The 112594-nt window shown below is 65.0% G+C and carries 112 protein-coding genes and 4 tRNA genes (2 of these 116 only partly in view); 82 read left to right on the top strand and 34 right to left on the bottom strand.

Annotated features, from left to right (window positions below; genetic code table 11):
* Positions 1 to 894, top strand: the 3' portion of a protein-coding gene (locus RM190_RS14375; RefSeq protein WP_311760141.1) for a GcvT family protein. Its footprint begins 1596 nt before the window's first position; the window shows 894 of its 2490 coding nt (coding positions 1597-2490); the start codon falls outside the window, past its left edge; the stop codon is at positions 892 to 894.
* A gap of 52 nt (positions 895 to 946) precedes the next feature.
* Here RM190_RS14375 and RM190_RS14370 read toward each other — a convergent pair whose 3' ends face one another.
* From RM190_RS14370 to lipB, 4 genes are all read right to left on the bottom strand, one after another.
* The gene (locus RM190_RS14370) at positions 947 to 1444 is read right to left on the bottom strand and encodes a DUF2244 domain-containing protein (RefSeq protein ID WP_311760140.1); all 498 of its coding nucleotides are present in this window, start codon (positions 1442 to 1444) and stop codon (positions 947 to 949) included.
* A 10-nt stretch (positions 1445 to 1454) separates the two neighbouring features.
* Positions 1455 to 3131, bottom strand: coding sequence for a cytochrome c oxidase subunit I (locus tag RM190_RS14365; protein WP_311760139.1), 1677 nt, complete (start codon positions 3129 to 3131; stop codon positions 1455 to 1457).
* A 173-nt stretch (positions 3132 to 3304) separates the two neighbouring features.
* Positions 3305 to 3778 carry a c-type cytochrome gene (locus RM190_RS14360; protein ID WP_311760138.1) on the bottom strand — a complete coding sequence of 158 codons (474 nt, stop codon included), beginning with the start codon at positions 3776 to 3778 and terminating at the stop codon, positions 3305 to 3307.
* Positions 3779 to 3932: 154 nt separating this feature from the next.
* A complete protein-coding gene (gene lipB, locus RM190_RS14355; protein WP_311760137.1) occupies positions 3933 to 4598 on the bottom strand; it encodes a lipoyl(octanoyl) transferase LipB in 666 nt (221 codons plus the stop codon).
* A 135-nt stretch (positions 4599 to 4733) separates the two neighbouring features.
* On the opposite strand from lipB, the gene metH reads away from it, so the two are divergent.
* The 7 genes from metH (at position 4734) to RM190_RS14320 (ending at position 14844) form a co-directional block, all read left to right on the top strand.
* Entirely contained in the window at positions 4734 to 8486 is a 3753-nt protein-coding gene (gene metH / locus RM190_RS14350) for a methionine synthase (RefSeq protein WP_311760136.1), read from the top strand.
* A 76-nt stretch (positions 8487 to 8562) separates the two neighbouring features.
* Positions 8563 to 8649, top strand: a tRNA-Leu gene (locus tag RM190_RS14345).
* A gap of 453 nt (positions 8650 to 9102) precedes the next feature.
* A complete protein-coding gene (locus tag RM190_RS14340) occupies positions 9103 to 10206 on the top strand; it encodes an ABC transporter ATP-binding protein (protein ID WP_311760135.1) in 1104 nt (367 codons plus the stop codon).
* Between the two features lie 36 nt (positions 10207 to 10242).
* Positions 10243 to 11322 (top strand): ABC transporter substrate-binding protein, encoded by a 1080-nt coding sequence (locus RM190_RS14335; RefSeq protein WP_311760134.1) that lies wholly within the window; start codon positions 10243 to 10245, stop codon positions 11320 to 11322.
* A 107-nt stretch (positions 11323 to 11429) separates the two neighbouring features.
* Positions 11430 to 12506, top strand: a complete 1077-nt coding sequence (locus RM190_RS14330) for an ABC transporter substrate-binding protein (RefSeq protein WP_311760133.1) — start codon at positions 11430 to 11432, stop codon at positions 12504 to 12506.
* A gap of 77 nt (positions 12507 to 12583) precedes the next feature.
* On the top strand, positions 12584 to 13885 hold the full coding sequence (locus RM190_RS14325) for an ABC transporter permease (RefSeq protein WP_311760132.1): 1302 nt from the start codon (positions 12584 to 12586) through the stop codon (positions 13883 to 13885).
* Between the two features lie 5 nt (positions 13886 to 13890).
* Positions 13891 to 14844: an ABC transporter permease gene (locus tag RM190_RS14320; RefSeq protein ID WP_311760131.1), complete on the top strand. Its 954-nt coding sequence runs from the start codon at positions 13891 to 13893 to the stop codon at positions 14842 to 14844.
* A 136-nt stretch (positions 14845 to 14980) separates the two neighbouring features.
* Here RM190_RS14320 and RM190_RS14315 read toward each other — a convergent pair whose 3' ends face one another.
* The 13 genes from RM190_RS14315 to RM190_RS14255 form a co-directional block, all read right to left on the bottom strand.
* Positions 14981 to 15925 (bottom strand): AEC family transporter, encoded by a 945-nt coding sequence (locus RM190_RS14315; protein WP_311760130.1) that lies wholly within the window; start codon positions 15923 to 15925, stop codon positions 14981 to 14983.
* The gene (locus RM190_RS14310) at positions 15922 to 16722 is read right to left on the bottom strand and encodes an MBL fold metallo-hydrolase (protein WP_311760129.1); all 801 of its coding nucleotides are present in this window, start codon (positions 16720 to 16722) and stop codon (positions 15922 to 15924) included. Before RM190_RS14310 ends, RM190_RS14315 begins: the two co-directional genes overlap by 4 nt.
* Positions 16719 to 17519, bottom strand: coding sequence for a TatD family hydrolase (locus tag RM190_RS14305; protein WP_311760128.1), 801 nt, complete (start codon positions 17517 to 17519; stop codon positions 16719 to 16721). Before RM190_RS14305 ends, RM190_RS14310 begins: the two co-directional genes overlap by 4 nt.
* A 27-nt stretch (positions 17520 to 17546) precedes the next feature.
* Positions 17547 to 18632: a DNA polymerase III subunit delta' gene (locus RM190_RS14300; RefSeq protein ID WP_311760127.1), complete on the bottom strand. Its 1086-nt coding sequence runs from the start codon at positions 18630 to 18632 to the stop codon at positions 17547 to 17549.
* A complete protein-coding gene (tmk, locus tag RM190_RS14295; protein WP_311760126.1) occupies positions 18629 to 19228 on the bottom strand; it encodes a dTMP kinase in 600 nt (199 codons plus the stop codon). Before tmk ends, RM190_RS14300 begins: the two co-directional genes overlap by 4 nt.
* Positions 19229 to 19239: 11 nt before the next feature.
* Positions 19240 to 20397: a D-alanyl-D-alanine carboxypeptidase family protein gene (locus RM190_RS14290; RefSeq protein ID WP_311760125.1), complete on the bottom strand. Its 1158-nt coding sequence runs from the start codon at positions 20395 to 20397 to the stop codon at positions 19240 to 19242.
* A gap of 120 nt (positions 20398 to 20517) precedes the next feature.
* A complete protein-coding gene (lexA, locus tag RM190_RS14285) occupies positions 20518 to 21216 on the bottom strand; it encodes a transcriptional repressor LexA (RefSeq protein ID WP_311760170.1) in 699 nt (232 codons plus the stop codon).
* A gap of 111 nt (positions 21217 to 21327) precedes the next feature.
* Entirely contained in the window at positions 21328 to 22500 is a 1173-nt protein-coding gene (locus RM190_RS14280) for a molybdopterin molybdotransferase MoeA (RefSeq protein WP_311760124.1), read from the bottom strand.
* A 34-nt stretch (positions 22501 to 22534) separates the two neighbouring features.
* Positions 22535 to 23008, bottom strand: a complete 474-nt coding sequence (gene moaC, locus RM190_RS14275) for a cyclic pyranopterin monophosphate synthase MoaC (protein ID WP_311760123.1) — start codon at positions 23006 to 23008, stop codon at positions 22535 to 22537.
* Positions 23005 to 23796, bottom strand: a complete 792-nt coding sequence (trpC, locus tag RM190_RS14270; RefSeq protein WP_311760122.1) for an indole-3-glycerol phosphate synthase TrpC — start codon at positions 23794 to 23796, stop codon at positions 23005 to 23007. Before trpC ends, moaC begins: the two co-directional genes overlap by 4 nt.
* A 9-nt stretch (positions 23797 to 23805) precedes the next feature.
* Positions 23806 to 24462, bottom strand: a complete 657-nt coding sequence (locus tag RM190_RS14265; RefSeq protein ID WP_311760121.1) for a uracil-DNA glycosylase — start codon at positions 24460 to 24462, stop codon at positions 23806 to 23808.
* Positions 24459 to 25490 carry an anthranilate phosphoribosyltransferase gene (trpD, locus tag RM190_RS14260; RefSeq protein WP_311760120.1) on the bottom strand — a complete coding sequence of 344 codons (1032 nt, stop codon included), beginning with the start codon at positions 25488 to 25490 and terminating at the stop codon, positions 24459 to 24461. Before trpD ends, RM190_RS14265 begins: the two co-directional genes overlap by 4 nt.
* The gene (locus RM190_RS14255) at positions 25487 to 26077 is read right to left on the bottom strand and encodes an anthranilate synthase component II (RefSeq protein ID WP_311760119.1); all 591 of its coding nucleotides are present in this window, start codon (positions 26075 to 26077) and stop codon (positions 25487 to 25489) included. Before RM190_RS14255 ends, trpD begins: the two co-directional genes overlap by 4 nt.
* Positions 26078 to 26196: 119 nt before the next feature.
* Between RM190_RS14255 and RM190_RS14250 the strand changes: the two genes are divergently transcribed.
* From RM190_RS14250 to RM190_RS14230, 5 genes are all read left to right on the top strand, one after another.
* On the top strand, positions 26197 to 26985 hold the full coding sequence (locus RM190_RS14250; RefSeq protein ID WP_311760118.1) for a hypothetical protein: 789 nt from the start codon (positions 26197 to 26199) through the stop codon (positions 26983 to 26985).
* 8 nt (positions 26986 to 26993) lie between these two features.
* Positions 26994 to 28169: an aminotransferase gene (locus tag RM190_RS14245; RefSeq protein ID WP_311760117.1), complete on the top strand. Its 1176-nt coding sequence runs from the start codon at positions 26994 to 26996 to the stop codon at positions 28167 to 28169.
* 118 nt (positions 28170 to 28287) lie between these two features.
* Positions 28288 to 30231: a SurA N-terminal domain-containing protein gene (locus RM190_RS14240; RefSeq protein WP_311760116.1), complete on the top strand. Its 1944-nt coding sequence runs from the start codon at positions 28288 to 28290 to the stop codon at positions 30229 to 30231.
* On the top strand, positions 30231 to 31733 hold the full coding sequence (gene trpE / locus RM190_RS14235; RefSeq protein WP_311760115.1) for an anthranilate synthase component I: 1503 nt from the start codon (positions 30231 to 30233) through the stop codon (positions 31731 to 31733). The genes RM190_RS14240 and trpE overlap by 1 nt, the downstream gene beginning before the upstream one ends.
* A 96-nt stretch (positions 31734 to 31829) precedes the next feature.
* The gene (locus tag RM190_RS14230; RefSeq protein ID WP_311760114.1) at positions 31830 to 33041 is read left to right on the top strand and encodes an MFS transporter; all 1212 of its coding nucleotides are present in this window, start codon (positions 31830 to 31832) and stop codon (positions 33039 to 33041) included.
* Between the two features lie 76 nt (positions 33042 to 33117).
* Here RM190_RS14230 and gpt read toward each other — a convergent pair whose 3' ends face one another.
* From gpt to fabI, 3 genes are read right to left on the bottom strand one after another with little or no spacing between them, the layout of a single operon-like run.
* Complete coding sequence (gene gpt, locus RM190_RS14225; protein ID WP_311760113.1) at positions 33118 to 33618, bottom strand: xanthine phosphoribosyltransferase; 501 nt, start codon at positions 33616 to 33618, stop codon at positions 33118 to 33120.
* A gap of 13 nt (positions 33619 to 33631) precedes the next feature.
* Positions 33632 to 34234, bottom strand: a complete 603-nt coding sequence (locus RM190_RS14220; protein WP_311760112.1) for a LysE family translocator — start codon at positions 34232 to 34234, stop codon at positions 33632 to 33634.
* A 9-nt stretch (positions 34235 to 34243) separates the two neighbouring features.
* Positions 34244 to 35071, bottom strand: coding sequence for an enoyl-ACP reductase FabI (gene fabI / locus RM190_RS14215; protein WP_311760111.1), 828 nt, complete (start codon positions 35069 to 35071; stop codon positions 34244 to 34246).
* Between the two features lie 82 nt (positions 35072 to 35153).
* On the opposite strand from fabI, the gene pdxH reads away from it, so the two are divergent.
* From pdxH to ptsP, 7 genes are all read left to right on the top strand, one after another.
* Positions 35154 to 35816, top strand: coding sequence for a pyridoxamine 5'-phosphate oxidase (gene pdxH, locus RM190_RS14210; protein ID WP_311760110.1), 663 nt, complete (start codon positions 35154 to 35156; stop codon positions 35814 to 35816).
* A gap of 143 nt (positions 35817 to 35959) precedes the next feature.
* Positions 35960 to 36553 (top strand): cold-shock protein, encoded by a 594-nt coding sequence (locus RM190_RS14205; protein ID WP_311760109.1) that lies wholly within the window; start codon positions 35960 to 35962, stop codon positions 36551 to 36553.
* Complete coding sequence (locus tag RM190_RS14200) at positions 36550 to 37047, top strand: DUF192 domain-containing protein (protein ID WP_311760108.1); 498 nt, start codon at positions 36550 to 36552, stop codon at positions 37045 to 37047. The genes RM190_RS14205 and RM190_RS14200 overlap by 4 nt, the downstream gene beginning before the upstream one ends.
* Positions 37048 to 37104: 57 nt before the next feature.
* Positions 37105 to 37181 (top strand) — tRNA-Pro (locus RM190_RS14195).
* 204 nt (positions 37182 to 37385) lie between these two features.
* Positions 37386 to 38540 (top strand): Hint domain-containing protein, encoded by a 1155-nt coding sequence (locus tag RM190_RS14190; protein WP_311760107.1) that lies wholly within the window; start codon positions 37386 to 37388, stop codon positions 38538 to 38540.
* 255 nt (positions 38541 to 38795) lie between these two features.
* A complete protein-coding gene (locus RM190_RS14185) occupies positions 38796 to 40052 on the top strand; it encodes an aspartate kinase (protein WP_311760106.1) in 1257 nt (418 codons plus the stop codon).
* 29 nt (positions 40053 to 40081) lie between these two features.
* Complete coding sequence (ptsP, locus tag RM190_RS14180; protein ID WP_311760105.1) at positions 40082 to 42325, top strand: phosphoenolpyruvate--protein phosphotransferase; 2244 nt, start codon at positions 40082 to 40084, stop codon at positions 42323 to 42325.
* Positions 42326 to 42532: 207 nt separating this feature from the next.
* Here ptsP and RM190_RS14175 read toward each other — a convergent pair.
* Together RM190_RS14175 and RM190_RS14170 are read right to left on the bottom strand one after the other, a co-directional pair.
* A tRNA-Arg gene (locus tag RM190_RS14175) sits at positions 42533 to 42609 on the bottom strand.
* 93 nt (positions 42610 to 42702) lie between these two features.
* Positions 42703 to 44133, bottom strand: coding sequence for a sensor histidine kinase (locus RM190_RS14170; protein WP_311760104.1), 1431 nt, complete (start codon positions 44131 to 44133; stop codon positions 42703 to 42705).
* A gap of 242 nt (positions 44134 to 44375) precedes the next feature.
* Between RM190_RS14170 and rpmH the strand changes: the two genes are divergently transcribed.
* From rpmH to RM190_RS14120, 10 genes are all read left to right on the top strand, one after another.
* Entirely contained in the window at positions 44376 to 44513 is a 138-nt protein-coding gene (gene rpmH, locus RM190_RS14165; protein ID WP_017998233.1) for a 50S ribosomal protein L34, read from the top strand.
* A 29-nt stretch (positions 44514 to 44542) separates the two neighbouring features.
* Complete coding sequence (rnpA, locus tag RM190_RS14160) at positions 44543 to 44998, top strand: ribonuclease P protein component (protein ID WP_311760103.1); 456 nt, start codon at positions 44543 to 44545, stop codon at positions 44996 to 44998.
* A complete protein-coding gene (yidD, locus tag RM190_RS14155) occupies positions 44995 to 45231 on the top strand; it encodes a membrane protein insertion efficiency factor YidD (RefSeq protein WP_311760102.1) in 237 nt (78 codons plus the stop codon). Before rnpA ends, yidD begins: the two co-directional genes overlap by 4 nt.
* A 59-nt stretch (positions 45232 to 45290) precedes the next feature.
* Positions 45291 to 46190, top strand: coding sequence for a tRNA 2-thiocytidine(32) synthetase TtcA (ttcA, locus tag RM190_RS14150; protein ID WP_311760101.1), 900 nt, complete (start codon positions 45291 to 45293; stop codon positions 46188 to 46190).
* A gap of 58 nt (positions 46191 to 46248) precedes the next feature.
* A complete protein-coding gene (locus RM190_RS14145; protein WP_311760100.1) occupies positions 46249 to 47115 on the top strand; it encodes an EAL domain-containing protein in 867 nt (288 codons plus the stop codon).
* 184 nt (positions 47116 to 47299) lie between these two features.
* Positions 47300 to 49201: a membrane protein insertase YidC gene (gene yidC / locus RM190_RS14140; protein ID WP_311760099.1), complete on the top strand. Its 1902-nt coding sequence runs from the start codon at positions 47300 to 47302 to the stop codon at positions 49199 to 49201.
* Positions 49198 to 49962: an MOSC domain-containing protein gene (locus RM190_RS14135; RefSeq protein ID WP_311760098.1), complete on the top strand. Its 765-nt coding sequence runs from the start codon at positions 49198 to 49200 to the stop codon at positions 49960 to 49962. The genes yidC and RM190_RS14135 overlap by 4 nt, the downstream gene beginning before the upstream one ends.
* A complete protein-coding gene (gene yihA, locus RM190_RS14130) occupies positions 49959 to 50609 on the top strand; it encodes a ribosome biogenesis GTP-binding protein YihA/YsxC (protein WP_311760097.1) in 651 nt (216 codons plus the stop codon). Before RM190_RS14135 ends, yihA begins: the two co-directional genes overlap by 4 nt.
* Before the next feature lie 92 nt (positions 50610 to 50701).
* Positions 50702 to 51601: an acetylglutamate kinase gene (gene argB / locus RM190_RS14125; protein ID WP_311760169.1), complete on the top strand. Its 900-nt coding sequence runs from the start codon at positions 50702 to 50704 to the stop codon at positions 51599 to 51601.
* A gap of 88 nt (positions 51602 to 51689) precedes the next feature.
* The gene (locus RM190_RS14120; RefSeq protein WP_311760096.1) at positions 51690 to 52208 is read left to right on the top strand and encodes a SixA phosphatase family protein; all 519 of its coding nucleotides are present in this window, start codon (positions 51690 to 51692) and stop codon (positions 52206 to 52208) included.
* Between the two features lie 100 nt (positions 52209 to 52308).
* On the opposite strand, the gene RM190_RS14115 is transcribed toward RM190_RS14120, so the two are convergent.
* Positions 52309 to 52385 (bottom strand) — tRNA-Met (locus RM190_RS14115).
* Positions 52386 to 52622: 237 nt separating this feature from the next.
* Positions 52623 to 53948 carry a glutamate--tRNA ligase gene (gene gltX / locus RM190_RS14110; RefSeq protein ID WP_311760095.1) on the bottom strand — a complete coding sequence of 442 codons (1326 nt, stop codon included), beginning with the start codon at positions 53946 to 53948 and terminating at the stop codon, positions 52623 to 52625.
* Between the two features lie 77 nt (positions 53949 to 54025).
* On the opposite strand from gltX, the gene RM190_RS14105 reads away from it, so the two are divergent.
* The 6 genes from RM190_RS14105 (at position 54026) to RM190_RS14080 (ending at position 58974) form a co-directional block, all read left to right on the top strand.
* Positions 54026 to 54433, top strand: a complete 408-nt coding sequence (locus RM190_RS14105) for a metallopeptidase family protein (RefSeq protein ID WP_311760094.1) — start codon at positions 54026 to 54028, stop codon at positions 54431 to 54433.
* Positions 54434 to 54527: 94 nt separating this feature from the next.
* On the top strand, positions 54528 to 54959 hold the full coding sequence (locus RM190_RS14100; RefSeq protein ID WP_311760093.1) for a hypothetical protein: 432 nt from the start codon (positions 54528 to 54530) through the stop codon (positions 54957 to 54959).
* A gap of 35 nt (positions 54960 to 54994) precedes the next feature.
* Positions 54995 to 55975: a copper chaperone PCu(A)C gene (locus tag RM190_RS14095; protein ID WP_311760092.1), complete on the top strand. Its 981-nt coding sequence runs from the start codon at positions 54995 to 54997 to the stop codon at positions 55973 to 55975.
* The gene (locus RM190_RS14090) at positions 55962 to 56576 is read left to right on the top strand and encodes an SCO family protein (RefSeq protein ID WP_311760091.1); all 615 of its coding nucleotides are present in this window, start codon (positions 55962 to 55964) and stop codon (positions 56574 to 56576) included. The genes RM190_RS14095 and RM190_RS14090 overlap by 14 nt, the downstream gene beginning before the upstream one ends.
* Before the next feature lie 293 nt (positions 56577 to 56869).
* The gene (locus RM190_RS14085) at positions 56870 to 58159 is read left to right on the top strand and encodes a PQQ-dependent sugar dehydrogenase (RefSeq protein WP_311760090.1); all 1290 of its coding nucleotides are present in this window, start codon (positions 56870 to 56872) and stop codon (positions 58157 to 58159) included.
* A 110-nt stretch (positions 58160 to 58269) separates the two neighbouring features.
* Positions 58270 to 58974 carry a DNA alkylation repair protein gene (locus RM190_RS14080; RefSeq protein ID WP_311760089.1) on the top strand — a complete coding sequence of 235 codons (705 nt, stop codon included), beginning with the start codon at positions 58270 to 58272 and terminating at the stop codon, positions 58972 to 58974.
* On the opposite strand, the gene RM190_RS14075 is transcribed toward RM190_RS14080, so the two are convergent.
* On the bottom strand, positions 58962 to 59495 hold the full coding sequence (locus RM190_RS14075) for a hypothetical protein (protein WP_311760088.1): 534 nt from the start codon (positions 59493 to 59495) through the stop codon (positions 58962 to 58964). The genes RM190_RS14080 and RM190_RS14075 overlap by 13 nt on opposite strands.
* Positions 59496 to 59647: 152 nt before the next feature.
* Here RM190_RS14075 and moaA point away from each other — a divergent pair, with 152 nt between their 5' ends.
* A complete protein-coding gene (gene moaA / locus RM190_RS14070; RefSeq protein WP_311760087.1) occupies positions 59648 to 60655 on the top strand; it encodes a GTP 3',8-cyclase MoaA in 1008 nt (335 codons plus the stop codon).
* On the opposite strand, the gene RM190_RS14065 is transcribed toward moaA, so the two are convergent.
* Positions 60656 to 61156 (bottom strand): molybdopterin-dependent oxidoreductase, encoded by a 501-nt coding sequence (locus RM190_RS14065; RefSeq protein ID WP_311760086.1) that lies wholly within the window; start codon positions 61154 to 61156, stop codon positions 60656 to 60658.
* Between the two features lie 137 nt (positions 61157 to 61293).
* On the opposite strand from RM190_RS14065, the gene uvrA reads away from it, so the two are divergent.
* From uvrA to aroA, 28 genes are all read left to right on the top strand, one after another.
* Complete coding sequence (gene uvrA / locus RM190_RS14060; protein WP_311760085.1) at positions 61294 to 64158, top strand: excinuclease ABC subunit UvrA; 2865 nt, start codon at positions 61294 to 61296, stop codon at positions 64156 to 64158.
* Positions 64155 to 64529: a DUF4260 domain-containing protein gene (locus RM190_RS14055; protein WP_311760084.1), complete on the top strand. Its 375-nt coding sequence runs from the start codon at positions 64155 to 64157 to the stop codon at positions 64527 to 64529. The genes uvrA and RM190_RS14055 overlap by 4 nt, the downstream gene beginning before the upstream one ends.
* 195 nt (positions 64530 to 64724) lie before the next feature.
* Positions 64725 to 65090, top strand: coding sequence for an NADH-quinone oxidoreductase subunit A (locus RM190_RS14050; protein ID WP_311760083.1), 366 nt, complete (start codon positions 64725 to 64727; stop codon positions 65088 to 65090).
* Positions 65081 to 65614, top strand: coding sequence for a NuoB/complex I 20 kDa subunit family protein (locus RM190_RS14045; protein ID WP_172645167.1), 534 nt, complete (start codon positions 65081 to 65083; stop codon positions 65612 to 65614). Before RM190_RS14050 ends, RM190_RS14045 begins: the two co-directional genes overlap by 10 nt.
* A 3-nt stretch (positions 65615 to 65617) precedes the next feature.
* A complete protein-coding gene (locus RM190_RS14040; RefSeq protein WP_311760082.1) occupies positions 65618 to 66235 on the top strand; it encodes an NADH-quinone oxidoreductase subunit C in 618 nt (205 codons plus the stop codon).
* 52 nt (positions 66236 to 66287) lie between these two features.
* Complete coding sequence (locus RM190_RS14035; protein ID WP_311760081.1) at positions 66288 to 67526, top strand: NADH-quinone oxidoreductase subunit D; 1239 nt, start codon at positions 66288 to 66290, stop codon at positions 67524 to 67526.
* Positions 67526 to 68269: an NADH-quinone oxidoreductase subunit NuoE gene (gene nuoE / locus RM190_RS14030; protein ID WP_311760080.1), complete on the top strand. Its 744-nt coding sequence runs from the start codon at positions 67526 to 67528 to the stop codon at positions 68267 to 68269. The genes RM190_RS14035 and nuoE overlap by 1 nt, the downstream gene beginning before the upstream one ends.
* A 25-nt stretch (positions 68270 to 68294) precedes the next feature.
* Positions 68295 to 69059 carry a hypothetical protein gene (locus RM190_RS14025; RefSeq protein ID WP_311760079.1) on the top strand — a complete coding sequence of 255 codons (765 nt, stop codon included), beginning with the start codon at positions 68295 to 68297 and terminating at the stop codon, positions 69057 to 69059.
* Positions 69059 to 69313 carry a DUF5337 domain-containing protein gene (locus RM190_RS14020; protein ID WP_311760078.1) on the top strand — a complete coding sequence of 85 codons (255 nt, stop codon included), beginning with the start codon at positions 69059 to 69061 and terminating at the stop codon, positions 69311 to 69313. Before RM190_RS14025 ends, RM190_RS14020 begins: the two co-directional genes overlap by 1 nt.
* A 16-nt stretch (positions 69314 to 69329) precedes the next feature.
* Complete coding sequence (nuoF, locus tag RM190_RS14015; protein ID WP_311760077.1) at positions 69330 to 70625, top strand: NADH-quinone oxidoreductase subunit NuoF; 1296 nt, start codon at positions 69330 to 69332, stop codon at positions 70623 to 70625.
* Between the two features lie 174 nt (positions 70626 to 70799).
* Positions 70800 to 71204 carry a DUF5333 domain-containing protein gene (locus tag RM190_RS14010; RefSeq protein WP_311760076.1) on the top strand — a complete coding sequence of 135 codons (405 nt, stop codon included), beginning with the start codon at positions 70800 to 70802 and terminating at the stop codon, positions 71202 to 71204.
* Positions 71205 to 71212: 8 nt separating this feature from the next.
* The gene (locus RM190_RS14005; RefSeq protein WP_311760075.1) at positions 71213 to 71647 is read left to right on the top strand and encodes a hypothetical protein; all 435 of its coding nucleotides are present in this window, start codon (positions 71213 to 71215) and stop codon (positions 71645 to 71647) included.
* 139 nt (positions 71648 to 71786) lie between these two features.
* Entirely contained in the window at positions 71787 to 73805 is a 2019-nt protein-coding gene (nuoG, locus tag RM190_RS14000) for an NADH-quinone oxidoreductase subunit NuoG (RefSeq protein WP_311760074.1), read from the top strand.
* 7 nt (positions 73806 to 73812) lie between these two features.
* The gene (locus RM190_RS13995) at positions 73813 to 74589 is read left to right on the top strand and encodes a hypothetical protein (protein WP_311760073.1); all 777 of its coding nucleotides are present in this window, start codon (positions 73813 to 73815) and stop codon (positions 74587 to 74589) included.
* An 18-nt stretch (positions 74590 to 74607) separates the two neighbouring features.
* On the top strand, positions 74608 to 75645 hold the full coding sequence (nuoH, locus tag RM190_RS13990) for an NADH-quinone oxidoreductase subunit NuoH (protein WP_311760072.1): 1038 nt from the start codon (positions 74608 to 74610) through the stop codon (positions 75643 to 75645).
* Between the two features lie 3 nt (positions 75646 to 75648).
* The gene (locus tag RM190_RS13985) at positions 75649 to 75831 is read left to right on the top strand and encodes a hypothetical protein (protein WP_311760071.1); all 183 of its coding nucleotides are present in this window, start codon (positions 75649 to 75651) and stop codon (positions 75829 to 75831) included.
* Complete coding sequence (gene nuoI, locus RM190_RS13980; RefSeq protein ID WP_011748524.1) at positions 75831 to 76322, top strand: NADH-quinone oxidoreductase subunit NuoI; 492 nt, start codon at positions 75831 to 75833, stop codon at positions 76320 to 76322. Before RM190_RS13985 ends, nuoI begins: the two co-directional genes overlap by 1 nt.
* Entirely contained in the window at positions 76319 to 76723 is a 405-nt protein-coding gene (locus RM190_RS13975) for a carboxymuconolactone decarboxylase family protein (RefSeq protein WP_311760070.1), read from the top strand. The genes nuoI and RM190_RS13975 overlap by 4 nt, the downstream gene beginning before the upstream one ends.
* Positions 76720 to 77322 (top strand): NADH-quinone oxidoreductase subunit J, encoded by a 603-nt coding sequence (locus tag RM190_RS13970; protein WP_311760069.1) that lies wholly within the window; start codon positions 76720 to 76722, stop codon positions 77320 to 77322. The genes RM190_RS13975 and RM190_RS13970 overlap by 4 nt, the downstream gene beginning before the upstream one ends.
* Before the next feature lie 100 nt (positions 77323 to 77422).
* The gene (gene nuoK, locus RM190_RS13965; protein WP_155064184.1) at positions 77423 to 77728 is read left to right on the top strand and encodes an NADH-quinone oxidoreductase subunit NuoK; all 306 of its coding nucleotides are present in this window, start codon (positions 77423 to 77425) and stop codon (positions 77726 to 77728) included.
* A 6-nt stretch (positions 77729 to 77734) separates the two neighbouring features.
* Positions 77735 to 79882, top strand: a complete 2148-nt coding sequence (gene nuoL, locus RM190_RS13960) for an NADH-quinone oxidoreductase subunit L (RefSeq protein ID WP_311760068.1) — start codon at positions 77735 to 77737, stop codon at positions 79880 to 79882.
* A 1-nt stretch (position 79883) separates the two neighbouring features.
* On the top strand, positions 79884 to 81425 hold the full coding sequence (locus RM190_RS13955) for an NADH-quinone oxidoreductase subunit M (RefSeq protein ID WP_311760067.1): 1542 nt from the start codon (positions 79884 to 79886) through the stop codon (positions 81423 to 81425).
* A 9-nt stretch (positions 81426 to 81434) separates the two neighbouring features.
* Positions 81435 to 82937, top strand: a complete 1503-nt coding sequence (gene nuoN / locus RM190_RS13950) for an NADH-quinone oxidoreductase subunit NuoN (RefSeq protein WP_311760066.1) — start codon at positions 81435 to 81437, stop codon at positions 82935 to 82937.
* On the top strand, positions 82930 to 83688 hold the full coding sequence (locus RM190_RS13945; RefSeq protein WP_311760065.1) for a biotin--[acetyl-CoA-carboxylase] ligase: 759 nt from the start codon (positions 82930 to 82932) through the stop codon (positions 83686 to 83688). Before nuoN ends, RM190_RS13945 begins: the two co-directional genes overlap by 8 nt.
* 3 nt (positions 83689 to 83691) lie before the next feature.
* Positions 83692 to 84471, top strand: a complete 780-nt coding sequence (locus RM190_RS13940; RefSeq protein WP_311760064.1) for a type III pantothenate kinase — start codon at positions 83692 to 83694, stop codon at positions 84469 to 84471.
* Positions 84464 to 86140 carry a ribonuclease J gene (locus RM190_RS13935; protein WP_311760063.1) on the top strand — a complete coding sequence of 559 codons (1677 nt, stop codon included), beginning with the start codon at positions 84464 to 84466 and terminating at the stop codon, positions 86138 to 86140. Before RM190_RS13940 ends, RM190_RS13935 begins: the two co-directional genes overlap by 8 nt.
* Before the next feature lie 36 nt (positions 86141 to 86176).
* Positions 86177 to 86878 (top strand): tRNA (guanosine(46)-N7)-methyltransferase TrmB, encoded by a 702-nt coding sequence (gene trmB / locus RM190_RS13930; RefSeq protein ID WP_311760062.1) that lies wholly within the window; start codon positions 86177 to 86179, stop codon positions 86876 to 86878.
* Positions 86879 to 86933: 55 nt separating this feature from the next.
* Positions 86934 to 88265: a 3-phosphoshikimate 1-carboxyvinyltransferase gene (aroA, locus tag RM190_RS13925; RefSeq protein WP_311760061.1), complete on the top strand. Its 1332-nt coding sequence runs from the start codon at positions 86934 to 86936 to the stop codon at positions 88263 to 88265.
* Positions 88266 to 88348: 83 nt separating this feature from the next.
* Here aroA and RM190_RS13920 read toward each other — a convergent pair whose 3' ends face one another.
* Entirely contained in the window at positions 88349 to 90253 is a 1905-nt protein-coding gene (locus RM190_RS13920) for a propionyl-CoA synthetase (RefSeq protein ID WP_311760060.1), read from the bottom strand.
* Positions 90254 to 90372: 119 nt separating this feature from the next.
* A complete protein-coding gene (locus RM190_RS13915) occupies positions 90373 to 92652 on the bottom strand; it encodes an NADP-dependent malic enzyme (RefSeq protein ID WP_311760059.1) in 2280 nt (759 codons plus the stop codon).
* A 146-nt stretch (positions 92653 to 92798) separates the two neighbouring features.
* Between RM190_RS13915 and RM190_RS13910 the strand changes: the two genes are divergently transcribed.
* From RM190_RS13910 to RM190_RS13885, 6 genes are all read left to right on the top strand, one after another.
* Positions 92799 to 93194: a cytidine deaminase gene (locus tag RM190_RS13910; protein WP_311760058.1), complete on the top strand. Its 396-nt coding sequence runs from the start codon at positions 92799 to 92801 to the stop codon at positions 93192 to 93194.
* A complete protein-coding gene (locus RM190_RS13905) occupies positions 93191 to 94474 on the top strand; it encodes a thymidine phosphorylase (RefSeq protein WP_311760057.1) in 1284 nt (427 codons plus the stop codon). The genes RM190_RS13910 and RM190_RS13905 overlap by 4 nt, the downstream gene beginning before the upstream one ends.
* On the top strand, positions 94471 to 95664 hold the full coding sequence (locus RM190_RS13900) for a phosphopentomutase (RefSeq protein ID WP_311760056.1): 1194 nt from the start codon (positions 94471 to 94473) through the stop codon (positions 95662 to 95664). The genes RM190_RS13905 and RM190_RS13900 overlap by 4 nt, the downstream gene beginning before the upstream one ends.
* On the top strand, positions 95661 to 96629 hold the full coding sequence (locus RM190_RS13895; protein WP_311760055.1) for an adenosine deaminase: 969 nt from the start codon (positions 95661 to 95663) through the stop codon (positions 96627 to 96629). The genes RM190_RS13900 and RM190_RS13895 overlap by 4 nt, the downstream gene beginning before the upstream one ends.
* Positions 96626 to 97261 carry a uracil phosphoribosyltransferase gene (upp, locus tag RM190_RS13890; protein ID WP_311760054.1) on the top strand — a complete coding sequence of 212 codons (636 nt, stop codon included), beginning with the start codon at positions 96626 to 96628 and terminating at the stop codon, positions 97259 to 97261. Before RM190_RS13895 ends, upp begins: the two co-directional genes overlap by 4 nt.
* A gap of 96 nt (positions 97262 to 97357) precedes the next feature.
* Positions 97358 to 98326, top strand: a complete 969-nt coding sequence (locus tag RM190_RS13885) for an SPOR domain-containing protein (RefSeq protein WP_311760053.1) — start codon at positions 97358 to 97360, stop codon at positions 98324 to 98326.
* Between the two features lie 9 nt (positions 98327 to 98335).
* Here RM190_RS13885 and RM190_RS13880 read toward each other — a convergent pair whose 3' ends face one another.
* The 3 genes from RM190_RS13880 to RM190_RS13870 all read right to left on the bottom strand — a co-directional run bounded on the left by RM190_RS13880 (position 98336) and on the right by RM190_RS13870 (position 101573).
* Entirely contained in the window at positions 98336 to 99355 is a 1020-nt protein-coding gene (locus RM190_RS13880) for a hypothetical protein (RefSeq protein ID WP_311760052.1), read from the bottom strand.
* A gap of 208 nt (positions 99356 to 99563) precedes the next feature.
* Positions 99564 to 100469, bottom strand: coding sequence for an RNA polymerase sigma factor RpoH (gene rpoH / locus RM190_RS13875; protein WP_311760051.1), 906 nt, complete (start codon positions 100467 to 100469; stop codon positions 99564 to 99566).
* 45 nt (positions 100470 to 100514) lie between these two features.
* A complete protein-coding gene (locus RM190_RS13870; protein ID WP_311760050.1) occupies positions 100515 to 101573 on the bottom strand; it encodes a pseudouridine synthase in 1059 nt (352 codons plus the stop codon).
* Here RM190_RS13870 and RM190_RS13865 point away from each other — a divergent pair.
* Positions 101572 to 101886 carry a DUF6476 family protein gene (locus tag RM190_RS13865; protein WP_311760049.1) on the top strand — a complete coding sequence of 105 codons (315 nt, stop codon included), beginning with the start codon at positions 101572 to 101574 and terminating at the stop codon, positions 101884 to 101886. The two genes, RM190_RS13870 and RM190_RS13865, sit on opposite strands and share 2 nt — an antisense overlap.
* Here RM190_RS13865 and RM190_RS13860 read toward each other — a convergent pair.
* A complete protein-coding gene (locus RM190_RS13860) occupies positions 101862 to 102128 on the bottom strand; it encodes an accessory factor UbiK family protein (protein ID WP_311760048.1) in 267 nt (88 codons plus the stop codon). The two genes, RM190_RS13865 and RM190_RS13860, sit on opposite strands and share 25 nt — an antisense overlap.
* A 122-nt stretch (positions 102129 to 102250) precedes the next feature.
* Between RM190_RS13860 and lgt the strand changes: the two genes are divergently transcribed.
* The 5 genes from lgt to RM190_RS13835 all read left to right on the top strand — a co-directional run bounded on the left by lgt (position 102251) and on the right by RM190_RS13835 (position 106840).
* A complete protein-coding gene (gene lgt / locus RM190_RS13855; protein ID WP_311760047.1) occupies positions 102251 to 103141 on the top strand; it encodes a prolipoprotein diacylglyceryl transferase in 891 nt (296 codons plus the stop codon).
* A complete protein-coding gene (locus RM190_RS13850; protein ID WP_311760046.1) occupies positions 103138 to 104196 on the top strand; it encodes a class I SAM-dependent methyltransferase in 1059 nt (352 codons plus the stop codon). The genes lgt and RM190_RS13850 overlap by 4 nt, the downstream gene beginning before the upstream one ends.
* Positions 104180 to 104944, top strand: a complete 765-nt coding sequence (gene pgeF / locus RM190_RS13845) for a peptidoglycan editing factor PgeF (RefSeq protein WP_311760045.1) — start codon at positions 104180 to 104182, stop codon at positions 104942 to 104944. The genes RM190_RS13850 and pgeF overlap by 17 nt, the downstream gene beginning before the upstream one ends.
* A gap of 103 nt (positions 104945 to 105047) precedes the next feature.
* Positions 105048 to 105836: a hypothetical protein gene (locus RM190_RS13840; protein ID WP_311760044.1), complete on the top strand. Its 789-nt coding sequence runs from the start codon at positions 105048 to 105050 to the stop codon at positions 105834 to 105836.
* A complete protein-coding gene (locus tag RM190_RS13835; protein WP_311760043.1) occupies positions 105833 to 106840 on the top strand; it encodes a hypothetical protein in 1008 nt (335 codons plus the stop codon). The genes RM190_RS13840 and RM190_RS13835 overlap by 4 nt, the downstream gene beginning before the upstream one ends.
* Here the strand turns inward: RM190_RS13835 and RM190_RS13830 are convergent.
* Positions 106837 to 107337 (bottom strand): Lrp/AsnC family transcriptional regulator, encoded by a 501-nt coding sequence (locus RM190_RS13830; RefSeq protein WP_311760042.1) that lies wholly within the window; start codon positions 107335 to 107337, stop codon positions 106837 to 106839. The two genes, RM190_RS13835 and RM190_RS13830, sit on opposite strands and share 4 nt — an antisense overlap.
* 164 nt (positions 107338 to 107501) lie before the next feature.
* Here RM190_RS13830 and trxB point away from each other — a divergent pair, with 164 nt between their 5' ends.
* The 5 genes from trxB (at position 107502) to RM190_RS13805 (ending at position 112485) form a co-directional block, all read left to right on the top strand.
* Positions 107502 to 108521, top strand: coding sequence for a thioredoxin-disulfide reductase (gene trxB / locus RM190_RS13825; RefSeq protein WP_311760041.1), 1020 nt, complete (start codon positions 107502 to 107504; stop codon positions 108519 to 108521).
* Positions 108522 to 108587: 66 nt separating this feature from the next.
* Entirely contained in the window at positions 108588 to 110297 is a 1710-nt protein-coding gene (locus RM190_RS13820; RefSeq protein ID WP_311760040.1) for a bifunctional sulfate adenylyltransferase/adenylylsulfate kinase, read from the top strand.
* Positions 110298 to 110387: 90 nt separating this feature from the next.
* Positions 110388 to 111167, top strand: a complete 780-nt coding sequence (locus RM190_RS13815; RefSeq protein ID WP_311760039.1) for a hypothetical protein — start codon at positions 110388 to 110390, stop codon at positions 111165 to 111167.
* The gene (locus tag RM190_RS13810; RefSeq protein WP_311760038.1) at positions 111164 to 111973 is read left to right on the top strand and encodes a glycosyltransferase family 2 protein; all 810 of its coding nucleotides are present in this window, start codon (positions 111164 to 111166) and stop codon (positions 111971 to 111973) included. Before RM190_RS13815 ends, RM190_RS13810 begins: the two co-directional genes overlap by 4 nt.
* 89 nt (positions 111974 to 112062) lie before the next feature.
* Complete coding sequence (locus tag RM190_RS13805; RefSeq protein ID WP_311760037.1) at positions 112063 to 112485, top strand: hypothetical protein; 423 nt, start codon at positions 112063 to 112065, stop codon at positions 112483 to 112485.
* A 51-nt stretch (positions 112486 to 112536) separates the two neighbouring features.
* Here RM190_RS13805 and RM190_RS13800 read toward each other — a convergent pair whose 3' ends face one another.
* Positions 112537 to 112594, bottom strand: the final stretch of a protein-coding gene (locus tag RM190_RS13800; RefSeq protein ID WP_311760036.1) for a DUF1150 domain-containing protein. Its footprint extends 179 nt past the window's final position; the window shows 58 of its 237 coding nt (coding positions 180-237); the start codon falls outside the window, past its right edge; its stop codon occupies positions 112537 to 112539.

Genomic DNA, 112594 nt, shown 5'->3' with positions numbered 1-112594 from the left:
CTGACCTATGCACTGACCGAGACCGGCACCACCCGGACGGAATACACCATCGTCCGGCTGGCCGAGGACGACTATTACCTGATTTCGGCCGGCGCTTGGGCGGATTACGACGGCGACAATCTGCGAAAGTTGGCCGAGGACAAGACCGCCGAGCTTGGCCAGATCCTTGTGCAGGACATCACCACGCAATGGGGTGTCTTTGCGATCGCGGGGCCGAAATCCCGTGACATCCTGGCCGAGATCGTCCGGGACGCTGATCCCGCGACCGTCCTGGGCAACAAGCGTTTTCCCTGGCTGTCGATGCGCAATATCGAGCTTGGCATGTGTCCCGTCCGCGCGATTCGGGTCGCCTATACGGGCGAGCTGGGCTGGGAGTTGCATCACCCGGTCGAATTCGGCCGCTATCTTTGGGACCAGCTGGTCCGGGCCGGCGAGAAGCATGGGCTGAAGCTGGTTGGTGCACGCGCCCAGAACTGGTTGCGGCAGGAGAAATCCTATCGTGCCTTCGGGACCGAGTTGGGCCGCGACGCGACACCGCTGGAAGCGGGGCTTGATCGTTTCGTCGACCTTGAAAAGGACTTCCGCGGCAAGCAGGCGATGCTTGACAAGGGGATCCGTTCGAAATGCGTCACACTGCTGATCGACGGGCCGGACGATGCCGATCCCTGGGGCCGCGAAGGGCTGTTCCTGGACGGTGCGCGGGTCGGGCGCCTGACCTCGGGCGGGTGGTCTGCGGCCTTCGGCAAGTCCGTTGGGATGGGTTATGTCCGCCCTGACCTGGCCGAGCCGGGCACACGGCTCAAGGTCCGCATGCAACGCGAGCTATGGGATGCCGTCGTGACTGAAGACAGTCCCTATGATCCCCAGAACGCCAGAATCCGCGTCGACGGCTGATTCCCTCCCCTGCCGAGACGCGACTGGGCCCGGTTCATGCCGGGCCCATTTTTTATCTCAGGGCCGCAAGCCGCGCATCCAGATCGAGGTGCAGGTCGCGCCGCTCCTCGGGGGAAAGGTAGGCGCCCAGTTCAATCTCGCGCTTGCCATCGGTCAGGACCAGGTAATCCTCGACCGGGCCACCCTGGCGCAGCGCCGCACGCACCCAATAGGGATTGGTCCGCCAGACCCGATCCGGCTTGCCGTGATCCGAGCGGGTCAGGACAAGCGTGCTGCGCGTCAGCTCCAGCACTTCAAGCCGGGGGCCGGTGTGATAGCTGCGCTCGATCGCGTGCCACAGCCCCCAGATCGCGATCAGCGCAAAGGGCAGAAGGCCCCACAACACGGCCGAGCCGATCACCGACAGCATCGGCAGCGCCAACCCCGCCGCCGTCAGGGCGATGACCCAGACGAACCCCCGGCGGGGCAGCGAGTGATGTGGCCAGACCTCGAGCCGATATGAAACGGCCCCGGATTGCTCCGGGGCCGTATCTTTCCAGTCATAAGGCATGGCCTGAGGATCAATGCGCGTGGCTGCGATCCCAGTCCTCGCGCTTGGGCAGCGTCTCGAACGTGTGTTCGGGCGGCGGCGAGGGCAGGGTCCATTCCAGCGTATCCGCGTGCTCGTTCCAGTAGTTCGGAACACCGACCTTCTTGCCCGCGAAGAGCGTGTAGAAGACGATCCCGATGAAGAACAGGAACGAAGCGAACGAGATATAGGCGCCAATCGACGAGATGTTGTTCCAATAGGCGAACTCGACCGGGTAATCGATATAGCGGCGCGGCATGCCCTGACGGCCCAGGAAGTGCTGCGGGAAGAAGATCATGTTCGAGCCGATGAACATGGCAAAGAAGTGAACTTTGCCCGCCCATTCCGGATATTGCCGGCCCGACATCTTGCCGATCCAGAAATAGACGCCCGCGAAGATCGCATAGACCGCACCCAGCGACATCACATAGTGGAAATGCGCCACGACGTAATAGGTGTCGTGATAGACGCGGTCCAGCGGCGCCTGGCTCAGCACGACGCCGGTCACGCCGCCGACGGTGAACAGGAACAGGAAGCCGAAGGCCCAAAGCATCGGCGTCTTGAACTCGATCGAGCCGCCCCACATCGTCGCGATCCACGAGAACACCTTGATGCCCGTGGGCACGGCGATGGTCATGGTGGCCAGCATGAAATAGCTCTGCTGGGTCAGCGACAGGCCCGCCGTGTACATGTGGTGCGCCCAGACGACGAAGCCCAGGATGCCGATCGCGGCCATCGCCAGCACCATCGGCAGGTAGCCGAAGATCGGCTTCTTCGCGAAGGTCGAGATGACGTGGCTGATGATGCCGAAGCCCGGCAGAATGATGATGTAAACCTCGGGGTGGCCGAAGAACCACAGGATGTGCTGGTACAGCACCGGGTCGCCGCCGCCGGCCGGGTCAAAGAAATGCGTGCCGAAGTTGCGGTCCATCAGCAGCATGGTGATCGCGCCCGCCAGAACCGGCAGGGACAGCAGGATCAGCCAGGCTGTGATGAAGACCGACCAGGCGAACAGCGGCACCTTGAACAGCGTCATGCCGGGGGCGCGCATGTTCAGGAAGGTGGTGATGATGTTGATCGCGCCAAGGATCGACGATGCGCCCGAGACGTGGACGGCAAAGATCGCCAGGTCCATCGAATAGCCGGCTTCGCTGGTCGAAAGCGGCGGGTAAAGCACCCAACCCACGCCCGAGCCGGGCTGGTCGCTGCCGCCGGGGGCAAGAATCGAGGCGATGCCCAGGCAGACGCCACAGACATACATCCAGTAGCTGAGGTTGTTCAGGCGCGGGAAGGCCATGTCCGGCGCACCGAGATGCAGCGGCATGAAATAGTTGCCGAAGCCGCCGAACAGCGCCGGAATCACCACGAAGAACATCATCAGGACGCCGTGATAGGTGATCAGCACGTTCCACAGATGGCCGTTCGGCGTACATTCCGCCGAGGCATCCGAGATGAACCGCGCCCCTTCAAGGCACATGTACTGCACACCCGGATGCTGCAGCTCCATCCGCATATAGACGGTGAACGCAACCGAGATCAGGCCGACAACGCCAGCCGTGAACAGGTACAGGATACCAATATCCTTGTGGTTTGTTGACATGAACCAGCGGGTGAAGAAACCGCGGGTGTCATGATGGTCTCCGTGGCCGTGAACGGCTGCGTCTGCCATGCTGAACTCCCTAAACATGCGCGGGGCCGGCCGTTCGGGCCGACGGAATCGGCTCAAGTTCTAGAACACAATCTTGCGACCGGCAATCGCGGCGGCACCGGATACGGGCCGCCGCGAGCTAGCGGGGCGTCGCTTGTGATGGTGCTGTTGCACCGCAGCGACAGGTCGCAGGATCAGTTCGCGGCGGGCGCCGCCGCCGGGGCGGCCGCCGCATCCGTGGTGGCGGTGCCGCCCGCTTCGGGCGAGTGCTGCGCAAGGAATGCAATCACGTCAGCCTGGTTCTTGGCCAGCTTGAACGTCATCTTGGTCTTCAACGATTTGTCGCCGACCTTTTCCTCGACATACTTGTTCGGATCGGTGACGTAAGAGGCAAGATCCTCGGTCGTCCAGACCTCGCCGGCTTCACCCAGCTTCACCAGCGCGTCGGAATACTTGAAGCCTTCCAGCGTTCCCGCCTTGCGCCCGACGACGCCATAGAGGTTGGGGCCGGTCTTGCCACCCTTGACCACATCCGTCCCGTCGGGGGACTGGATCATGTGGCAGGCCTTGCACTTCTTGAATTCCTTTTCGCCATTGGCGGCGTCCTGGGCCACGGCAGGCATGGCAAGCAGCATGGCCGCGATCGTGGCGTGAATGGCGATCTTCATGGGCATTTCCTCATAGGTCGTTTTCCAGAGACGGATGGGACCTCTCCCCTCCCTGACCCACATGGCTAACATGGGGCCGCAACCACTGGATACGGGCAAAAGGTCGCACATTGCGCAAGGATGAATATGCCTGGCGGCGAAAATCGCGCGAAGATCAGCCGGATATCGCGGGGAATCGCCCTTCGAAAGTGCGCTTCAGCGCAACGTCCAGATCCTCCAGCCCGACCGGGTGACCCAGATCGACAAGACTGGTCACGCCGTGGCCGGAAATGCCGCAGGGCACGATGCCGGCGTAATGGCCAAGATCGGGTTCGACATTGATCGAGATGCCATGGAAGCTGACCCATTTGCGCAGCTTGACCCCGATCGCGGCGATCTTGTCCTCGCGCATCGAGCCGTCGGGCAGCGGGGTCTTGTCGGGGCGGGCGATCCAGACGCCGACGCGTCCGTCCCGGATTTCGCCGCGCAGATTGAATTCCGCCAGCGCGTCGATGACCCAGCCCTCCAACGCGGCGACAAAGTTGCGGATGTCGCGGCCGCGCCGGTTCAGGTCCAGCATCACATAGATCACGCGCTGCCCGGGCCCGTGATAGGTATATTGCCCGCCGCGCCCGGCGTCGAAAACCGGAAAGCGCGCGTCCAGCAGGTCTTGCGACTTGGCGCTGGTGCCGGCCGTGTAAAGTGGCGGATGCTCGACCAGCCAGATCAGCTCGTCGGCCTCGCCGGCATGGATCTGCGCGGCACGCGCCTCCATGAAGGCGACGGCATCCTGATAGGGGGTAAGTCCGGGGGCGGTGATCCATTCGGTCATGCCCGTCATTTGGCGGGATTCCCGCCGCGCTGCAAGTGGGCGGGCGGATGATGAATTTCGCGCATGATCATTGTGCGGATGATGAATTTCACTAAATCACCTGTTGCGTCTATACAGACGGCCTCACAACGCCCGGAATCCGCCATGACCCTGCCCCAATCGCCCGTTTTCGAAGCCCTGCGCGCCGCCGCCCGCGACCGCATCCTGGTCCTTGACGGGGCGATGGGGACCCAGATCCAGCAACTGGGATTTGGCGAGGGCGATTTTCTGGGCCATGGCGGGGCCTGCGCTTGCGGCTGTCACCCGCCGGCATTGGGCGAGCATCCGCAAAAGGGCAACAACGACCTTCTGATCCTGACCCAGCCCGACGCGATCGAGGAGATCCATTACCGCTATGCCAAGGCGGGCGCGGATATCGTCGAGACGAACACGTTTTCCTCGACCACCATCGCGCAGGCCGATTACGGGATGCAGGGTGCGGTCTATGACCTGAACTTCCACGGCGCGCGTCTGGTGCGCAAGGCGCTGGACCGCGCCACGGCCGAGGACGGCCGCCCGCGCTGGGTCGCGGGGGCGCTTGGGCCCACCAACCGCACCGCCTCGATCAGCCCGGATGTGAACAATCCGGGTTATCGCGCCGTCACCTTCGACGACCTGCGCATCGCCTATGCCGATCAGATCCGTGGACTGATCGATGGCGGCGCGGACCTGATCCTGATCGAGACAATCTTCGACACGCTGAACGCCAAGGCTGCGGTCTTTGCGGCCGAGGAAGTGTTCGAGGAAAAGGGCCTGCGCCTGCCCGTGATGATTTCCGGCACGATCACCGACCTGTCGGGGCGGACGCTTTCGGGCCAGACCCCGACCGCCTTCTGGTATTCGCTGCGCCATGCCGCCCCCCTGACCATCGGGCTGAACTGCGCCCTTGGCGCCGAAGCCATGCGCCCGCACCTGGCCGAGCTGTCGGGCGTGGCCGATACGCTGATCTGCGCCTATCCCAATGCCGGACTTCCGAATGAGATGGGCCAGTACGACGAAACGCCCGATGACATGGCCCGTCAGGTCGCCGAATTTGCGCGCGAGGGGCTGGTCAACATCGTCGGCGGCTGCTGCGGCTCGACCCCGGAACATATCGCGGCCATCGCCCGTGCCGTCGCCGACATCCCGCCGCGCGTCCTGCCCGAGATCGAGCCGCGCCTGCGCCTGTCGGGGCTGGAGCCTTTCGTCAAGACCGACGACATCCCCTTCGTCAACGTGGGCGAGCGCACGAACGTCACCGGCTCGGCCCGTTTCCGCAAGCTGATCACCAACGGCGACTATGCGCCGGCGCTGGACGTGGCCCGCGACCAGGTCGAGAACGGCGCCCAGATCATCGACGTGAACATGGACGAGGGCCTGATCGATTCGAAGCAGGTGATGATCGACTATCTGAACCTGATCGCGGCCGAGCCTGATATCGCCCGCGTCCCGGTGATGATCGACAGCTCGAAATGGGAGGTGATCGAGGCCGGGCTGAAATGCGTCCAGGGCAAGCCGGTCGTGAACTCGATCAGCCTGAAAGAGGGCGAGGAGCAGTTCCTGCATCACGCCACGCTGTGCCGACGTTATGGCGCGGCGGTCGTGGTCATGGCGTTTGACGAGACGGGGCAGGCGGATACCGAGAACCGCAAGGTCGAAATCTGCGCCCGCGCCTATGATCTGCTGGTCAACACCGTGGGCTTCCCGCCCGAGGACATCATCTTCGACCCGAACATCTTCGCCGTGGCCACCGGCATCGAAGAGCATGACAACTATGGCATGGATTTCATCGGCGCGACGCGGCGGATCACGCAATCGCTTCCGCATGTTCATATCTCGGGCGGGGTCTCGAACCTGTCCTTCAGCTTCCGCGGCAACGAACCCGTGCGCGAGGCGATGCATGCCGTGTTCCTGTATCACGCCATTCAGGCGGGCATGGACATGGGCATCGTCAATGCGGGCCAATTGGCCGTCTATGACCAGATCGACGCGGATCTGCGCGAAGCCTGCGAGGATGTGGTCCTGAACCGCAAGCCCGCCAAGGGCGGCACCGCGACCGAGAACATGCTGGAGATCGCCGAGCGCTTCCGTGGCGAGGGCGGCGCAAAGGCCCGCGAAAAGGATCTGACCTGGCGGACCTGGCCGGTGAACAAGCGTCTGGAGCATGCGCTGGTCAACGGCATCACCGAATATATCGACGAGGACACCGAAGAGGCGCGCCTTGCCGCCGAACGTCCGCTGCATGTCATCGAAGGCCCGCTGATGGATGGCATGAATGTCGTCGGCGACCTGTTTGGCGCGGGCAAGATGTTCCTGCCGCAGGTGGTGAAATCCGCCCGCGTGATGAAACAGGCCGTGGCGCATCTGCTGCCCTATATGGAAGAGGAAAAGGCCGGCAGCGGCGCGTCCTCGAGCGCGGGCAAGGTGCTGATGGCGACGGTCAAGGGCGACGTCCATGACATCGGCAAGAACATCGTCGGCGTCGTCCTGGCTTGCAACAACTATGAAATCATCGACCTTGGCGTCATGGTCCCGGCGACCAAGATCCTTGAGGTCGCCAAGGCCGAGAAGGTCGACATCATCGGGCTTTCGGGCCTGATCACGCCCTCGCTGGACGAGATGGTGCATGTCGCCAGTGAGATGGAGCGCGAGGGTTTCGACATTCCGCTGCTGATCGGCGGGGCGACGACCAGCCGCGTCCATACTGCGGTCAAGATCAACCCCCGGTATGCCAAGGGGCAGACCGTCTATGTGACCGATGCCAGCCGCGCCGTGGGCGTGGTGGGCAACCTGCTGTCGGGCCAGAAATCGGCCTATGTCGAGAATGTGCGCGCCGAATATATCGACGTGGCGAACAAGCACGCCCGTGCCGAGGCCGAGAAGAAGCGCCTGCCGCTGGCCTCGGCCCGCGACAATGCCGTCAAGATCGACTGGACCGGGTTCGAGGCCAAATCGCCCGAGTTTCTTGGCGCCAGGGTGATCGACGATTTCGACCTGGCCGAGATTGCGCGCTATATCGACTGGACCCCTTTCTTCCAGACATGGGAGCTGAAGGGAGTCTATCCGCGCATTCTCGACGACGAAAAGCAGGGCCAGGTCGCCCGCCAGCTTTTCGCGGATGCGCAAGAGATGCTGAAGCGCATCATCGATGAGGCGTGGTTCAAGCCGCGCGCCGTCATCGGCTTCTGGCCCGCGAACCAGGTCGGCGACGATATCCGCCTGTTCACGGGCGAAGATCGCGAACATGAACTGGCGACGCTGCACACCCTGCGCCAGCAGGTCACCAAGCGCGACGGTCGCCCGAATGTCGCGATGTCCGATTTCGTCGCCCCGGTGGGCGCGCGCGACTATGTCGGCGGCTTCGTCGTGACGGCGGGGGGCGAGGAGCAGGTGATCGCCGACCGTTTCAAGGCTGCGCATGACGACTTCTCGGCGATTCTGGTGCAGGCGCTGGCCGACCGCTTTGCCGAGGCGCTGGCCGAGATGATGCATGAACGCGTGCGCAAGCAGTATTGGGGCTATTCGACGGAAAGCTTCTCGCCCGAGGAGTTGATCGGCGAACCCTATCCCGGCATCCGCCCCGCGCCCGGCTATCCGGCCCAGCCCGACCATACCGAAAAGACGACGCTGTTCCGCCTGCTGGACGCGACGGCGGCGACCGGGGTCGAACTGACCGAATCGATGGCAATGTGGCCGGGAGCCTCGGTCTCGGGCCTGTATATCGGCCACCCCGACGCCTATTATTTCGGCGTCGCCAAGGTCGAGCACGATCAGGTTCTCGATTATGCCGCGCGCAAGGGAATGACCGTGACCGAGGCTGAACGCTGGCTTGCCCCGATCCTGAATTACCTTCCCCAGGCGGCTGTCGCGGCCGAGTGAAAAGAACTGCGCGACGGGTGAAAAAGGCCCTTTTCATCCGCCGCGCAACCGTCTAATAGGCGCTTGCTACGAGGATGCGGTCGTGGCGGAATTGGTAGACGCGCAGCGTTGAGGTCGCTGTTCCTTAACCGGAGTGGAAGTTCGAGTCTTCTCGACCGCACCAACTAGCCTAATGGCGAAAAGCGTCGGCTCTGCCGGCGCTTCGTTGTTTTTGGGCCCTGACATCCGTTCCATGGCTTGAACCTGCGGTCGATTTTTCCCGCTCGGCGCCCGCGGCATCGCGGCTTTACGACAGTCTTCCTGCATGATTGCGCCATGTCCTGGGTCGCGATGGGTCTGGCCTTGATGCGTGCGGACACGGTGCCTGCATCTTGGGCAGCCTGCCTTGTCGCCGTCGGCGCGCCCAATACGATGAATCCCTGAAGAATGCGCGTGGTTTACCCGGACTTCCTGCCGCAAGCCGCCTGAACGGGCGCTGAAAAGCCGGTCTGCTACCAGGTTTTGCGATATGCTCTCCCAGCCCGACGCGAGCCACATATGCCAGTTGCAATGGCATGGGGGCGGCGCTTAGGCTCAATATGCGGAAACAAGAACGACAGAAACAGGGAGTCCCGCATTGGCAGTCTCAGCCGCAAACGACGCGTTCGTCGTCTTTGACCACGTGCAGAAAAGCTACGACGGTCAGACCCTGGTCGTGAAGGACCTGAACCTGAACATCGGCAAGGGGGAATTCCTGACGATGCTGGGCCCGTCAGGTTCGGGCAAGACCACCTGCCTGATGATGCTGGCCGGGTTCGAGACCGCGACCCATGGCGAAATCCGCCTGAACGGGCGCAATATCAACGACGTGCCGCCCCACAAACGGGGGATCGGCATGGTTTTCCAAAGCTATGCGCTGTTCCCGCACATGACCGTGGGCGAAAACCTGTCCTTTCCGCTGGAGGTGCGGGGGATGAGCGCGGCCGAGCGCACCAGCCGTGTGACCCGGGCGCTCGACATGGTGCAGATGGCGAAATTCGTGAATCGGCGTCCGGCCCAGCTTTCCGGCGGCCAGCAGCAGCGGATCGCATTGGCGCGCGCCCTGGTCTTCGACCCCGAACTGGTGCTGATGGATGAACCGCTGGGCGCGCTGGACAAGCAGCTGCGCGAGCACATGCAGTTCGAGATCAAGGCCCTGCACGACCGTCTGGGCATCACCGTCGTCTATGTGACCCATGACCAAGGCGAGGCGCTGACGATGTCCGACCGCATCGCCGTCTTCAACGATGGGCGCATCCAGCAGCTTGCCCCGCCACCGGTGCTTTACGAACAGCCCGAGAACAGCTTCGTCGCCGGCTTTATCGGCGAAAACAACGCGATACGCGGCACCATCGAACAGTTGCATGGCGACAAGGCGCTGGTGCGGCTGGGCAACGGCGATCTGATCGACGCGACGGCGGTCAATATCCGCGAGACCGGGCAGAACACCACCGTCTCGATCCGGCCCGAGCGGGTCGAGTTCAAACCGGATCTGATGCCCGCGGGGGCGCACACGCTGGAGGCTCAGGTGCGCGATGTCGTCTACATGGGCGACATCCTGCGGGCGCGGCTGAAGGTCGCCGGACAGGATGATTTCGTGATGAAATACCGCAACACGCTGGGGCAGGTGAAGCTGACGCCGGGTGAAACGATCCGTATCGGCTGGCATCCCGAGGATGCGCGCGCGCTGGACCCGGTGTGAGTTGCAAGGACAAGAATCCAACATGAGGGAGTTACCATGAAACGAACGCTGATCCTGACCTCGGCCCTGGTGGCAATCGCCGCCAGCGCGCAGGCGCAGGACAAACAGGTGAACCTGCTCAGCTGGGGCGGCGCCTATGGCAACAGCCACGTCCAGGCCTATGCCAAGCCCTTCGAGGAAAAGACCGGCATCAAGGTCTCGATCGCGGATGCCGACAACCCGGCCACGCCGCTGAAGGCGCAGGTCGAGGCAGGAAACGTCACCACCGACGTCGCCTCGGTCGAATACGCGGACGCGGTGCGCCTGTGCGACGAGGGGCTGCTGGAAGAGATCGATGCCTCGATCCTTGTGCCCGCTGCCGATGGAACCGCCGCAACGGATGATTTCATCGACGGCGCTGTGACCGACTGCTTCGTCGGCACCGATGTCTATTCGATGATCCTGGCCTATGACGACAGCAAGTTCGCCGATGCCAAGCCCAGCGGCCCGGCCGATTTCTTCGACACGGCGAAGTTCCCCGGCAAGCGCACCATGCGCAAGGGCGCCAAGTTCAATCTGGAATTTGCCCTGATGGCCGACGGCGTCGCGCCCGACAAGGTCTATGAAACGCTGGGCACGCCCGAGGGTGTGGACCGCGCCTTCAAGAAGCTCGACACGATCAAGAAGGACGTGATCTGGTGGGAAGCCGGCGCACAGCCGCCGCAGCTTCTGGCCGATGGCGAGGTCAGCATGGCTTTCGCCTTCAACGGCCGGATCTTCAGTGCCGCCCAGGCCGAAGGCAAGCCGTTCAAGATCGTCTGGGATGGCCAGATCTATGAGATGGAAGGCTGGGTTGTGCCCAAGGGTGCCCCGCATCTTGAAACCGCCAAGGAATTCATCGCCTTCTCGACCTCGCCCGAGCCGCAGGCCCGCGCAGCCGAGTTCATCAGCTATGGTCCGCCGCGCAAGTCGGCCGCCGCGCTGGTCGGCAATATCGAAGGCAGCGATGTCCCGATGGGGCCGAACCTTCCGACCTTCGCCGAGAACATGAAGCAGGCGCTGGCCTCGAACCTGGATTTCTGGGTCGATCATGACGCCGAACTGAACGAGCGCTTCAACAGCTGGCTCGCGAACTGAGTTTCTGGCCGCGGCGGCTCGTCCGCCGCGGCATCTGCCTGCACCGGGAGGTGCCAAGAAATCACGGCCAAAGAGCCGGATTCACCAAACAGGGAGTTCAACGAAACATGAAGAAAGTGCTGATTCTGACATCGGCCCTTGGCAGCCTGGCCCTTGCCGCCCAGGCGCAAGAGGTCAACGTGGTGTCCTGGGGCGGGGCCTACGAGAAATCGCAGGTCGAAGCCTATAACAAGCCCTTTACCGAAAAGACCGGCATCAAGGTCAACATGATCGCCGCCGACAACCCGGCCACGCCCCTGAAGGCGCAGGTCGAGGCGAAGAACATCACCGGGGACGTCTTCGACATCGAGGTCTCGGACGCCATCCGCCTTTGCGACGAAGGCGCGCTGGTCGAGATCGACCCGGCAAGCCTGCCCGCCGCGCCAGACGGCACCTCGGCGGCCGATGACTTCATCCCCGGTGCGCTACAGGATTGCGCTGTCGCGAACATCTTCTGGGGCACGGTCATCGCTTTCGACACGACCAAGTTTTCCGGCGAGAAGCCGAAGACCGCGGCGGATTTCTTCGACACGACGAAATTCCCCGGAAAGCGCGGCCTGCCCAAGAACCCCAAACGGACGCTGTATCTGGCGCTGATCGCCGATGGGGTCGCGCCCGACCAGATCTATGAGACGCTTTCGACCCCCGAAGGCGTGGACCGCGCCTTCAAGAAACTGGACACCATCAAGAAGGACGTCGTCTGGTGGGAGGCAGGGGCCCAGCCGGTGCAACTGCTGGCCGATGGCGAGGTGGTCATGGCCACGGGCTATAACGGCCGCTTCTTCGACGCGATGGTGGCCGAGGGCAAGCCCTTCGAAATCATCTGGGATGGCCAGTACATGGACATGGACATGTTCGCGATTCCCAAGGATTCGCCCAATCCCGAGGCGGCCATGGAATATCTGAAATTCGCCACCGATACCCAGCGACTGGCCGATCAGGCGAAATGGATCGCCTATGGTCCGTCGCGGAAAAGCTCCGCTGCGCTGGTCGGGATGTATCAGGACGGCAAGACCGAAATGGCGCCGCACATGCCGACCAGTCCCGAGCATATGGAGACCGCGGTGATGGACGACCCGGAATTCTGGGCCGACCATTCGGCGGAACTGTCCGAGCGGTTCAACTCGTGGCTGGCCGCCGGCTGATCGTGCGCATCCGCCGCCCGGATTCGTCGGGCGGCGGGCTTTCCCTGACCTGTCGAAGACCCTGCTGAAGGACCAAGATGGCAAAAGCCCTTGACCCCCACGCCGCCATCGTGACCGAGGCCACCGGCCTTGACGCAGGTGGCACATTGCGGACCGCAGACGGACAACCGCTGGCCCGTGCGCTGGCGCGCAGTTCGCGCCGCGCGCGACGTCGCGCCTTCCTGCTGGTTCTGCCGCTTTTGCTGTTCATCCTGGTGACATTTGTCTTTCCGATCGGGCAGATGCTGCAGCGTTCGGTAAAGAATGACGGCTTTTCGGCGAACATGCCCCAGCTGACGGCGTGGTTTCACGACCATCCCCGCGGCGCCGAGCCGGACGAGGCGGCCTGGGGCGCGCTGGCCGCCGATCTCCAGGCCGCGTCCAAGGCGCGGACCATCGGCGTCGTCGGCACCCGGGTCAATTACGACATGCCGGGCACGCGCTCGCTGTTTACCTCGGCCGGGCGCAAGGTCCGCGACGGGCTGGAGCCGCCTTATCGCGACGCGATGCTGGGGATCGACAAGGACTGGGGCGATCCCCGCCTGTGGTCGGTGATGCGCGAGGCATCCTCGGCTTACACGGCGAACTTCTATCTTGCCGCGATTGACCGGACGCGGGACGATAACGGCAATATCGTGCAGGTGGCCGAACAGCAGCGCATCTATCTGAAACTGTTCATGCGCACCTTCTGGCTGTCGCTGGTCATCACCGCGACTACCTTCCTGCTGGGATTCCCCATTGCGCATCTGCTGGCGACGCTGCCGACACGAAAGTCGAACCTGCTGATGATCCTTGTTTTGCTGCCATTCTGGACGTCGCTTCTGGTGCGAACCACGGCGTGGATGGTGCTGCTGCAGCAGCAGGGCGTGGTCAACGACATCCTGGTCGGTCTCGGCATCATCGGGGAAAACCAGAGGCTGCAGATGATCTACAACCAGACCGGCACCATCATCGCGATGACGCATATCCTGCTGCCCTTCATGATCCTGCCGCTCTACTCGGTGATGCGGACGATCAATCCATCCTATGTGCGGGCCGCGCGCTCTTTGGGGGCGACAAGCTGGACGGCCTTCCGCCGAATCTATTTCCCGCAGACGCTGCCGGGCCTGGGGGCAGGGGCACTGCTCGTCTTCATCCTTGCGGTCGGCTATTACATCACGCCCGCATTGGTCGGCGGCTCGTCCGGGCAGCTGATCTCGAACCTGATCGCGATGCACATGACGCAGACGCTGAACTGGTCCATGGCTGCGGCGCTGGCCGCGCTGCTGCTGGGCGGGGTGCTGATCCTGTATTGGGTCTATGACCGCCTGGTCGGCATCGACAACCTGAAGCTGGGGTAATCATCATGGCGCTTCCAACCTATGCGACCAAGCTGGAGCGGGTGTGGCACTATGCCTATCTGGTGATCTGCGCGGCGATCTTCTTCTTCCTGATCGCCCCGATCGTCGTGGTGATCCCGCTCAGCTTCAACGCCGAGCCCTATTTCACCTTCACCGACAAGATGCTGTCCTTCGACCCTGCCGGCTACTCGATGCGCTGGTATGACAGCCTGCTGACCTTCGGGATGCAGCAGCCCGATGCCGAACGCGGCATGGCCTGGTGGATGGATGCCTGGCAGAACGCGAAATGGGTGCAGGCGGCGAAAAGCTCTCTGATCATCGGCTTCTTCGCGACGATCGTCGCGACGGTTCTGGGAACGCTGGCGGCGCTGGGCCTGTCGCGCCCCGAGATGCCGTTTCGCCGCGCGATCATGGCGATCCTTATCTCGCCCATGATCGTTCCGATCATCATTACCGCGACGGGGATGTTCTTCTTCTATTCGAACCCGTGCGAGCCGCTGACCTGGCTTGGGCTGAACCCGCAATGCGGGAGGCTGGCCGGAACCTATCTGGGTGTGATCCTCGCCCATGCCACACTGGGCATTCCCTTCGTCATCATTACCGTGACGGCGACGCTGGTGGGCTTCGACCAGTCGCTGGCGCGGGCCGCGGCAAGCCTGGGCGCCAATCCGCGCAAGACCTTCTTCCGCATCATCATGCCGCTGATCCTGCCGGGCGTGATCTCGGGCGCGCTCTTCGCCTTTGTCACCTCGTTCGACGAGGTGGTGGCGGTGCTGTTCATTGCCGGGCCGGATCAGCAGACCATTCCGCGCCAGATGTGGAACGGCATCCGCGAGCAGATCTCGCCCGCGATCCTGGCGGTGGCGACGCTGTTGGTGATCTTCTCGATCGCGCTGCTGACCGCGGTCGAAATGCTGCGCCGCCGTTCGGAACGCCTGCGCGGCGTCACACCCAGCTAGACTGCGCACGCCCCTGCGACCTTGAACCCGCCGCCCTGATGGGCGGCGTTTTCAACTTCACTGTTTCCGAAATACCCCCGCCGAAGGCGGCCCGCACTCGGCATGCAGCAGATGCCGGCCGCCATCTGTCCACGCCTCAGGGCAGGATCGACAGCCAGAACCAGATCGTCAGGATCGACAGCGCGGTCGAGACCAGCACGGTCGACGCCGCGACCCGCTTTGCCGAGTTGTAGATCGCGGCGAACAGATAGGCGTTGACGCCGGGGGCCATGCTGGCGGTGATGACGGCGGATCGCATCGCTTCGGTCGGCAGCTTGAACAGCATTCCCAGCCCATAGGTGGTGACCGGGTGGATCACCAGCGAACAGATGCAGCAGACCGCGATGGCGGTGCTGTCCCCCTCGGGGCGATAGCGGTACAGGACGCCGCCAAGCCCGAAAAGTGCCGCGGGCAGGGCGGCACGGGCCATCATGTCGGCCGCTGCCCAGAACCCCTCCGGCATGACCAGTCCGGCGCTGGTCAGCACATTCATGACCGCGCCTGACAGGATGCCCAGGATCAGCGGCGTGTGCAGGACGCCCGACAGCGCGCGCATCGCGATCTGGCCGATGGCCAGGCTTTTGCCGCGCGCGCGTGTCACCTCCATCATGGTGATGCCGAAGGTGTAAAGCAGCGGCGAGTGGATCGCGATGATGGCGACGTTCCCTGCCAGCGCCTCATGCCCATAGGCGCGCTCCATGATCGGGATGCCCAGCAGCAGCGAGTTCGAGAACAGGCAGCAGAAGCCGATGGCGACGGCATCCTCGGGGCTGCGCTTCAACCAGGTGCGGGCCAGCCCCCAGCCGACGAAATAGGACAGAAACGCCCCCGCATAGAAGGCGACCCACATGCCGATATTCATGTCCCGCGACATGTCGAGGCGCGCGACATTGGTGAACAGCAGCACCGGTACCGCGAAGTTCTGGGCAAACCGCATCAGCCCGTCGACGGCGACCTCGGTGAACATCTTTCGCCAGGCGACCAGATAGCCGAATCCGATGACGATGAAGACTGGCAGGATGACGTCGAAAAGAATGGTCATGTCAGGTTCAGAACAAGTCCGTCATGGGCGGGAATGACATTGTCCGGCGTCTCGGCCATGACGTCGTCGTAATCCAGATCGATATGCATGTTGGTGATGATGCCCTGCGCGCATCCCGACCGGGCGATCCATTCCAGCGCAAGGTCCAGATGCGCATGGCTGGGATGGGGGTGACGGCGCAGGCCGTCGCAGATGAAGGTCTGCGCGCCCTCTATCACCGGCCATGCGACGGCTGGGATGCTCAGCACGTCGGGCAGATAGACCAGTCCCCCACCCTCGGAGGCGATGCGAAACCCAAGCGCGGTGCTGTCGCCATGGTCGACCTCGAACGGGGTCAGCGCGATGATACCGCCCGAACCCTCGATCTCGAAGGAGCCGTCGATCAGGTTCATGCCGCAGACCGGGGGATAGGACGATCCCGGCGGCGTCTCGAAGATATAGCCGAAGCGCGTCATCAGCGCGGCTGCGGTCGTGGCATCGGCATAGACCGGCATCCGGCTGCCGGTATTGAAGACGATCTGTCGCAGGTCGTCGATGCCGTGGATATGGTCGGCATGGGCATGGGTATAGACGACTCCGTCCAGATCCCCGATCCCTGCGTCCAGCAATTGCGGCACAAGGTCCGGCCCGGTATCGATCAGCACACGGGTGCTGCCTTCCGGTCCTTCGCGCTCGACCAGCAACGAACAGCGCCGCCTGCGGTTGCGCGGGTTGGCTGGATTGCATTCGCCCCAACGGTCGCCCAGTCGCGGCACGCCGCCCGAAGAGCCGCAGCCGAGAATGGTGGCGCGGATCATGCCGCCGCCTTCGTGAACAGCCGGTCGAAGTTCGATGTGGTCAGGGCTGCGAATTCCGCCTCGGTCATGCCCAGGGTCTGCGCGCCGATCCGAGCAGTATGGACGACGAAGGCGGGTTCATTGCGCTTGCCGCGATAGGGCGGCGGCGCAAGATAGGGGGCGTCGGTTTCCACTAGAATGCGATCGTGCGGTGCCGCTGCAAAGATCTCGCGGATCTCGGTCGAGCGCGGGAAGGCGGCAATCCCCGACATGGACAGATAGAACCCCAGATCGATGGCAGTGCGCGCCAGTTCCGGACCGCTGGTATAGCAGTGCATCACGCAGTCGAAGGCGCCGACGCGATGCTCTTCGGTCAGGATGCGGGCCATATCCTCGTCCGCGTCGCGGGAATGGATGATCAGGGGCAGGCCCGTCCGGCGCGCGGCCTCGATATGGATGCGCAGGCTCTCAGCCTGGATGATCGCGCTTTCTGCGGTGTAGTGATAGTCGAGCCCGGTTTCCCCGAAGGCCACGAATTTCGGATGCCGGGACAGCAGCACCAGCTCCTCGACCGCGACAAGCGGCTCGTCGGCCGCATACATCGGATGGGTGCCGGCAGCGTAGAACAGACCATCATGCGTCTCGGCCAGTGCGCGGACATTCGGCTCATTGCGAAGGCGAGTGCAGATCGTGACCATGCGGCGGACGCCGGCGGCCTTGGCGCGGGCGATCAGCTGGTCCTCTTCCCCCGCGAAATCGGGAAAATCCAGGTGGAAATGGCTGTCGACCAGTTCGGGAAGGGCAAGGGTGTCGGACATCTTGGCAATTTCCCGCAATGGCGGGCCTTATACAGCGGGCTGATTTGCAAGCCCGATCAGCATATCCATGACCAGGGCGGAAGGGTCAAGGTTGACGGCCCGCCCGGCGCGGGCCCTTGCCGAAAGCTCGGCTTGGGCCGAGGCCCAAAGCTGTGCTGCCCGCTGATCGGGCGAAATCCTGCCCAGCACCTCGGCTTCGCCCATGGCTGCTTCAGGCAGGGGGGCGCCCAGCAGGCCGCTGCGCGCCGCCCGAGTCAGGAAACGGTCCAGCAGCGTGACGACCAGGTCGAAGGGATCGCCATCCGCGCCGGGGCGGCCCGCCGCCAGATCGGCAAGGCTTGCGGCGGCACGCCGGTCCATGCGCGGGTAGTCTGCAAACAGCGCGACGATCGCAGCATAGACGGCAAGCCCGTCCTGCGCGGCAAGGCGGACCGCCTCGCCCACCGAGCCACCGGCAAGGGCGGAAAGCCCGGCCGCATCGCCTTCGACCGCAAGATCGTCCAGAATCTGCGACATCGCCTCGGCCGGCAGCGGATGCAGCCGCAATTCGCGGCAGCGAGAGCGGATGGTCGGCAGCAATCGGCCAGGCTGATGGGCGACCAGGATCAGGGTCGTGTCGCGCGGCGGTTCCTCAAGCTGCTTCAGCAGCGCATTGGCGGCAGCCGTGTTCATCTCGTCCGCAGCGTCGATGATGGCGACGCGGTGCCCGCCTTCGGCTGCGGACATGTGCAGGAAGGATTGCAGTCTCCGGACTTCGTCCACCGTGATTTCCGCCCTGAGGCGACCGCTTTTCTCGTCCACCGGGCGACGAAGCAACATCAGCCGAGGTTCTGACAGCGCAAGGACGCGGCGGATGACGGGTTGCGCGGGATCGATTTCAATCCGGTCGGGCGCACCCCCGGCAAGCAGCCATTTCGCCATAGTCCAGGCAAGCGTGGCCTTGCCCGTGCCGCGTGGTCCGGTCAGCAGCCAGGCGTGGTGCATGCGTCCCGATTGCGCCGCGCCCAGAAAGTCGGAAATCGCAGCGTCCTGCCCCAGAACGCGCGTGCTTTCGCGGGGATGGGGCACGCCGGGCACGCGGTCCGGTTCGGGCAGGGGGCTCTCCGCCGTCACGGCAGGGCGGCAAGGACGCGGGCCGCGACCTCGTCCTCGGTCCCGCTGCCGTCGATGATGCGCAGGCGGTCGGGCAGTTCGGCGGCGAGATCAAGGAACCCGCGGCGCAGGCGCTGCTGAAACTCCAGCCCCAGGCTTTCGAAGCGATCCTCGGCCCCGCCGCGCAGGGTGCCGCGCGCCAGCGAGATATCGGGCGCGATGTCGATTACAAAGGTCAGGTCCGGTTCTATGCCGATGACCAGCCTGTGCAGGTCTTCTACCAGCAGGCGGTTTTCGGCCCGCGCCAAGCCTTGATAGACCCGAGAGGAATCGGCGAAGCGATCGGTGATGACCGTCGCCTTGCGCGCAAGTGCGGGACGGATCAGACGCTCCACATGATCGCGTCGAGCGGCGGTAAACAGCAGAAGCTCGGTTTCGGGGGACCAGCGTTCCCCGCCGCCTTCGACCAGCAACTTGCGGATCTCTTCGGCGCCAGGGCTGCCGCCCGGTTCCCGGGTCAGCACGACTTCGGCACCACCTTCGCGCAGGCTTTGCGCCAGGCGGCGGGCCTGGGTCGATTTGCCGGAGCCGTCGATCCCCTCGAAGCTGATGAACATCGGCCCGCGGGTCAGTTGCTGGCCGCCTGGAGCGCGCGCTGGCCCAGACGTTCGGCGGCGTTCTGCAGGCGTCCGAAGACACCCGCACGACCGACATCGCTGGCGGCGATCAGGGGCAGGCGGGACTGGCCCGCGCCGGGGATGTTGACGATCAGGTCACCCAGCTTGTCGCCCATGGTGATCGGCGCTTCGATCGGGCCGTTGAAAACGGCCTCGGCAGTGACGCCGGATTGTGCGCCTGCGGGAAGCAGAACCTTGACGCCATCCTCGGTGGTCAGGCCGACCTTGCCCTGGTCGCCCAGCCAGACCGGGGCCTGGGCGACGATCTCACCCTTGGGGACGATGGTGCGCATGGTGAACTGGCGATAGGCCCAGTTAACGATCCGCTCGGACTCTTCTGCACGGGCGCGTTCGCTGGGAAGGCCGGTGACGACGAAGATGATGCGACGATCACCCTGAACGGCCGAGCCGACCAGACCATAGCCCGCCTCTTGCGTGTGGCCGGTCTTCAGCCCGTCGGCTTTCCAGTCGCCGCCACCCAGATGCAGAAGCGGGTTCCGGTTGTTGGCGTTCGAGGGCACGCGACCCTTGTAGTTGTATTCGCGCAGGCCGAAATTCTTGTACAGATCCGGGAACTTGGTGATCATCCGGTTGGCCAGGATGCCCAGATCGTGCATCGACATGCGGTGGTCCGGGTTCGGCCAGCCCGAGGCATTCGCGAAATGCGAATTGTTCATGCCAATCTGCTTGGCGCGTTCGTTCATCGAACGGGCAAAAGCCTCTTCGGTGCCCGCAAGCCCTTCGGCGACGACCACGCAGGCATCGTTGCCCGAGTTGATGATGATGCCGTGGATCAGCTCTTCCACCGTGGGACGGTCCGCGGGCTCGACGAACATTTTCGAGCCTCCCATCTGCCAGGCCTTGGTCGAGACGGGGAACGTCGTGTCCATCGTCACCCGGCCGTCGTGAAGCGCCTCGAACAGCATGTTGAGCGTCATCAGCTTCGACATCGAGGCGGGTGGCATCGGCTCGTCCGCGTTCTTCTCCATCAGCACGGTGCCGGTGGAGACGTCATAGACCCATGCCGCGCGGGCGTTTGTGTCGAAGGCCTGCGCGGGCAGGGCGAATGCCATGACAAGAGCGATGATGCGGAGCGCAAGAGCAGGCATTGAGGATCCTTGGCCTTGAAGTTTCGCGCATATGGTTATCCCAGCCGCGTTCCAGCCGCAACGCTGCTCGACCCCCTGACCTGCCAATGTGATCACCCGCCGCGGGGGCGGGTGCGGCGGTCAGTAGCTGCGGATCAACCCGACCAGCCGGCCCTGCACGCGGACCTTTTCTTCTGGAAGGACGCGGGTTTCATAGGCGGGGTTCGCAGCCTCCAGCGCGATCATCCCGCCCTTGCGGCGATAGCGTTTCAGCGTCGCTTCGAATCCCTCGACCAGCGCGACGACGATATCGCCATTATCCGCCGTGTCCTGTTCGCGGATCACCACGACGTCGCCATCGTTGATCCCCGCCTCGATCATCGAGTCGCCCCTGACCTCCAGCGCATAGTGGTGGTCCTGCGCCGTCAGCATGGTGCTTGGCACGGCGATATGGTGCGAGACTTCCGAAATCGCCTCGATCGGGACGCCGGCGGCGATGCGGCCCATGACAGGAAGTTCGATCGCCGAGACCGAAATCTCCAGCGCGGCGCGCGGTTGCGGGGCGGGGCGTTCGGGCGCGTTGCCGGTGACGACGCGCGGCTGGAAGCCCGAGCCCTTGCTCAGCGTGTCGGGCAGTCGGACGATTTCCAGCGCGCGGGCACGATGCGGCAGGCGGCGGATGAAGCCCCTTTCCTCAAGCGCGGTCACCAAACGATGGATCCCCGACTTCGAACGCAGGTCCAATGCTGTCTTCATTTCGTCGAACGAGGGGGGAACCCCGTCGCGGGCCATGCGTGCCTGAATGAATTCAAGCAGCTGGATTTGCTTTCTGGTCAGCATCGTCTTTTCCTGCTCTGCCGCGACTGACATGATGTTCCTTGAATGTTCTAGAACGATCAACACCTTGCGTCAATCACTAAGCCGATTCGGGTAAAGATTGGCTTAATCCGGTCAGAGCCGGACGAAGTCGACCTGTTCGCCCGCCTTGCGGGCAGGGTCGCGGGCGGGGCGGACCAGAAGCGCGTCGGCTTCGGCCAATATCCATTGCCGCGCGCTGTCCTGATCGGTGAACGGGTCGATCACCTCCAGTCCGGCGCCCTTTTCAAGGCGCGCGCGCTGGTAATGCTGGCGGTCGCCTTCGGGCGGCAGGTCGCGGGCCAGCACCGCGCGTTCGGGCTCGTCACCGGGGGGCAGGCCCTGCATCGCGCGGATCAGCGGTTGCATGAAAAGCTTTCCGCAGACGATGGCCGAGACCGGGTTTCCCGGCAGTCCAAGCATCGCCGTCTGTCCCATCCGCCCGGCCATCAGCGGTTTGCCGGGCCGCATGGCAAGCTTGTAGAAGGAACGCTCCATCCCCAGATCGCCCGAAACCTTGGCAATCAGGTCGTGATCCCCCACCGATGCGCCGCCGATCGTCACGATCAGGTCCGCGCCCTCGGCCTCGGCAAAGCGGGCGCGCAGGCTTTCCTCGGTGTCGCGGGCAAGAGGCAGGATCGCAGCCTCGGCCCCCGCTTCGCGCGCGAGCGCCGCAATGGCGATGTCGTTTGAGCTGATGATCTGCCCCGCGCCCGGATGGCCGCCGGGTGGCACAAGTTCGTCCCCCCCGGCCAGCACCACCACGCGGGGACGCCGGGCCACGGTGATGCGCGGAACGTTCATTGCAGCGATCAGCCCCAGGTCCGAGGAGCGCAGCGCGCGCGCGGGCAGGAATTCGGCACCATCGGCGAAATCATTGCCCTTCAGGCGGATATTCAGGTTCCCGCTGCTTTCCGCCACGGTGATCCGGTCGCCGTCGCGCGTGACATGTTCCTGCATGACGACCCGGTCATAGCCGGGCGGAACCGCCGCGCCGGTGAAGATGCGGATGGCCGTGCCGTTGGGCGTCTCGCCTTCGAAGGGCACGCCCGCGGCAGCGGTTCCGATCACCGGCAAGGGACCGGGCAGGTCGGCCGAGCGGAGCGCGTAGCCGTCCATCGCCGAGGCGTCGAAAGGGGGCTGCGTCAACCGCGCCACGGCCGGTGCCAGCAGCGCCCGGCCAAGCGCGTCATGGACCGCGACTTCCTCGGGTTCCGGCGGGGTCGCGAGCGTAAGGACAAGGGCACGGGCTTCTTCGACGCTGATCATGGAGTGCCTTTCGCGATGCGGCTTTCGGGGGGCTTCACGGGGCGGCGCGGAACTCGCCCGATTTGCCGCCGGTCTTGGACAGCAAGCGGATCCCCTCGATCCGCATGTCCTTTTGCGCCGCCTTCAGCATGTCATAGACGGTCAGGCAGGCCGTGGTGACGGCGGTCAGCGCCTCCATCTCGACCCCGGTCTTGCCGGCGGTCTTGACGGTTGCCGTGACGCGGATGCCGGGCAGGGCGGGGTCGGCGGCAAGATCGACCGCGACCTTGGTGATCGGCAGCGGATGGCAAAGCGGGATCAGGTCCGAGGTGCGCTTGGCCCCCATGATCCCGGCCAGCCGCGCGACGCCCATGACATCGCCCTTGGCTGCGCCGCCCTGGGCCAGCGCCAGAGTTTCGGCGGACATGATGACGGTGCCTTCGGCCACGGCTTCGCGCGCGGTTTCCGCCTTGGACGAGACGTCGACCATGTGGGCCTGTCCCTGGGAATCGAAATGGGTCAGCGTCATGCGGCCAGCCCCAGAATGTCGCGCGTGGCGCGAGTGACGTCCGCCTGGCGCATCAGGCTTTCCCCGATCAGGAAGCGCCTGACCCCGGCATCGGCCATCCGGTTCAGGTCCTCCGGGGTGAAAAGGCCACTCTCGCAGACCACGTCGCGATCGGCAGGGACATGCGGGGCCAGGTCCAGCGTCGTTTGCAGGCTGACATCGAAGGTCTTGAGATTGCGGTTGTTGATCCCGACCAGCGGCGATTTCAGCCGAAGCGCGCGGTCCAGCTCCTCACGGTCATGGACCTCTATCAAGGCATCCATGCCCCAATGGAAGGCGGCATCCTCAAGCTCGGCGGCCAGGGCATCGTCGACCGAGGCCATGATGATCAGGATGCAGTCGGCACCCCAGGCCCGCGCCTCGGCCACCTGATAGGTGTCGTAAAGGAAATCCTTGCGCAGGGCCGGCAGGTCGCAGGCGGCGCGGGCGGCGGTCAGGAAATCCGGCGCACCCTGAAAGCTGGGTCCGTCCGTCAGCACCGACAGGCAGGCGGCGCCCCCGGCCTGATAGGCGCGGGCCAGCGCCGGCGGGTCGAAATCGGGGCGGATCAGGCCTTTCGACGGGCTCGCTTTCTTGATCTCGGCGATCAGGGCGTGGCCGGTGCCTGCCTTGTCCGCCAGTGCGCGGGCGAATCCGCGGGGGGCATCGGCGGCGCGTGCGGCCTCTTCGACGCCGGCCAGCGGGCGGGCGGCCTTGGCGGCGGCGATTTCGTCAAGCTTGTAGGCTTTGATGCGGTCCAGAATGTCCATGTCGGATTTTTACTCTGCGTCGGCTGTTTCGGAAAGAGCCCAGTCGATCGGGGCGTCGCCTTGCGCCGCCAGCCAGTCATTGACGCGGCTGAACGGGCGCGAGCCGAAAAAGCCGCGACGGGCGGAAAGAGGCGAGGGATGGGCGGTTTCGATCACCAGATCCTGCGGACGCGGCAGACCCGCCAGCGCCTTTTGCGCGTGTGCGCCCCAAAGGATGAAGGCCAGCGGGCGTTCAGCCTGTGCGCGGGCGACGGCCTGGCGGGCCAGCCGCTCCCATCCCCATTTCGCATGGATCCCGGCCTGACCGGGAAGAACCGAAAGCGAGGTGTTCAGCAGCAGGACACCCTGACGTGCCCAGTGGCTCAGATCGCCATTTTCCGGGGCGCGGCCAAGGTCGTCGCGCATCTCGGCATAGATGTTCCTCAGCGAGCGCGGCAACGCGGTTTCGGGTGTGACCGAAAAGGCCAGCCCGTTCGCATGTCCGGGCGTGGGATAGGGATCCTGACCCAGGATCACGACCCGCGCGCGTTCGGGGGGCGTCAGGCCCAGCGCCGCAAAGACGCGGGCGGGGCCGGGCAGCCAGTCCTGACCTTCCAGCCGCGACGAAATGGCGGGCCAGTCGTCGCGGAAGAAGGGCAGGTCGGCCCAGGCTTGGGGCAGGCTCATGCCTCAGGCGGGGCGCCGACCTGGCGGGCCAGCGCCTCCAGCTTGGCGGCGGCCTTGCCGCTATCGATGGACTCGCGGGCCATTTCGGCCCCGCTGCGCAGGTCCGAGGCGCGGCCCGCGATCACCAGCGCCGCGGCGGCATTCAGAAGCACCGCGTCGCGATAGGCCCCTTTTTCCCCCGCCAGAAGCGCGCGCAGCGCGGCTGCGTTCTGCGCGGGTTCGCCGCCCAGCACCGAGTCGAAAGGATGGACAGGCAGGCCCGCATCCTCGGGCGAGATCTCGAATTCGGTCACGTCGCCGTCCTTCAGCTGCGCGACCCAGGTCGGTCCCGCGATCGAGATCTCGTCCGTGCCGTCCGAGCCATGGACAAGCCACGCCTTGTCGCTGCCCAGCTCGCGCAGGGTCTCGGCCATAGGGCGGTTCCAGATCCTGTCGAAGGTTCCGGTCAACTGCCGGCGGACCGAGCCGGGATTGGTCATCGGTCCCAGCAGGTTGAAGATGGTGCGCGTGCCAAGTTCGGTCCGGGCCGGACCGACATGGCGCATCGCGGGATGGTGCATGGGCGCCATCATGAAGCAGATGCCGATCTCGGCCAGCGCCTGTTCCGCGACCTCGGGCGGGGTCATGACGTTCAGGCCCAGATGGGTCATCGCGTCGGCCGAGCCGGATTTCGACGACAGGTTGCGGTTGCCGTGTTTGGCGACCGGCACGCCCGCCCCCGCGACGACAAAGGCCGTCGCGGTCGAGATGTTCAGCGTGCCCTTGCCGTCGCCGCCGGTGCCGACGATGTCGATCGCGTCATCGGGGGCCTTGATCCGGTTCATGCGGGCACGCATTGCGCGGGTCGCGGCGGCCATTTCCTCGACCGTCTCGCCACGCACGCGCATCGCCATCAGCAGGCCGCCGATCTGGGCGGGGGTGGCCGCGCCCTCGAACAGCGCGCCGAACGCGGCCTCGGCCTCGGCCCCGGTCAGGGGACGGGTTGCTGCCACGCCGATCAGCGGGCGGATATCCGAAGGCGCGTTCATGCTGCCGATTCCAGGTTCGAGCAGCGGCGCAGGAAGTTGCGGATCATGTCATGTCCGTATTCCGAGGCGATGCTTTCGGGGTGAAACTGAACCCCCTCGATCGGCAGCGTCCGGTGCGTAAGCCCCATGATGGTGCCGTCCGGCGCGGTCGCGGTGACGCGCAGGCAGTCGGGCAGGCTTTCCGGCTCGACCGTCAGCGAGTGATAGCGCGTCGCCGTCAGCGGCGAGGGAAGGCCCGCGAAGACCCCGGTGCCGTCATGGCTGATCGCGTCGGTTTTGCCGTGGACGATGCGGCTGGCGCGCACGACCTTGCCGCCGAAGGCCTCGCCGATGGCCTGATGGCCAAGACAGACGCCCAGGATCGGCACCGCGCGTTCGGCGGCAGCCTTGATCAGCGGGACGATGATCCCAGCCTGGGCCGGATCGCAGGGACCGGGCGAGATCAGGATGCCTTGCGCACCCATGCCAAGGGCGTCCTCGACGCTCAGCGCATCGTTTCGCCAGACCCGGACATCCGCACCGGCTTCGCCCATGTAATGGACGAGGTTCCAAGTGAAGCTGTCGTAGTTGTCGATGAGCAGGATCATGGCTGGGCCTTGCATTGGGGGGTGAACCCCGGAAAATCTGCGGTTATAGATGGTGCAAAGCTGGCGGGGGGGTCAACCCCGCGGGCGACAAAAACAGGGGCGGAGGGAGCGGGTCACCCATGGCAAGGGGATTTGCGGCGGGACTGTTTCAGGGGGTGCTGGCCTGCAGCGCCGGACTTGTCGTCCTTTCGCTGCTGCTGCCGCTACCTCCGCGCCCGGTCATCGCGTTGACGCCGGAACCTTCCCCCGCTGCCATTCCCGATCCTGTGGTGCAACCGCAAGCAGAACCCGTGCCGGTGCCTGCTGCCGTCGAGATCCCGCCCGCGCCGGCCACGCCGCTTGTGGCCGAACCCGTGGCGCCGCCCGCACCCCTGGCTCCCGTGGCAGAGGATGCATTGGCGATTCCGCCCCCCGCGCCCGCCACTGCCAGTGAGGCGGAGGATGCGGACAGCGGGCCAGCGGCCGAGACGCTTGCCATGCCGGAAGCGTCGGAATTTGCCCGCAGCTCTGACCTTGCGCCTGCCACGCCAGAACCGATGGCGACCTTGGACCGGCCGGGCGAGGCGCCCGCGATTCCGGCCCCTGCGGGCGAGATCTCACCCGCCTCGGCCACGCCCGTTCCGCTGCCCGAGGCGCGCGGAGATGCCCCCGCCGCCCCGACGATGACCGCGCCAGCCCCCGATCCGGTCGATCTGCCGCTGATGGTCGAAGCCGACCCCGCCGCGCAGCCGACCCCCGCCGCCGCGACCGTGCCAGAGCGCCCGGTGCTGCCAGAGGGTGGGCCGGACGCGGCCCCGGTCGCCCGCATTCCCGCGCCCGCCCCGGTCTCGGCTCCGGCCGTTGGGGACGGGCTGGACCTGACCACCCCGCCCGATTTCGGTGCCTTGCACCTCAACGATGCGAATTGAGTGATCCTATGCTGCCCTTGAACCCCGCCCTTGCCGCAACCTTCCGCCCCCCGGTGATGGAGGCGCGGCGCTGGCTGGAGGGTGTGACCTTCGCCCCCGACCGCCCCCTGATCAACGTGAGCCAGGCCGCCCCGGTCGAGCCGCCGCCGGAGCCTCTGCGCCGCGCGATGGCCGATGCCGCGCTGAACCTGCCGGACGCGCATTTCTATGGCCCCGTGCTGGGGCGTGCGGAACTGCGCGAGGCGGTGGCAAAGGACTGGAGCCATGCCTATGGCGGCGAGATCCGGGCCGGTCAGGTTGCAATCACGCAGGGTTGCAATCAGGCCTTTTGCGCGGCGATCCAGACCCTTGCTGGGGCAGGGGACGAGATCATCCTGCCGCTGCCCTGGTATTTCAACCACAAGATGTGGATGGACATGCAGGGCATCCGTTCGGTCGGTCTGCATTGCGGGCAGGGAATGATCCCCGACGCGGCCGAGGCGGCGAAGTTGATCAACGATCGCACCCGCGCGATCGTGCTGGTCAGCCCCAACAACCCCTCCGGCGCGGAATACCCGGCGGAGACCCTGCGGGCATTCTTCGATCTCGCGCGTTCGCGCAACCTGGCGCTGATCGTGGACGAGACCTATCGCGATTTCGACTCGCGGTCGGGCGCGCCGCATGCACTGTTCGCCGATCCGGACTGGGGCGACACGCTGATCCACCTTTACAGCTTCTCGAAGGCCTACCGTCTTACCGGTCATCGCATCGGGGCGCTGATCGCCAGCGATGCCCGGATGGTCGAGGTCGAAAAGTTCCTGGACACCGTCGCCATCTGCGCCAGCCAGATCGGCCAGATCGGCGCGGCCTGGGGGATGGAGAACCTTGGCGATTGGCTGGCCAGCGAGCGGGCCGAGATCCTGGCCCGCCGCGCCGCGATGGAGGAGGGCATGGCGACCCTTCATGGCTGGAAGGTCAAGGGCTGCGGGGCCTATTTCGCCTGGGTCGAGCACCCGTTCGACCTGCCCTCTCCCGAGCTTGCCCGGCGGCTGGTGCGCGAGGCGGGCGTGTTGTTGCTGCCGGGCACCATGTTCATGCCCGAAGGCGACGCGCAGGGGGCGCGCCATGTGCGCATCGCCTTTGCCAACGCGGACAGGGCAGGGATCGGCGCGCTGATGCAGCGGCTGGCAGGCTTTCAGGGCTGAGGAAACCGGCAGTCTTTTGATCGCGCTTCCCCGGCCCGGAAGGGTCGCGGCACTTGCCGCCGGGGGCCGTGCAGCCTAAAGACTGCCGACAGGACGAAAACACGGGCAGGACAATCACATGCGCGGCAAGGGCAAATCGACCATCGTCTGGTTGCTGATGGGGATGCTGGTCCTGGGGCTTGGCGGCTTCGGCGTGACCAATTTCTCGACCGGGACGAGCGATATCGGATCGGTCGGCGATGTCGAAGTGTCGTCGCGCGACTACGCGCGCGCGCTTCACAACGAGATGCAGGACTTCTCGGCCCGTACCGGCCGGCAATTGACCCCGGCAGAGGCCCGGACCATCGGGATCGACCAGGCCGCGCTGTCGCGCCTGCTGATCGGTGCTGCGCTTGAGGACGAGGCGAACCGGCTGGGCGTTTCCGTCGGCGATCAGGCCGTCCTGGCCCAGATCCGCGATGCCGCCGCGTTCAAGGGGCTGGACGGCAAGTTCGACCGCGCGCGCTATGCCGATACGCTGAGCCGCGAAGGCATCCGCGAGCCCGAGTTCGAACATGACCTGCGCATGGACGAAGCCCGTCTGATCCTGAATCGTGCTGCCCTGGCTGGCGTCACCGCCCCGGCGGCCGTGACCGATCGCACCCTTGGCTGGCTGCGCGAGACGCGCGACATCCACTGGATCGAACTGACCGCCGCCGATCTGCACGCACCCATCGCGGCGCCGGACGACGCCACGCTGGAAGCCTGGCACAAGGCGAACGAGGCCCGCTTCACCGCGCCCGAGACGCGCAAGATCACCTATGTCTGGCTGACCCCCGAAATGCTGGAAAGCAAGGTCGAGGTGGACGAGCAGGCCCTGAAGGATCTGTACCAGCAGCGCATCTCGGACTTCCAGCAGCCCGAGCGCCGCATGGTCGAGCGTCTGGTCTTTCCGACCGCCGACGCCGCCGCTGCCGCCAAGGCCCGTCTCGACAAGGGCGAGATCACTTTCGAACAGCTTGCGGGCGAACGCGGCCTGAGCCTGACCGATATCGACCTGGGCGAAGTCAGCAAGGCGCAGCTTGGTGCCGCGGGCGATGCCGTCTTTGCGCTGGAACAGCCCGGCGTCGCCGGACCGGCGGACAGCGAACTTGGTCCCGCGCTTTTCGCAATGAACGCGATCCTTGAACCGGTGAACGTCACTTTCGATCAGGCCAAGGCCGACCTGCGGGTCGAAGCCGCGCTGGATCGTGCCCGCCGCCAGATCGAGGAACAGACCACCAGCGTCTCGGACCAGCTTGCGGGCGGCGCCACGCTTGAGGATCTGGCCAAGGAAGCCGGAATGCAGATCGGCAAGATCGACTGGACGGGGGCCGAGGATTCGACCCCGAACAGCATCGCCGCCTATCCCGAGTTCCGCCAGAAGGCCGCCGAGATCGGGCAAGCGGACTTTCCCGAGATCGTCTCGTTCGAGGATGGGGGCATCTTTGCGCTGCGCCTTGACGAGATCGTGCCGCCGAAGCTGATTCCCTTTGCCGAAGTGCGCACCCGCGTCTTGGACGACTGGATGCAGAACGAAACCCGCCGTCAGCTTCTGGCCCTGGCCGAAGAGCGCAAGGTCGCGACCGAAGCCGCCGCTGGCCCGGTGCCCGATCCCGCCCCGGCGGCGACCGCACCCGTCGCGCAGGCGGTGGGTGCTGTGGCCCAGACGCCCGCGCCCGCCGAACCCGTGACCGCCCCCGCCGCGCCGGACAAGGGCCATGCCCAGACCGGCCTGACCCGTGGCGGTTTCATCAACGGCGTGCCGCAGGATGTTATCACCCGCGCCTTCAAGATCACCGACCCCGGCACGACCGAGGTTGTCGATGCCGAAAACCGGGTCTTCCTTGTGACGCTTGACCAGGTTCATGCCGCCGAAACCGACGGGACCGAGGCCGCGCAGATGCGCGATGGCATCCAGAACCGGCTGAGCGATTCGATGCGTCAGGACGTGTTCGAATACTTCACCCGTGCCGTTCAGACGCAAAGCGGCGTCGCCGTGAACCAGACCGCAGTCGATGCGGTGAATGCGCAGATGCAGTGATGGATATTGCACCCGAGTTTCCCGATTTCGAACGCGGCTGGGCCGAAGGCCGGAACCAGCTTCTGACCATCCGCCTTGCGGCTGACCTGGACACCCCCGTCAGCCTGATGCTGAAACTGGCCGAGGCGCAAACGAACAGCTTCATGCTGGAAAGCGTGACCGGGGGCGAGGTTCGCGGTCGCTATTCCTTCGTCGGCATGAAGCCTGACGTGGTCTGGGACTGCCGCGACGGCAAGGCGCGGATCAACCGCAATGCCCGCTATTCCGAGGAGTTCACCACCGATGAACGCCCGGCGCTGGAAAGCCTGCGCGCCCTGATCGCTGAATCCCGTATCGACATGCCCGATGGCGTGCCTGCGGGTGCGGCGGGGCTGTTCGGCTATCTGGGCTACGACATGATCCGGCTGGTCGAGCGCCTGCCGAACGTGAATACCGATACGCTGGGCCTGCCCGACGCGGTGATGATGCGCCCCTCGGTCGTGGCGGTCCTGGATGGCGTCAAGGGCGAGGTGCTGCTGTGTGCCCCCGCCTGGCACCAGGACGGGCTGCCGGCTCGGGCCGCCTATGCCCAGGCGGCCGAGCGTCTGATGGAGGCTCTGCGTTCGCTTGACCGCCAGCCCAGCGAACCGCGCGCCCTTGGCCACGATTTGAAGGTTGGGGAACTGCGCTCGAACTTCTCGAAAGAGGCCTATCTGGCCGCAGTCGAGAAGGCCAAGGACTATATCCGCGCGGGCGACATCTTCCAGGTTGTGCCCTCGCAACGCTGGGCGATGGATTTCCCGCTGCCGCCCTTTGCGCTTTACCGCAGCCTCCGGCGCACGAACCCGTCGCCATTCATGTTCTTCCTGAACTTCGGCGGCTTCCAGATCGTCGGCGCCAGCCCCGAGATCCTCGTCCGCCTGCGCGGCGGTGAAGTCACCGTGCGCCCGATCGCGGGCACGCGTCCGCGCGGCGCGACGGTGGACGAAGATAACGCGCTGGAAGCCGATCTTCTGGCCGACGAAAAGGAACTGGCCGAGCATCTGATGCTGCTGGACCTGGGCCGCAACGATGTCGGACGCGTCGCCAAGATGGGTACCGTCACCCCGACGGAGAAGTTCATCGTCGAACGCTACAGCCACGTCATGCACATCGTATCGAACGTGGTGGGCGAGCTTCGCGAGGGTGAGGACGCGCTTTCCGCGCTGCTGGCGGGGATGCCCGCGGGCACCGTGTCGGGCGCGCCGAAAGTCCGGGCGATGGAGATCATCGACGAGCTGGAGCCGGAAAAGCGCGGCGTCTATGCGGGTGGCGTGGGCTATTTCGCCGCGAATGGCGAGATGGACATGTGCATCGCGCTGCGCACCGGCGTCATCAAGGATCACACCCTGTATATCCAGGCGGGCGGCGGCGTCGTCTATGACAGCGACCCCGAGGCCGAATTCGTCGAGACCGAGAACAAGAGCCGTGCGCTGAAGCGGGCGGCGGAGGAAGCGGCGCGGTTCGTGCGCGGCAACGGCTAACGACCGGCGGTGGGAAGGCGTGGGGGCGGAGCGCGCCCCTGGCCGTCCCGCCCGACATGCCCTGCTTGCGCGTAACCCAGTCAAAGGGGCCCGGAGATGCAGAATGCTTCGCAGGGGCCCGTGGCGCCCAGTCGCCCGCGCCCCGCGATCCCGGCCACGGTCTGGATGCTGGGCTTCGTCAGCTTGCTGATGGATGTCTCGTCCGAGATGATCAACAACCTGCTGCCGCTGTATCTGGCGGGCGGGCTGGGCGTTTCGGCGCTGGCGATCGGCTTCATCGAGGGTCTGTCCGTCGCCATCGCGACCGTCACCAAGTTCCTGTCGGGTGTTCTGTCGGACTGGAGCCGCCGCGCCAAGCCGCTGGCCGTGCTGGGATACGGCCTTGGCGCGCTGTCGCGGCTGATCTTTCCGATGGCGGTGACGCTTGACCAGATCGTGCTGGCCAAGGCGATGGACCGCGTCGGCAAGGGCATCCGGGGCACGCCGCGCGACGCCATCGTCGCGGCGGTGACCCCGCCCGAGATCCGCGGCGCAAGCTTTGGTCTTCGCAAGTCGTTGGACACGGTCGGCGGATTTGTCGGGCCGCTGATCGCGGTCGGCGCGATGCTCCTGCTGGCGGGGGATATCGCCCGCGTCTTCTGGATCGCCACGATTCCCGCAGTGCTGGCGGTGGTGGTTCTGATCCTTGGCGTCCGGGAACCCGAGGGCGAGCGCGACGTGAAGCGGCCCGACTTCCGTCTTGCCGATGCGTTCCGGCTGAACCGGGCTGTCTGGGCGGTGATCGCGCTTGCCTTGGTCATCATGCTGGCGCGCTTCAGCGAGGCATTCGTGCTGCTGAAATCACTTGAGGCGGGCTTCTCTCCGGCTTGGGTGCCGCTGTCGATGGTGGTGATGCACGCGGTCTATGGCCTGACGGCCTGGCCGGTCGGCGTCATGTCCGACAGGATCGGGTCTGGGGGGCTGCTGCTGGTCAGCCTGGGCTTCCTGCTGGGCGCGCATCTGGTGCTGGCCTTTGCGGGAACTGTCTGGATCTTTCTGCTGGGCACGGTGCTTTGGGGCCTGCACATGGGATTTTCGCAGGGACTTCTGGGCGCGATGATCGCGGGCGCAACGCCCGATGCGCTGAAGGGCAGTGCATTCGGCACCTTCAACCTGGTGACGGGCGTGGCTGTCCTGATCGGGAATACCGCTGCGGGATGGCTGTGGCAAAGCGCGGGTTCGGCGATGCCCTTTCTGGTCGGGGCGGGGTCGACCCTTGCCGCCATGACCTGCATCGCCATCGGCCGGCATAGATTTTTCCGCACTTGAAGAAGCGGCGGGCTCGCCAAATGAAAAACCCCGGCCGGGCCGGGGTTTTGGCGCGTTCCGGCAGTGCCGGGGTGGATCAATCTTCGCCGCGATAGGGCTGGACGTATTGCAGCGCCATGTCCCAGGGGAAGAAGATCCAGGTGTCCTGGCTGACCTCGGTCACATAGGTCTGGACCATCGGCCGACCCTTGGGCTTGGCATAGACGGTGGCGAAATGCGCCTTGGGATATAGCTTGCGCACATGCTCCAGCGTGCGGCCGGAATCGACCAGGTCGTCGATGACCAGGATGCCGTCGCCATCGCCCATCAGATCGTGGTCCGGGGCCTTCAAGACCTGGATTTCGCCCTGTCCAGCCTCGGTCCCCACGCCTTTGTAGGATTTGACCGAGATCGTGTCGATGGTCCGCACGTCCAGTTCCCGCGCGACGATCATCGCGGGGACCAGCCCGCCGCGGGTAATCGCCAGAATGGCGCGCCATTCCCGGCCATCCAGCCGCCATGCCAGCGCGCGCGCATCGCGGTGCATCTGGTCCCAGCTGATATGAAACCCGCGTTCATGAGGCAGGCGGTCGTTCATTTACTCGATCCTTTCAGTGCTTCACGATCAACATCAGGCCCAGCAACGTCATGGCGACGGCCGCGGCCCGGTCGATCCAGAATTTCGCGCCAAAATAGCGCCTGCGCATGGCCGCTGTCGACATCAGAACGGCAACCGACGCATACCAGAACAGCTCGGTCGCAAGACAGATCGCATAGATCAATGCCTGACGCTGCGGCGCCAGCGGCTCGGGAAACACGCTCAGGATCAGGGCGGCGTAAAACAGTGCTGGCTTGGGGTTCGACAGGTTCAGCGCGATCCCGCTGCGAAAGCCCCGCTTCGTCCCCGATGCGGCATCTGGCAGCGGCTGGGTCGATGCCCGCCACAGGCCCCAGGCGAACCACAGCAGATAGCAGCCGCCGAAGATCTTCATGGTGACGAAAAGCTGGGGATGCAGTCGGAACACCACCGCCAAGCCCGCCAGCGCGAAGATGCACCACAGCGAGGCGCCGGCGGCCAACCCCAGCGCATAGGGCAGGGCACGGCCACGGCCATGCGCGAAGGCGGTCTGAACCGTCGCGATCATGGCCGGGCCGGGCGACAGGATCGCCAGCGTAAGCGCGGATACAAGCGCGATGACCTGCTCGACGCTCATGATGCCGGATCAGTCTTTTTTCGTCGTGGCGATATCGGGTGCGTCGACGGCCTTCATGCCGACGACATGATAGCCGGCGTCGACGTGATGGGTCTCGCCCGTCACGCCCGAGCCCAGATCCGACAGCAGATACAGGGCGGACTTGCCGACCTCATCCTGGGTCACGTTGCGACGCAGCGGCGAATTCAGCTCGTTCCATTTCAGGATATAGCGGAAATCGCCGATGCCCGAGGCCGCGAGCGTCTTGATCGGACCGGCCGAGATGCCGTTCACGCGGATCCCGTCCTTGCCCAGATCCTCGGCCAGGTAGCGGACGCTGGCCTCCAGCGCGGCCTTGGCGACTCCCATGACGTTATAGTGCGGCATGACGCGCTCTGCGCCGTAATAGGTCAGGGTGACCATGCTGCCGCCATTCGTCATCATCGCGGCAGCGCGGCGCGCCACGGCGGTGAAGGAATAGACCGAGATGTCCATGGTCATCAGGAAATTGTCGCGTGTGGTATCGGCATAGCGCCCGCGCAGTTGATCCTTGTCGGAAAAACCAATGGCGTGGACGATGAAGTCGATACTGTCCCAACGCTCGGCGATCGTCGAGAACAGGCCATCGATCGAGGCCTCGTCCGAGACGTCGCATTCGGCCAGAAGGTCCGATCCGACCTGAGCAGCCAACGGCTCGACTCGGCGCTTCAGCGCCTCGCCCTGATACGAAAACGCCAGCTCGGCGCCGTGGTCCGCCAACGCCTTGGCAATGCCCCAGGCAATGGACTTGTCATTGGCGAGACCCATGATGAGGCCGCGACGGCCTTTCATCAGCCCCATACCGGCTTCACTTGACATGATGCTGCCCCTCGCGCTTCTTCGATTTTGGCAGGATTAGGACAACTGCAAGGGGGCATCAAGTGTCGGCAATCGCAAGGCCATGACGGACAGGACCGGAATCTTCGCGGGGGACGACCCCTTCGACATCGCGCGAGCATGGCTCGAGGAGGCTGTGCGAACCGAACCGAACGACCCCAACGCCATCGCTTTGGCCACCGTGGACGGAGACGGCCTGCCCGATGTCCGCATGGTGCTGCTGAAGGATATCGAGGGGCAGGGTGCCGATGGCGCCTTCGTCTTCTACACCAATTTCGAAAGTGCCAAGGGCCTTCAGATCGACGAGACGGGCGTTGCCGCCTTCGTCATGCACTGGAAGTCGCTGCGCCGGCAGATCCGGGTGCGGGGCCATGTCTCGCGCGTCGAATCCGAGGTTGCTGATGCCTATTATGCCTCGCGCGCCTTGCAGTCGCGGATCGGTGCCTGGGCCTCGCATCAAAGCCGTCCGCTGGAAAGCCGGGCCGCGCTGATGGCCGAGGTCGCAAAGCAGGGGATCAATCTTGGGTTGCGCCCGCGGCGTCCGGATCATTGGGGCGGCTACAGGATTCGGCCTGTCCAGATCGAGTTCTGGGCCGACGGCGCGTTCCGCCTTCACGACCGCTTTCAGTGGCGCAGGCGCAATTCTGCCAAGGAAGGCAGCAACATGGTCGGCGGATCTGCGTCAGCAGGGGAAACTTTGTGGAGCGTCCGGCGTCTTAGCCCTTGATGCGGAAGATCGTTTTATCCATGGTATGGAAAACCTGACTGATTACTGAGCCGGTCCGTCCAGTTCATCCCTGCGTTGTCAAGGCATGAAGGCGGAACGGTTTAGCCATTGGCCGGCTTGTCACTTGGGGATAAGTAAGCGAAATGACTGATAACGACGATCAGCAGCGGGAAGTCGCCGGGGTCGTGAAATGGTTCGACGGCAGCAAGGGCTTCGGATTTTTGACCGATCCCGATGGCGGCGCCGATATTCTGCTTCATGCCAACGTCCTGCGCAATTTTGGCCAGAGCTCGGTGGCGGAAGGCGCGCATGTCCGCGCCATGGTGCAGAAGACCCCGCGCGGCATTCAGGCTGTCGAGATCCTCGCGATCGACGCCCCCGCAAGCGAACCGATGCCCGCCATAGCCGATCTTTGCTCGGCCACGCCCGAAGAGGTCGCGCGCCTTCCCCTGCTGCCGGCCCGCGTCAAGTGGTTCGACAAGGCCAAAGGGTTCGGATTCGCAAATATCTTCGAGCAGAAGGCCGATGTCTTCCTGCATGTCGAGGTGCTGCGTCATTCGGGCTTTTCCGACCTGGCCGTTGGTGAAGCGATCGCCATTCGTGTCGTTGATGGCCGCCGTGGGTTGATGGCCGCGCAGATCCTCTCCTGGGAAAGAGCAGTGACAGAGGCGCGTGGTACACAACCGGGGGGGGCGGCCGCGCTCGCTAAACTGCGGCTGGTTGCGGGCGCGGTATGAAATGGCAGGCCGCAGCTGTTGTTCTGATCTTCACGACATCCACGAGTGCAGGTTTCGCCGCCTCGCTTGACTGTGCCGAAGACAAGGCCGTTTTTCTGGGGGGTGATTCCCCGGTCCAGGTTTCGGTCGAAATCGCTGACGACCCCGACGAGCGGGCGCAGGGACTGATGTTCCGCAAGAGCCTGCCACAGGGGCATGGGATGCTGTTCGTCTATGAGCATCCCCAGCCCGTCAACTTCTGGATGCGCAATACCCTGATTCCTTTGGACATGATCTTCATCGACCAGAGGGGCGAAGTGCGTCATGTCCACCCCATGGCCCGCCCGATGGACGAGACCTCGATCTCGGGCGCTGCAATCGGTGACCCCGCACCGGACCGACTGATGGTCCTTGAGGTCGCCGGAGGAGAGGCCGCACGTCTGGGACTGCGGCCCGGCATTGTATTGGCCCATCCCCGCGTCCCAACTGCCGACGCAATCGCCCACTGCAACTGAATCCGGTTCGTTTTCCCCTTCCCCCCGCCAAGACGAGCGGTTAGACAACCCGTGGTCCGGGGCGTAGCGCAGCCTGGTAGCGCGACGGTTTTGGGTACCGTAGGCCGGAGGTTCGAATCCTCTCGCCCCGACCAGATTTCACCCTGATTGCCACACTAGCCGACCGTGCCGTCACAGGCGCTCACGGATGGCATTCGGACTGGGCACCTGCAAACGGTTTCAGCATATTCCACCCAATCACGATCGGCGGACTGCCGCGATGGCTGGCATGTTTTCGTTTACGGCTGGTCAGGCGCTCACTAGCATCTCACGCAGGAGTGAATCGAGAGGAGTGTGCGATGGCAACCTTAACATTCGATACCGACACGATTGCGACGGGCAACAACGTCGGCGGTGGGTTGGAGGTCTCCTCCCTTCCCATCAACGATTTTCTGGCCAGCCAGGGGATCACGGATACATCGAATGCAGAATTCATCCTGGAGATTCCGGACGAAGATCTGGAATACTCGGACGTTACCGGAGACGGCAACCCTGAATACTGGGTGCCCAGCGGTACCCAGCCGACGGCCATGTATATCGACGTGGATGGCGATGGGACGCCGGAATATCAGGTTGTCGATCCGAACAACAACTCGCCCATGACGCGTGATGGCCAGAGCGGCGCGCACATGGCCAAGATCAACCAAAGCTTGAACGTCTACACCTACCCCTATGATCCGGATAATCCGGGCACGCCGTTGGGCACCACGGGCGGGAACATGTATTTCGCGACCGACGGCCAGCCCTTTACCGAGGGCGAGATCCGGCCGGTGGTCGACGATACGACCGGTGACGACAACCAGCTTATCATGGACGCCACCATCGTCTGCTTTACCCGCGGGACACTGATCGCGACGCCCACGGGACCGCGCAAGGTCGAGGATCTGCAGGTTGGTGACCTTGTCGAGACGCTGGATCACGGGCCCCAGCCGATCCGCTGGATCGCCTCACGCAAGATCGACGGGGCATCCCTGGATCTGCGCCCCGACCTTCGCCCGATCCGCATCCCTGCGGGTGCCTTGGGCAAAGGCTATCCTCAGCAGGATCTGCTGGTGTCGCCGCAGCATCGAATCGCGCTTGCCTCCTCGGTCATCGAAGGGTTGTTCGGCGAAGACGAAGTGCTGGTTTCCGCCAAGATGCTGATCGGGCATCGCGGCATCGCGGCGGAAGCGGCTGCCGAGGTCGAGTATTTCCACTTCATCCTGGACCAGCACGAGCTTGTCTGGGCGAATGGGGCGCTGACGGAAACCATGCTGGCCGGTCCCATGGCGCTGAAGGCGCTGGGGGCAGAGCAGTGCCGCGAGCTTGCGTTGATCTTCCCTGAAATCGCGATGCCCGGCTTTGTGCCCACGCCTGCGCGACGTGTTTTGAAGCGGCACGAAAACAAGAAGGCCCTGCGCCAGCACGACACAAGTGGCGAGAGCCTTTATGAAAGGAAGGCCGTGGCGGTTTGATCGCGGCCGCCAGCCCCTGTCCGCCGCATGGGGCAGGGGATCGGTGACATGCGGTGCCCGGTCGTGTCTGGGCGCTGCATCCCCGGCGCGACGGATGGCTGCCTAGCGGTGCGGCCCTGTCCGCCAGCGGGCGCCATTCTTCGCGCCGCGGTAAAGCTTGGCCAAATCCGCGGACAAGTCCTTTCCGCCCTTGCCCTTTCCCGGCGCGCCCCCTAGAACGCGCCCCTGAAATCCTGTGGCTGCTGGGGGCATGGAATGCCGCTTCTGGTAATGAAATTCGGCGGCACTTCGGTGGCCGACCTGAACCGCATCAAGAACGCCGCGATGAAGGTCAAGCGCGAGGTTGAACGCGGCTATGACGTCATCGTCATCGTCAGTGCCATGTCCGGCAAGACGAATGAGCTTGTCGGCTGGGTCGAGGCGACCTCTCCGCTGTTCGATGCGCGCGAATACGACGCCGTTGTCGCCTCGGGCGAGAACGTGACGGCGGGGCTCATGTCACTGACCTTGCAGGAAATGGACGTGCCCGCACGCTCCTGGCAGGGCTGGCAGGTGCCGATCAACACGACGTCGCAGCATTCTTCGGCGCGCTTCGTGGACATTCCGCGCAAGAACATCGACACGAAATTCGCCGAGGGCATGAAGGTTGCCGTGGTCGCGGGCTTCCAGGGCATCTCGCCCGAGGGACGCATCACCACGCTGGGCCGGGGCGGTTCGGATACGACCGCCGTTGCCTTTGCGGCCGCCTTCGGCGCCGAGCGTTGCGATATCTATACCGACGTGGACGGGGTCTATACCACCGATCCGCGCATCGCTTCGAAGGCGCGCAAGCTTGAGAGGATCGCTTTCGAGGAAATGCTGGAACTGGCCAGCCTGGGCGCCAAGGTCCTTCAGACCCGCTCGGTCGAGCTGGCGATGCGCTACAAGGTCCGCCTGCGGGTGCTGTCGTCCTTTGAGGATACGGACGAAACCAGCGGCACTCTGATCTGCGATGAGGATGAAATCATGGAATCGAAAGTCGTCAGCGGCGTCGCCTCTTCCCGAGAGGAGGCCAAAATCACCCTGGTCACGGTCGAGGACAAGCCGGGCATTTCTGCCGCGATCTTCGCACCGCTGGCAGAACTGGGTGTGAACGTGGACATGATCGTCCAGAACATCTCGGAAAAGGATTACGAGGATCACCCCGGCGCGGTGACCGACATGACCTTCTCCTGCCCGGTGAACCAGGTCGCCCGCGCCCGTAAGGCGATGGAGGATGCCAAGGCCGCCGGCCACATCGCCTATGACGACCTGGTCGTCGATACCGAGGTCGCCAAGGTTTCGGTCGTGGGCATCGGGATGCGCAGCCATGCCGGGGTCGCCGCACGCATGTTCAAGGCGCTTGCCGACGAGAACATCAACATCAAGGTGATCTCCACCAGCGAGATCAAGATTTCGGTGTTGATCGACCGCAAATATATGGAACTCGCGGTTCAGGCGCTGCATGATGCCTTCGAACTGGAACAGGCCTGAGTGAGCTTCGGGCCGTGATCGGAGGATCCGTGCCCGAACGCAAGGACAGCGACTCGCGCAAGCTGCTGCTGCGGTTGCGCGAGATTTTGGCGGCTCCGGGCGATGGCCAGGACCGCCTTGACAGGATCACCCATCACATCGCGGATTCGATGGGGACGCAGGTCTGCTCGATCTATCTGTTCCGCGATTCCGAAACGCTTGAGCTTTGCTCGACCGAGGGTCTGAAGGCGGCATCCGTTCACCAGACCCGCCTGCGCCTGGGCGAGGGGCTGGTCGGCCGCGTTGCCCGCTATGGCCGCCCGCTGAACACCGCCGACGCGCCTTCGGAACCCGGTTTCCGCTATATGCCCGAGACCGGCGAAGAGGTCTATTCCAGCTTCCTTGGCGTTCCGATCCAGCGCGTGGGCGAAAAGGTCGGCGTGCTGGTCGTGCAGTCCCGTGACGCCCGCCTGTTCAGCGAAGACGAGGTCTATGGCCTGGAAGTCGTCGCGATGGTTCTGGCCGAGATGGCCGAGCTTGGCGCCTTTCTGGGCAGCCAGTCCGACAGCATGCCCCTGCGTCACCGTTTTCCGGTCCTGTTCCGCGGTACCACCGGACAAGAGGGTGCGGCCGAAGGGCGCGTCTGGCTGCATGAGCCGCGCGTGGTCGTGACCAATCCGGTCGGAGAGGATCCGCAAAAGGAAAGGGCGCGGTTGGGCGAAGGCGTCGCCATGCTGCGGACCACCGTGGATTCGTTGCTGGCCGGAAATCAGATGGGATCGGGCGACAGCGCCGAGGTTCTTGAAACCTATCGCATGTTTGCCAATTCGCGCAGCTGGTTGCGCCGGATGGAGGAGGCCATCGATCTTGGCCTGTCGGCCGAAGCGGCGGTCGAGAAAGAGCAGAGCCAGGCTCGTGCGCGATTGGAAAGCGCTGCCGATCCCTATCTGCGCGACCGCCTGCATGATCTGGACGACCTCTCCAACCGCCTGCTGCGCATCCTGACGGGGCAGGGCAAGGACACCGGCGCCGAGATGCCCGAGAACCCGATTCTCGTTGCGCGCAATATCGGACCTGCCGAGCTTCTGGATTATGGCCGCAAGCTGCGCGGCGTCGTGCTTGAGGAGGGATCGGTTGGCAGCCATGCCGCCATCGTCGCCCGCGCGCTGTCGATTCCGCTTGTCATCCATGCCGAACGCATCACGACCGAGGCGCTGAACGGTGATCAGATCCTGGTGGATGGCGACATGGGCGTCGTTCACCTGCGCCCCGAGGAAACCGTCGCCAATGCCTTCCGCGACAAGATGGCGATGCAGGCCGAGGCGCAGCAGCGCTATGCCGGCCTGCGCGATCTGCCCGCGACCGCGCGCTGCGGGACGACGATCCAGCTTTACATGAATGCGGGCCTGATGGCCGACCTGCCCAGCCTGGAAAGTTCGGGTGCCGAGGGGGTGGGGCTGTTCCGCACCGAGCTTCAGTTCCTGGCCCGGACCCGCGTTCCGCGCCGGGGAGAGCTTGCCTCGCTTTACACCAAGGTCTTGGACAACGCGCAGGGCAAGCCGGTGATGTTCAGGACGCTGGACATCGGCTCGGACAAGGTCCTGCCCTATATGAAGCCGCAGGATGAGCCGAATCCGGCCATGGGCTGGCGTGCGATCCGCGTCGGGCTGGACAAGCGGGGCGTGCTGCGGATGCAGCTGCAGGCCCTCATACGCGCCTCTGCGGGGCGGCCGCTGCATGTCATGTTCCCATTCATCACCGAAATGGGCGAGTTCGAGGAAGCCCATCGCCTGCTGATGGAGCAGATCGCCCGCGAACAACGGCTTGGACATCCCATGCCAACCGATGTTCGCGTCGGCGCGATGCTGGAAACCCCGTCTCTGGCCTTCGCGCCGAAGAAATTCTTCGAGATGTGCGATTTCATCTCGGTCGGTGGCAACGACCTGAAGCAGTTCTTCTTTGCGGCCGATCGCGAGAATGAGCGTGTCCGCCGCCGCTATGATTCGCTCAACATCACCTTCATCAGCCTGCTCGAGCAGATTCTCCAGCGCTGCAACGATGCGCGTGTCCCGGTGTCGTTCTGTGGAGAGGATGCCGGCCGCCCGATCGAGGCAGTGACCTTTGCCGCGCTGGGATTCCGCAGGTTGTCGATGCGCCCGGCCTCGATCGGTCCCGTAAAGCACCTGATCCGCCGCGTGGATCTGGGCGAATTGAGGCAGGTGATCGACGATGCGCGCGAACAGGGCGAGACGAACCTGCGCCACTGCGTCACTGACTGGCTGGCCCGGCAATAGGCTGCCCCCCAACGGCAAAGGCCTCAGTGGCCCTTCCAGGCCCCGCTGAAGGGTTCTGTGCGCATTTCTGGTGACCCCCAGTCAAATCCACCCCGAGGCGCGGACGCCCCTGGACGGTTTGTCGATCTGCCGGAACTGCTTGAAGCCAAACAGCAAAACGCCGAGCCATGCTGTGCAAGGCTCGGCGTTTTTGCCGGTTTAGTCTAATGGCGGACCCGGAGCGATTCGAACGCCCGACCCCCAGATTCGTAGTCTGGTGCTCTATCCAGCTGAGCTACGGGTCCGCTGTGAGGCGGTTATCTAGAGACAGTGGCGGGGGGGTGCAAGGGCGAAAATGCAGTTTCTGGAAATTTGGTGTGAAAAACTTTTCCACAAGCTCATTCGACCAATTCTCCGGGTATGATCGACACCCCCGCCAGCTCGCGCGGCAGCTTCAGGCAGAACTGGCTGCCATCTTCGTCACTGCGCAGCAGTTCCAGACGGCCGCCGTGATTCCTGACGAGGTCGGCGGCGATGGCAAGGCCAAGCCCCGTGCCGCCCTTGCGGGATCCGCCCGAAAAAGGCTGGAACAGGTGATCGCGTGCCTTCTGCGGCAGACCGGGGCCGGTATCGCCGACTCGGATGAACCATTCCGCTTCGTCCTCGCCCGCGCCGATCTCGATGGTGCCGGGGCGGCGCGTCGCTTCGATCGCCTGCCGGGCGTTGCGCACAAGGTTCGACAGGACGCGGAACAACTGGTCGCGGTCGGCGCGGATCACCAGTCCGGCCGGCACGTCGGTCAGGAACTCGATCGGCTCGGCGCCGTCGATTCGGTCGGCGGCGAGCGCCTCGGCCTCGGTCACCTCGGCGACAAGGTTGGCTAGGTTGAACCGGGACAAGGATGGCGCCGGTTCCTCGGCCTTGCCGAAGGCCAGCGTCGTTTCGCACAGGTTCACCGCGCGGCTGATCGAGTTCACAAGCTTCGGGGCGGCGCGCCGCACGGCCGGGTCTGCGCTTGTCTCAAGCCGGTCCGCGAAGATCTGCGAGGTGGTCAGGATATTGCGCAGGTCGTGGCTGATCCTTGCGACGGCCTGGCCAAGCTGGGCCAGCCGCTCTTTCTGCTTCAGGGCCGAGGTCACGGTTCGCTGCATGGCGGCCAGAGCGGTCTCGGCCTCGTTCAACTCGGCCAACCGCGCGGTTGGCGTGATGATCGAGCGCGCATCCTCGGGCGCGTTGGCATAGGCGGTCATGTGGTTGATGACGCGCCGGATCGGGACCAGCAGCATCCGCTGCGCCGCGACGTTCAGCAGCAAGGCCGTCAGGATCGAGAACGCGGCCGAGATCAGCAGCAGGCGCAACCCGTAATCGATCATCTCGCGGCGCAGAAGCTGCGTATCCATCGTGATTTCGATCAGTTGTCCGGCCTGGTTCACCGGCGCTCCGATCACCCGGATCACCCGCTTCTGGCGATCGGCAAGCTGCGCCATCGCGTCCCGCGCTGAGGTCCAGAAGGGTTGTTCGCGCAGGTCATAGGTGGCGGCGATGGGACCGGGGATGGGCGAGGACAGCACGAGTTGGCGCACGTCGTTGCGCCGCAGCACCACGTTGAACACGCCCGCATTCTCAAGCAGCTCGGATTCCAGGTCCGAGGCAAGCGACTCATCCGTCGCCAGAAGCGCAAGACTGGCGATCTGCGCCCGCTCAAGGCGCGATTCCAGAAAATCCAGGCGATAGTTCGCAAGTGCCGGCAAAAGGATCAGCAGTTCAGCCAGAACTACGAAGATCCCCGTCAGAAGTGCGAATCGCCCGGAAAGGGTATTCAGGGACATGTTAACCTTTTATATTCCACCCTCGTCCGCGGCGTTCGCGACGCAGCACAAGGTTGCATCGCCTGTGTTCAAACATGCGTGACCGGGTGCTGGTTCCCGGCGACAGCACCCTGCGACGAATTGTCGGCATTGTGGTTGACTCGGGCTCGGGCTCCGACTATGCACCGGGCCTCGAATAGACCGGCGCGTCTTGCGTGGGCCGATTGCCCATACCCTGACACGCCCTGACCCGGAGTTACAAGATGTCGAAACGCACCTACCAGCCGTCGAACCTGGTTCGCGCCCGCCGTCACGGCTTCCGCGCGCGCATGGCGACCAAGGGCGGCCGCCGCGTCCTGAACGCGCGCCGCGCCAAGGGCCGCAAGTCGCTCAGCGCGTAAGCTTCGCGCCGTAAGGCGTGAGCGAACGGATGGAGCGAGCAGCCGAAGACGCCGCCGCTGACCGGAACGCCCCGACGGGGCAACCGGACAGGGCGGCTTCCGGCATTTCCGGGGATGTGAAACCCCCGAAGCCGGAGATCCTGCGCAAGCGGGCGGATTTCCTGCGCGCCGCCTCGGCCCGCCGTCAGGGCGCGCCGGGCTTTCTGTTGCAGGCCCGCCAGCGCGGGGAGGGCGAACCGCAGGACGTGGTTCGCATCGGCTTCACCTGCTCGAAGAAGATCGGCAATGCGGTGTTCCGCAACCGGGCCAAGCGCAGGCTGCGGGCCTTGGCACATGAAATCCTGCCGGGGCGCGCGCGTCCGGGCTGGGATTATGTGCTGGTGGGGCGTCCGGGCGCCACGATCGAGCGCGATTTCGCCGACCTTCTGCGTGAGCTGGAAGAGGCCCTGAGCCGCGTCCACTCGCAGGGTCGGGACCGGAAATGACCCCCTTGGCCCGCATCGTTGCCCTGCCGGTCCGCGCCTATCGGCTGGTGGCCAGTCCGTGGGTCGGTCATGGCTGCCGTTTTCAGCCGACCTGCTCGGCCTATGCGCTTGAGGCGCTGGAACGGCACGGCGCGATCAGGGGCAGCTGGCTGACATTGCGCCGGATCGGACGCTGCCACCCATGGGGCGGGCAGGGCTATGACCCGGTGCCGGGCAGCGAAGCGCAGGACTGACGCCGGGCGTCACTCGTGATATGAACCGGCGCGACAGCGCCAAGATCAGGATCTGACCGATGCGGGACGAACTCGACGCCCAGGATGATACTCTGGAAGACATCCACCCGCTGTTCCGGGGCGCGCCTTCCTCGACCGAGTTTCGCAAGCTGAGGAAGCGTCTTGTGCGCGAAACCCGCGCCGCGATCGAAACCTATGACATGGTGCGTCCCGGCGACCGCTGGCTGGTCTGCCTGTCGGGCGGCAAGGACAGCTATACGCTGCTGGCGGTCCTGCATGAGCTGAAATGGCGCGGCCTGCTGCCCGTCGAGTTGCTGGCCTGCAATCTTGATCAGGGCCAGCCTGGCTTTCCGGCGACGGTGCTGCCCGAATTCCTGACCGATCGCGAGGTTGCCCACCGGATCGAGTACCAGGACACCTATTCCATCGTGAAGGAAAAGGTGCCCGAGGGGCGGACCTATTGCGCGCTGTGTTCCCGCCTGCGCCGCGGGAACCTGTATCGGATCGCGCGTGAAGAAGGCTGCCAGGCGATCGTCCTGGGCCATCACCGCGACGACATCCTGGAAACCTTCTTCATGAACCTGTTCCACGGCGGCAGGCTGGCGACGATGCCGCCGAAGCTGCTGAACGAAGAAGGTGACCTGAACGTTCTGCGTCCGCTGGCCTTCATCGCCGAGGCGGATTGCGAGCGATTCTCGCGCGCGATGAACTATCCCGTCATTCCCTGCGACCTGTGCGGCAGCCAGGAGGGCCTGCAGCGGATGCAGGTCAAGAAGTTGCTGGACGAATGGGAAAGCCGCAGCCCCGGCCGGCGGCAGGTCATGTTCCGCGCGCTTATGAATGTGCGCCCTTCGCACCTGCCGGATCCGAAGCTGTTCGACTTCACCTCGCTGATCCCGGGTATGTCGGATTTTAAGGATAAATCCCCGACGGATATTCCCGTTCTGCGGGAACGTTAACCGAACGGGAAGTTCGCCCGGCCTAGGCTTTTCCCGTGATCGACGATTCGGGGGCGGCATGGGTTACGCGGCAAGGGCACTGGCGCAGCTTGGGGCGCTTTTCCGTCCTGGACGGCGCAAGGGGACGAGTGATCCCGCGAACCCGCCCCGGTTCGGGTCCGACCAGATCGATCTGCAGTTTCAGCCGCAGCTTTGCTGCGATACCGGCCGCGTGAGCGGGTTGCGGCTTCTGCCGCAGTTCCGGCAGCCGGACGGGCGTGTGCATGGGCTGGCAGAGGTCGCGCCGATCCTGACAGACGAAGCGCTTAGCGATTGCATCATGGCCGGGCTCAGGCTGGCGCTCGTCGCGCTGCGCCGGTGGGACCGGTTGGGTGTCGGGCCTGACGTGTTGACCCTGGCGCTGCCCGACCGCGCGCTTGCCGATGCCTTTCTGGTGCAGGAACTCGTCTGGGAACTGGACCGCAAATGTGTCGAGCCCGCGCGGATCGAGGTCGAGTTTGCCGAAACCGGGGATGACCAGGCTGCACGGGGCCATGTGCTGGAAGGGGTGCGTATCCTGGCCCGTGCGGGTTGCCGCATCGCGATAGGAGAGTTCGGGACGGGCAGTGCCAGTCCCTCGGTCCTGCGCAGCCTGCCCATCCACCGGGTTCGCATCGGGCGCTTGTTCGTGGCCGGATGTGACCGCGATGGCGCGCAGCAGCGCATGATCCTGGCCTTGCTGGCGCTGGCCGAACATCTGGGGCTGGACAGTCTGGCCGACGGCGTCGTCTCGGTTGAGGAACGCTCGTTTCTGACCCAGATCGGGTTCGGGGCGGTGCAGGGGATGGGCGTCCTGCCGGTGATGGCGGCGCCCGCGATTGACGACATCCTGCTGGGGCAGCGTGAGCGCGCGCCCTTGCCCGCGCACCTGTTGCGTATCGGCTGAAGCAGGAACGTCGCGTCCCGATCCCGTGAACCCGCCCCCTTGGTCAGCGCCCTGCACAAGACATAATCGCGCGGGACGTGGTGGAAAGCGGGGATTCGGCCAAATTCCCTTGACCTTTGGCGGTCGCTTCTGTTGAAGCGGCCCGAACCCGTTGGGGTCGTGGACGACGAAGGGCTGAACCGGAATGGAAGACAACAACCGCAATCTCATCCTGGCGATGGTGCTTTCGGCCCTCGTCATTCTCGTCTGGTCGGTCTTCTTCGCCCCCGAACCGCCACCACCGGCGCCTGAAACCGCGCAAACCCAGGTTGCCGAGGGTCAGGCCCCCGGCGCAGCGGCACCCGGCGCTGCCGGGCAGGTCGCGGGCAGCCCGGCGCTTGCCGGCGCGAATGGCGCCTCGACGGATCCCTCGGCCCAGGCTGCGCGCCTGCCGATCGAATCGCCCTCGCTGAAAGGGACGATCTCGCTGGCTGGCGGTCGCATCGACGACCTGGAGCTGACCGGCTATCACGAGACGCTGGACCCGAACTCGCCCTATGTCCGGCTGCTTTCGCCGACCACGGGCGCCAAGGCCCAGCCCGAGGGCACACCGCTCGCGCCGGGCGGGGCCGTGGCTCCGGTCCAGCAGAAACCCTATTACGCCGTCTATGGCTGGATGCCCGCCGCCGGGACCGATCCCGCGCTGGTGCCGGGCCCGGCCACTGTCTGGCAGATCGAATCGGGCGACACCCTGTCGCCGAGCAAGCCGGTCACCCTGCGCTGGGACAACGGCGCGGGCCAGATCTTCCGCCGCACCTATGCGCTGGACGACAAGTTCCTGTTCACCGTCACCCAGTCGCTGGAGAATACCGGCAACGCCCCCTTTGCGGCCGCGCCCTATGGCATTCTGGCCCGTCATGGCCGCCCGGACACCCAGAACTATTATGTTCTGCACGAAGGCGCGGTCGGCATGACCGACGGCAAGCTGCTGGAAAAGAAATACAAGGACATGGCGAAGCTTGATCCTGCCGAGGGCGAAGGCCCGTCGCAGCGGATCGACGTCGCCGAGAACGGCTGGATCGGCTTTACCGACAAGTACTGGATGACGACGCTGGCGCCCGCGCCCGGCACGCCCTTTACCGCCGTCGTGAAATACGCCCCCGGCGTCGACATCTACCAGGCCGAGACGCGGATGGCGGTGCAGACCGTCGCCCCCGGCGCGACCGGCACCTCGTCGAGCTACCTGTTCGCTGGGGCGAAGGTCTGGGAAACCATCAAGGGCTACCAGGAAAATCCCGGCATCGACCGTTTCGTCGACTCGATCGACTGGGGCTGGTTCTATTTCCTGACCAAGCCGATCTTCCGCCTGCTGCACTGGCTGCACGGCTTCATCGGCAACATGGGCTGGTCGATCATCGGCCTGACCTTCATCCTGAAGCTGCTGGTCTTCCCGCTGGCGCGCAAATCCTACATCTCGATGGCGAAGATGAAGGAACTGCAGCCCCAGATGGAGGCGATCAAAGAGCGTACCGGCGACGACCGGATGAAGTACCAGAAAGAGGTCATGGAGCTTTACAAGCGCGAGAAGGTGAACCCCGCCGCGGGCTGCCTTCCGGTGCTGCTGCAGATCCCGATCTTCTTCTCGCTCTACAAGGTGATCTTCGTCACGATCGAACTGCGCCACTCGTCCTGGATCGGCTGGATCCATGACCTGTCCGCGCCCGATCCGACCAGCCTGTGGAACCTGTTCGGGCTGATGCCCTGGGCCACGCCCGGTGCCGGCAGCTTCCTGCACAGCTTCACCCTGCCGATCCTTGCGATCCTTCTGGGGATCTCGATGTGGATGCAGCAGAAGCTGAACCCGGCCCCCGCCGACCCGGCGCAGAAGATGATCTTCGCCTGGATGCCCTGGATCTTCATGTTCATGCTGGGCGGCTTCGCCTCGGGTCTGGTGCTGTACTGGATCACCAACAACACGATCACGATCGTGCAGCAGTACACGATCATGTCGATGCACGGCCACCGGCCCGACCTGTTCGGCAATATCAGGTCCAGTCTGCCGTCGCGGTCCAAGAAGGCCGGTGACAAGCCGAAAGGCGGCAAATGACAGGCCACATCGCCCGGATCCGTCGCTATCCGATCAAGTCGATTGGGGGCGAGGACCTGACCGGGGCGTCGCTTTCCGCGGCGCGGCGGCTGCCGGGCGACCGGGTCTGGGCGGTGCTGACCGAATCCGGGGAAAGGCACGCGGGCGAAGGCCCGCAGCCCGAACGCTGGCTGCCCAAATCCTGCTTCCTGCGCGGCGTGGCCTCGGCCACGCTGCAAGCCGTTTCGGGGGGCTGGGGGCAGGGCGCGCCCGAAGGACCGATCCGCCTGACCCATCCCGACCGGACCCAGCTTAGCTTCGATCCCGAAACCGAAGGCGCGCGGCTGATCGAATGGTTGCGTCCGCTTTGGCCGGAGGACAAGCCCGCGCCCACGCGGCTGGTGCGCGGCCCGACCGGTTGGACCGACGTGAACCAGCCCTGGCTGTCGATCCTGTCGCTGTCCAGCCTGCGCGATCTGGAATCGCGGATGGGCCAGCCGCTGGGGGTGGAACGCTGGCGGGCGAACCTGTGGGTCGACGGGTGGGAGCCCTTTGCCGAGCAGGACATGATCGGCCGTATCCTGACCATCGGCGATGTCGAGTTGCGCGTGACCGAAGCCATCGGCCGCTGCGCCGCGACCAGCGCCAATACCGAAACCGGCCATCCTGATTGCGACATGCCCGCGGCGCTTGCCGGGCAGTTCGGTCATCAGAATTTCGGCGCCTATGCCGAGGTGGTCACGGGCGGCCAGATCGCCCTCAACGACGAGATCCGCGCATGAAGGTTTCCTTTCCCGTCGCCCCCGAACCCGATCCCGAAGTGGCCGAGGCCGCGCGCAAGCTGTTTGCCGGGCCGGTCGACTTCCTCAAGGGCGTCGTCGCGATGGACGGGCTGCCGCCCGCCGATCGCCCCGAGGTCTGCTTTGCGGGCCGTTCGAACGTGGGCAAATCCAGCCTCATCAATGCGCTGACCGGCAGGAACGGGCTTGCCCGCGCCTCGAATACTCCGGGCCGCACGCAAGAGGTGAACTATTTCACCCTGGGCGAGAAATCCTATCTGGTCGACCTTCCGGGCTATGGCTTCGCCAAGGCCCCCGTCGCGGTCGTCGCCAAATGGCAGGCACTTCTGAAGAAATATCTGTCGGGCCGTCCGACCCTGCGCCGCGCCTTTGCGCTGATCGACTCGCGCCACGGCGTCAAGGATGTCGATCACGAGATCATGAAGCTTCTGGACCGCGCGGCCGTGCCGTTCCAGGTCGTGTTGACCAAGGCCGACAAGATTGGTGCCCAGGCGATGGACGCGACCATCGCCCAGGTCGAGGAAGCGCTGCAGAAACATCCCGCCGCCTATCCCGAGCTGATCGTGACCAGTTCGGACAAGGGGCAGGGGATCGCCACGCTGCGCGCGATCATCGCCGGGCTTGACTAAGACGTGAGCGCCAGGCTCGGGTCTGGACCTTGGGGGGATGTGGTCCTAGGGTCCGGGACCGAGAACAGGGGCTCCTGATGAGAAAGCAGAACATGAACCGTGACTGGATCGCCACCGCACGCACCCTTTCGGAGGCGCTGCCCTATATGCAGCGCTATTCCGGCGCGGTCGTCGTGGTGAAATTCGGTGGCAATGCCATGGGCGATGACGAGGCCATGGCCGAATTTGCCCGCGACATCGTCCTGATGCGTCAGGTTGGCATCCATCCGGTCGTGGTCCATGGCGGCGGCCCGATGATCAACGAGCTTCTGGGCAAGCTGGGCATCGAAAGCCGCTTCGTCCGCGGCAAGCGCGTCACCACCCGCGAGACTGTCGAGGTGGTCGAGATGGTGCTGTCGGGACTTGTGAACAAGCGCATCGTGCAGGCGATCAACGACGCCGGGGGCCGCGCAGTCGGCATCTCGGGCAAGGACGACGATCTGATGGTCTGCGAGGCGGACGATCCCGAACTGGGCTTCGTCGGTCGGCCGGTCGAAATGAACGTCCAGATCATCCGCGACCTCTACAATGCCGGGCTGATCCCCGTCATCGCCCCCGTGGCGACCGGGATGGAGGATAACGAGACCTTCAACGTCAACGGCGACACCGCTGCGGGCGCGATCGCCGGTGCCCTGAAGGCCGACCGGCTGCTGCTGTTGACCGACGTATCGGGCGTCAAGGACGCGTCTGGCGAGGTTCTGACCCAGATGCATCCCGATCAGGTCCGCGCGATGATCGCCGACGGCACCATCGCGGGCGGCATGATCCCCAAGACCGAGACGGCGCTGAAGGCGGTCGAAGAGGGCGTGCGCGCCGTGGTTATCCTGGACGGTCGCGTGCCCAATGCCTCGCTGCTGGAGCTTTTCACCGAGCATGGAGCGGGTTCGCTGATCCGCTCGACCGAGCCGCGGGTGAAGCCGCGCGGGTTGCGCCAGGGCGGCAGCGGACTGTAATTTCCGTATTCCCAAACGAGCGCTTGCCCGGCCGCCGAAAGCTGTGGCAGGCTCGCCTCACACAATCTCTGGCCGCAAAGGCATATGCATGACTCCGCTTGGATACTGCCGGTTGATCCTGACCCGTCATGCCAAGTCGTCTTGGGACGATCCGGCGCAGGATGACCATGACCGGCCATTGAATGATCGGGGCCGGCGGTCGGCGCGCGCCCTGGGGGACTGGCTGGCAAGCCGCGGCTATGAGCCCGAGGAAGTCTTGTGTTCGACCTCGACGCGGACGCGCGAGACGTGGGAACGGGTGGCCGTGGCGCCGCTTGAGGTGCGGCCCAATCTGCGCTTCGAACACGGGCTTTATCACGCCTCTCCGGAAGAGATGCTGTCGATCCTGCGCTCGGCCCAGGCGTCGACGGTGATGATGCTGGGTCATAATCCCGGAATCGCTCAGTTCGCGGCCCAGCTTCCGGCACGTGCGCCGCTTGATCCCGACTTCCGCCGTTATCCGACTTCGGCGACGCTGGTGGTCGATTTTCAGGTCGACCACTGGTCGAAGGTCCAGCCGGGACAGGGCAGCGTCCTTGACTTCGTGCGGCTGGACGGCAGGGACTAGACCGCAGCGGGCACCCCGTCTTCCCCAACATTGCAGCAGAAAAGCGAACAGGCCGGTCCCGAAGGACCGGCCTGTTTCGCGCTTTCCCTGAAGGGGGAAATGGTAGCGGAGGAGGGATTTGAACCCCCGACACAAGGATTATGATTCCTCTGCTCTAACCAGCTGAGCTACTCCGCCACGGAGTGCGCGCTAACTACGGCGAGTGGCGGGAAGCGTCAAGGGCATTCGCGACACTTTTTTCGCCGCGGCGCAATTCCTTGTGGATAGTTGTCAATTGATCCGATCGCCTCATGGCGCGCGCGAAAAAGGACCCTTGTTCATAGGTCGATCAGGATGTGAACAGCGGGGCTGTGGGCAAAGAAAAAGGGGCGAACCAGCGGCCCGCCCCCTTTCCTTGTAGTCATCGTCCCGGCGTCAGGCGCGGGCGCGGACGACCTGCAGCAGCGGCATCACGTCCGACATGTCCGGGCCATGGGCCTGACCAGTCAGCGCCTTGCGCAGCGGCATGAACAGCCCCTTGCCCTTGCGGCCGGTCGCTTCCTTCACCGCGGTGGTGAACTCGCTCCAAGACGTGTCGGAATAGGGCGGCGGCGGCAGCAGGGTCATCGCCTGCGCAATGAAATCGGCGTCCTCGGGATCGATCTGCGGTTCCGCACCCTTCGAGAAGATCTCCCACCAACCGGCAAGATCGTCGAGCTTGGTGATGTTCTGCGACGCCACGCGCCAGAACCGTTCGGCTTGGTCGGTGGGAACGCCAAGCGCCGCGATGCGGTCCTTGACCTCGGTGAAGGGGCGGGACTGGTTCGCTTCGCGGGTTAGCGGCCACAGGTCTTCGGCGTCGAACTTGGTGGGCGAGGCGCCGAACTGCGACAGTTCGAACCCTTCGGCCAGCTCGTCCAGCGACATGCGCAGCTCGACCGGCTGCGAGGAACCCAGACGCGCCATCAGCGACAGCAGCGCCTCGGGCGCGACGCCGTTCTCGCGCAGATCCTTGATCGCCAGCACGCCAAGGCGCTTGGACAGTTCCTCGCCCTGTGCGCCGGTCAGAAGGCTGTGATGGGCGAAGGAGGGCGGCGTGCCGCCCAGCGACTTGATGATCTGGATCTGGGTCGCGGTATTGGTGACGTGGTCCGCGCCACGCACGATATGGGTGACGCCCATGTCGGTGTCATCGACCGAGCTGGCAAAGGTGTAGAGCACCTGGCCATCCGCGCGGATCAGCACCGGGTCCGAGACCGAGGCCGCATCGATCGAGATGTCGCCCAGGATGCCGTCCGGCCATTCGATGCGTTCCTGGTCCAGCAGGAAGCGCCAGTAACCGTCGCGGCCCTCGGCGCGCAGCTTCGCGATCTCGTCAGCGGAAAGGTTCAGCCCGGCGCGGTCATAAACCGGGGGCTTGCCCATGTTCAGCTGCTTCTTGCGCTTCAGGTCCAGCTCGGTCGGGGTCTCGAAGACCTCGTAAAGGCGGTTTGCGGCGCGCAGGCCATCGGCGGCCTCGGCATAGCGGTCCAGACGGTCGGACTGGCGTTCGATCCGGTCCCAGGTCAGGCCGAGCCATTCCAGATCGCGCTGGATGCCGTCTGCATATTCCTGTTTCGACCTTTCGCGGTCGGTATCGTCCAGCCGAAGGATGAAGGTCCCACCGCTTTTGCGCGCGATCAGATAGTTCATCAACGCGGTGCGGAGGTTGCCGACATGGATATGGCCGGTGGGGGAGGGAGCGAAGCGGGTGGTTGTCATCGGAGGTCTCCTGTCGGCTTCGCTCTTTCACAAACCGTGGTTTTTGTCCATATCGGGACCAAAGACGAGGTTAGCCGATGCTTGACTGGAAGAACGCCGAATCCCCCGACGCCACCGTGATCGAGGAGCTGGCTCGAGAGGCGATCGCGGGCCTGCCCCCGGAATTCGCCGGTCCCGCGGCCCAGGTCGTCCTGCGGATCCAGGATTTCGCATCCGAGGAGTTCCTGGACGAGCTGGAGATCGACGACCCGTTGGAATTGACGGGCCTCTATGACGGCGTGCCCATGACCGAAAAATCGGCCAGCGACCCGCAACATTTCCCGGACACGGTCTGGCTTTTCCGGCGTGCCATCCTCGATGAATGGGCCAGCCGCGGGAATGTGAGTCTGGGGGCGCTGGTCTCCCATATCGTCGTTCACGAATTCGCCCATCATTTCGGATGGTCGGACGCCGATATCGCCGCCATCGACCGCTGGTGGGAATAATCCCGCGCGCGGACCGGTTGGTGCGACAATCGTATCCCTTTCCATGGCGGTGTTTTTCTGGCAGCAGGTGGCGATCCAGGGGGCAGGGACAGGGATGAGGAACGGCCGCACCCGCATAGCACGAACCAACGCGTGGCGCCTGCCGGTGCTGCGTGCGGTCGCGCTGGCGCTGCTGTGGCCCTTTGCCTGTTTCTCGCTGGTGCAGGCCGATACGATGCTGGCCAGCGACGCGAATGGCCGGATCACAATGATCCTGTGCGACAGCGACCTGCCCGTCGACATGGCGGTCGCGCCGGATGGCACCGTCTTTCCAGTCTCGGAACTGGATCGCCATCGAGAACTTGCCCTGCATGGGGCCTGTGATTGGGCACCCCATGCGCAGGCGCTGCACGATTCCGCGCCCGCTGCCCTACCGGCGCCGGTGGCGCTGGTCCATCCGTTCGATCCCGGCAGGACACCGCGCGGCCCGGCCGTGTCGCTGGCCCCGCTGCCGCCGGTGGCAAGGGGGCCGCCCGCATCCGTCTGATGATCCCAAATCTTTTTCATCGAATGGATGCCCAAATGAAGACTCATATCCTTGCTGCTTTGGCTGGCGGCGCGCTGCTTTTGACCTCGGCCCCCGTTCTGGCCCATGCCGGGCTGGAAAAAACCGAGGCGCCTGCCGGCTCGACCTACAAGGCCGTCATCAAGATCGGTCACGGCTGCGACGGCAAGCCGACCAAGACCCTGCGCGTCAAGATCCCCGACGGGTTCTATGACGCGAAGCCGATGCCCAAGCCCGGCTGGCAACTGAAGACCGTGACCGGGGATTATGCCCGGCCCTTCGACAATCACGGCACCGAGATGCGCAAGGGCGTGCGCGAAATCGTCTGGTCGGGCAGCGAGTTGCCGGATGAATGGTATGACGAATTCGTGTTCCGCGGCACTGTCGGTCCGGAACTCGTTGCCGGCAGCACGATCTATTTCCCGACGATCCAGGAATGCGGCAGCGCGCGCGAGGCTTGGATCGACGTCACCGGATCGGAGGAGGCCAAGAATCCGGCCCCAGCGCTGATGGTGACAGAGGCCAAGGGCGGCGGTCATGGCCATCACGCGGCGGCAGCGGAAACAGTCCCGGTCGCCGCGGCGGGCCATGATGTGCAACTGGGCGATCTTTCCATCACCCAGCCCTATTCGCGGGCCACTGCCCCGAAGGCCCCCGTCGGGGGAGGTTACCTGACGGTGACGAATGCGGGTCAGTCCGACGATCGGCTGGTCTCGGCCACCTCTCCGTTGGCTGGCAAGGTCGAGATCCACGAGATGACGATGGATGGCGACGTGATGCGGATGCGGCCCCTGACGGATGGCCTGCCTTTGCCCGCAGGCGCCAGCGTCGAGATGAAGCCCGGTGGCACGCACCTGATGCTGATGGAGCTGAAGCAGCCCTTGGCCGAAGGCGACAGCGTGCCCGTGACGCTGACGTTCGAAAAGGCTGGCACGGTCGAGCTTCAGCTTCCGGTCGGCCCGATGAATGCCAAGGGGGATGGTCATGGCCAGCACTGATCCCCGCTCGCTGCGTCCGCTGCGCATCGTTCTTTGGGTGCTGGTCGCGGTCGCGGCCTTTGCCTTGGCATGGTTCCAGCTGATCTCTCCACGCCTGCAGGTCCTGTCCGAATCGGGCACCGACAACATGGGCCGGGGCGAGTATCAGCTGATTGCCAGCGACGGCTCGACGTTTACGCAGGACAGCCTGAAGGGGCAGCCCTCGGCAGTGTTCTTCGGCTTCACCCATTGCCCCGATGTCTGCCCGACCACGCTGGGCGAGGTCGCGGGCTGGCAGGAAGAGGTTGCGAAGAAGGGGCAGAGCCTGCGGGTCTTTTTCGTCACCGTCGATCCCGAACGCGACACGCCCGAGGTGATCAAGGACTACGTCTCGTGGGTGCCGGGCGTGATCGGCGTCAGCGGCTCGCCCGAAGAGGTCGGCAAGGCGATCAAGGCGTTCCGCGTCTATGCCCGCAAGGTTCCTGGCGAGAACGGTGATTACAGCATGGACCATTCCGCCATGACCCTGCTGTTCGACAAGGATGGCCGCTATTCCGGCTTGATCGGGTATCAGGAAGCGCCCGAGCGCGTGCAGGCAAACCTGGCGAAGCTGGTGGAATGAACTGGAAATGCCGATGCCGGGCCCGATGGTCCGGTATCGGCACATGCGCGATCCTGGCTTGACCTGGCTTGCGGCTGGGACGGGCGGGGATGCGGGATGGAAAAGGCTGGCTGGCGTCGTCGCTGGCTCGCGTTCCTGAACCCGAGGTAGGGACGCGGCCGCGGCATGTCAAGAAAGAACATGCAAATCAAATAGTTGATCAATTTGCTTGGATTTACCCCCAGGTGTTTTCCCCGGGGCCTTGACCCTTGGCCGTGCATGGCTAGCTTGGCGCAAACAAGCGGAGGGCCGAGATGGATCTGATGGCAAAGGCGACGGCTGCGGTCGGCGCGATCATGGTGGCGCTGCGGCGCAAGGATTCTCCGCATAAGCCGGCCTTCGGCGCCAGCCCCGCGATTCCGGTGGCGAAGCAGCAAGGCATCATGACGCTGAAAATGCCGACCGGGCGCGGTTGGGCGCCGGGCCAGACGCCAGTCGCGGCACCGGGGCTGAAGGTCAATGCCTTCGCCACGGAACTGAAACACCCGCGCTGGATCGAGGTTCTGCCGAATGGCGACGTGCTGGTTGCCGAGGCATTGCAGGCCGACCGCAAGCCGCGCTCGCTGATGGATCATGCGATGATCTCGACCATGCGCCGTGCGCGCGCGGTCGGTGTCAGCGCGAACCGCGTGACCCTGTGGCGCGACAAGGATGGCGACGGCGTGGCCGAGGATCGCGAGGTCTTTGTCGAGAACCAGAACCAGCCCTTCGGCATGGCGCTGGTGGGCGACACCTTTTATCTGGGCAATACCGACGGGATCGTGGCCTTTTCCTATGACCACGCCTCGGCGCGGTTGGCGGGTGCGGGCAAGCGGCTGGTCGAGTTCAAGCCCGGCGGTCATTGGACACGCAGCCTGATCGCGTCGAGCGATGGCAAGCGGATCTACGCGGGTGTCGGTTCGCAAAGCAATATCGGGGATGAGGGCATGGCGGCCGAAGAAGGCCGCGCCGCGATCTGGGAGCTGGATTTGGAAAGCGGCAAGGCCCGGATCTTTGCCGGAGGCCTGCGCAATCCCGTAGGTCTGGCATGGGAGCCGCAGACGGACGCGCTGTGGACGGTGGTGAACGAGCGCGACGGGCTGGGTGACGAAACGCCGCCCGACTACCTGACTTCGGTGCGCGACGGCGGGTTCTATGGCTGGCCCTATTGCTATTGGGGCAAGACGGTCGATGACCGGGTCGCGCAGGACCCGCGTCTGGTGGCCAGCGCGCTGCAACCGGATTACGCGCTGGGCGGGCACACTGCCTCGCTGGGGCTGTGCTGGATGCCTGCGGGCACGCTGCCCGGATTCCCAGACGGTATGGTGATCGGCCAGCACGGTTCGTGGAATCGCTCGATCCTCAGCGGCTACAAGCTGATCTTCGTGCCCTTCGCGGACGGCAAGCCCTGCGGCCCGTCGCGGGACATCCTGTCGGGCTTCCTGTCCGAAGATGAAAAGGTCTCGTATGGCCGCCCGGTTGGGGTGGCGGTCGGGCCGGACGGCAAGTCGCTGCTGATGGCCGACGATGTCGGCGATGTGATCTGGCGGGTTACAGGCGCCTGATTTCTGCGCCTTAGCGAGCCTTCGGTCGGGCGCGACGTCGCGCCCGGCGTTGACATTTGCCGTCGCAGGGAATTTCAGGCAGGTTCCGACCGGGCACCAAGGAGGCAACGATGACGGAACTGCAGCAGATTGCCGAATTGCGGGCTTTGGGCGACGAAACCAAGGCGGCCGAGATGGCGGCCTATCACAAGGCGCCGCGTGTCTATCTTGGCGTCGCGGTGCCGACAATCGACGAACTTGCGCGCACCTGGCGGGCCGATCTGGACGTGGCCGGGCGGGTCGCGCTGGCAAGCGCCCTGTGGGACAGCGACATTCACGAGGCGCGCGTTGCCGCATCCAAGCTGCTGGTGCAGGCTCGCATTCGCCCCGATGACGAGGTATGGCGGCTCATTGCCTCATGGGTGCCGCAGTTTGATGCCTGGGCGATCGCAGATCACGCGATGAAGGCGGGTGAGCGGCGGCTGCTGGCCGATCCCGATCGTCTGGACGAGGTAGAAACGTGGCTGGATCACCCCGTCTTCTGGGTGCGCCGCGCGGCGCTGGTCGGCACCTTGCCCTGGACACGCCTGCGCAACCCCAAGCCCGCCGATCTGGCACGGCGCGAACGCGTCCTTGGCTGGCTGGAGCGCCTGGCGGACGACCGCCAGCCGTTTATCCAGAAAGCCATCGGCTGGTGGCTGCGCGACTTGTCGAAGCACGATCCGCAACGCGTCACCGAATGGCTGGATGCCCACGGCGCGCGCCTGAAGCCCTTTGCCCGGCGCGAGGCCGCGCGCTGGATCAAGAAGCGGGAAAACCCGGCTCAGCCTTCGTAAACCTCAATCTCGGGCAGGTCGGTCAGGCTGACGCCAAGCATCTGCAGCGCTGGAAGCGAGACCTGGCTGCCGCCGCTGGCCGGACCACCCAGAGGGATCAACCGCACATTCGCCGATTTCCCATTGGCCGGGTTCACGATCCGGCCACCGGTTTCCGTCTTCACCAGCGGTGTCTTGATCCAGAAGCCCGATTCCGAAGGATCGCCCAGCGACGCGATGGTCACGCCCAGCTTGCGGCCCGCACTTGCGGGGGCCGCAGCCCTGGCCTGTTCCGCGCCGGTGGTAGTGTCGAGCTGCGCGACGCTTTGCGCGCCGCCCACGCCGATGCTTGAGACGCCCACCGTCTTGCCCGAACTGCGCGGCGCGGTCGCCCCGGCGATGGCCGCGGATTCGGTCGTGACACCGATATCATCCGCCGCGGTTCCGCCCGAACCGGGGCGCCGGGCGCTGTCCCCCTGGTTGCAAGCCGCAAGGGCCAGGGTCATCAGGATGCCGCAGAAGCGCAGGAACGGCTTGGTCATGGTCGATGGCCCCCGTCAATCGTCGTTGAAATCCCGAAAAAGGCTAGCCTTTCGACCGCCGCCCTGTCCACCGCAACCCATCAACTTGGTTGCAACACCGTTAACCGATCGGCCGGGTTGTGCCGATACGACCCCGTGCCTATCTTGTGGCCATGGACGCGCATACCCCCCTGATCGACCCCTTTGCCCGACCGATCACCTATCTTCGGGTCTCGGTCACGGACCGCTGCGATTTCCGCTGTACCTATTGCATGACCGAGCACATGCAGTTCCTGCCCAAGCGTGACCTTCTGACGCTGGAGGAACTGGATCGGCTGTGTTCGGCCTTTGTCGGACTGGGCGTGCGCAAGCTGCGCATCACGGGCGGCGAGCCTTTGGTCCGGCGCGGCGTCATGGAGTTCTTCCGCGCCATGTCCCGCCATCTGGGGCGAGGGCTGGATGAGTTGACACTGACCACCAATGGCAGCCAGCTTGCGCGTTTCGCCGATGAGCTTGCGGCCTGCGGTGTGCGGCGGGTCAATGTCTCGCTCGATACGCTGGATGCCGAGCGTTTCGGCCGCATCACCCGATGGGGGCGGCTTCAGCAGGTGATGGAGGGCATCGAGGCCGCGACGGCCGCCGGGCTGCGCGTGAAGATCAACACCGTCGCCCTGAAGGGTTTCAACGAGGATGAGCTTTTCCCCTTGCTGGACTGGTGCGCGCGGAACGACCATGACCTGACCTTCATCGAGGTCATGCCGATGGGCGACATGGAGGAAACCGACCGGTTGGGCCAGTATTGGCCGCTTTCCGATTTGAGCCGGAAGCTGGAGGACAGGTTCACCCTGACTCCGCTGGCCGAGCGCACCGGTGGTCCTGCGCGCTATGTCCGGATCGAGGAAACCGGGCAGAAAGTCGGCTTCATCACGCCGCTCACGCATAATTTCTGTGAAAGCTGCAACCGCGTCCGCGTCACCTGCACCGGCGAGCTGTTCATGTGCCTGGGGCAGGAGGATCGCGCCGACCTGCGCGCGCCGCTGCGCGCCAGCGAAGACGACGCCGCTCTTGTCGCGGCGATCCGCGACGCGATTACGCGCAAGCCCAAGGGGCATGATTTCGACTATTCGCGTCAACAGGTCGCGGGGCAGATGAGCCGCCACATGAGCCATACCGGCGGCTGATCAGCGCCAGTCCAGCGTGGTGATGTCCTTGATGTGACGCGCACCGCGCAGATCGCCCGGAACCACCATGCGCAAGCCGTCGGGGATCGGCGCGCCATTCATCTCATAGGCCAGCAGGATCGGGCGGTTGCCGAAATCGGGGGCAATCTCTCCGATCGAGAAGGCGACCTGATGACCGTCGCCCGCCGTCACCAGCAGGACATGGCGCAGCGCCGTCTTGTGGTCCTGATCCAGAATGCCCTCGGCTTGCAGCAGATCCCACAGCAATACGCCCTTGTAGACGCCCGCTTCGATTCCCTTCGAACTGCGATAGGCCGTCGTGGCCTCGGTCGGGGGCAGGGCGGCAAGCATCGTCGCGGTCAGGTTCACGACCTTGCCATCCGGCCCGTTCAACACGGCCTGTTCCGCCGCCCAGGCACTGCCCGCCCAAGGGACCCCCGCAAGGGTCAGGGCGAGCAGGCCGGGGAGGAGCGCGCGGATTCGATGTGTCTGACGGTGCATAACGAGACGCTAGCAGAAGCCCACTGGCCGGGCAACAGGTTTGCGAAGAGCGAAAATGTTCCCGAGTTGTTCCGGTTTGGGTTGCCATTTCCCGTGTGATGCCTATCTCATTCGCTTGGCGGAATCAGGACGTGACGATGGAACAGAAGTTCATCGAGGTTCGCGGCGCGCGCGAACACAATCTGAAGAACGTGGACATGGACATCCCGCGCGACAAGCTGGTGGTGATCACCGGTCTGTCGGGCAGCGGCAAGTCCAGCCTGGCATTCGACACGATCTATGCCGAAGGGCAAAGGCGCTATGTCGAAAGCCTGTCTGCCTATGCGCGCCAGTTCCTGGACATGATGGGCAAGCCGGATGTGGACCATATCAGCGGTCTTTCCCCGGCGATCTCCATCGAGCAGAAGACGACGTCCAAGAATCCGCGCTCGACCGTGGGCACGGTGACAGAGATCTATGACTATCTGCGGCTTCTGTTTGCGCGCGCGGGCACCCCTTACTCACCCGCGACCGGCCTGCCGATCGAGGCGCAGCAGGTGCAGGACATGGTCGACCGCGTCATGGAAATGGCCGATGGCACGCGCGCCTATCTGCTGGCCCCGATCGTTCGCGACCGCAAGGGCGAGTACAAGAAGGAATTTCTTGAGCTGCGCAAGCAGGGCTTCCAGCGCGTCAAGGTGAATGGCGAGTTCCATGAACTGGACGAGCCGCCGACCCTCGACAAGAAATTCCGACACAATATCGACGTCGTCGTTGACCGGATCGTCGTGCGCGAGGGGATGGAGACTCGGCTGGCCGACAGTTTCCGCACTGCGCTTGATCTGGCCGATGGGATTGCGCTGCTGGAAACCGCACCCTCGGAGGGAGAAGGCGAGCCCGAGCGTATCACCTTCAGCGAGAATTTCGCCTGTCCGGTTTCGGGTTTCACCATCCCCGAGATCGAGCCGCGGCTGTTTTCCTTTAACGCGCCCTTCGGGGCTTGCCCCGCTTGCGATGGGCTGGGGGTCGAACTGTTCTTCGACGAACGGTTGATCGTGCCGGATCAGGCGCTTTCCGTCGCGCAGGGTGCACTTGCTCCTTGGGCCAAGTCGAAATCGGCATATCTGACGCAGACCATCAATGCGCTGGCCAAGCATTACGGGTTTGACCGCAAGACCCCGTGGAAGGATCTGCCCGAGAATGTGCAGCAGATGTTCCTGCGTGGCTCGGGCGACGACGAGATTCCCTTCCGTTTCGACGATGCGGGGCGCGTCTATGAAGTCACCCGCCAGTTCGAGGGGATCATTCCAAACATGGAGCGACGCCTGCGCGAAAGTGATTCGTCCTGGGTGCGCGAGGAGTTCGAGAAGTATCAGAACAACCGCCCCTGCGGCGTCTGCGAAGGGTTTCGCCTGAAGCCCGAGGCGCTGGCGGTGAAAATCGCGGGCGCCCATATCGGCAATGTCACCCAGCTTTCCATCCGCGAAGCGCTGGCCTGGGTCGAGAGTGCGCCGAACCAGCTGACGAAGCAGAAGAATGAAATCGCCCACGCCATTCTCAAGGAAATCCGCGAGCGGCTGGGTTTCCTGGTGAATGTGGGGCTGGATTACCTGACCCTGTCGCGGGCTGCGGGCACGCTGTCGGGCGGAGAAAGCCAGCGTATCCGGCTGGCAAGCCAGATCGGCAGCGGGCTGACCGGCGTGCTTTATGTGCTGGACGAACCCTCGATCGGGCTGCACCAGCGCGATAACGACCGCCTTCTGGCCACGCTGAAGGGGCTGCGCGACCAGGGCAACTCGGTCCTGGTGGTCGAGCATGACGAGGATGCGATCCGCCATGCAGATTACGTCTTCGACATGGGGCCGGGTGCGGGCGTGCATGGTGGCGCGGTGGTCGCCAAGGGAACGCCGGCCGAAATCGCCTCGAACGCGGACAGTCTGACGGGGCAATACCTGTCCGGCATGCGCGAAATCCATGTCCCGGACGAGCGTCGCAAGGGCAAGGGCAAGTCGATCAAGGTGGTCGGCGCGACCGGCAACAACCTGAAGAACGTCACCGCCGAGTTCCCGCTGGGCAAGTTCGTCTGCGTCACCGGCGTCTCAGGTGGCGGCAAGTCGACCCTGACGATCGAGACGCTGTTCAAGACCGCCAGCCTGCGCCTGAACGGCGCGCGCCAGACACCCGCCCCCTGCGAGACGATCAAGGGGCTGGAGTTGCTGGACAAGGTGATCGACATCGACCAGCGCCCGATCGGACGGACGCCGCGGTCGAATCCCGCGACCTATACCGGCGCCTATACATATATTCGCGATTGGTATGCGGGGCTGCCGGAATCAAAGGCGCGCGGATACAAGCCGGGGCGGTTCAGCTTCAACGTCAAGGGCGGGCGCTGCGAGGCCTGTCAGGGCGACGGCGTCATCAAGATCGAGATGCACTTCCTGCCCGATGTCTACGTCACCTGCGAAACCTGCAAGGGCAAGCGCTACAACCGCGAGACGCTGGAGGTCCATTTCAAGGGCAAGTCCATTGCCGACGTGCTGGACATGACGGTCGAGGATGCGCAGGAATTCTTCCGCGCCGTGCCCTCGATCCGCGAAAAGATGGATGCGCTGGTCGAGGTGGGTCTGGGCTATGTCAAGGTCGGCCAGCAGGCGACCACCCTGTCCGGGGGCGAAGCGCAGCGGGTGAAGCTCAGCAAGGAACTGTCGCGCCGCGCCACGGGCAAGACGCTTTACATCCTGGACGAGCCGACCACCGGCCTGCATTTCGAAGACGTGCGCAAGTTGCTGGAGGTCCTGCATTCGCTGGTTGACCAGGGCAACACGGTCGTGGTGATCGAACATAACCTGGATGTGATCAAGACCGCCGACTGGATCATCGACATCGGTCCCGAGGGGGGTGACGGCGGCGGGCGCATCGTCGCGACCGGCACTCCCGAGCAGGTGGCCGAGATCCCCGAAAGCCATACCGGCCTGTATCTTGGCCCCATGCTGGAAGCCGCGCGTCGCCGGGCGGCCGAGTGAGCGCGCGCATCTGGCAGCGGGCCGAAGGGGCGGGAATCGCGCTGGGCGGGGTGCTGGCGGCGGGATTCGCCTCTCCGGATTGGCCGTGGTGGGCGTGGCTTGTCGCTTTTCTTGCGCCGGACCTGTCGATCGCGGGTTATCTCGCGGGGAACCGGATCGGCGCAGTGGTCTATAACGCGGCGCATCTTTACGCCTTGCCCTTTCTGCTGATGATGCTGGGCGTGGCCGCAGGATCGACTGCACTGATTTCGGCCGGGGGGCTTTGGCTTGCCCATATCGGTGCAGATCGCGCCCTGGGTTATGGCCTGAAACTGCCAAGCGGCTTTCGCGACACCCATCTGGGTCGGATCCAGGGAACCGGTTCCGACTGAAAAACTTGGTTTCTGTCCCGTTTTGCGGCGCAGGCCCGCGGCTTGGCTGTGGTGCGGGGCAGGGCGGATCGCTACAATGTCGAACGTGGCGCCCTCACCGTTGACCCTGCCCGCGGGCGGGGCTAAAGGGGCGTCAGCCAAACCCATCGCGGGGCGCCAACCGGGTTCCTGCGAGTGAAAGGGAGCCCAACTCCAGTGGAATACCTGCTGCAAGAATATCTGCCGATCCTGGTCTTTCTGGGAATGGCCTCGGCTCTGGCGATCGTGCTGATTCTGGCCGCCGCCATCGTAGCCGTCCGTAACCCGGACCCGGAGAAGGTCAGCGCATATGAATGCGGGTTCAACGCCTTCGACGATGCGCGGATGAAATTCGACATCCGGTTCTACCTGGTCTCGATCCTGTTCATCATCTTCGACCTGGAAGTCGCGTTCCTGTTCCCCTGGGCCGTCAGCTTTGCCGGCCTGACCGAAGTCGCGTTCTGGTCGATGATGGTTTTCCTGGCGGTCCTGACGGTTGGCTTTGCCTATGAATGGAAGAAAGGGGCGCTGGAATGGGCGTGATGACCGGTGCCAACACGGCCGGTGCGGATCGTGAATTCGCCACTGCGGAACTGAACCGTGAACTGCAGGACAAGGGCTTCCTGCTGACCACGACCGAGGACATCATCAACTGGGCGCGCAACGGCTCGCTGCACTGGATGACCTTCGGCCTGGCCTGCTGCGCGGTCGAGATGATGCAGACCTCGATGCCGCGTTATGACCTTGAACGCTTCGGGACAGCCCCGCGCGCCTCTCCGCGCCAGTCGGACCTGATGATCGTCGCGGGTACGCTGACGAACAAGATGGCCCCGGCGCTGCGCAAGGTCTATGACCAGATGCCCGAGCCGCGCTACGTCATCTCGATGGGCAGCTGCGCCAATGGCGGCGGCTATTACCATTATTCCTATTCCGTGGTTCGTGGCTGCGACCGCATCGTGCCGGTCGATATCTACGTTCCGGGCTGCCCGCCCACTGCCGAGGCGCTGCTTTACGGCATCCTGCAACTTCAGCGCCGCATCCGGCGCACCGGCACGTTGGTGAGGTAAGCCATGGTCGATATTTCTGCCTTGGCCGAATTGGCCGAGCATATCTCTTTGCGCCGTTCGAACGACGTCATCTCGACCGAGATCGCGTTCGAGGAACTGACGGTCACGGCAACTCCTTCGGGGATCGTCGGGCTGATCGAGTTCCTGCGCAATGACGCGAATTGCCGTTTCTCGACGCTGATCGACATCACCGCGGTCGACAACCCGTCGCGCCCGGCGCGCTTCGACGTGGTCTATCACCTGCTGTCGATGTATCAGAACCAGCGCATTCGCGTGAAGATCCAGACCCGCGAGGACGAGATCGTCTCCAGCCTGTGCGGGGTCTTCCCCGGCGCAAACTGGTACGAGCGCGAGATTTTCGACATGTTCGGCATCCTGTTCTCGGGCCACCCGGACCTGCGGCGCATCATCACCGACTATGGCTTCCGCGGCCATCCGCTGCGCAAGGACTTCCCGACCACGGGATATGTCGAAGTGCGCTGGAACGACGATGAGAAGCGCGTGGTCTATGAGCCCGTGAATCTTGTTCAGGAATATCGCCAGTTCGACTTCCTGTCCCCGTGGGAAGGCGCGAAATACGTGCTTCCGGGTGACGAGAAGGCGCCTGAGGCGAAGAAGTGACCGCAGCGGCGCAGCATTCCTGCGCGCCACGCATCGCATGTAAGGGATGACCATGGACGGCGACATCCACAAGAACAGCTATGACGACGGATCCGTGGACGCCCTGACCGGCGAACAAAGCATCCGCAACTTCAACATCAACTTCGGTCCCCAGCACCCGGCGGCGCACGGCGTGCTGCGCATGGTGCTGGAACTGGACGGCGAGATCGTCGAACGCGCCGATCCGCATATCGGCCTGCTGCATCGCGGCACCGAGAAGCTGATGGAAAGCCGCACCTATCTGCAGAACCTGCCCTATCTGGACCGCCTCGATTACGTGGCGCCGATGAACCAGGAACATGCATGGTGCCTGGCGATCGAGCGTCTGACCGGCACGGTCATTCCGCGCCGCGCCAGCCTGATCCGGGTGCTTTTTTCGGAAATCGGCCGGATCCTGAACCACCTGATGGGTCTGACCACTGGTGCGCTGGACATTGGCGCGCTGACCCCGCCGCTTTGGGGCTTCGAGGCCCGCGAAGAACTGATGATCTTCTATGAGCGGGCCAGCGGTGCACGTCTGCACGCAGCCTATTTCCGTCCGGGCGGCGTCCATCAGGATCTGTCCCCGGATCTGCTGGACGACATCGAGGAATGGTGCGAACGCTTCCCGCGTCTGGTCGATGACCTTGATACGCTGCTGACCGAGAACCGGATCTTCAAGCAGCGCCTGGTCGATATCGGCATCGTGACCGAGGAAGACTGCCTGCAATGGGGCTATACCGGCGTCATGGTGCGCGGTTCGGGCCTGGCCTGGGACTTGCGCCGCAGCCAGCCTTACGAGTGCTACGACGAGTTCGACTTCCAGATTCCGGTCGGCAAGGCCGGCGACTGCTATGACCGCTTCCTGTGCCGCATGGCTGAGATGCGGGAATCGACCAAGATCATGAAGCAGGCCATCCAGAAGCTGCGCGCGGAACCCGCGGGCGACGTGCTGGCGCGCGGCAAACTGACGCCGCCGAAGCGCACGGACATGAAGCGCGACATGGAAAGCCTGATCCACCACTTCAAGCTTTACACCGAGGGCTTCAAGGTTCCGGCGGGCGAGGTCTATGCCGCGGTCGAGGCGCCCAAGGGCGAATTCGGCGTCTACATGGTCTCGGACGGCACCAACAAGCCGTGGCGTGCCAAGCTGCGGGCACCGGGTTTTGCCCATCTCCAGTCGATCGACTGGATGTCGCACGGTCACATGCTGGCCGACGTTCCGGCGATCATCGCCACTCTTGATATCGTTTTCGGAGAGGTTGACCGCTGATGCTGCGCCGTCTTTCCCCAATCCAGCCGGACTCGTTCGAGTTCACGCCTGCGAACCTTGAATGGGCCCGCGCCCAGATGACCAAGTTCCCGGAAGGCCGCCAGCAATCGGCGATCATCCCGATCCTGTGGCGTGCGCAGGAACAGGAAGGCTGGCTGTCGCGGCCGGCGATCGAATATTGCGCGAACCTGCTGGGCATCGCCTATATCCGCGCGCTGGAAGTCGCGACCTTCTACTTTATGTTCCAGCTGTATCCGGTCGGGACCGTCGCCCATATCCAGATCTGCGGCACCACGACCTGCATGATCTGCGGGGCCGAGGATCTGATCCGCGTCTGCAAGGAAAAGATCGCACCGTCCGCACACACGCTGTCGGCCGATGGCCGATTCAGCTGGGAAGAGGTCGAGTGTCTTGGTGCCTGCACCAACGCGCCGATGGCCCAGATCGGCAAGGATTTCTATGAGGACCTGACGGTCGAGAAACTGTCGGCGCTGATCGACAGCTTCTCTGCTGGCGAGGTCCCCCAGCCTGGTCCGCAGAACGGCCGCTTCTCGGTCGAGCCGCTGGGTGGTCCGACCACGCTGAAGGGCGAGTCGGGCGAGGCCCATAACGCCAGCGTCGCGCTGGCGGTCAAGCTGGGCGACACGATCAAGCGTATCGACGGTACCGAGGTCGAGCTGACCACGCCCTGGCTGGGCAAGGGGGACAAGACCGGTGCGGCAAAGGATGGTATGAACGGCTGACAAAGCCGGCAGGAAGGCGGAAACGATGGCACGATCGGACTGCTACAGGAATTGCTGGATCTTGGGGGCGATCGCGGGCGTGATCGTTCTTCTGTTCACCTCTGGGATCGGTGATCTCGGTTGGGCGGGCGGCCTGTTCCTGGGCTTTGTCACCTTCCTTCTGTTCGGCGCGATGATGGTCTGGCTTCTTTGCGACGAGCGGCTTGAGTTTCCGGCGACCAGAGACGGGGCGAATGCCACCGATTGGGACCGCCGGGTGGCGGATCGCCAGCCGGGGGCGCTGTTGGCCTCGGGTCCGCTGGGACCGGAAGCGCCGACCTCGCTGACGCAGATGCCGATCGTCGCAGGCGCGATGCCAAAGGACTGGAGCGAGTTCAGCGCTGGTGGCCAGAAGCCCGCGCCGAAGCCCGTGGCGGCAGCACCTGCCCCCGCGAAGGCTGAGGTTGCAGCTGCCGCCGCGCCGCAAAAGGTCCAGCCCGCGAAGCCAGCGGCCAAAAAGGCCGCACCTGCGAAACCCGCCGCGGCCAAGGCCGTGGTTGCCGCTCCGGATGACCTGAGGCGGATCAAGGGCATCGGCCGCAAGCTGTCGGTCTGGCTGAACGAGCAGGGCGTGACCCGGTTCGACCAGATCGCGGCCTGGGACGCCAAGACCGAGGCGGGATTCGCGCGCCGGCTTGGCAATCGCGGCGGCCGGATCAAGTCGGATGACTGGGTCGGTCAGGCCCGCATCCTGGCCGCCGGTGGTGAGACGGAACATTCGCGCGCGGTCGACCGCGGCGAAGCGACTTGATGCCCCGCGCGGCAAAGGATAGCCCGTCGGGCGCGACCGGAACGCGCCGGGCGGATGCGGGCCAGATGCGGCTGGTGGCGGTGGTGATCGCTGCGACGATGCTGGCATGGCTCGCCGTGCAATGGTTGGGGGGCCAGATGGGCTGGCCCGCGAAATACGCCTTTCTCGCCGATCTTGTGGCGATGGGGGCCATGATCTGGTCGCTTCTGGTGACCTGGCGGATCTGGCGGCGGCGCAATGCGCCCTCGCAGTGACAAGGATGAATTTGGGATGCTGAACGATCAGGACCGGATCTTTACGAACATCTACGGCATGGGCGATCGCAGCCTGGCCGGGGCGCGTAAGCGCGGCCACTGGGACGGCACTGCCGGAATCATCCAGCGCGGACGCGACAACATCATCAACGAGATGAAAGCCTCGGGGCTGCGCGGTCGCGGTGGCGCGGGCTTCCCGACCGGCATGAAATGGTCCTTCATGCCCAAGGAATCGGACGGGCGCCCGTCCTATCTGGTCATCAACGCCGACGAATCCGAACCCGCGACCTGCAAGGACCGCGAGATCATGCGCCACGATCCGCATACGCTGATCGAAGGCGCGCTGATCGCCAGCTTCGCCATGGGGGCGCATGCGGCCTATATCTATATCCGCGGCGAATTCATCCGCGAGCGTGAAGCGCTGCAGCTGGCCATCGACGAATGTTATGACGCGGGCCTGCTGGGCCGGAACGCGGCAGGTTCGGGCTGGGATTTCGACCTGTATCTGCATCACGGCGCCGGCGCCTATATCTGCGGCGAGGAAACGGCGCTGATCGAGTCGCTGGAAGGCAAGAAGGGCATGCCCCGGATGAAGCCTCCGTTCCCGGCAGGCGCGGGCCTTTACGGCTGCCCGACCACGGTGAACAACGTCGAATCGATCGCGGTGGTCCCGACCATCCTGCGGCGCGGCGGCGAATGGTTCGCGGGCTTTGGCCGTCCGAACAACGCGGGCGTCAAGCTGTTCGGCCTGACCGGCCACGTCAACGCCCCCTGCGTCGTCGAAGAGGCGATGTCGATCCCCATGCGCGAGCTAATCGAGAAGCATGGCGGCGGCGTCCGCGGCGGCTGGAAGAACCTCAAGGCCGTCATTCCCGGTGGTGCATCCTGCCCGGTGCTGACCGCCGAGCAATGCGAAAACGCCATCATGGACTATGACGGGATGCGCGAGCTGCGTTCGTCCTTTGGCACGGCCTGCATGATCGTGATGGATCAGGACACCGACATCATCAAGGCGATCTGGCGGCTGTCGAAGTTCTTCAAGCATGAAAGCTGTGGCCAGTGCACTCCCTGCCGCGAAGGCACCGGCTGGATGATGCGCGTCATGGACCGCCTGGTCCGGGGCGAAGCCGAGGTCGAAGAAATCGACATGCTCTTCGACGTGACCAAGCAGGTTGAAGGCCACACCATCTGCGCCCTGGGCGACGCGGCGGCATGGCCGATTCAGGGCCTGATCCGCAATTTCCGCGAGGAGATCGAGGATCGCATCAAGGCGAAACGCACCGGGCGCATGGGCGCCATGGCGGCGGAGTAAAACCGGATGGTCCGTTCCTTCCTTCAGCTTTCGGCAAGGCGGTCCCCCTCGGGGGACCCCGCGCGTTTGCGCGCCTGCCGGAACGGGAGGATCACGGATGTATCGCGCCTTGGTGAGCCGGGTGCGAATGGCCCCCATGTTATGACGAAGCGCCATGACAAGGAGGCATTTGCCATGAAACCCATCGCTGCCGCATTGATCGCCGCGACGCTTTTGACCGCTGGCCCGGCTTTCGCGCTGGAACCGCTGAGTCAGGAAAAGCATATCAACGACCGCCTGATCTCGGCCCGCATCGCAGACCGGATCCGGCGCGAATGCCCGACCATCAATGCGCGGATCATTTACGCCTATGGCGAGGCGCGCAAGCTGAAGCGCTATGCCCAGGACAAGGGCTATTCCACCAAAGAGATCGATGCCTTTCTTGACAGCAAGGCAGACAAGAAGCGCATCTATGCCGTGGCTGAGGACTATCTGACCCAGAACGGTGCGAGAAAGGGCGATCCCGAAAGCTTTTGCGCCATTGGCCGCAAGGCGATCGCCGACAAGAATTTGATCGGCAGCTTCCTGGTGGCGAAATGAAAAAGTGGATGAACCGCATCGGACTGGGCCTCATGGCTGCATCGGCCGCCGCGATGATCGCAGGGGATGCCTTCGCCGGTCCCTTCACGCCGACCTCGCAGAAGTTCTACCTGAGCTTCTCGACCTTCGCGCCCACCGACATCAAGTGCAATGCCGAGGGGCCGGGCGTGCGCACCAACGTCACCCGCAACGTGGCGGGCAAGCCGATGCTGCGTGTGACCGGAAATGCCAAGGGCGCGCTGATCACCTGCTGGCGCGCCGATGGCACCCGCTACACGACCGACGCCAACCGGCGCGTGAAATACAATACCGCCTCGCCGGTCTACGCCATGGTCTATTTCGACGGGGGGAGCGACGAGATGAGCGTCGAGATCACCCGTGACAATCTTGACGACCGTGCGCTGCCGACCATCCTGCCCCGCGCCTTCACGCGGGTGAAATGATGGATGCGGGGCACATGACCACAACGACGGCACAGAAAACCGGGCCAGCCTTCGGCCAGCATTTACATCGTGCGGAAACTGCCGGACATGGTGCCGGTCAGGCGATGCTTCGCCACCGCGACGGATAAGGAAAGACAAGATGGCAGATCTTCGCAAGCTCAAGATCGACGACAAGATTATCGAGGTCGATCCGAACATGACCCTGATCCAGGCCTGCGAGCAGGCCGGGATCGAGGTGCCGCGCTTCTGCTATCACGAGCGGTTGTCGATCGCCGGCAACTGCCGCATGTGCCTTGTCGAAGTGGTCGGCGGCCCGCCGAAGCCCGCCGCCTCTTGCGCGATGCAGGTCAAGGACCTTCGCCCCGGCCCGGATGGCGCACCGTCCGAGATCAAGACGAATTCGCCCATGGTCAAGAAGGCCCGCGAGGGGGTGATGGAGTTCCTGCTCATCAACCACCCGCTGGACTGCCCGATCTGCGACCAGGGTGGCGAATGCGACCTGCAGGACCAGGCAATGGCCTATGGCGTCGATTTCAGCCGCTACCGTGAACCGAAGCGCGCGTCCGAGGACCTGAACCTGGGTCCGCTGGTCGAAACCCACATGACCCGCTGCATTTCGTGCACCCGCTGCGTGCGCTTCACGACCGAGGTCGCGGGCATCACCCAGATGGGCCAGACCGGTCGCGGCGAAGACAGCGAGATCACCAGCTATCTGAACGAGACGCTGGTTTCGAACATGCAGGGCAACATCATCGACCTGTGCCCGGTCGGCGCGCTGGTCAGCAAGCCCTATGCCTTCACCGCCCGCCCGTGGGAACTGACCAAGACCGAGTCGATCGACGTCATGGACGCGCTCGGCTCGAACATCCGGGTCGATACCAAGGGTCGCGAAGTCATGCGCATCCTGCCGCGCAACCATGACGGCGTGAACGAAGAGTGGATCAACGACAAGACCCGCTTCGTCTGGGACGGCCTGCGCCGCCAGCGTCTGGACAAGCCCTATATCCGCGAAAACGGCAAGCTTCGTGCCGCCACCTGGCCCGAGGCGCTGGATGCCGTCGCCCGCGCGATGAAGGGCAAGAAGGTTGCGGGTCTCGTCGGCGATCTGGTTCCGGTCGAGGCTGCCTTCAGCCTGAAGCAACTGGTCGAGGGGCTGGGCGGCAAGGTCGAATGCCGGACCGACGGCGCGCGCCTGCCCGCCGGCAACCGCTCGGCCTATGTCGGCAATGCCGCGATCGAGGATATCGACAGCGCCAAGCGCATCCTGCTGATCGGCACCAACCCGCGTGAAGAAGCACCGGTGCTGAACTCGCGCATCCGCAAGGCCTGGGCTGGCGGCGCGCAGATTGCGCTGATCGGCGAGGCTGTGGATCTGACCTTCGACTATGCCCATCTGGGCACCGACCGCGCCGCGCTGGCCGACCTACTGAAACAGGACCTGGCCGACAAGGATGGCGCGCCGGGCATCGTGATCGTCGGGCAGGGCGCCTTGAACGAGGCGGATGGCGAGGCTGTGCTGGCCCATGCGATGCGGATCTGCGAACTGGGCGATTGCAAGTTGCTGGTGCTGCACAGCGCCGCGAGCCGCGTTGGCGCGATGGACGTGGGTGCGGTGACCGAAGGCGGGCTCAGCGCCGCCATCGACGGTGCCGAGGTGATCTATAACCTTGGCGCGGACGAGATCGACATCGCGGCTGGTCCGTTCGTGATCTATCAGGGCAGCCACGGCGACCGCGGCGCGCATCGTGCCGACATCATCCTGCCCGCTGCCTGCTATACCGAGGAAAGTGGCCTGTTCGTGAACACCGAAGGTCGCCCGCAGCTTGCCATGCGTGCGAACTTCGCGCCGGGCGAGGGCAAGGAGAACTGGGCGATCCTGCGCGCGCTGTCGGCCGAACTGGGCAAAACCCAGCCTTGGGACAGCCTGGCGGGTCTGCGCCGCAAGTTGGTCGAGGCCGTTCCGCATCTGGCGCAGATCGATCGTGTGCCCGCGAACGAATGGCAGGCTCTTGAACTGCGCGACATGGGCAAGGCCGGGTTCCGGCTGGCCGTCGCCGATTTCTACCTGACGAACCCGATCGCGCGCTCGTCGCCGCTGATGGGAGAGCTTTCGGCGATGGCAGCGGCGCGGAAGGCGCCCGCACTGGCAGCGGAGTGAACACTGAATGGCGAGCCGCATCGGGGGACTGCTTGGCTTTGGTCTGATCGCGTCGATGCTGGCGGGCTGCGGCTCGGATCACAGCGTCGATTCGCGGCCTCCGGCCAAGCCGCAGCAACTGAATGTCGCGGTCCTGCAAAGTGATGCGGGCGCGCCGGACAAGCAGGTGCTGACGCGTGGGCGGATTTCGACCAAGTCCGGCGACATCCTGATTCTCGAACCCGACGGGTCGGTGTCCGAGATGACGCTGGACAGTCCCGAAGGCCGCGATGCCTTTGCCGTGACCGAGGCGGATCTGGCGGCTCTGAACGACAACCTGGGGCTCGATCTGTCGGGCGTCGCCTCGCTGGGGCCGGTCAGCCCGCGTGGTCCGACCGCGCAGGAAAAGGCGCTGGCCGAGTTCAAGGCGCGGACGAAACCGATGCGGCTTGGCCTGCCCACAACCTTCAAGGCGGATCCCAAGGATTTCGAGGGGGCCATGGTCAAGGCCTATCCCAGCCGGAAGAAATCGGGGGACAGCCTGGTGGAAGTGACCGCAAATCTTCGTGGTGGGGTGGACGCCGACACGGCGTTCGCCTATGCCACATGCGCGCTGGCCAATTGGGCGGATGCGAATGGAACCCCATTCGCCCGCCACATCCGGACCCTGCGCGAAAAACGCAATGGCAAGATGGTCGTCGGTTCGGTTTTCACCCTGTCAGGGGCGAAGCCGATGGGGCTGACGGTGATGACAACGAAAGACACCTTGCAGGAATGCAAGTCGCGCGGCATTCCCGCAGCGTGATGAGAGGGACGAAAGATCATGGCTGAATTCTGGGCCTCATCCTACGGTTTCGCGCTGAGCCTGCTTCTTCAGGGCCTGGCGGTGATCGCCTTCGTCATGGGCTCGCTGATTTTCATGGTCTATGGCGACCGCAAAATCTGGGCGGCCGTGCAGATGCGCCGCGGACCGAACGTGGTTGGCCCCTGGGGCCTGCTGCAGACCTTCGCCGATGCGCTGAAGTATATCGTCAAGGAAATCGTGATCCCGGCCGGTGCCGACAAGTTCATCTTCTTCCTTGCGCCGTTCCTTTCGATGATGCTGGCGCTGTTCGCCTTTGTCGTGATCCCCTTCGACGAAGGCTGGGTCATGGCCAACATCAATGTCGGCATCCTGTTCGTCTTCGCGGCCTCCTCGCTCGAGGTTTATGGCTCGATCATGGGCGGTTGGGCGTCGAACTCGAAATATCCGTTCCTGGCGTCGCTGCGGTCGGCCTCGCAGATGATCTCGTACGAGGTCTCGATGGGCCTGATCATCATCGGCGTCATCATCTCGACCGGGTCGATGAACCTGACCGAGATCGTCCATGCGCAGAAGGGCAGCTATGGCCTGCTGAACTGGTACTGGCTGCCGCACCTGCCGATGGTCGTTCTGTTCTTCGTCTCGGCCCTGGCCGAAACGAACCGCCCGCCCTTCGACCTTGCCGAGGCGGAATCGGAACTGGTCGCCGGCCACATGGTCGAGTATTCGTCCACGCCCTATCTGCTGTTCATGGCAGGTGAATACATCGCCATCTATCTGATGTGCGCGCTGCTTTCGCTGCTGTTCTTCGGCGGCTGGCTGTCGCCCGTCCCGTTCATCGCCGACGGCTGGTGGTGGATGGTCATCAAGATGTGGTTCTGGTTCTACATGTTCGCGATGGTCAAGGCGATCGTGCCGCGCTACCGCTACGACCAACTCATGCGGATCGGCTGGAAGGTGTTCCTGCCCCTGTCGCTTGGCTGGGTCGTGCTGATCGCCATCCTTGCCCGTTACCAAGTCCTTGGCGGTTTCTGGGCCCGCTTCGCGGTCGGAGGGTAAGCCATGTATTCGAACAAGCTAGCCGAGGCATTTGCCCGAGCCAGTGAGACCGACAAGATCGAACTGGCCCATTTCCTCGCCAACAATCTCGACACGGCGGAACATGCGAAGGATGGCGCGCGGGTGCGCGAATACGTCGCCGCATTCGACCGCTTCGCGGCACCCAGGAAAGGGGAGCAATTCTGATGGCCTTCGATTTCGCGCGGGCGACCAAGTATTTCCTCATGTGGGATTTCATCAAGGGTTTTGGCCTTGGGATGCGCTATTTCGTGTCGCCCAAGCCGACGCTGAACTATCCGCATGAGAAAGGCCCGCTGTCGCCTCGCTTCCGGGGCGAGCACGCGCTGCGTCGCTATCCGAACGGCGAAGAACGCTGCATCGCCTGCAAGCTTTGCGAAGCGGTTTGCCCGGCCCAGGCCATCACCATCGACGCCGAACCGCGCGAGGACGGCAGCCGCCGCACCACGCGCTACGACATCGACATGACGAAATGCATCTATTGCGGTTTCTGCCAGGAAGCCTGCCCGGTGGATGCCATCGTCGAAGGCCCGAACTTCGAATATGCGACGGAAACCCGCGAAGAGCTGTTCTATGACAAGCAGAAGCTGCTTGCGAATGGCGAACGCTGGGAAGCCGAGATCGCCCGCAACCTGCAACTGGATGCGCCCTACAGATGAGTGATGCGTTCACCAAGCTTTTCGCGCAGATGATGGCCTCGAGCCAGGAGATGGCGCGTGCGTGGAACCCCGCGCTCGAACATTTCGACATGCGTGCCGTTGAAAAGCTGGTGCCCATCATGCCGGCCGACATGCTTGAGATGTGGTTCGGCAAGACTTTCAACCGCGAGGGGCTAGACGCGAAGACGCGCCTGCTTCTCACCATCGGCGCGATTACCGTTCAGGGCGCGCTGGCCGAGCCGCAGCTTCGCCTGACCATCCGTCAGGCGCTTGCGGCCGGTGCCACGAAACGCGAGATCGCCGAGACGATCTTTCAGATGAGCATGTTCGGCGGGCTGCCTGCGATGCAGAAGGCACTCGAGATCGCCAAAAGCGTCTATGCCGAGGAGGACGAGGAATGATGACCTTCGCTTTCTACCTGTTTGCGATCACCGTCTGCATAGCAGGCTTCGGGGTCGTGATCGCCCGCAACCCGGTCCATTCGGTGTTGTGGCTTATCCTTGCCTTCCTGTCCGCTTCCGGCCTTTTCGTCCTGCAGGGTGCCGAGTTCGTCGCCATGCTGCTGATCGTCGTCTATGTCGGCGCGGTCGCGGTGCTGTTCCTGTTCGTCGTCATGATGCTTGACGTCGACTTCGCGGAATTGCGGGGCGAGCTTGCGCGGTCCTTGCCGCTGGCGCTGATGATCGGGATCGTCCTGCTGGCGCAGCTGGCCATCGCCTTTTCCGGCTGGGCACCTTCGGACGCGGCCGAAGGGCTGCGCGCCGCGCCGATCCTTGCCGATGTCCATAATACGCAGGGCCTGGGCATGGTGATCTATGACCGCTACCTGCTGAACTTCCAGATCGCCGGCCTGATCCTTCTGGTCGCGATGATCGGGGCGATCCTGCTGACCATGCGCCACCGCCGCGACATCAAGCGCCAGAACGTGCTGGAGCAGATGTGGCGCGATCCGGCGAAGACCATGGAAATGAAAGACGTGAAGCCGGGGCAGGGGCTTTAAGCCCGTCCCGCTGCGACCGAAGCCAAATCGGGACCGCCAGCGGGCGGTCCGCCTAGCGAACGGATATTTCAACGGGCGAAGGCCCGGAGGGACCAGGAAGATGATCGGATTGACACATTATCTTGTCGTGGGGGCGATACTTTTCGTCACCGGCATTTTCGGGATATTCGTGAACCGAAAGAACGTCATCGTCATCCTGATGTCGATCGAACTGATGCTCTTGGCGGTGAACATCAACTTCGTCGCCTTTTCGACCCATCTGGGCGATCTGGCGGGGCAGGTCTTCACCATGTTCATCCTGACGGTCGCGGCGGCCGAGGCGGCGATCGGCCTTGCCATCCTCGTGGTCTTCTTCCGCAACCGCGGCACGATCGCGGTGGAAGACGTCAACGTGATGAAGGGTTAAGACGGCATGGAAAAGATCGTCCTTTTCGCGCCACTTCTGGCCTCGATCATCGCCGGCTTCGGCTGGCGGTTGATCGGCGAGAAAGCCGCGCAATATCTGACCACCGGGATCCTGTTCCTGTGCTGCCTGCTCAGCTGGATCCTGTTCCTCGGCTTCGACGGCGTGCCGCGCCATATCCCGGTCATGGACTGGGTGGTGTCGGGTGACTTTGTCACTGAATGGGCCATCCGCCTGGACCGCCTGACCGCGATCATGCTGATCGTGGTGACGACCGTCTCGGCGCTCGTGCACCTGTACTCGATCGGGTACATGGCGCATGACGACAACTGGGGCCATCACGAGCATTACAAGGCGCGCTTCTTCGCCTATCTGTCGTTCTTCACCTTCGCCATGCTGATGCTGGTGACGGCGGACAACCTGCTGCAGATGTTCTTCGGCTGGGAAGGCGTGGGCGTCGCGTCCTATCTGCTGATCGGCTTCTACTACAAAAAGGAAAGCGCGAACGCCGCCGCGATGAAGGCATTCATCGTCAACCGCGTCGGCGACTTCGGCTTCCTTCTGGGCATCTTCGGGCTTTACTGGCTGACCGGGTCGATCAACTTCGACGTCGTCTTCGCCCAGGTCCCCGAGATCGCGCAGACGCAGTTGCATTTCCTGTGGACCGAGTGGAACGCCGCCAACCTGCTGGGCTTCCTGCTGTTCGTGGGCGCGATGGGCAAGTCGGCGCAGCTTCTGCTGCACACGTGGCTGCCGGACGCGATGGAAGGCCCGACCCCGGTTTCGGCCCTGATCCACGCCGCGACCATGGTGACCGCGGGCGTGTTCCTGGTCTGCCGCATGTCGCCCCTTTATGAATTCGCGCCGCATGCGAAACATTTCATCGTGATCGTCGGTGCAACCACGGCCTTCTTCGCCGCGACCGTCGGCCTGGTGCAGAACGACATCAAGCGCGTCATCGCCTATTCGACCTGTTCGCAGCTGGGCTACATGTTCGTGGCTGCGGGTGTCGGCGTCTATTCGGCGGCGATGTTCCACCTGCTGACCCACGCCTTCTTCAAGGCGATGCTGTTCCTTGGTGCCGGTTCGGTCATCCACGCGATGCATCACGAACAGGACATGCGGAACTACGGAAACCTGAGGAAGAAGATCCCGCTGACCTATTGGGCGATGATGATCGGCACCTTCGCCATCACCGGCGTCGGGATCCCGCTGACCCATATCGGCTTTGCCGGCTTCCTGTCCAAGGACGCCATCATCGAAAGCGCCTGGGCAGGCAACACCTACGCCTTCTGGATGCTCGTGATCGCGGCCTGCTTCACCAGCTTCTATTCCTGGCGGCTGATCTTCCTGACGTTCTTCGGCAAGGAACGCGGAGATCATCATGCGCATGAACATGCCCATGAAAGCCCTGCGGTCATGACCGTTCCGCTGGTTGTCCTGGCGATCGGCGCGACCTTTGCCGGCATGATCTGGTATGGCCCCTTCTTCGGCGACCACCACAAGGTCACAACCTTCTTCCACATGCCCGCAACGCATGAGGCCAGCGCCGAGGGTGAGGCCGCACCGGCCGAGCACGGCACCGCCGAGGTCGAGAAGGTCGGGACCGAGACCGCTGCCGCCGACACTGCGACCGAGCATGCCGCCCCGGCGGCCGAGGGCGAAACCGCTGCCGCCGAAGGCGAGCATGCTGCCGTTGCGGCCCCGGTCGGAGGCGCGATCTATATGGGCGCCGACAATCATATCATGACCGAGGCGCACGAAGCCCCGGCATGGGTGAAGGTCTCTCCCTTCATCGCCATGCTGCTCGGCCTGTTCACGGCCTGGATCTTCTACATCCGCAGCCCGGAAACGCCGGCGCGCCTCGCCAAGGCCCAGCCCGCGCTTTACCGGTTCCTGCTGAACAAATGGTACTTTGACGAAATCTACAACTTCATCTTCGTCCGCCCGGCGCTTTGCCTTGGTCGCATCCTTTGGAAAAAGGGCGACGGGGCCACGATCGACGGGGCGATCAATGGGGTTGCCATGGGCCTTATCCCGCGCCTGACGCGCGCGGCGGTCCGGGTGCAATCGGGCTACCTGTTCCACTATGCCTTCGCCATGGTCGTCGGCATCGTGGGGCTGCTGATCTGGGTGATGATGCGGGGCGCGCACTGATATGACGAACCTTCTTTCCATCATCACCTTCCTGCCCATCGTCGCGGCGGGCATCATGGCCCTGTTCCTGCGGGGCCAGGACGAGGCGGCGGCGCGCAATGCCAAATGGCTTGCGCTGCTGGCGACCACGGCCACCTTCCTGATCTCGCTTTTCGTGCTCTTCGGCTTCGACCCGGCCAATACCGGCTTCCAGTTCGTCGAGGATCACGCCTGGATCATGGGCCTGCGCTACAAGATGGGCGTCGACGGGATCTCGGTCCTGTTCGTGCTGCTGACCACCTTCATGATGCCGCTGACCATTCTGTCGTGCTGGACGGTCGAGACGAAGGTCAAGGAATACATGATCGCCTTCCTGGTTCTGGAAGGGCTGATGATCGGCGTGTTCACCGCACTTGACCTGGTGCTGTTCTATCTGTTCTTCGAGGCAGGCCTGATCCCGATGTTCCTGATCATCGGCATCTGGGGCGGCAAGGACCGCATCTATGCGGCCTTCAAGTTCTTTCTGTACACCTTCCTCGGCTCGGTCCTGATGCTGGTCGCGATGATCGCCATGTATCGCATGGCGGGCACCACCGACATTCCGACCCTGCTGACCTTCGACTTCCCGCACGAGACCTATCGCCTGCTGGGCATGACGGTCGTCGGCGGCACGCAGACCCTGCTGTTCCTGGCCTTCTTTGCCAGCTTCGCGGTCAAAATGCCGATGTGGCCGGTCCATACCTGGCTGCCCGATGCGCACGTTCAGGCGCCGACCGCCGGTTCGGTCCTGCTGGCCGCGGTGCTGCTGAAGATGGGGGGCTACGGCTTCCTGCGATTCAGCCTGCCGATGTTCCCTGTCGCGTCCGAGATCCTGCAGCCGCTGGTCTTCTGGATGTCGGCGATCGCCATCGTCTACACCTCGCTGGTCGCACTGGCGCAGTCGGACATGAAGAAGGTCATCGCCTATTCGTCAGTCGCCCACATGGGCTATGTCACCCTGGGGATCTTTGCCGCGAACCAGCCCGGTGTCGACGGCGCGATCTTCCAGATGCTGTCGCACGGCTTCATCTCGGGCGCGCTGTTCCTTTGCGTCGGCGTCATCTATGACCGGATGCACACGCGCGAGATCGACGCCTATGGCGGGCTTGTGAACCGGATGCCGGCCTATGCCGCGGTCTTCATGTTCTTCACCATGGCGAACGTCGGACTGCCGGGCACTTCGGGCTTCGTGGGCGAATTCCTGACGCTCTTGGGCACGTTCCGCGCCAATACCTGGGTCGCCTTCGTCGCTGCCACGGGCGTGATCTTCTCGGCCGCCTATGCGCTTTACCTGTATCGCCGGGTCACGCTGGGCCAGCTGATCAAGGAAAGCCTGAAGTCGATCACCGACATGACGCCGCGCGAGCGCTGGATCTTTGTCCCGCTGATCGCGATGACGCTGCTCCTCGGGGTCTATCCGCGCCTTGTGACGGATGTGACCGGGCCCGCGGTTTCCGCGCTGCTCAATGACTACAACCAAAGCCAGCCGGTGGTCGAAACCGCCGCGGCTGAGACAAGCCACTAGGGGGCGGACATGACCTCGCTCGATTTCACGACCATTCTGCCCGAGGCGCTGCTGGCCGCTTACGCGCTGGCCGCCCTTTTGGTCGGGGCCTATCTCGGCAAGGACAAGCTGGCGCGCCCGCTGGTCTGGGCCACCGTCGCCGTGTTCCTGCTGGTCGCCGCAATGGTCGGCCTTGGCGGACGCGCGGACGCCACCGCCTTCTATGGCATGTTCATCGATGACAGCTTCTCGCGCTTTGCCAAGGTCGTGATGCTGGTCGCCGGTGCGGCAGTGTTGGCGATGAGCATCGATTACCTCGAACGGCGGCGGATGCTGCGGTTCGAGTTCCCGATCATCGTCTCGCTGTCGGTCATCGGCATGATGCTGATGGTTTCGGCGGGCGACCTGCTGACCCTGTACATGGGGCTGGAGCTGCAATCGCTGTCGCTTTACGTCGTCGCCGCGATGCGTCGCGACTCGGCGCGGTCGTCGGAAGCGGGCCTGAAATACTTCGTGCTGGGCTCGCTCAGCTCGGGCCTGCTGCTTTACGGCGCCTCGCTGGTCTATGGCTTCGCGGGCACCACCAGCTTCGCGGGCATCATCACGACCATGCAGGGCGGCCAGTTGTCGCTTGGCGTGCTGTTCGGGCTGGTGTTCATGCTGGTTGGCCTGTCGTTCAAGGTTTCGGCCGTGCCGTTCCACATGTGGACGCCGGACGTCTATGAAGGCTCGCCCACGCCTGTGACGGCATTCTTCGCCACCGCGCCCAAGGTTGCCGCGATGGCGCTGATCGCTCGGCTGGTCTTTACCGCCTTCGGTCAGGTCATCGACGACTGGAGCCAGATCATCGCGGCGCTGGCCGTCATGTCGATGTTCCTGGGGTCCATCGCGGGAATCGGGCAGACGAACGTCAAGCGCCTGATGGCCTATTCCTCGATTGCGCATATGGGTTTTGCGCTGGTCGGCCTGGCCGCTGGCTCGACCCTGGGCGTGCAGTCGATGCTGATCTACATGACCATCTATGCGGTCATGAACGTCGGTACCTTCGCCTTCATCCTGTCGCTTGAGCGCGACGGCACCCCGGTCACCGACCTTGCGGCGCTGAACCGCTTTGCCTGGACCTCGCCGGCCAAGGGTCTTGCGGTGCTGGTGCTGATGTTCAGCCTGGCGGGCGTTCCGCCGACGCTTGGCTTCTTCGCGAAGTTCGGCGTGCTGAACGCGGCGGTCGATGCGGGCATGGGCTGGCTTGCGGTGCTGGGCGTCATCGCCTCGGTCATCGGTGCCTTCTATTACCTGCGCATCGTCTACTACATGTATTTCGGTGCCGAGAGTGATGGCGTGACCAGCCGCATGGGGGGCGTGCAGTATCTTGCCCTGATGATCCCGGCGGCGATGATGCTGTTCGGCGCGATCAACATGCTGGGCGTCGACACCGCAGCCGGTCGCGCGGCCGAAACCCTGGTCGCGCCCGCCCATGCGGCTGTCGCCGTCCCCGCCGCAGACCTGCCGGCCGAGCCCGATCGCGTTGAGTGAAACCTGGCCGCAAGGCGTGGGCCGGGTGATCCTGGCCCGCACCGACAGCACCAATGCCGAAGCGATGCGTCAGGGGCCGTCGCTGACCGGACCGACCTGGATCATGACCCATGAACAGGTCGCCGGGCGCGGGCGGCGCGGACGCGGATGGGTCATGCCGGCGGGGAACTTCGCCGGCACTCTCGTCTTGCGACCCAAGGGCGACCCTGAGGCCGTGGCGCAACTGTCCTTCGTTGCCGCGCTTGCGCTTTATGACGCGTTGTCAGATGCCTGTGGTCCGGCGGCGCGGCTTGCAATCAAGTGGCCGAATGACGTGCTGCTGAACGGCGGCAAGATCGCGGGCATCCTGCTGGAAAGCCTGGGATCGGGACGCAGCATCCAAGCCGTCGCCGTCGGGATCGGGGTCAACCTGGCCGCGGCCCCCACGACATCTGCAGTTGAACCGGGTGCCGTCCGTCCGGTCTCGGTGCGCGAAGAGACCGGCTTCACCGTCGCTGCCGAGGATTTCCTGGACCTGCTGGCCCCGGCTTTCGCACGCTGGCTGGCTCAGTTCGAAACCTATGGCTTTGCGCCGATCCGCAACGCCTGGCTTGCACGAGCCGCACGGTTGGGCGAGACGATCATTGCCCGGACCGGCCAGAACGAGACCCGCGGCGTCTTCGACGGCATTGATGAAACCGGTGCCCTGGTCCTGACCACGCCTTCCGGCCGCCGGGTCCTGCCCGCCGCCGACGTCTTCTTTGGAGGTTGAGCGATGCTTCTTTGCATCGACACTGGCAATACGAACACCGTCTTTTCGGTCTGGAACGGGGAACGGTTTCTGGCCATGTGGCGGATCTCGACCGACCATCGGCGCACGGCGGATGAGTATTTCGTCTGGCTGTCCACGCTGATGTCGGTCCAGAAGTTCGAGCTGGACATCACCGACTGCATCATCAGCGCGACAGCACCCCGCGTGGTTTTCAACCTGCGGGTGCTCTGCAACCGCTATTTCGACACGCGCCCGCTGGTCGTCGGCAAGCCGGATTGCCTGTTGCCCGTCACGCCCCGCGTCGATCAGGGCACCACGGTCGGTCCCGACCGGCTGGTCAATACCGTGGGCGCATTCGACCGCCATGGCCCGGACCTGATCGTCGTCGATTTCGGCACCGCGACCACCTTTGACGTGGTCGATACGGATGGGGCCTATGTCGGGGGGGTGATCTCTCCGGGCGTGAACCTCAGCCTTGAGGCATTGCATATGGGTGCGGCCAGTCTTCCGCATGTCGACGTGACGATGCCCCCGAAGGTCATCGGAACGAATACCGTTGCCTGTATCCAATCAGGCATTTTCTGGGGCTATATCGGCCTCGTGCAGGGGATCGTCGAAAAGATCCGCGAGGAACGCGGCCGTGCGATGAAAGTCATCGCCACGGGCGGGCTTGCACCCCTCTTCGATCAGGGGTTTGATCTTTTCGATGCAATCGAGGATGACCTGACCATGCACGGGCTGCGCCTGATCCACGATTACAACAAGGAGATGGCCCATGGCTGAACGCCTGATCTATCTGCCGCTGGGCGGCGCGGGCGAGATCGGCATGAACGCCTATGTCTATGGCTATGGCGAGCCGGGGCGCGAAAGGCTGATTGTCATCGATCTGGGCGTGACGTTCGGCGACATGGATACGGCGCCGGGCATCGACCTGATCATGGCCGATGTCGCCTGGCTTGAGGACAACCGCGACCGGATCGAGGCGATCTTCATCACCCACGGGCATGAAGACCATGTCGGCGCGCTTGGTCTGCTTTGGGGCAAGATCCAGAAGCCGATTCATTGCCGCCGCTTCACTGGAGCGCTGGCGCGCCTGAAGATGGAAGAGATGGGCCAGCCCGTCGAGCATATCCATATCCACGCCCCGCGCCCCGAGGTCGTCTCGGCCGGTCCGTTCCAGGTGCAATTCGTCCCGGTCAGCCATTCGATCCCCGAAAGCTCGGCGCTGATCATCGACACGCCCGCCGGTCGGATCGTGCATACGGGCGATTTCAAGCTGGACGGAACGCCGGTCGTCGGCGAACCCTTCGACCCGATCACCTGGCACGAGATCGCCAAGGAAGGGCAGGGCGTGCAGGTGCTGACCTGCGATTCCACCAACATTTTCTCGCCCAATCCCGGCCGGTCCGAGGCGGTTCTAGCGAACCCGCTGCTGGATTTCGTCATGTCCCAGCGGCAGCTTGTCGTCGCCACGACCTTCGCCAGCAACATCGCGCGGCTGCGCACCCTGGCCGAAGCGGGGGTTGCCGCCGGGCGCAAGATCTGCCTGCTGGGCCGCGCCATGCGCCGCATGGTCACCGTCGGGATCGAGACCGGTGTCCTTGACCGCTTTCCCCCGGTCGTCAGCCCAGAGGAAGCCGCGGACCTGCCGCGGGACAAGGTTATGCTGGTTGTCACCGGCAGCCAGGGCGAACGCCGCGCCGCCAGCGCGCAACTGTCGCGCGGCCGTTATCTGGGGATCGAGTTGAAGGAAGGCGACAGCTTCCTGTTCAGCTCGCGCACCATTCCCGGAAACGAGCGCGGCGTGATCCGCATCCAGAACCAGCTGAGCGAGATGGGCGTCGACCTGTTCGATGCCGATGACGGAATGTATCACGTCTCGGGTCATGCCAACCGCCCCGACATCCAGGCCGTACACGACCTGCTGAAGCCTCGCATGGTGATCCCGATGCATGGCGAGCACATGCACCTGCGCGAACATATGAAGCTGGCCGAGGCGCGTGGCATCCCCTCGATGGTGGTGACGAACGGCACCATGGTCGAGATTTCGGGCGCGGCGCCGCGCGTCGTCGACCATATCGATACCGGCCGGCTGTATCTTGACGGCACCGCGCTGATCGGCGCGATGGACGGCATCGTCCGTGACCGTATCCGCATGGCCCTGAACGGTCACGCGATGGTCTCGATCATCATCGACGAGGATGACAATCCGCTTCCCGATGCTTGGGTCGAACTGTCCGGCCTGCCGGAACGGGGTCGCGCGGGCGTGCCGCTGGCCGGGAATATCGAAAGCGAGTTGGCCGAGTTTCTGGAACGCGCCGACGACCGCACGGTGATGAACGACGACCGACTGGAAGAGGCGGTGCGCAAGATCGCGCGGCAGGTCTCGATGGAAGAGATCGGCAAGAAGCCCGAAGTGACCGTCATCATTTCGCGACTCGCTGCGGAATGACTTGACCTTCAGCCGCGCCCTTTCTATGGGCGCGGCATGAGCGAATTCGATCCCAATCCCCCGCGCCGCAATTTTTACGGCCGCCGCCACGGCAAGACCCTGCGCCAGTCGCAAAAGGGTTACCTGTCCGAGGATCTGGGCACCCTGCGCCCGCGCGGCATCACGCAGGCCGACAATCCCGAACGCACGCCCATCGCGCCAAGCGCGATCTTCGGCGACGACCGCCCGGTCTGGCTGGAGGTCGGGTTTGGCGGGGGCGAGCACATGGTCCACATGGCCGCCACCTATCCCGAGATCGGGATCATCGGCTGCGAGCCCTTCATCAATGGCGTCGCGATGCTTCTGGGCAAGATTCGTGCCGCCGGGGTCGAGAATGTCAGCGTCCATCCGGGCGACGCGCGCGACCTGATGGACGTGTTCCCGGAAAACTCGGTCGACAAGGCGTTCCTGAACTATCCCGACCCCTGGCCCAAGGCGCGCCATCACCGCCGCCGCTTCGTGACGCCCGAGCATCTGATCCCGCTGGCGCGCGTGATGAAGCCCGGTGCCGAATTCCGCGTGGCGACGGATATTCCAGACTATATGCGGCAAACGCTGGAAGAAGTCCCGCCCGCCGGTTTCGATCTGGTCCATGAAGGGCCGGAGGCTTGGGACGACTGGTTCAGCACGCGTTATGAACAAAAGGCGCTGCGCGAGGGTCGCGTGCCGCATTACGCGACCTTCCGCCGTCAGGGTTGATTGCAAGCCCCTTGCGTGACCGCTATCACCTAGCCGATCACATGAGGGGCCTGCCATGTCACATTCCGCCGAACCGATCCCGATGACCGCCCGCCGCTCGGGCCCGCTGAAGGGCGAGGCAAAGGTGCCGGGCGACAAGTCGATCAGCCACCGCGCGCTGATCCTTGGCGCGCTGTCGGTGGGGGAAACCCACATCACCGGCCTTCTGGAAGGGCAGGACGTTCTGGACACCGCCAAGGCCATGCAGGCTTTCGGCGCGCAGGTCGAGCGCCTGGGGACCGGCGAATGGAAGGTCAACGGGGTCGGCGTCGGCGGCTTTGCCGAACCTGAGGGCGTCATCGATTGCGGCAATTCCGGCACCGGGGTGCGGCTGATCATGGGCGCGATGGCGACGACGCCTGTTACCGCGACCTTCACCGGCGATGCCAGCCTCAGCCGTCGCCCGATGGGCCGCGTGACCGACCCGCTGGAGCTGTTTGGCTGTGAGGTCACGGCGCGCGAAGGCAAGCGCCTGCCCGTGACCATCAAAGGCGCGGCCGAGCCTGTCCCGGTCCGCTACAAGACCCCGGTCGCCAGCGCCCAGATCAAGTCGGCGGTGCTGCTGGCCGGTCTGAACGCGCCGGGCGAAACCGTGGTCATCGAATCCGAACCGACCCGCGACCATACCGAGCGAATGCTGGCGGGCTTCGGTGCAACCATCACGACCGAAGTCACAGACGAAGGCCGCGTGATCACCCTGAAGGGCCGCCCGGAGCTGGTGCCCCAGCCGGTCGCAGTGCCGCGCGATCCCTCCAGCGCGGCATTCCCGGTTGCCGCGGCGCTGATCGTGCCCGGATCCGAGATCCGCGTGCCGGGCGTCAGCCGCAACCCGACCCGCGACGGGCTTTACGTCACGCTGCTGGAAATGGGCGCCGACATCACCTTCGAGAACCCGCGGGAAGAGGGTGGAGAGCCCGTCGCCGACCTGCTGGTCCGCCACGGTCCGCTGAAAGGCGTCACGGTCCCGCCCGAGCGCGCCGCCAGCATGATCGACGAATTCCCGATCCTGTCGGTGATCGCGGCATTTGCCGAGGGGACCACCCTGATGCAGGGCGTCCACGAATTGCGCGTCAAGGAAAGCGACCGCATCGCTGCCATGGTCGCGGGCCTGCGCGCCAACGGGGCCAGCGTCGAGGATACCGACGACACCATGACCGTCCAAGGGACCGGTGGCCTTTCGGGTGGGGCGACGGCGGTCACGCATCTGGATCACCGCATCGCCATGTCGTTCCTGGTCGGCGGGTTGGCTTCGGAACAGCCGATCTCGGTCGATGACGGCAGCCCGATCGCGACCTCCTTCCCGGACTTCCTGCCGCTTATGACAGGGCTGGGCGGTCAGATCGGCTAGGCGCGCCGGGTTTCACCGTTTCTCAAATACCCGAACGCGGCGCCCGACAGGGACGCCGCGTTTTCATTTCCGGGCAAGGCGGTTCAACCCGCCCGCGCGGCCTCGGGAAAGCCAAGACCGTGCAGGGCCTCGCGGATCTCGTCCAGAATGGCGGGATCGTCGATGGTGGCGGGAACCTTGAATGCCTCGCCATCCGCGATCTTCGCCATGGTCGAGCGCAGGATCTTGCCTGAGCGTGTCTTGGGCAGGCGGTCGATGATGCAGGCATGCTTGAATGCGGCGACGGGGCCGATCCGCTCGCGGACAAGCGCCACGACCTCGCGCAGGATCTGGTCACCCGGTGTCGTGACCCCCACTTTGAGGCATAGCAAACCCAGCGGAATCTGTCCGCGCAGTTCATCCGCGACGCCGATCACCGCGCATTCCGCCACGGCGGGATGCGAGGCCAGGACCTCCTCGATCGCGCCGGTGGACAGGCGGTGGCCGGCAACGTTGATGACGTCATCGGTGCGCGCCATGACGTACAGATAACCGTCATCGTCGACATAGCCCGCATCGCCGGTCTCGTAATAGCCGGGGAAGCGCTCCAGATATGATTTGCGGAAGCGGTCCTCGGCATTCCACAGGCCGGGCAGGGTTCCGGGTGGCAACGGCAGGCGGATCGCGATGGCCCCCAGCGTGCCCGCGGGCGCCGGGTTCCCCTCATCGTCCAGCACCCGCACGTCATAGCCCGGCATCGGGACCGAGGGACTGCCGGGCTTCGTGGGCAAGGTCTCGATCCCGATCGGATTGGCGGCGATGGGCCAGCCGGTTTCGGTCTGCCACCAATGATCTACCACGGGAACGCCCAGGTGCTTTTGCGCCCATTGCACCGTTTCGGGATCGGCGCGCTCTCCGGCCAGGAACAGGGCCTGCAACTCATGCAGCTTGTAGCGGCGAATCCAGTCGCCCTCCGGATCCTCGCGGCGGATGGCGCGCAGCGCAGTCGGAGCGGTGAAGAAGCTCTTGATCCGGTGGTTCTGGATGGTGCGCCAGAACACGCCCGCATGGGGCGTGCCGACGGGCTTGCCCTCGAACACGACGGTCGTGGCCCCGGTCAGCAGCGGGCCATAGCAGATATAGCTGTGGCCTACGACCCAGCCCACGTCCGATGCGGTCCAGAACCGGTCCCCGGCCCCGATATTGTAGATGTTCTTCATCGACCATTGCAGCGCCACAAGATAGCCGCCGGTATGGCGCACGACGCCCTTGGGCTGGCCGGTCGTCCCCGAGGTGTACAGGATATAGGCGGGGTGGTTCCCTTCGACGGGGACGCATTCAGCGGGTTTCACCCCGTATTGAAAGCCGTGCCAGGCGAAGTCGCGGCCCGGGGTCAGCTGCGCGACCTCTTCTTCGCGTTGGAAAATGACGCAGAATTCGGGCTTGTGGCGCGCGATCTCGATCGCCTCGTCCAGCAGCGGCTTGTAGTGGACGACGCGCTTCGGCTCCAAGCCGCAAGAGGCTGCGATGATCGCCTTGGGCTGGCAATCGTCGATCCGCACGGCCAGTTCGTTTGCGGCAAAGCCGCCAAAGACGACGCAATGGATCGCGCCCAGCCGCGCGCAGGCCAGCATGGCCTCGACCGCCTCGGGGATCATGGGCATGTAGATGATGACCCGGTCGCCCTTTTCAACGCCCCGCATCCGCAGCGCGCCTGCAAGCGAGGCGACGCGGTCCTGCAATTGCCGATAGGTGATGCCCTTGGTCGACAGTGTCACCGGGCTTTCATGCATGATTGCGACCTGATCACCGCGCCCGGCCAGCACATGGCGGTCGACGGCGTTCCAGCAGGCATTGACCATGCCGTCCGAAAACCACTCGTAGATTGGTGCTTTTTCGTCGAACAGCGCCTTCGAGGGCTTGCGGGTCCAGTCGATCGCCTCGGCGGCCTGCATCCAGAAATGCTCGGGGTCCGCCTGCCAGGCCGAATAGACGTCGCGGTAGCTCATGGATTCCTCCTCCCAAAGGCATGGGAGGAGTTAGGCAAGGCGCGGCGGGTCAGGCAAGAGCTTCCTGCGCCATTCGTCCGGGCCGCAAATCGGGCGGCCCGGATCAACCGGGGTGCGGGTCAGCCGTAATGGCCGACCGGGGTACCTGCCAGAACGCTCATGTTCAGCAGACCGCGCGTCGTGACCGAGGGGGTGACGATATGGGCGCGGTTGCCCATGCCCATCAGGATCGGCCCGACCTCAAGCCCGTTGGCCTTCAGCTTCAGCGCGTTGCGCACGCCCGAGGCGGCGTCGGTGCCAGCGAAGATCAGGATGTTCGCCGCCCCGTCCAGACGCGAATGCGGCATCAGCCTTTCGCGCACGGTCGGATCGAGCGCGGCATCGACATGCATTTCGCCGTCGAACATGAAGTCGACCTCGCGCGCCTGCAGGATCTCGATCGCCTCGCGCATCCGCTTGCCGGAATCGGTCTCGAGATTGCCGAATTGCGAATGGCAGCACAGCGCGATCTTGGGTGCGAGGCCGAAGCGTCGCACATGCCGCGCCGCGCCGATCGCGGTTTCGGCGATCTGCTGCGGGGTCGGGACGTGGTGAACCTGCGTGTCCGCGATGAAAAGCGGACCATCCTCCAAAATCATCAGCGACAACGCGCCATGCGGGCGCAGGCCGTCACGCGCCAGCACCTGGCTGATATAGTTCAGGTGCCAGCTGAATTGGCCGAAGGTGCCGCAGATCAGGCTGTCCGCCTCGCCACGATGGACCATGACCGCGCCGATGGCGGTGGTGTTGGTGCGCATGATCGCGCGGGCGACTTCGGGCGTGACGCCACGGCGCGCCATCAGCTCGTGGTAGGTGCCCCAATAGTCGCGATAACGCGGGTCGTTTTCCGGGTTCACGATCTCGAAATCGCGGCCGGGACGGATCGGCAGGCCGGCGCGCTCGGCGCGGACCTCGATCACCTCGGGACGACCGATCAGGATCGGAACATCGGTGGTTTCCTCAAGCATGGCATTCGCCGCGCGCAGCACCCGCTCATCCTCGCCCTCGGCAAAGACGATGCGACGCTTGACCGTCGCCGCCGCTTCGAAGACCGGGCGCATGATCATGGCCGACCGGAAGACCGAGCCGTCCAGCTTGCGCTTGTAGGCGTTCACATCCTCCAGCGGGCGGGTGGCGACGCCGGTTTCCATAGCGGCCTTCGCCACGGCGGTCGAAACGACCCCGATCAGGCGCGGGTCGAAGGGCTTCGGGATCAGGTATTCCGGGCCAAAGGTCAGCGTCTCGCCGCGATAGGCCATCGCGGCCTCGGCGCTGGTGGTGGCGCGGGCAAGTGCGGCGATTCCCTCGATGCAGGCCAGCTGCATATCGTCGTTGATCGTGGTCGCACCCACGTCCAGCGCGCCCCGGAAGATGAAGGGGAAGCACAGGACGTTGTTCACCTGGTTCGGATAATCCGACCGCCCGGTCGCGATGATCGCGTTCGGGGCGACGCTGCGCACGTCCTCGGGCAGGATTTCGGGCGTCGGGTTCGCCAGCGCGAAGATGATCGGCCGGTCTGCCATCTTGGCGACCATGTCGGGGGTCAGGACGCCGGGGCCGGACAGACCCAGGAACAGGTCGGCCCCACCGATCACGTCATCCAGCGTGCGCAGGTCGCTTTTCTGCGCATATTCCGCCTTTTGCGGCGTCATCTGTTCTTCGCGGCCCTCATGGACAAGACCCGCGATGTCGCACAGCCAGACGTTCTCGCGCTTGACGCCCAGTTTCAACAGCATGTTCAGGCAGGCGATGCCGGCCGCGCCGCCGCCGGTCGAGACGACCTTGATGTCCTCGAACTTCTTGCCAGCGATCAGCAATGCGTTGGTCGCGGCGGCGCCGACGACGATGGCGGTGCCGTGCTGGTCGTCGTGGAAGACCGGGATGTTCATCCGCTCGCGGCAGATCTTTTCGACGATGAAGCAGTCGGGGGCCTTGATGTCCTCAAGGTTGATCGCGCCGAAGCTGGGTTCCAGCGCGCAGACGATCTCGGCCAGCTTTTCCGGGTCGGGCTGGTCCAGCTCGATGTCGAAGCAGTCGATATTGGCGAATTTCTTAAAGAGGACGGCCTTGCCCTCCATCACTGGCTTCGAGGCGAGCGCCCCGATATTGCCAAGGCCCAGAACCGCCGTGCCGTTCGAGACGACGGCCACAAGGTTGCCGCGCGCGGTATAGCGTGCCGCCGTGGTCGGGTCGGCCTTGATCTCCAGACAGGCCTCCGCAACGCCGGGGGAATAGGCCCGGCTCAGGTCGCGGCCGTTGGCAAGGGGCTTCGTCGCGCGCACCTCAAGTTTGCCGGGGCGGGGAAACTCGTGATAATCCAGCGCGGCCTGCCTTGCACTGTCCTGCCTGCGTTCTTCCATGACGCGACCTCCTCTCAAGATGGTTCAGCGTTAAACTATTTTTTGTGCGGGGAACAGGGGGCCCGCCAGAATGTGTCGGACTTGCATCACGATGGGCCCAAGCGCAATGATGGACTGGCAAATGACGGCGATGTGAAAGGTGGGCCATGACGCTTCTTGATGCGGCACGCGACGTGCGCGAACGTGCATATGCACCCTATTCCCGCTTCAAGGTGGGCGCGGCGGTGCGTGGCGTTTCGGGCCAGATCTATCGCGGCTGCAATGTCGAGAACGTGGCCTATCCCGAAGGCACCTGCGCCGAGGCAGGGGCGATCGCGCTGATGGTGGCAAGTGGCGAGACCGAGCTGATCGAGGTCGCGGTGATCGCCGACAGCCCCAGCCCGATCCCGCCCTGCGGCGGCTGTCGCCAGAAGCTGGCCGAGTTCGGCAAGCCCGATACGCCGGTGCTGCTGGCCACGACCTCGGGGCGGACGCTGGCCACCACGATCGGCGAACTGCTGCCCGGCCGCTTCGACATGTCGCACATGTCGGGCATCGAATGAGCCCAGCCGATCCGCGCCCGGTCATTGCGGGGGTCCGCGACGGGCGTGGACTGGATGAGGCCGGGGCGGCGCTGATCGCCACCGGGCTGGCCGACGGCTCGGTCAGCGATGCGCAGGCGGGCGCCTTTGCGATGGCCGTCCTGCTTTCCGGGCTGGACGAGAACGGGCGGGTCGCGCTGACCCGCGCCATGCGCGATTCGGGCCATGTCCTGCGCTGGGATCTGCCCGGTCCGGTGGTCGACAAGCATTCGACCGGGGGCATCGGCGATACCGTCAGCCTGGTCCTTGCACCCGTTGTCGCGGCTTGCGGGGCCTTTGTCCCGATGATCTCGGGACGGGGGCTGGGGCATACCGGCGGCACCCTGGACAAGCTTGAGGCGATCCCCGGTTTCCGCACCGCGCTGCCCGAAGATGAGTTTCGCCAGATCGTGGCCGCGCAGGGCTGCGCGATCGTCGCTGCGGGCAAGGATCTGGCTCCGGCGGATGCGCGGCTTTACGCGATCCGCGACGAAAGCGCGACGGTGGGCTCGATCGACCTGATTACCGCCTCGATCCTGTCGAAGAAGCTGGCGGCGGGGCTTGATGCGCTGGTTCTGGACGTGAAACAGGGCACAGGAGCCTTCCTGCGGTCGCCGGAGGCGGCATTGCAGTTGGCGCGCGCGCTGGTCGATACCGCGAACGGGGCCGGTTGCCGCACGCGCGCCTTTGTAACGGACATGGACCAGCCATTGGCGCGTGCCGCGGGCAACGCGCTGGAACTGTACGAGGCGATTGCCGTCCTGAAGGGTGCCGGAGGCGCGCTGGCCGAACTGTCGCTGGCGCTGGCGGAGGCGTGCCTGTCGGTCGTGCACCTTGACGGGGCCGGGCATGCGCTGGCCTCGGGCACTGCGGCCGAACGCTTCGCGCGCATGGTCGTTGCGCAGGGCGGACCTGCCGACCTGCTGGAGCGCCCCGAGGCATATTTGCCCCCTGCGCCTGTCATCCGTCCCATTCCCGCGCGCGGCCGCGTCGCCGCCATCGACACCGAGGCGCTGGGCCATGCCGTCGTCGCGTTGGGCGGCGGGCGGCTTCATGCTGGGGACCGGATCGATCCGCGGGTCGGCCTTGCAGCTCTGCTGCGCATCGGCGAAGAGGCTGGCCCGGACCAACCGCTGGGCTTTGTCCATGCGGCGACCGAGGCCGCGGCCGAGGCTGCCGTCGCCACTGTTCAGGCGGCCTATCTGATGGGCGACGGTCCGGCGCCCGGTCCCCTGATCCGATGCGAGGTTCTGCCCGAATGACCGACCCGACCCAAGGCCGTGCCTTTCTGATCGTGATGGATTCCGTCGGCATCGGCGGCGCGCCGGACGCCGCGGGCTTCTTCAACGGCGATGTCCCGGACAGCGGCGCGAATACGCTGGCCCATATCGCCCGTGCGCGTCCGCTTGCCATGCCGCATCTTGATGCGCTGGGGCTTGGGGCGGCGCTGCGACTGGCCAGCGGACAGGACGCCCCGGGTCTGGGGGCTGCGCCGCAGGGGCTGTGGGGTGCCGCGACCGAGGTGTCGCCGGGCAAGGACACTCCTTCGGGCCATTGGGAGCTGGCAGGCGTGCCGGTGCCGTGGGACTGGCACTACTTCCCCGATACCCGTCCCAGTTTTCCCGCCGACCTGTCGCGGCGCATCGCCGCTGCCGCCGGAACCGGGGGCATCCTTGGCGATGAGCACGCGTCGGGGACCGAAATCATCGCCCGCCTGGGCGATGAGCATCTGCGGACGGGCTGGCCGATCTGCTATACCTCGGCTGACAGCGTATTGCAGATCGCCGCGCATGAAGAGGCCTTCGGACTGGAGCGGCTTTACAGTCTTTGCGTCGAGGTCGCGGCGATGGTTCATCCGATGCGCGTGGGCCGGGTCATTGCGCGGCCCTTTATTGGCGGCCCCGGCAGCTTTGCCCGCACCCCGAACCGGCGCGATTATGCCATCGCGCCGCCGGGTGACACGCTGCTTGACGCCGCGATGCGGTCGGGGCGCGTGACCCATTCGGTGGGCAAGATCGGCGACATCTTCTCGCATCGCGGGATCGGGGCCGAGCACAAGGGCAAGTCGGATGCCGATCTTGCCGCACAGCTGCTGACGCTGGCCGAGACAGCCGAGCCGGGCAGCCTGACCTTTGCCAATTTCGTCGAGTTCGACAGCCTTTACGGTCATCGCCGCGATATCGAGGGGTATGCCCGTGCGCTGGAATGGTTCGACGGTGTCGCCGGGCAGGTGATGGCCCGCCTGCGGCCGGGCGACCTTGCGATTTTCACCGCCGATCACGGCAATGATCCCAGCTGGACCGGGACGGATCACACCCGCGAACGCGTGCCGGTGCTGGGCTGGGGCCTTGGCCCGCGCGCGATCGGGCAGGTCGGTTTTGTCGATGTCGCGGCCTCCATTGCCGCGCATCTTGGCCTTCAACCGGTCGGGCCGGGAAAGTCATTCCTATGAAAACCATGAAGAAGATCGAACTGCACCTGCATCTGGAAGGTGCGGCTCCACCGGGGTTCATCCGCGGTCTTGCGGCCGAGAAAAGGCAGGATCTGGGCGGTCTTTTCGATGATCGCGGCGCCTATGCCTATCGCAGCTTTGCCGAGTTCCTGCGTGTCTATGAGGCGGCGACCGGCGTACTTTCCGGCCCTGCCGATTACGCTCGGCTGCTGTCCGCGGTGCTGTCGGAATGTGGTGAGCAAGGGGCGATCTATGTCGAGCTGTTCATTTCCCCCGACTTCTGCGGCGGAGGTGATCTGTCGGCCTGGCGCGATCACGTCGCCGCAATGGAGGAGGTCGCGCGCGCCTATGCGTTGAGCGGGGTGGAAAGCCGGGCCGTCGCGACCTGCATCCGCCACTATGGCCCGGACCGTGCCAGGCGGTCGGCGATCTGCGCCGCGGAAACCGCCGGGGCGTGGGTCAGCGGTCTTGGCCTTGCGGGCGCCGAGGATTCCGGCCAGCCCTCGGATTTCGCCTGGGCCTTCGATTGTGCCCGAGAGGCGGGACTGGGCCTGACCGTTCACGCTGGCGAATGGCGCGGCCCCGAATCTATCCGCGGTGCGCTGGACCTTGGGGCGACGCGGATCGGCCACGGTATCCGCGCCATCGAGGACGCGACCCTGGTCCGCGACCTTGCCGATCGCGGCGTGACGCTGGAGGTTTGCCCCGGCTCGAACGTTGCGCTGGGCGTGGTGGCGGACTGGAAAAGCCATCCCATCGCCCGGCTTGCCGATGCCGGGGTGCGCGTCACCGTCTCGACCGATGACCCACCGTTCTTCCACACGACGCTCTCGCGTGAATACGAGATGCTTGCAGAGACCTTCGGCTGGGCCGAAACAGAGTTCAGACAGATGAACCTGTGGGCCGCCGAGGCGGCCTTCTGCGACCCCGAAACCAGGGACCGCCTGAAAAAGGAGCTTACATGAGCCAGCCCCACCTGACCGTCGTCGACCATCCGTTGGTCCAGCACAAGCTGACGCTGATGCGGGACAAGACGACTTCGACCGCCAGCTTCCGTCGTCTTCTGCGCGAGATCAGCCTGCTTCTGGCCTATGAGGTCACGCGCGAGCTGGAGATGACGACCACCACCATCGAAACCCCTCTGACCTCGATGGAGGCACCTCTGCTGGAGGGCAAGAAGCTTGCGTTGATTTCGATCCTGCGGGCGGGGAACGGCCTGCTGGACGGCATCCTTGAACTGGTCCCCGCCGCGCGCGTCGGCTTCATCGGCCTTTACCGCGACCCCGAGACGCTTCAGCCCGTCGAGTATTACTGCAAGGTGCCGAAGGAGCTGGATTCGCGCATGACCATCGTTGTCGATCCCATGCTGGCGACGGGAAACTCTTCGGTTGCGGCCATCGACATGCTGAAGAAGCAGGGTGCCAAGAATATTCGGTTCCTGTGCCTGCTTGCCTCGCCCGAGGGCGTCCAGCGGATGCGCGAGGCCCATCCCGACGTGCCGGTCGTCACCGCCTCGCTTGACGAACGGCTGGACGATCACGGCTATATCGTCCCTGGTCTTGGCGATGCGGGCGACCGCATGTTCGGGACGAAATAGCGCCGCGTTAACCCGCGCTTCAGTCCTTGCACCCTATCACCCGATGCGGGAACCGGCAGCGCCCGGCCCGAATCGGGAATGGACGCGGGGACGGGCATGGGACGAAGGCTGCTTTCGGTGCTGATCTGGGCGGTCCTGTCATGGCCCGCGTCGGCCGTGGACCTGCGCCCGGCAGAAGAGCCCCCCGCCGATTTCGCCGGACGGCAATATGTCGACAGCCGTGGTTGCGTGTTTCTGCAGGATCAGGGGGGGCGCTGGCAGGCCAGGCTGGCGCGGGACGGCAGCGCGGTCTGCGGCTTTACCCCGACATCCTCGATCCGCGGCGCGAACGGGCAGGCCCGCCTTAGGGCGCTGGACCCCGATGCCGGGAAAAGCCGCGCGCAGCTGATTGAGCAGGCGATCACTGACGCAGTCATTCCGAACCTGAGGCCGGGAGAGTTGGCCAGCGATCCGCGCCCACCCGAGGAACTGCCCGACATGGGACCGGAGCCGATGGCGAGTGCTGCGCTGGATACGTTGCGCGCCTCGGTTCGTGCGGCGCCCGCGCTGCGCGAGGCGATGGGGCGCGACCTGCAACCCAACCGTCGGCTGTGTCGCCTGCTGGGCTATGACGGACAGCCGTCGGCCGCCGGGGGCGGGGCCGATCCGACGTCAGGCTATTGCGGTGCGGCCCCGGCCTCAACATTGTCGCGGCTGGCCTTCGTGCGGCCGGTGGCGGCGGCCAGCGCGCCTGCCGCGCCCGAAATCAAGGTGGCGACCCCGGCAAAGGCCGTCGCGCGCAAGGTCGCGTTGCCTGCTCGCGGGGCGCAGATGCCGCACGCTGCCCGGATCGGGCTGATTCCGGCATCGGCTCGTTATGTCCGGCTGGGAAGTTTTGCCGCTGGGGCCGAGGCCCAGCAGGTCGCGCGCCGCGTTTCGGATCTTGGCTACTCCGTGCAGCGCGTGAGGTCCGATCCTGCGGGGCAAGCGGTTCTGCTGGCGGGCCCCTTCGACACGCGCGAAGCGATCGTGCGCGCCCTTGACCGGCTCCGCCGGAACGGGTTCGGGCAGGCGGTCCCGCGCTGACGGCCGTGCCTACTGGTCGCAGATTTCCTGCAAGGCAACCCAGTCGCGCCCACTCAGCACCTGCTTTGGCTGGGCGGTGCGGAAGGGGTCGGCCTCGATCAGGCCCAGCACCGCCTCTCCGGTCGGATCGAGCGAGCGGGCATAGGGTTCACTGGAAACCGAGGCGCGGGCGAAGAAGCCCAGCACGGTTTCATCCTCGGCCCGTGGCGGAGGATTCGAAAGCAGCCTTTCGCCATAGCCCGCCAGCGCGGATTCCGGCAACGTGCCCTTGGTCAGCAATTCGAAAGTGGCCCGCGTCCCGGCATAGCGCAGCGCGGCAAGCAGGGGATCCTCCGAGGAAGCGGCGGCCTGTGCGGCCAGCACATGGCCCGCGACGATCTCGGGCGCGGCGGACTCTCCCGTGATCAGGTCTTGCCCGATGATGGTGAGCGGGCCGGGCAGGCGGCGCGCGCCCTTCAGCGCCGTGGGCAGCACGGCAATGTCGGCATCCGGGCCGATCAGGCGCGCTGCCAAACGGTGGCGGGCCATGTCCCCCGAGGGACGCGAGCAGGTGCCGCCTGCGGATTTCTCGATGTCGGACAGGATGGCGCGGCCTATCTCTGCCCGTTGGGCGGGCGGCGCGATATCGGCGGCATGGCGCAAAAGCGCAGGGGGCACCCAGAAGACCGCGCCCACGACCATCGCCCCCAAAGCCAGCAGCACCATCCATCCGCGCAGCCAGGCCGAGGGCGGGCGGTTCGCCTCGATGACGTGGTGGACCTTCTCGATCGCGGCGATCATCAGGGGATCGTCCAGCTCGACCATCTCGGCATCGTTGGGGCCGGGGGCATAGCGCGCGGGGGACTGGCCGGGGTTGAGCCGCATCACCGCGGGCAGCGACCAGTGCGAGACCGGCACCTCGGTGCGAAGATCGGTCAGGACAAGAGTGGCGTCCCCCAGCGAAGCGATGATCTCGCGTGGCGAGGCGCCGGGCTTTTCCCGCCAGGTTCCTGCGGCTTCTAGCCGTTGATATTGGTTTAGCGCCGTCATGCTTGCGCCACGGGCTCCCGCTGCACGTGGCCGAGCATATCCCGCCGCCCTTGCCGGTCAACCAAGCAGCTGCGCGCCTCTCGGGGAATTGTCGCAAGCGGGGGGATGCAAAGACGGTTGCCGCCGCGCCCGGGATGGGCGCGACGTCGACGGGCGGGGTTGCCCGCAGGTTCCATGCCGACGTGACGGGACAAATCCGGGTTCCGTCTCAGCCCTTTTCGGGAACCGTGATCCCGCGGGCGCGGGCCAGTTCGCGAATGCGGTTCTGCAGCTTTTCGAAAGCCCGGACCTCGATCTGGCGGATGCGTTCACGCGAAACGTCGTAGCGCGTCGAAAGATCTTCCAGCGTCATCGGATCGTCGCGCAGGCGACGTTCCATCAGGATGTCCTTTTCGCGGTCGTTCAGGACATCCATCGCGGCGATCAGCATCTGGCGTCGGGCCGACAGCTCATCCGCCTCGGCGAAGGCTTCGGCCTGGTTCGCGGAATCGTCTTCAAGCCAGTCCTGCCATTGCGCGGCGGAATCACCCTCGCCACTGCCGACCTGGGCATTCAGCGACGCATCGCCGCCCGACAGGCGGCGGTTCATGTCGATGACTTCCTGCTCGGACACGTTCAGGTCATGCGCGATCTGGGCCACGTTCTCCGGGCGCAGGTCGCCTTCCTCCAGCGCGCCGAGCTTGGACTTTGCCTTGCGCAGGTTGAAGAACAGTTTCTTCTGCGCCGAGGTCGTGCCCATCTTCACCAGGGACCAGGACCGCAGGATATATTCCTGGATCGAGGCGCGGATCCACCACATCGCATAGGTCGCCAGCCGGAAACCCCGTTCCGGGTCGAAGCGCTTGACCGCCTGCATCAGGCCGACATTGGCCTCGGAGATGACCTCTGCCTGAGGCAGGCCGTAGCCGCGATAGCCCATGGCGATCTTGGCGGCCAGACGCAGGTGGCTGGTCACAAGCCGCTGGGCGGCCTCGGGGTCTTCGTGGTCGACCCAGGCCTTGGCCAGCATGTATTCCTCTTCCGGCTCCAGCAGGGGAAACTTGCGGATCTCCTGCAGATAGCGGTTCAGCCCCTGTTCGGGGCTGGGGGCGGGAAGGTTCGCTAAATTGGCCATCTCAAAATCCCTGTCCCGCAACTGGGCGGGTAATTGAAAACTCGATCATGACGCCCCCGGTTCCGCGAGGGAAGGGCCTTCGGCGCGGCGGCTCCGCAAACGGTCTAGCAGTTCCGCCATGTCGGCGGGCAGTGCGCTGGCAAAGTTCATCCTGTCACCGGTCGCGGGATGTTCGAACCCCAGCTCGGCCGCATGCAGGGCCTGGCGCGGGAAGGCCGCAATCGCGGCCGCGGCATCCGCCCCCAGTGCCTTGGCCGAGGGCTTTCGCGCTCCACCATAGACCGGGTCGCCGACCAGACCCAGACCGGCATGGGCCATATGCACGCGGATTTGATGCGTGCGCCCGGTTTCCAGCTGACATTCCACCAGCATGGCGGCAGGCGGGTGGCCATAGCTTTCCAGAAGCCGCGCCCTCGTGACCGCGTGCCGCCCCCGGTCAAAGCTGACCGCCTGGCGCTGCCGGTCCGAAGGGTGGCGGCCCAGAAGCGTGGTGATCCGAAGGACGCCGCCCGCCTCGAACGCCAGGCCCTTCAGCCCGCGCAGCCGAGGGTCGGCGGCGTCGATCAGCCCATGCGCAATCGCAAGATAGCGGCGATGCGCGGAGTGGTCGGCGAACTGGCGGGCAAGGCCCTGATGGGCGCGATCTGTCTTGGCGACGACAAGCAGGCCCGAGGTCTCCTTGTCGATGCGGTGGACGATCCCCGGTCGCGCCGCGCCGCCGATCCCGGACAGGCTGTCGGCGCAATGCGCCAGCAATGCGTTGACCAGCGTGCCGCTTGGCGTGCCCGGAGCCGGATGCACGACCATGCCGGCGGGCTTGTCGACGACGATCAGGTCATCGTCCTCATAGGCGATGTTCAGCGGGATGGACTCGGGCAGGGCTTCCAGCGGCTCGGGCTCGCCGATGGCGATGCGATAGGTGCCCGGCTCGGGGCGGGCCTTGCCGTCGCTTACCGGACCCAGGGGGCCGCTGACCGCGCCGTCGGCGATCAGTTTCGCAAGGCGCGAGCGTGACAGTGCCGCCTGCTCTGGCGCGAGGCTGACAAGGGCCTTATCAAGTCGATCTGACAGTCCTTCGGGGACGTGGATTAGGATTTCTGGCATGGGACGGGATGATAGGGCGGAACCGGGGGCCGAGGAAGCGCTGCCGATGCTGCGCTGGCTGCGAATCCTCGTGACCTCGCTGGCCGCGGTGATGGGGATCGGCGTTCTGGCGATCGCGGCGCTGCTGTGGCTGCGGCTGTCCGAAGCGCCGCTGCCCCAACTGCCCGAGCAGATCACGCTGCCGAGGGGAGAGACGCCCGCCGCCATCACATTCGCCCGCCACTGGGTGGTGGTGGTGACGGAAACGGGCCAGATCCTGCTTTACGACCAGCAGGGAAGGCTGAAGGATCAGGCCTCGGTTCCGGCGCCCTGAGCGCCCTTGCCGTCCAGCGCATCCAGTCTGGCCCGCAGCTCGGCATTCTCGGCGCGGGCCTTGATCGCCATCTCGCGCACGGCCTCGAATTCTTCGCGGGTCACGAAGTCGCGCTCGGCCAGCCAGCGGTCGATCCAGCTGTTGAACGCGGTTTGTGCCTCGTCCTTGGCGCCTTGTGCGACTCCCATGGCATTGGTCATCAATTTCGAGAGATCATCGAATAAACGGTTGTTCGCGGTCATGGCGGGCCTTTCGTATAGATGTTGCCGCCTATATGGCCCCGGCAGGGCCGCGGTTCAATCGGGGCGCGCATGTTGACACACCCGCCCCCGCCGCTAGCCTGCGCCCGGCTGATGAGGACCCCATGATCCCCTTTCCCGACATTTCGCCCGAAATCTTCACCATTCATCTGTTCGGCCTGTCCCTGTCGCTGCGCTGGTATGCGCTGGCCTATCTGGTCGGGCTGATCCTGGGCTGGCGGATCATCGTCGGGCTGATGCGGCGTCCGGCGCTGTGGGGAGACGCCGCCCCCATGCGCCCCGAACAGGTCGAGGAACTGCTGTCCTGGGTCGTGGTCGGCGTGGTCGCGGGCGGGCGGCTGGGGTTCGTCCTGTTCTATGAGCCGGCCTATTACCTGTCCAATCCCGGGCAGATCCTGCAGCTTTGGAACGGCGGCATGTCGTTTCACGGTGGCTTCCTGGGGGTCGTCCTCGTCTCGTGGATCTATTGTCGGCGTCACGGCATCGCGCCCCTGCGGCTGTCAGATGCGATGGCGGTTGCCGCCCCGATCGGGCTGGGGCTGGGGCGGCTGGCGAATTTCATCAATGCCGAGCTATGGGGCCGGCCGACCGACCTGCCCTGGGGCGTGATCTTTCCGGGCGCCGCGGCGCAGGATTGCCCCGGCATCACCGGCCTTTGCGCCCGCCACCCCAGCCAGCTTTACGAAGCCGCGCTTGAAGGCGTGCTGCTGGCGCTGGTCCTGTTCCTGCTGGTCCGTCGCGGCGGCCTGCGCCGGCCGGGCCTGGCGCTTGGCACCTTCGTCATGGGCTATGGCCTGTCGCGCTTCGTGGTCGAGTTCTTCCGCCAGGCCGATGCCCAGTTCATTACCCCCGACAACCCGCTGGGCCATGTTCTTGGCGGCGCGGTCTGGGGGCTCAGCATGGGCCAGCTTCTGTCGTTGCCGATGGTGCTGATCGGTCTGGCCTTCGTCATTCACGCGCGGCGTCGTCCCGCGATCGGGCAGGCCCTCGCATGACACCGCTGGCGCGGTTGATCGCGTCGCGCATCCGTCTGTCGGGGCCGTTGCGGCTGGATGAATACATGCAGCTTTGCCTGCTTCATCCTCAGCACGGCTATTACGCGACCCGCGATCCCTTTGGCCGCGCGGGCGACTTCATCACCGCGCCCGAGATCAGCCAGATGTTCGGCGAGATGATCGGCCTGGCGCTGGCGCAGACCTGGCTGGACCAGGGCCGCCCCGCGCCCTTCACCCTGGCCGAGATCGGGCCGGGTCGTGGCACGCTGATGGCCGACATCCTGCGCGCGATCCGGATCGTGCCCGGCATGGCCGAGGCCGCGCAGGTCACGCTGGTCGAAGCTTCGGCCCATCTGCGGGGCGTGCAGCGCGAGCGGCTGGGCGACATCGTCCATGCCGGCACCGCGGCAGAACTGCCCGAGCAGCCGTTGTTTCTGGTCGCGAACGAATTCTTCGACGCCCTGCCCATCCGGCAGTTCCAGCGCATGCCCGAAGGCTGGGCCGAGCGGATCGTGGCGCTGGACCCGCAGGGACGTCTGAGCCTTGGTCTTGCCGCGCCAGAGCCCGGCCCCGACGCGCCATTGGGAGAGGTCCGGGAAACCTGCCCCTCGGCGCTGCCGGTCATCGCCGAGATCGCGGGTCGCATTGCGCGGCATGGCGGGGCGGCGATCCTGATCGACTATGGCAACTGGAACGGGCGCGGTGACACCTTCCAGGCGCTGCGCCAGCACGCGCCGGAAGACCCGCTTGCCAATCCCGGAGAGGCGGACCTGACCGCGCATGTCGACTTCCTGCCGCTTGCCCATGCGGCGCGGGCAGAAGGGGCGCAGGTGTCGCGGATGATCCCGCAGGGACCGTGGCTGGAACGGCTGGATATCGGCACGCGCGCCGCGCGGCTTGCGGCGGCCGGGGATGCCGGGGCAGGGGCCGCGCTTCATCGCTTGACCGCGCCCGGCGAAATGGGCCAGCTATTCAAGGTGCTGGCGCTTTGGTCGCCGACGGCCCCGGCGCCACCCGGCTTCGACCCCCTGGAGACCCATGCAGACAACGCTTGAGATCCTGACCCATCCGCTGCTCGAACCCGTTCGGCACGGCTTCTTCACGCGCCGTGGCGGCGCATCCTCGGGCCTGTTCGCCGGTCTGAACTGCGGCTACGGCTCCAGCGATCAGGCCGAGATGGTGTCGATCAACCGGGGCCGGGCCGCGGACGCGATGGGCGTCGCGTCGACCCGGCTTGCCACGGTCCATCAGGTGCATTCGGCCGAGGTGGCGACGCTGCGCTCAGGCGACGATCCGCTTTCATTCGCCAAGATCCGTGCCGACGGGCTTGTCACGAACCAACCCGGCGTCGCGCTGGCGGTGCTGACGGCGGACTGCCAGCCGGTGCTGTTGGCCGATCCTCAGGCCGGGGTCATCGGCGCGGTCCATGCCGGCTGGCGCGGCGCGCTGGCCGGGGTGCTTGAGGCAGCGGTGGGCGCAATGGCCGATCTGGGCGCGACCCGCATCCGCGCGGTCATCGGGCCCTGCATCAGCCAGCGCCATTACGAGGTCGGGGACGAGTTCATGGACGAGGTTCTGGCCGAGGACCCGGATCATCATCGCTTTTTCTCGGGCGGTCCAAACGGGCGCCCGATGTTCGACCTGCCCTCATTCGGGCTGGCGCGGCTGCGCGAAGCCGGGGTCGAGGCAGAGTGGACCGGGCATTGCACCTATGCCGATCCGGATCGCTTCTATTCCTATCGCCGCAGCACGCACCTGCACGAGGCGGATTACGGGCGGCTAATCTCGGTCATCACGCTGTGACCCGGCGCGGGGCTGCGCCGGTCGCGCGATACCGGAGGCAGGCCCCCGGATCGCCGTCGGATGCATCCGCGACATGCGCGACCGGCGACCGCGCCGCACGGACATGACCCAGCATTCCAGCAATGTCGCCGGAGCGGTGGCAGAGACCGCGCGGGCGGTGATGGTTCTGCTGGTGCCGCTGGCGCTGTGGCGACTGGCCTTTCCGCTGACGGAATGGGCGGTGCTGGCGCTGCTGCCGCTGGCCGTGGCGATCTGGATGGGCATCTATCGTCCGCTGCGGGATCGCCGCCGGGCCGAGCTTGCGGTCGTCATCCTGCCCGGTGCGCGACTTGGGCGCTGGTTGACCGGACGCACGGGCGCGCGTCTGAACGCGACCCTTGCCACCCTCGTCAGCCTGCCCGTGCTGGCGTGGCAGGCGTTGGCTGCCCCGGCGCCGGTGCTGGGGCTGCTGGGTGCGATCTGTCTGCTGGCGGGGTTGCTTTCGATGGGCGTGACAGGGGTTCTGGGACGGGGCCTCAGCCCGCCCTATGCCCGTCTGGCGGGACATCGGATCGCATGCGCCACCGCCGCGCTGGTGGGGCTTGCGCCTCTGGTCTGGATCAACTGGGCGGTGATCCCGATCCATCACGACATCACAAGTCTTGGCCTCAGCGAGGCGATGGCTGCGGCGCTGGATGCGCTGCCGGGGCGTGAAAGCTGGCCGCGCGAGGTAATGGGCGCATTCGCCGCGCTGGATGCGGGCAAGCTGTGGCTGGCCGCGCAATATCGGGATGCCGTCTGGGTCGGGCTGCTTTTCAGTCTTGATGCCGCGCTGGTCGTGTTCGTGACCGCCCGCGCGATGGTCGCGGTGCAGGACTTCACCCGCCACGCCGTCGAGCTGGTCCCGGCATGAAGCGCAGCCTGTTCCAGCGCAGCTTCTGGATTGCCATCCTGCTGATGGCGGCGGCGGTCATCGGCCTGTCGGTGCTGGCCATGCTGCGCGATCATCCTGTGGTCAGCCGCAACCCGCCGCCGACCGCACCCCAGACGCGCGAGATCCCGGAAAGCCAGCTTGGACAGATGATCCGCAATGCGGGGGATGCCGCCTTCCAAGCGCAGGAACAGCGCGTTGATGGTCTGCTGGCGGCGGCCTATGGCCCGGTCTATGCCGCGATCCCGGCCTATGCCGATTTTCACTACAGCGTGCTTGGCGAATACAGCGAGCTTGGCACCGCGGCGCTTGGCCGCATGAGCGAGGGGATGGAGGCGCGGCTGTTCCCCGAGCTTGCACCTGCGCTGGTCAAGGTTGCGCAGGATCTGGACCGGGGGTTCATGGACAATTTCCGCGCCAGTCTTGACCGGCAGGTCGGCGAGGAACTGGCCGGCTCCGGCGCATCTGTCGGACCGGGAGAGGTGACGCGCCACATCCAGCGGGACGCAATCGCCCGGATCGGCGTCACCGCGCCGGTCGCCGTGACGATGACACTGGCCGCTCAGCCCGCCGTCAAGGCAGCGGCGGGATTGATGGCAAAGAAGCTGGCGACGAAGATCGCGGGCAAGGCTGCCGCCAAGGGCGCGGTCAAGGCCACGGGCGTCGGCAGCGGTGCGGCGGGGGGTGCCGCGATCTGTTCCCCCGGTGGACCGGTCGCCAGCATCCTTTGCGGTGCGGGCGCGGCCGCCGTGATCTGGTTCGGCACAGACGCCGCCATCGTCAATCTGGACGAATACTTCAACCGCGAGGAATTCGAGGCCGAATTGCACGCGATGATCGACGACAACCGGGCCGAGGCGCGCCATCACCTGCTGGGCGCGCTTGAGACACGCCGCGTCGCGACCGAAGACTTTACCTTTCGCGGCGCGGCGGAAGGTGCGGGGCAGGAGGCGGCCGGATCAGTCCCGCGCGACGGGGGGAATTAGCCGACTGCGGCCGCGCGGCGTTCGACCACGTCAAAGGGCACACCGGGTTCGTCCTTGGCACAGCGGATGACCAGGCTTGTCTTGACCGAGGCGACGTTCGGCGCAGCGGTCAGGCTTTCGGTCAGAAACCGCTGGAAGCTGGGCAGGTCGGGCGCGACGCATTTCAGGATGAAGTCGATCTCGCCGTTCAGCATGTGGCATTCGCGGACCAGCGGCCATTCGCGGGCCAGCGCCTCGAAGGCGGAAAGGTCGCGCTCGGACTGGCTGACCAGCCGGACCATGGCGAAGACCTGCACCTCGAACCCCAGTTCGCGCGCGTCGATATCGGCGTGATAGCCGCGGATATAGCCCATCTCTTCCAACGCGCGAACGCGGCGCAGGCAGGGCGGGGCCGAGATGCCGACCCGTCGCGCAAGTTCGACGTTGGTCATGCGCCCGTCGGCCTGAAGCTCCGCAAGGATTTTTCGGTCGATCTCGTCAAGTCGGGCGCCGCTCATACTTTTCCTCTTGGCCTGCCTGTGGGCCTTTTTCATGCCGGAAGCTATCTTGCCAGGCACTTCCGCGCAACATTCTTTCCGCCGCCTTGCGGCGCTGGGGGGCGCATTGCATGAGGCAGCGGGGGTGATTACCTAGGGCGCGAAACGCGAAAGGTCCAGTTGCCATGTCCCACGCCCCCGCAGATTCCGCCACCCCGACGCTTCCGTCCCACAGCCGTGTCCTGATCGTTGGATCGGGGCCGGCGGGTTATACTGCCGCTGTCTATGCCTCGCGCGCGATGCTGGAGCCGGTGCTGATCCAGGGGATGCAGCCGGGCGGGCAGTTGACCATCACCACCGAGGTCGAGAACTGGCCGGGCGAGACCGAGATTCAGGGCCCCGACCTGATGGTCAAGATGGAGGCCCATGCCCGCGCGATGGGTGCGCGCATCTTCATCGACACGGTAACGAAGCTGGACCTGCAGGTGCGTCCTTTCGTCGCCCATCTGGATTCGGGCGCGAAGATCACGGCGGACGCGGTCATCCTGGCGACCGGCGCGCAAGCCCGCTGGCTGGGTCTGGACAGCGAGGAGAAGTTCAAGGGCTTCGGGGTCTCGGCCTGTGCCACCTGCGACGGCTTCTTCTATCGCAACCGCGAAGTGGCGGTGATCGGCGGCGGCAACACCGCAGTCGAGGAGGCGCTGTTCCTGACCAACTTCGCCAGCCGCGTCACCCTGGTCCATCGCCGCGACAGCCTGCGCGCCGAGAAGATCCTGCAAGAACGCCTGTTCAAGCATCCCAAGGTCCGCGTGATCTGGGATCACGAACTGGTCGAGGTCCAGGGCGACAGCGACCCGCTGGGCGTGACCGGTATCCGCCTGCGTCACGTCGGCAATGGCGCCGAGCAGGTGGTCGCGGCAGATGGCGTCTTTATCGCGATCGGCCATGCACCGTCCTCGGAACTGGTGCAGGGGCAGCTTGAGCTGCATCACGGCGGCTACGTCAAGGTCGAGGCGGGCAGCACGCGCACCTCGATTCCCGGGGTCTTCGCGGCGGGCGACCTGACCGACCACATCTATCGTCAGGCCGTGACCAGCGCGGGCATGGGCTGCATGGCGGCGCTGGACGCCGAGCGCTGGCTGGCCGAGCATCACATGGCCGGTGCACCCAATCCCGACACGGCGGAAATCCCCGCCGAGGCCTGAGGCCGGGGTTGCGCGGGAAAAGCCCGGCGGCATAGCCTGAGCTTTTCCCCGAGGCCCGAGCCCAAGATGACCCAGCCGAACCATGCGCCCGTCCCCGAGCTTTACGTCAGCCCGGAGGCGGCCGAGTCCCTGAAGCACGAGGCGGGCAAGCTGCCCTCGTGGGATCTTACGCTGCGACAGGTCTGCGATCTGGAACTGCTGATGAATGGCGGGTTCCTGCCCCTCAGGGGCTTTCTGACGCAGGCGGATTACGACGGCGTGGTCAGTGACATGCGGCTGGCCTCGGGCCTGCTGTGGCCGATGCCGGTGACGCTGGACGTCTCGCAGGACTTCGCGGACCGGATCGAGCCGGGCGATGACATCGCGCTGCGCGATGCCGAGGGGGTGGTGCTGGCGATCCTGTCGGTGACGGACAAGTGGACGCCCGACAAGTCGCTTGAGGCGCGAATGGTCTATGGCGCCGATGATCCCGCACACCCGGCCGTGCATTACCTGCACCACGTTGCCGGGCCGGTCTATCTGGGCGGGCGGGTCAAGGGTCTGCAGGAGCCAACCCATTACGATTTCCGGGGGCATCGGAACACGCCGAACGAGTTGCGCGCCCATTTCCGCAAACTGGGATGGCGGCGGGTGGTCGCGTTCCAGACCCGGAACCCGCTGCATCGCGCGCATCAGGAACTGACCTTTCGCGCCGCGCGCGAGGCGCAGGCGAACCTGCTGATCCATCCCGTCGTCGGCATGACGAAGCCCGGCGATGTCGATCACTTCACCCGCGTGCGGTGTTACGAGGCGGTGCTGGACAAGTATCCGCATGCCACCACGCATCTGTCGCTTCTGAACCTTGCGATGCGCATGGGCGGCCCGCGCGAGGCGGTCTGGCACGGCATCATCCGCCGCAACCACGGCCTGACCCACATGATCGTCGGCCGCGACCATGCCGGGCCCGGCAAGAACAGCCAGGGCCAGGATTTCTATGGCGCCTATGACGCGCAGGAACTGTTCCGCCGCCACCAGGACGAAATCGGCATCGAGATGGTCGACTTCAAGCAGATGGTCTATGTTCAGGATCGCGCGCAATACGAACCCGCCAACGAGGTCGAAGAGGGCGCGGTCGTTCTGGACATCTCCGGAACCGAGCTGCGCCGCCGCCTGCGCGAGGGGCTGGACATCCCGGAATGGTTCTCTTTCCCCGAGGTGGTCACGCAGCTTCGTCGCACCTCTCCCGCGCGGAACCGGCAGGGCTTCACCGTCTTCTTCACCGGCTTTTCCGGTTCGGGGAAGTCGACCATCGCCAACGCGTTGATGGTCAAGCTGATGGAGATCGGGGGCCGTCCCGTCACGCTGCTGGACGGGGATGTGGTGCGCAAGCACCTGTCGAGCGAGCTTGGCTTCTCCAAGGAACATCGCGACATCAACATCCGCCGCATCGGCTATGTCGCCTCCGAGATCACCAAGAATGGCGGCATCGCCATCTGTGCGCCGATCGCGCCTTATGCCACGACCCGTCGGGCCGTGCGCGACATGATCGAGGTCAGCGGGGCTTTCGTCGAGGTCCATGTCGCGACCAGCCTTGAAGAATGCGAGCGGCGCGACCGCAAGGGGCTTTACAAGCTGGCGCGCCAAGGGCGGATCACGGAATTCACCGGCATATCGGACCCCTACGAGATTCCCGCCAACCCCGAGCTGCGGGTCGAGACCGAAGGGTTCGATGTCGATTACGCTGCCCAGCAAGTTCTGCTGAAGCTTGAGCAGATGGGTCTGATCGGGCTGGAATAAACCGGTCGTGACGCGACGCGGGGCCTTGCCGGCGTTGACCGGCGCGGCCCCTTCGCCTATCGCGGGACAGGCTGAACCAGAGGATTGCAGATGACCGAGCCTGTCCTGATCCTGACCATGAAATGGGGCACGATTTACGGCGCAGACGACGTGAACCGCCTGTTCCGGCAGGTCCGCCGCCATCTGGACCGGCCGCATCGCTTCATCTGCTTCACCGACGACGCCACTGGCATCGACCCCGGTGTCGAGGCGTTGCCGCTGCCCGAACTGGGACTGCCCAAGGGCCATGGAGACACGCGCTGGCGCAAGCTGGCGCTGTTCCGCCACGACCTGGGCGGCTTCACCGGAATGACGGCGCTGTTTCTGGATCTCGATCTGGTCGTGGTCGATGACCTGTCGCCGTTTTTCGATCTGCCCGGCGAATTCTTCATCATCCGCGACGACGACCTGTTCCGGTCGAAGCCGCTGCGCAAGATCAATCCGGAACGGGACCGCTTCCTGAACTCGGTCGGCAACTCCTCGGTCTTTCGCTACGTGGTGGGTGCGCATTCCTATATCCTCGACGCCTACCTCGCCGATCCCGAGGCCGCGACGCAGGATTATGAGATCAGCCAGCAATTCCAGAGCGCCCAACTGGCACTGCACGGGCACCTGCACTACTGGCCGCAAGGCTGGTGCGTCAGCTTCAAGAACGACTGCGTGCCCCGCAATCTGCTGAGCTATTTCGGCGATCCGAAACTGCCCGAGGGCGCGCGGATCGTCCTGTTCGCCGGCGCGCCGAAGATGGAGGACGTCTTTGGCGGGCGCGGCAGTACCTGGTATCGCCGGATCGGCAGGATCGACTGGCTGCGCACGGCGTGGCAGGGATGATCGCCGACGCGTTCCGGCGCTGGAAGCAGGGCCGCCGCATCGCCCGCGCCGAGGCAGAGATTGCCACCCGCGCAGTGGTGCCCCGGTCGCACGGACTGGATGCACCGCTGGTCGTCAGCCTGACCAGCTATGCCGCGCGCTTCGCATCGTTGCCGCTGGTGCTGCGCTCGCTGACGCGCCAGACGGTGCGGCCGGACCGGGTGATCCTGTGGCTGGACAAATGCGACGAACAGGCGCTGCCGTCCGAGGCCCGGGGGCTGGGTGTCGAGGTCCTGACCTGCCCGGACATGCGATCCTACAAGAAAATCGTGCCGACGCTGGCCGAAGCGCCGGGCGCCTATGTCGTGACGGCCGATGACGATGTCTATTACGGTCCAGACTGGCTTGAGGGGCTGGCCCGTCATGCGGGGCAGGGCGTCGTCTGCCATCGTGCGCATCGCGTCTCGCTGGCCCCCGACGGGCAACCACGCAGCTATGGCGACTGGCAAAGGAATATCTCTGCCCCCGACCGCTCAGCCTTGATCTTTCCGACGGGGGTGGGGGGCGTGCTTTACGCGCCGGGCGTGTTTCACCCCGATGTCGCGCGCGTCGATCTGTTTCAGGAGCTTGCGCCCTCGGCCGATGATGTCTGGCTTTACTGGATGCACCGGCTGGCCGGGTCACAACCCGCCAAGGTCGGTGGACGTTTTCGCATCACGGAATGGCCGGGCTCTCAGGCCCAGAACCTGCGCGGGCAGAATCTGGTCGGCGACGGCAATGACCGGGCCGTGCGGGCGATGATCGGCCGATACGGTTTTCCGGGCTGAAACTTTCCTGTCTGTCAATTGACGCAAACGTGATCCTTTGCAATCCTGTGTGTTCATCACGCTGATTTCTGGGGCACATCATGCTTTCAATGAATCTGACTGGGAAATTTTCGAAGCACTCGTATACCGGCATGGGTCTTGCCCTGCTGTCCTGCGCCATGCTGGCGGCCTGCGCCACGACCGAGGAAAAGACCGAGGCGAACCCCGATCATCTGGTCGTCAACGTCGCTGACGGAAACCTGACCGGTTCGTTCAATCCTGCGGGCTTCGATGACGAGGTGGTGAAACAGGCGCTTGCAGCCAATTGCGTTGGCGGAAAGGTCGCGACCTATTCCTCGACCCCCGCTGACGATGGCCTGACCAGCTTTACCGCGACCTGCGACGGTGGGACGAAACAGGCGACCGGCACCTTTACCTATCAGCGCGCCTCGACCGCGCCGGCGGCTGATACTGCCGCCGCCGCTCCGTCGGGCAGCTCGTCGGGTGGTTCGTCCGGCGGGGGCAGCTACTAAGGGCAGGCCCTTGGCACCGCCGCCTCGGGTGAAGCGGCGGTGCATTCCCGTTCAGTGGACGCTGACCGGGGTCAATTCGTTTTGGCGGGCCAGCATGAAGGCCATGCTG

The organism is Paracoccus broussonetiae (assembly GCF_031854425.1).
Classification (GTDB): Bacteria; Pseudomonadota; Alphaproteobacteria; order Rhodobacterales; family Rhodobacteraceae; genus Paracoccus; species Paracoccus broussonetiae.
The sequence above is the reverse complement of the archived record's forward strand: the minus strand, read 5'-3'. Positions and strand labels throughout refer to the sequence as shown.

Excerpts from the sequence above, each read along its gene's own strand:
- RM190_RS14370 (WP_311760140.1), bottom strand. The coding sequence starts at position 1,444 with ATGCCTTATGACTGGAAAGATACGGCCCCGGAGCAATCCGGGGCCGTT.
- RM190_RS14365 (WP_311760139.1), bottom strand. The coding sequence starts at position 3,131 with ATGGCAGACGCAGCCGTTCACGGCCACGGAGACCATCATGACACCCGC.
- RM190_RS14360 (WP_311760138.1), bottom strand. The coding sequence starts at position 3,778 with ATGAAGATCGCCATTCACGCCACGATCGCGGCCATGCTGCTTGCCATG.
- lipB (WP_311760137.1), bottom strand. The coding sequence starts at position 4,598 with ATGACGGGCATGACCGAATGGATCACCGCCCCCGGACTTACCCCCTAT.
- metH (WP_311760136.1), top strand. The coding sequence starts at position 4,734 with ATGACCCTGCCCCAATCGCCCGTTTTCGAAGCCCTGCGCGCCGCCGCC.
- RM190_RS14335 (WP_311760134.1), top strand. The coding sequence starts at position 10,243 with ATGAAACGAACGCTGATCCTGACCTCGGCCCTGGTGGCAATCGCCGCC.
- RM190_RS14330 (WP_311760133.1), top strand. The coding sequence starts at position 11,430 with ATGAAGAAAGTGCTGATTCTGACATCGGCCCTTGGCAGCCTGGCCCTT.
- RM190_RS14325 (WP_311760132.1), top strand. The coding sequence starts at position 12,584 with ATGGCAAAAGCCCTTGACCCCCACGCCGCCATCGTGACCGAGGCCACC.
- RM190_RS14320 (WP_311760131.1), top strand. The coding sequence starts at position 13,891 with ATGGCGCTTCCAACCTATGCGACCAAGCTGGAGCGGGTGTGGCACTAT.
- RM190_RS14315 (WP_311760130.1), bottom strand. The coding sequence starts at position 15,925 with ATGACCATTCTTTTCGACGTCATCCTGCCAGTCTTCATCGTCATCGGA.
- RM190_RS14310 (WP_311760129.1), bottom strand. The coding sequence starts at position 16,722 with ATGATCCGCGCCACCATTCTCGGCTGCGGCTCTTCGGGCGGCGTGCCG.
- RM190_RS14305 (WP_311760128.1), bottom strand. The coding sequence starts at position 17,519 with ATGTCCGACACCCTTGCCCTTCCCGAACTGGTCGACAGCCATTTCCAC.
- tmk (WP_311760126.1), bottom strand. The coding sequence starts at position 19,228 with ATGTTCATCAGCTTCGAGGGGATCGACGGCTCCGGCAAATCGACCCAG.
- RM190_RS14290 (WP_311760125.1), bottom strand. The coding sequence starts at position 20,397 with ATGCCTGCTCTTGCGCTCCGCATCATCGCTCTTGTCATGGCATTCGCC.
- lexA (WP_311760170.1), bottom strand. The coding sequence starts at position 21,216 with ATGCTGACCAGAAAGCAAATCCAGCTGCTTGAATTCATTCAGGCACGC.
- RM190_RS14280 (WP_311760124.1), bottom strand. The coding sequence starts at position 22,500 with ATGATCAGCGTCGAAGAAGCCCGTGCCCTTGTCCTTACGCTCGCGACC.
- moaC (WP_311760123.1), bottom strand. The coding sequence starts at position 23,008 with ATGACGCTGACCCATTTCGATTCCCAGGGACAGGCCCACATGGTCGAC.
- trpC (WP_311760122.1), bottom strand. The coding sequence starts at position 23,796 with ATGGACATTCTGGACCGCATCAAAGCCTACAAGCTTGACGAAATCGCC.
- RM190_RS14265 (WP_311760121.1), bottom strand. The coding sequence starts at position 24,462 with ATGAGCCTGCCCCAAGCCTGGGCCGACCTGCCCTTCTTCCGCGACGAC.
- trpD (WP_311760120.1), bottom strand. The coding sequence starts at position 25,490 with ATGAACGCGCCTTCGGATATCCGCCCGCTGATCGGCGTGGCAGCAACC.
- RM190_RS14255 (WP_311760119.1), bottom strand. The coding sequence starts at position 26,077 with ATGATCCTGCTCATCGACAACTACGACAGCTTCACTTGGAACCTCGTC.
- RM190_RS14250 (WP_311760118.1), top strand. The coding sequence starts at position 26,197 with ATGGCAAGGGGATTTGCGGCGGGACTGTTTCAGGGGGTGCTGGCCTGC.
- RM190_RS14245 (WP_311760117.1), top strand. The coding sequence starts at position 26,994 with ATGCTGCCCTTGAACCCCGCCCTTGCCGCAACCTTCCGCCCCCCGGTG.
- RM190_RS14240 (WP_311760116.1), top strand. The coding sequence starts at position 28,288 with ATGCGCGGCAAGGGCAAATCGACCATCGTCTGGTTGCTGATGGGGATG.
- trpE (WP_311760115.1), top strand. The coding sequence starts at position 30,231 with ATGGATATTGCACCCGAGTTTCCCGATTTCGAACGCGGCTGGGCCGAA.
- RM190_RS14230 (WP_311760114.1), top strand. The coding sequence starts at position 31,830 with ATGCAGAATGCTTCGCAGGGGCCCGTGGCGCCCAGTCGCCCGCGCCCC.
- gpt (WP_311760113.1), bottom strand. The coding sequence starts at position 33,618 with ATGAACGACCGCCTGCCTCATGAACGCGGGTTTCATATCAGCTGGGAC.
- RM190_RS14220 (WP_311760112.1), bottom strand. The coding sequence starts at position 34,234 with ATGAGCGTCGAGCAGGTCATCGCGCTTGTATCCGCGCTTACGCTGGCG.
- fabI (WP_311760111.1), bottom strand. The coding sequence starts at position 35,071 with ATGTCAAGTGAAGCCGGTATGGGGCTGATGAAAGGCCGTCGCGGCCTC.
- pdxH (WP_311760110.1), top strand. The coding sequence starts at position 35,154 with ATGACGGACAGGACCGGAATCTTCGCGGGGGACGACCCCTTCGACATC.
- RM190_RS14205 (WP_311760109.1), top strand. The coding sequence starts at position 35,960 with ATGACTGATAACGACGATCAGCAGCGGGAAGTCGCCGGGGTCGTGAAA.
- RM190_RS14200 (WP_311760108.1), top strand. The coding sequence starts at position 36,550 with ATGAAATGGCAGGCCGCAGCTGTTGTTCTGATCTTCACGACATCCACG.
- RM190_RS14190 (WP_311760107.1), top strand. The coding sequence starts at position 37,386 with ATGGCAACCTTAACATTCGATACCGACACGATTGCGACGGGCAACAAC.
- RM190_RS14185 (WP_311760106.1), top strand. The coding sequence starts at position 38,796 with ATGCCGCTTCTGGTAATGAAATTCGGCGGCACTTCGGTGGCCGACCTG.
- RM190_RS14170 (WP_311760104.1), bottom strand. The coding sequence starts at position 44,133 with ATGTCCCTGAATACCCTTTCCGGGCGATTCGCACTTCTGACGGGGATC.
- rpmH (WP_017998233.1), top strand. The coding sequence starts at position 44,376 with ATGTCGAAACGCACCTACCAGCCGTCGAACCTGGTTCGCGCCCGCCGT.
- rnpA (WP_311760103.1), top strand. The coding sequence starts at position 44,543 with ATGGAGCGAGCAGCCGAAGACGCCGCCGCTGACCGGAACGCCCCGACG.
- yidD (WP_311760102.1), top strand. The coding sequence starts at position 44,995 with ATGACCCCCTTGGCCCGCATCGTTGCCCTGCCGGTCCGCGCCTATCGG.
- ttcA (WP_311760101.1), top strand. The coding sequence starts at position 45,291 with ATGCGGGACGAACTCGACGCCCAGGATGATACTCTGGAAGACATCCAC.
- RM190_RS14145 (WP_311760100.1), top strand. The coding sequence starts at position 46,249 with ATGGGTTACGCGGCAAGGGCACTGGCGCAGCTTGGGGCGCTTTTCCGT.
- yidC (WP_311760099.1), top strand. The coding sequence starts at position 47,300 with ATGGAAGACAACAACCGCAATCTCATCCTGGCGATGGTGCTTTCGGCC.
- RM190_RS14135 (WP_311760098.1), top strand. The coding sequence starts at position 49,198 with ATGACAGGCCACATCGCCCGGATCCGTCGCTATCCGATCAAGTCGATT.
- yihA (WP_311760097.1), top strand. The coding sequence starts at position 49,959 with ATGAAGGTTTCCTTTCCCGTCGCCCCCGAACCCGATCCCGAAGTGGCC.
- argB (WP_311760169.1), top strand. The coding sequence starts at position 50,702 with ATGAACCGTGACTGGATCGCCACCGCACGCACCCTTTCGGAGGCGCTG.
- RM190_RS14120 (WP_311760096.1), top strand. The coding sequence starts at position 51,690 with ATGACTCCGCTTGGATACTGCCGGTTGATCCTGACCCGTCATGCCAAG.
- gltX (WP_311760095.1), bottom strand. The coding sequence starts at position 53,948 with ATGACAACCACCCGCTTCGCTCCCTCCCCCACCGGCCATATCCATGTC.
- RM190_RS14105 (WP_311760094.1), top strand. The coding sequence starts at position 54,026 with ATGCTTGACTGGAAGAACGCCGAATCCCCCGACGCCACCGTGATCGAG.
- RM190_RS14100 (WP_311760093.1), top strand. The coding sequence starts at position 54,528 with ATGAGGAACGGCCGCACCCGCATAGCACGAACCAACGCGTGGCGCCTG.
- RM190_RS14095 (WP_311760092.1), top strand. The coding sequence starts at position 54,995 with ATGAAGACTCATATCCTTGCTGCTTTGGCTGGCGGCGCGCTGCTTTTG.
- RM190_RS14090 (WP_311760091.1), top strand. The coding sequence starts at position 55,962 with ATGGCCAGCACTGATCCCCGCTCGCTGCGTCCGCTGCGCATCGTTCTT.
- RM190_RS14085 (WP_311760090.1), top strand. The coding sequence starts at position 56,870 with ATGGATCTGATGGCAAAGGCGACGGCTGCGGTCGGCGCGATCATGGTG.
- RM190_RS14080 (WP_311760089.1), top strand. The coding sequence starts at position 58,270 with ATGACGGAACTGCAGCAGATTGCCGAATTGCGGGCTTTGGGCGACGAA.
- RM190_RS14075 (WP_311760088.1), bottom strand. The coding sequence starts at position 59,495 with ATGACCAAGCCGTTCCTGCGCTTCTGCGGCATCCTGATGACCCTGGCC.
- moaA (WP_311760087.1), top strand. The coding sequence starts at position 59,648 with ATGGACGCGCATACCCCCCTGATCGACCCCTTTGCCCGACCGATCACC.
- RM190_RS14065 (WP_311760086.1), bottom strand. The coding sequence starts at position 61,156 with ATGCACCGTCAGACACATCGAATCCGCGCGCTCCTCCCCGGCCTGCTC.
- uvrA (WP_311760085.1), top strand. The coding sequence starts at position 61,294 with ATGGAACAGAAGTTCATCGAGGTTCGCGGCGCGCGCGAACACAATCTG.
- RM190_RS14045 (WP_172645167.1), top strand. The coding sequence starts at position 65,081 with ATGGGCGTGATGACCGGTGCCAACACGGCCGGTGCGGATCGTGAATTC.
- RM190_RS14040 (WP_311760082.1), top strand. The coding sequence starts at position 65,618 with ATGGTCGATATTTCTGCCTTGGCCGAATTGGCCGAGCATATCTCTTTG.
- RM190_RS14035 (WP_311760081.1), top strand. The coding sequence starts at position 66,288 with ATGGACGGCGACATCCACAAGAACAGCTATGACGACGGATCCGTGGAC.
- nuoE (WP_311760080.1), top strand. The coding sequence starts at position 67,526 with ATGCTGCGCCGTCTTTCCCCAATCCAGCCGGACTCGTTCGAGTTCACG.
- RM190_RS14025 (WP_311760079.1), top strand. The coding sequence starts at position 68,295 with ATGGCACGATCGGACTGCTACAGGAATTGCTGGATCTTGGGGGCGATC.
- RM190_RS14020 (WP_311760078.1), top strand. The coding sequence starts at position 69,059 with ATGCCCCGCGCGGCAAAGGATAGCCCGTCGGGCGCGACCGGAACGCGC.
- nuoF (WP_311760077.1), top strand. The coding sequence starts at position 69,330 with ATGCTGAACGATCAGGACCGGATCTTTACGAACATCTACGGCATGGGC.
- RM190_RS14010 (WP_311760076.1), top strand. The coding sequence starts at position 70,800 with ATGAAACCCATCGCTGCCGCATTGATCGCCGCGACGCTTTTGACCGCT.
- RM190_RS14005 (WP_311760075.1), top strand. The coding sequence starts at position 71,213 with ATGAACCGCATCGGACTGGGCCTCATGGCTGCATCGGCCGCCGCGATG.
- nuoG (WP_311760074.1), top strand. The coding sequence starts at position 71,787 with ATGGCAGATCTTCGCAAGCTCAAGATCGACGACAAGATTATCGAGGTC.
- RM190_RS13995 (WP_311760073.1), top strand. The coding sequence starts at position 73,813 with ATGGCGAGCCGCATCGGGGGACTGCTTGGCTTTGGTCTGATCGCGTCG.
- nuoH (WP_311760072.1), top strand. The coding sequence starts at position 74,608 with ATGGCTGAATTCTGGGCCTCATCCTACGGTTTCGCGCTGAGCCTGCTT.
- RM190_RS13985 (WP_311760071.1), top strand. The coding sequence starts at position 75,649 with ATGTATTCGAACAAGCTAGCCGAGGCATTTGCCCGAGCCAGTGAGACC.
- nuoI (WP_011748524.1), top strand. The coding sequence starts at position 75,831 with ATGGCCTTCGATTTCGCGCGGGCGACCAAGTATTTCCTCATGTGGGAT.
- RM190_RS13975 (WP_311760070.1), top strand. The coding sequence starts at position 76,319 with ATGAGTGATGCGTTCACCAAGCTTTTCGCGCAGATGATGGCCTCGAGC.
- RM190_RS13970 (WP_311760069.1), top strand. The coding sequence starts at position 76,720 with ATGATGACCTTCGCTTTCTACCTGTTTGCGATCACCGTCTGCATAGCA.
- nuoK (WP_155064184.1), top strand. The coding sequence starts at position 77,423 with ATGATCGGATTGACACATTATCTTGTCGTGGGGGCGATACTTTTCGTC.
- nuoL (WP_311760068.1), top strand. The coding sequence starts at position 77,735 with ATGGAAAAGATCGTCCTTTTCGCGCCACTTCTGGCCTCGATCATCGCC.
- RM190_RS13955 (WP_311760067.1), top strand. The coding sequence starts at position 79,884 with ATGACGAACCTTCTTTCCATCATCACCTTCCTGCCCATCGTCGCGGCG.
- nuoN (WP_311760066.1), top strand. The coding sequence starts at position 81,435 with ATGACCTCGCTCGATTTCACGACCATTCTGCCCGAGGCGCTGCTGGCC.
- RM190_RS13940 (WP_311760064.1), top strand. The coding sequence starts at position 83,692 with ATGCTTCTTTGCATCGACACTGGCAATACGAACACCGTCTTTTCGGTC.
- RM190_RS13935 (WP_311760063.1), top strand. The coding sequence starts at position 84,464 with ATGGCTGAACGCCTGATCTATCTGCCGCTGGGCGGCGCGGGCGAGATC.
- trmB (WP_311760062.1), top strand. The coding sequence starts at position 86,177 with ATGAGCGAATTCGATCCCAATCCCCCGCGCCGCAATTTTTACGGCCGC.
- aroA (WP_311760061.1), top strand. The coding sequence starts at position 86,934 with ATGTCACATTCCGCCGAACCGATCCCGATGACCGCCCGCCGCTCGGGC.
- RM190_RS13920 (WP_311760060.1), bottom strand. The coding sequence starts at position 90,253 with ATGAGCTACCGCGACGTCTATTCGGCCTGGCAGGCGGACCCCGAGCAT.
- RM190_RS13915 (WP_311760059.1), bottom strand. The coding sequence starts at position 92,652 with ATGGAAGAACGCAGGCAGGACAGTGCAAGGCAGGCCGCGCTGGATTAT.
- RM190_RS13910 (WP_311760058.1), top strand. The coding sequence starts at position 92,799 with ATGACGCTTCTTGATGCGGCACGCGACGTGCGCGAACGTGCATATGCA.
- RM190_RS13905 (WP_311760057.1), top strand. The coding sequence starts at position 93,191 with ATGAGCCCAGCCGATCCGCGCCCGGTCATTGCGGGGGTCCGCGACGGG.
- RM190_RS13900 (WP_311760056.1), top strand. The coding sequence starts at position 94,471 with ATGACCGACCCGACCCAAGGCCGTGCCTTTCTGATCGTGATGGATTCC.
- RM190_RS13895 (WP_311760055.1), top strand. The coding sequence starts at position 95,661 with ATGAAAACCATGAAGAAGATCGAACTGCACCTGCATCTGGAAGGTGCG.
- upp (WP_311760054.1), top strand. The coding sequence starts at position 96,626 with ATGAGCCAGCCCCACCTGACCGTCGTCGACCATCCGTTGGTCCAGCAC.
- RM190_RS13885 (WP_311760053.1), top strand. The coding sequence starts at position 97,358 with ATGGGACGAAGGCTGCTTTCGGTGCTGATCTGGGCGGTCCTGTCATGG.
- RM190_RS13880 (WP_311760052.1), bottom strand. The coding sequence starts at position 99,355 with ATGACGGCGCTAAACCAATATCAACGGCTAGAAGCCGCAGGAACCTGG.
- rpoH (WP_311760051.1), bottom strand. The coding sequence starts at position 100,469 with ATGGCCAATTTAGCGAACCTTCCCGCCCCCAGCCCCGAACAGGGGCTG.
- RM190_RS13865 (WP_311760049.1), top strand. The coding sequence starts at position 101,572 with ATGGGACGGGATGATAGGGCGGAACCGGGGGCCGAGGAAGCGCTGCCG.
- RM190_RS13870 (WP_311760050.1), bottom strand. The coding sequence starts at position 101,573 with ATGCCAGAAATCCTAATCCACGTCCCCGAAGGACTGTCAGATCGACTT.
- RM190_RS13860 (WP_311760048.1), bottom strand. The coding sequence starts at position 102,128 with ATGACCGCGAACAACCGTTTATTCGATGATCTCTCGAAATTGATGACC.
- lgt (WP_311760047.1), top strand. The coding sequence starts at position 102,251 with ATGATCCCCTTTCCCGACATTTCGCCCGAAATCTTCACCATTCATCTG.
- RM190_RS13850 (WP_311760046.1), top strand. The coding sequence starts at position 103,138 with ATGACACCGCTGGCGCGGTTGATCGCGTCGCGCATCCGTCTGTCGGGG.
- pgeF (WP_311760045.1), top strand. The coding sequence starts at position 104,180 with ATGCAGACAACGCTTGAGATCCTGACCCATCCGCTGCTCGAACCCGTT.
- RM190_RS13840 (WP_311760044.1), top strand. The coding sequence starts at position 105,048 with ATGACCCAGCATTCCAGCAATGTCGCCGGAGCGGTGGCAGAGACCGCG.
- RM190_RS13835 (WP_311760043.1), top strand. The coding sequence starts at position 105,833 with ATGAAGCGCAGCCTGTTCCAGCGCAGCTTCTGGATTGCCATCCTGCTG.
- RM190_RS13830 (WP_311760042.1), bottom strand. The coding sequence starts at position 107,337 with ATGAGCGGCGCCCGACTTGACGAGATCGACCGAAAAATCCTTGCGGAG.
- trxB (WP_311760041.1), top strand. The coding sequence starts at position 107,502 with ATGTCCCACGCCCCCGCAGATTCCGCCACCCCGACGCTTCCGTCCCAC.
- RM190_RS13820 (WP_311760040.1), top strand. The coding sequence starts at position 108,588 with ATGACCCAGCCGAACCATGCGCCCGTCCCCGAGCTTTACGTCAGCCCG.
- RM190_RS13815 (WP_311760039.1), top strand. The coding sequence starts at position 110,388 with ATGACCGAGCCTGTCCTGATCCTGACCATGAAATGGGGCACGATTTAC.
- RM190_RS13810 (WP_311760038.1), top strand. The coding sequence starts at position 111,164 with ATGATCGCCGACGCGTTCCGGCGCTGGAAGCAGGGCCGCCGCATCGCC.
- RM190_RS13805 (WP_311760037.1), top strand. The coding sequence starts at position 112,063 with ATGAATCTGACTGGGAAATTTTCGAAGCACTCGTATACCGGCATGGGT.